Genomic DNA, 115343 nt, shown 5'->3' with positions numbered 1-115343 from the left:
AAACCGTAGAACATCACCTGATGCCCCTCGGCGCTGGTGATCAGCCAGCCGAGGATCGGCATGCTGATCATGAACAGGTACAACGCCCAATGCATCAGCCGCGCCAAGACCGTTTGCCATTGCGGCGATGCCGGAAAGATCTGCGGCGCCGGCCCCAGGCTGCGGGCAAACAGGCGCAACCACACCAGCACGAATACCGTCAGCCCCAGCAGGTAATGCACTTCGCGGATCAGCGTGCGCCCTCCGCTACCCTTGGGAAAGAAACCACGCAGTTCCATGCTGGCGTACACCAGTACCAACAGCACCAGCATCAGCCAGTGCAGCAGGATCGACACAGTGCTGTAACGAGAGGCGGAATTTGTCCACGGCATACGGTGTTCCTCACGGGTCAGGGGCCAAGCGTGCCGTTCTTGAGCGACGGCAAGCTTTAACTGTAATCCCGTTGCGGACTTTCTTCCTGATCGAGGTCATCTTTTTTTACGGCGTTCGGGAGGTGATGTTTTCAGAGTGTTCAACATTTTGAATGCAACGCTGTAACCGAGTGTTGTTTATATCTTGTATTTGCGAAAGTTTGAGTGTTTTTAGTCAAGTGGTTATTGTCGTTGGCAGTCGGTAATTGAAGTTTATTTGATTGCCTAAATCAACGGCAGCAATAAATCAGCTGCTTGAATAAATGGATGTATATATGGCTTTCAGTATTTTGCTGGATAACAAATCTGGATATATCGTGCGCAAGGCCATGGCCAAACCTCCGGTATCGAAACCCGGGATTTCCGTGCCGAAGCCAAAGCCGCCAGTGCCGCCGGTCAAGCCACCAGTGCCGCCGGTCAAACCTCCGGTGAAGCCACCAGTACCGCCGGTCAAACCTCCGGTGCCGCCGGTCAAACCACCCGTCAAGCCGCCCGTGCCACCGGTCAAGCCTCCAGTGCCGCCAGGCACACCTCCGGTCAAGCCCGTAGCAGATGTCAGGCCGCCAATGCCGTGGCCTACGCTGAATATCAACGTCGATCCGGTTGCGCTGTACAACCTGCTGAATGCGCTGGGCAGCACGCGCAACCCTGACGGGTCCACTGCGCTGGTTGATGGCAGTGTGATCAACCCCGAGCAGACTGCAGTAACGCGTCCCGACGGGATCATTCAGCACGCGGATGGTCGAGTGGAGCATCCAGACGGACGCATTGTCTGGCCGGATGACACCATTGAATATCCCGATGGACGTATTGTCTGGGCAGATGGAACCGAGCAACTGCCCGACGGTTCGATTAAATACCCGGACGGACTGGCATACGATGCTGACGGTAATCTGATTTCTGAGTGAATAACCATGTTCGCCAATAGTGAGTGATATTGTTTTTTACTATTGGCTGAGTTTTGTTAGTTGTCAGACGCAATAAAAAAACCGCCAGGCCTTTCCGGGTTGGCGGTTTTTATAGTGTGATTAAAAGCTTTGCGGCATTTCTCCATTTGCCAGACGTTGATTGATATCGGCAATCACTTCTGGCAAATCGGTAATGGTGTCGATCATGTAATGCGGGCGCGAGGCTGCGAACAGTGCGTGAATGCGCTCGCGTTCGCTGGCCAGTGCGTCACTGCTCAGCGCGCGATAACCAGCGTAATCCAGCCCCAGCGCATTGCCTGAGCAGATCAGCGCGACCGTCCACATCCCGGCGCGGCGGCCTTCGAGAATGCCCGGCACGGTGTCGTCGATTTTCACACACGCAGCAACATCATCGATGCCCAGCGCAATCACGTTGGCCAATGCCTGAGCTGGCCAAGGGCGGCCGTTTGGCACTTCATCGGTGGCGACTACGTGATCGGCGACGTAGCCGTTGCTCGCGGCCAATTCGACGACTTTGTCCATGACTTGCTTCGGATACCCGGAACACGAGCCGATTTTGATCCCTTGCTGGCGCAGGTTGGCGATGGTCTCCAGTGCGCCGGGGATCAGTGCCGAGTGCTCGGCGATTTTTTCGATCTGCAACGGCATGAAGCGCTCATAGATGGCGGTAACGTCGTCGTCAGTCGGGGTGCGACCGAACGCCTTGCGATAACGCTCGGCGACTTGCGGCTGGTCGCACAAGGTGCGGATGTGATCCCACTTGCCCATGCCCATCGGCCCGCGGGCTTCTTCGATGGAGACCTGAACGTCGAATTCGGCGAAGGCTTCGACAAAAATCTGCGTGGGTGCGAATGAGCCGAAATCGACTACGGTGCCGGCCCAGTCGAGGATCGCGGCTTGCAGCTGGGTTGGGTTGCTGTAGTTCATGCTGATCAAATCCTGTGGTAAATGACTGAAAAAGCTGTGTGCCGGGAAATCAGATAGCGAGGACTTCCATCTCGCGCAGCGCCTCGCCAATCGCCGCCACGGCTTCGCGCATTTGCGCCGGGTTGACGTGGCCGATGCAGCCGACGCGGAAGGTTTCGAGCTGGGTCAGTTTGCCGGGGTAGAGGATGTAACCCTTGGCCTTGACCCGTTCGTAGAAGTCCTTGAACTGGTAGCGCGGATCGTTGGGCGCATGGAAAGTGGCAATGATCGGCGCCTGAATTTCTGCCGGCAGAAAACTGCGCAGCCCAAGCGTGGCCATTTCTTCCATCAGCGCCTGACAGTTGGCCGCATAACGCGCATGCCGCGCCGGCAGGCCGCCTTCTTCGTGGTATTGCAGCAGCGCTTCGTGCAGCGCGGCGACTACGTGGGTCGGCGGGGTGAAGCGCCACTGCCCGGTTTTTTGCATATAGCTGTGCTGATCGAACAGATCCATCGCCAGCGAATGCGAATTGCCGGCGGAGGCGGCCAGTGATTCCTTGCGGGCGAATACGAAACCCATGCCCGGCACGCCTTCCAGGCATTTGCCCGAAGCGGCGATCAGCGCATCGAACGGCACTTGTTGCGCATCCACCGGCAAGGCGCCGAAAGAACTCATGGCATCGATGATCAGGCGTTTGCCGTGCTGCGCAATAACTTGGGCAATTTCTGCCAGTGGATTGAGGATGCCGGTGCTGGTTTCACAATGAATCAGTGCGACGTGGGTGATATCACCGTCGGCGCGCAACAGGCGGTCTACGTCGGCCGCGGTGGTCGGCTCATCTTCGGCGGTTTCGAAGGTGCTGAACGAGCGGCCGAGCACTTCGCAGATCTTCGCCAGACGCTTGCCGTACGCGCCGTTGATCAATACCAGAATCTTGCCGTCACGCGGCACGAGGGTGCCGATCGCGGCTTCGACGGCGAAGGTGCCGCTGCCTTGCAATGGCACGCAGTGGTGCGTCGCCGCGCCGTTGAGGATCGCCACTAATTGTTCGCAGAGGCTGGCGGTCAGTTGATTGAAGCGGTCATCCCATGAACCCCAGTCGACCATCATCGCCTGGCGGGTTCGCGCCGAAGTGGTCAACGGGCCGGGAGTGAGCAGGATGGGGGCGGCAATACTCATTCGTGTGTCCTCGCGAAAGCGCTGGGGGATGAAGCTACGGGGCCTAAGTTGCAATTCGGCGAACCATCAATCAAATTGTTTGTTGTTATGCCAGCCATCAGTGAGAGTTATTCATGAATCTGTTTCAGCTGCGCGCCTTCGATGCTGTCGCCCGAGAAGGCAGTTTCACCCGCGCTGCTGCGCGGCTGTTCATCAGTCAGCCGGCGGTCACTGGGCACATCAAGGCGCTGGAGGAGCACTACCAGATCACCCTGCTAAGGCGCACCGCGCGGCGGGTCGAGCTGACCGAGGAGGGCAGCAAACTCGCGGCCATCACCCGGGCGATGTTCGGCATGGCCGAAGAGGCGCAGGCGTTGCTCGAAGCCAATCGACAGTTGCTCAGCGGCCGGCTGGAAGTGGCGGCTGACGGCCCGCACATGGTCATGCCGATGCTCGCCAGCCTGCGCGCGCGGTATCCGGGGATTACGGTGAACCTGCGGTTGGGCAACGCGCAGGAAACCCTCGCCGCGCTGATGTCCGAGCATGCCGACGTGGCGGTGTTGACCGAAGTCGAGCCGCGCAAGGGCCTGCATCTGCAAGCGCTGAGCGAATCGCGGATTTGCGCATTGGTGCCGGCCGGGCATCCTTGGGCGGCGCGTACGTCTGAAGTGCAGCTCAAGGAACTCGATCAAGTGATCATGGTGCTGCGCGAGCCCAGTTCGATCACCCGGCGCACCTTCGATCAGGCCTGTGCGCAGGCGTCGGTCAATCCACGGGTGCTGCTGGAGCTGGACAGTCGCGAGGCAGTGACCGAAGCCGTGGCGGCCGAGCTCGGCGTCGGCGTGGTGTCTTCGGTGGAGGTCAGCCATGACCCGCGCGTGGTGGCGATTGCGCTTGCCGGCGACGGATTGGTCAACCGGCACATGCTCGGATGCATCGAGCGGCGCCGGGAGTTGCGCCTGATTCAAGCGTTTTTCGATTTGGCGCCCGCCTGAAGCACCGCGGCGCCTTCAATCGCTAGCAGGCTAGCTCCCACAATTGAAATGCGTTCACCCTGTGGGAGCTAATGCCATCAGCTTCCACAGGGGATTTGTATACGCCGCAAGACCACTGTAAAGCTCAAGGCGCGGCACGGTTGAGCAGCCAGTTGAGCAACGGGTCGTCAGTGTCGGACTCAGGCATGGTTTGCCGGAGTGGTCGGGAACCACAGGCGTCGAGGCACAGGATCGGTCGATCCGGATCGCTGTCGAGAAAACTCACCCAGACCTCACTGCCGGCACGAGGCAATGCGTCTGCTGCGAGTCGGCCGCTGGTGGCAATCGGTAGCCACAAATTTTCAGTCTCGCCGAGCGCGGGCCATAGCTGCACGGCGATGCGGCCCTGGTCATCCGGTTGCGGCGGCTGGCCGGGTGTACCGCGCACTCGTGCCAGTTGATACCCGGGAATGCTCGGGCGCGCGTGGCGCAGTGGCGGACGGAAGTCGGTCGACCATGGTTGCGCGGTAAATTCATTGTGATATCCGCGGGTTGCGGGCATCGGCTCAAGGATCGACGGCTGTTGCCCCTGATGGCGCAACTCGGTGATCAGCCATTGCTCGTTGAAGCCGCTGAGCGGGTGATCGGCCACTTGGAGCAGTTGGCCACTTCGCAGACGCGGGCAATCGCTGCGGCCGTGAATCGAGCGATACTCACAACGCTGGCGCTCCAGTTGCCGACGACTGCGCTGCTCGGCATGGCGCTGTTCGCTCGGCACTAATCCCGGTTCGTTGGCGGGCACTGAATGGTTGGCCGCTTCCTCCTGACTTTGCACTTGCCCACGCTCGCGAAAGCTTTGCGCAAGCATCGGGATCACTGCTTTATGCCGCTGGAACAGTGCACTGACGGTGGGCGACGGCGCGTCATTCTCGTTGCTGAATCCGATCGATGTCGGTTGTTGCGGCAAACTCAGGCTGTCATCGGCGAACACCACCACATGCCCGTCGGGCTGGTGCTCAAAGTGATAGTGGATGCCTTCTTCTTCGCACAGGCGCTGCAACAACGCCAGATCACTCTCGTCGTACTGGATGCAGAACGGTCGGGGCGGATAGTGGCCGACGTTCATCTCGATTCGGTAACTGTGCGGTGCCAGGCAGTGTTCGGTCAGCAGTTGCTGAATAATTGCCGGCACGTCCGAGCGCGTGAACACTCGGCGTCGCGGCTGCAGGTCGAGCGCGCTTAAATGCGGCATCAGCACCAGTTGATAACCGATCCGATGCGTTCCGCGATGTTCGCAACTGACACTTTGAATGATGCCGTGAATCCCCTGATCGTTATCCAGCTGCAGGAACGCTGCCTGGTGCAGCAGACTACCCGGCGGTTGCGCCGGGGCCAGGCCGATGACTTCAATCTCGAAACGATACAACTGATTCAGCGCTTCATGACCGCTGAAACGCAGCACCGGCAGGCAGAGGCCGCCATCGAGCAGGGTCAGGGTGAAGGGGCTTTCCTTGTCATTGAGCATTCGCGCGGCTCTGTCAGGCAATACGGACGGCAGAGGGTACGAAACCGCAGCGCGAAATAGGCATGGCATAGGGGGTTTTCAGAATTGCCCTACAAGCTGCGTAGAAGATGTCGATTCGGCAACCGAATTTTTGGTCGATTGCCGACTTTAGGCCGTATAAACTTGGCGCCACCGCGTCGGCCAATAAATGTCTCGGCGCCACAGATCAAGAGAGTGAGTAATGGGCGCACAGTGGAAGGTTAAACACAAAGAAGCGGCATCCAACGCCAAGGGCAAGATCTTCGGCAAACTGGTCAAGGAAATCACCATTGCTGCGCGCAACGGTGCGGATACCGCGACCAACGCACATTTGCGTCTGGTGGTCGAACAAGCCAAAAAAGCTTCGATGCCGAAAGAAACCCTGGACCGCGCGATCAAGAAAGGCGCGGGCCTGCTTGGCGAAACCGTGCAATACCATCGCGTGACCTACGAAGGTTTTGCTCCGCATCAGGTGCCGTTGATCGTCGAATGCGTCACCGACAACATCAACCGCACCGTGGCGGAAATCCGCGTGGCGTTCCGCAAGGGACAATTGGGTGCGTCCGGTTCGGTGGCCTGGGACTTCAACCATGTCGGCATGATCGAAGCTTCGGCGGACAGCGCGGATTCCGATCCGGAAATGGCTGCGATTGAAGCCGGTGCGCAGGATTTCGAGGCGGGTGAAGACGGCGCGACGTTGTTCCTGACCGATCCGACTGACCTCGATGCCGTGCAGAAAGCACTGCCGGAGCAGGGCTTCACCGTGTTGTCGGCCAAGCTTGGCTACCAGCCGAAGAACCCGGTCAGCGGTTTGAGCGATGAGCAGATGGCTGAAGTCGAAGCCTTTCTTGAAGGCCTCGATAACCATGACGACGTGCAGGACATGTTTGTCGGATTGGCGGGCTAACCTGCGGCAGATGTGATCGACCTGTGGCGAGGGAGCTTGCTCCCGCTGGATGGCGAAGCCGTCCCAATCAGACGACTGCTACGCAGCCGAGCGGGAGCAAGCTCCCTCGCCACGGAATCCAGGCGATCACAGGTTATGCAGCAACTGCACAACCTCGCTGAACCCCGGCCGCCCCAGCACATCCGGCTGGCAGCAGCGCCGCTCCAGGCCTTCCAGCGCCACACGCTGCCCGTCGCTCAACCCCGATTCGATGCGCGCCAGCAATTCACCCAGCAGCACCCCGAACGCGCGTACTTCAATGCGTTGCAAGGCACGGGTTTCCAGACTGTCTTCGGTGGCATGGAACGACGCCGCACCAAAATCCCCCAACAGACAATCGCCCCGCTCATTCAACAGGATGTTGTGCCCGTACAGATCACCGTGGGTGATGCCTTGTCGATGTAGATGCTCAGCAACTGCGGCGATGCCCCGCGCAATGCGCAACGCGACCTCGGCCGTAAAACGGCAGTTCTCGGCATACACATCCCGCGAGCAAGACACCAGGCTCGGCAATCCGGCCAGATTGAGATAACTCGGGTCGATCAGCTGCATCACCAGCCCTTGCTGGCCATCCGGATGGTTGCCGATGCGTCCTTCGACGCGAATCAGGTTCGGGTGCAGTCCGGCGGTAATGCAGGCGTTCATTTCGTGCAGCGGCGAGCCGTCGCTGGTCATTTCGCCTTTGTAGAGTTTTACCGCCACTTGCGTGGTCGGCTGATCGGCAGGTTGCCAGATCGCTCGGGAAATCACCCCGGAAGCGCCTTCACCGAGTTGCTGTTGCAGACGCAAGGTCGACCAGTCAATGATCGGCGTCGCTTCAAGTGCCGCCGCGTCTGCTTCGGTCTCCAGCGGATTGCCGGCATAGGCCAGCCAGGTCAGGCTCGGCAGAGTCAGCAACCATTGCGGCAGATCGGTCATCCGATTGGCGGCGATCCTGAGCAACTCCAGCCTGTGACATTGGCTCAACGATGGCGGTAACGTTTGCAGACGATTGCCCGCCAGCATGAGCTTCTGCAACTGCGGGCGTTCGCCGAGTTCGACGGGCAGGGTTTCAATGCAGTTGTCAGTCAGGATCAACCAGCGCAACAGCGGCGGCAGCGCCGCGCCGGGCACATGAGCGATGCGGTTGGACTTGAAGCCGATCATCGTCAATGCCGGGCACTGACCCAGGCACGCCGGCAACTCGGTAAACAGGTTATCCGAACAAAACAGCACTCGCAGGTGCGTCAGCCGACGCAGGTCATCCGGCAGACTGCTCAAGGCATTACCGCTGAGGTTGAGGACTTCCAGCGAATCGGCGAGGTCGAAAATTTCCCGCGGAAATTCGCTCAGGCCTTCCGCCAGATCCAGACGAGTGATGCCCGACAACTCGCCGGCGCGCAATTGAGCAAGGGTGTGCATGAAGGTGTTCGCTATAGACAGATAGGCGCGAGGCGCCGGAAGTTGCGCGACATGATAGCGCCAGACGGTTGGCTATTCGCGCACTTCTGACAGTTGCCCCAAGCGACTGCGGGTGCGGGCGAGGTCGATGGCGTCACCGGCAAGGCTTTCGCCCAAGGGTAGCTGGCCGAGCAGGGTCAGGTGTTTGTCCTGATCGTAAAGCACGTCGATCAGGTTGATGAAGCGCTGCTGAGCGGCGATCGAGCATGCACCGAGTTGCGGCAGGTCGTCGATGATCCAGCGGTCGAACTGCCGGCACAATTCCAGATAGTCCATCACCGCTGTCGGTTGTTCGCACAGATCGGCGAAGGTAAAACCGACGCGGCGCTCTTCGCACAGTCGCGCTTGCAGTTCTCGTGCACCGACCTTGAGCTGCTGCGCCGGGGCATTGCTTTGCGGCAGCTTCAAAGCCCGGCGTTGCTCGGCGCTGGCTGGCCACACGTAATGCCCGTGGGTAAATACCTGATGCGCGTGGTGGCGCACCTGGCTGCGGTAATCGTGCGGGCCGCCGACTTCCATGACCTGCATGCGCGCGTTGATCAGATCGATCACCGGTTTGAACCGTGCGTGATACAGCGGATTGGGCAGCAAACCCTCCGGCGGATAATTGGAAGTGACCAGTAGCAAAATCCCACGCTTGAACAGCGCCTTGAACAGCCGGTTGATGAGCATCGCATCGCCGATGTCATGCACATGAAACTCGTCGAAACACAGCACCCGGCAGTCCTCGAGCAATGCGTCGAGGGTAACGGCGAGGGCATCGTCCTGGTCGCGATGGCGAAACATGCCTTGATGCAATTGGGCGAAAAACTCATGGAAGTGCAGGCGGCGTTTCTGCTCGATGGGCAGGGCTTGAAAAAAACCGTCCAGCAGCCAGCTCTTGCCCCGCCCGACGGCGCCGTGCAGGTACAGGCTTGGTGGTATCTGCGGCTTGTTGCCAAGCAAAAGTCCGGCCTGTTGTGCGAGGCAATCGATCACGCGTTGCTGGCTATGGCTGAGGGTGTAGCCCTGCGCGTGGGCCTGGTTGCGAAAGTAATCACGGATCGCTTGTGCACTGACGCAATGCCCCGCACTGGACGGGCGACTTTTGCCGAGCAGTCGGCCCAACACCGAAAAGCGCTGGGTCAGGGGCGGGCGTTTGGGTGGTCGAGCGGGCACTGTAAGGTCACTCCGATGGCGGCAGACCGGCTCCCCCGAGCGCGGCGGGGTAGTGTAACCAGATGGGTAGTTTGCCTTCCACTGCGGTTGCTCACCCGGGCTGTGGCTGGACAACAATCTGCGGCGCGTACAGCTTTTCTCAGCGGCATAAGCGGCAGTCTCGTCAACCTTTCGAAACATATCCCGGCAGAACACTGGATCCAATCGACTGGCGCAATCGCCGTCCGTTGCTAATCTGGAACCCAGTAACCACCGCACACAAGGAACGCGCAGTGAACACAAGGGTGGTCTGGGCATTGCTCGGCGGGCTCGCAGCGCCAGTCTTCGCCGCCGACTTGCAGGTCGAGGTGCGAGTCGATGTGCAGCGCGGCTGCCAGTTGGTCGGCCAGCAGCGCGAGGCCGGAATCGAGCAGTTGGGCGTGCTCGACTTTGGCAGCACCGCGCGGCTTGATGACCCGGCCGGGCCGCTCGGTGCGGCACTCACCAATCAGCGCCTGCCACGGCTGGAATGCAACCCGGACACGCCGTATCAGATGCGTGTCGATGGTGGCTTGCACGGCGGTGTCGGTGAGGTGCGCTACATGGCGGGCGAGGCGGGCAGCAAACCGATTCCGTATCGCTTGTATCAAGATGCTGCGCGGCGGATGCCGCTGGTGGTGGATGTGCCAGTGAGTGGCCGAGTGCCGGACACCGGCACAGTGGAATTGCCGTTATACGCGCGGATTGAGCGCATGGCCGAAGTGCCGCGCGTCAGCCGTTATTCGGATCTGGTCAAAGTGACGGTGACCTGGTGATTGCATCGGGTCAGTCGGCAACCCGCTGGATTCGGGTTGCGCAAGGAAGGGGCGCTCAATGACGAGCGCGATGGTCGAGTGATCCTGAAGGAGTAGGGCAAGCGCAATGACAAGCAAGCACTGGCTGGTAATCGCCACGAGCGCGCTGCTGTTGCTCACCGAACACGCACGAGCGGCGGTCAGTGGGCAAATCCACGCGCGGCTGGTGCTGATCGCAGGCTGCGAAGTGACCAACGGCGCCAGCCCGGGCCCGGTCGGCGATCTGGGCAAACTCGATTTCGGTCAGCAAGGCCCGACCTGGAACGCGCCGATCAAGGCCAGCCTCAGCACTGACAGCAGCGGCAAGCTGAATGTCGCGTGCAATCCTTCAGTCACCGGTTTCATTGTGACCATCGACGGCGGCGCGCATGGCGACGGCACCACCCGACGCCTGAGCAACGGGCGCCAGACCATCCCCTATCAGCTCTCCCTCGATCCTTCGGGCATGCAGAGCTACAGCATCGGTCAACAACACAACTTCGCTGTCACCAACGGCGCGCAAATACCGATCCCGGTGTTTGGCTCGGTGGTGGCGAACACCCGCGCGGTACCAGCCGGGGTCTATACCGACACCCTGACGGTAACGCTCGACTGGTAACCCCGTAGAGGACGGACACCATGCGTACGATTGCATCAAAGATTGGTTTGTCGTTGCTCGGCCTGACGCTGGCCTCCAGCGTCAATGCCGCCACCACGGTCACCGGGCAGATCACTTCCAGCCTGATTCTGACCAGCAGTTGCCAGGTCAACGGATCCGGCGGTTCCACCGGGCTGAACTTTGGTGCCTTGAACTTCGGCACCGCCAACAGTCTGTTCACCACTGCCACCGGGCAAGTGCTTGGCGGTGGCGGCGGGGCGTTGTCGATTCTGTGCTCGGCCGGCACCACGCCGACGGTCAAGGTACGCGCCGGTGCGCATGACGGGCTGTCGCCGGGCGGCACGCGCGCGCTTTACGACGGCGTCGCCAACTACGTGCCGTATGACTTGTACACCGACGCCGGGCATTCGCAGTTGTTGGCCATCGACGGGGTGGTCAACCTCTCGGCGAGTACCGGCGTGGCGCAAACGGTGAATCTCTACGGTCAGGCCGTCGGCAAGGCCGGGCTGCCAGCCGGGACTTACACCGACACCATTGCTGTTGAACTGACGTTCTAGTGCCATGCGCCGACCAGGTTGCGCGGCGTTGTTTTCGCTGTGCGCGTGCAGCGTGCCATTGCCGCTGGCGGCGGTGACCAGCCAGAGTTTTCAGGTCAGCGCCACGGTGACGCCGGGTTGCCTGGTGGTGGGCGGGGTGTCGAATTACGGCGGCTTGAATTTCGGCACACGCTCGGCCCTGGCCACCGACACCGTGCAGGTCGCGCTGACCGGCGGCGTGCAATTGCAATGCACGCCGGGCGTCACGTTGAACATGACCGTCGATGGCGGCCAGTACAACAGCAGTGGCCGGCACATGCAGCTCAACAGCGGCAGCGCGCGGGTGGCGTATGCGCTGTTTCGCGACGCGGCTTACAGCCAGAGCCTGGGCATCGGCCAGAGCGTGGCGGTGGCCTACGGCGATGCGAACAACATCAGCCTGCCGATTTACGGTCAGGTGCAATTACCGGGCAATCAGCCTGGGGGGACTTACAGCGACGTGCTGCAGGTGCAGCTGTCGTGGTGATGTGAATGACAAGGAGTGGTTTTATGGGGTTTTCCACGTCACGGCATATGTTCGTGCGTTGCGCGATGCTGGCGCTGGTCATGTTTACGGGAGGGAATGCGCAGGCGGCGAGTTCGGTGCTGATCTGGCCGATCGATCCGGTGCTTGAGGCCGATCAACAGGCCAGTGCGCTGTGGCTGGAAAATCGCGGCACTGAAACGGCCAACCTGCAGATCCGCGTGTTCGCCTGGAATCAAAGCGGCTTCGCCGAGCAGTACCAGAATCAGCGCGACGTGATCGGCAGCCCGCCGGTGGCGAAGATCGAGCCGGGGCAAAAGCAACTGGTGCGCCTGACCCGAACCCGGGACGTGCCGCCGGGGCAGGAACTCGCCTACCGAATCATCATCGATGAAATCCCTTCCGCCCAACCGCCCGCCGCCGAGGGCGGCAAGACCGCCGCAGCGATCCGTTTTCAGATGCGCTATTCAGTGCCGCTGTTCGCCTACGGTGCCGGGTTGTGGAGCAAGGAAGACACCACCCGCCAGCGCGATCCCAAGAGCATCGGCCTGCCGCAATTGAGCTGGCGCACCGTTGCAGTGGATGGCCGTCCGTACGTGGAAGTGCGCAATCAGGGCGCGGTGCATGCACGGTTGACCGATGTGGCATTCAAGCAGGGTGGACAGAGCAAACCGCTGGCCGAAGGGTTGCTGGGTTACGTGCTGCCGGGCGCGGTGATGCGTTGGCCGGCGCCGGGTCCGGTGGCAGGCGAACTGGCGGGGCGGGTCAATGGCGCGCCGCAGGTACAGAGCATCGCTCCTGCACGCTAGCCAGCTAAACAAGCAATACGGGACCGCCAGGGCAGGCAGTTGACCGGGCGGCTGCGAGCGGGATCAGGAGGATTCTGTCCATTGATGGACGTACAGCGCTAATGAGTTCGGGATGGGCTCGTCGTATTCAGCGTCCGTTGTGGCTCATGACCGGCGCGTGTTGCCTGGTGTTTGTTCATCCATCGGGGGCTGGCGATCTGCCGCCGCCGCCCAGCGGCATGGAGGCCGTGAGCGATGCACAGTTGTTTCTGGAGCTGGTGGTCAATCAGATGAATACCGGGCGCGTGGTGGCGGTGGCGCAGCGCGGCGGGCGGCTGTTTCTGCCGGCCAGTGTGTTGCGCGATACCGGCATGCAACTGCCCGACACGCTCGGCGCCGAAGTCGATCTCGACGGCTTGCCGGGCCTGCACAGCGATTACGACAGCGTCGGCCAACGCTTGCTGCTGGATGTGCCGCCGGACTGGCTGCCCGAGCAGTTCATCGGCAACCGCGAGGTCTACCCGCGCACCCCGGCGCTGAGCAGTTTCGGCGCGCTGTTCAACTACGATCTGTATCTCAATGACACGGATGACGCCGGCACTTATCTAGCCGCGTGGAACGAAGTGCGGCTGTTCGACAGTTGGGGCACGCTGTCCAACACCGGGCAGTACCGCCGCACGTTATCCGGCGATGCCGTCAGTACGCTGAGCAACGGTTATCTGCGCTACGACACGACGTGGCGTTATTCCGATGACGAACAGATGCTCACCTACGAGGCGGGCGACGTGATCAGTAGCGCCTTGCCCTGGAGCAGTTCGGTGCGACTCGGCGGCGTGCAGTTTTCCCGAGATTTTGCGGTGCGTCCGGATCTGGTGACCTATCCGCTGCCGCAATTCGCCGGGGAAGCGGCGGTGCCGTCCTCGGTGGATCTGTTCATCAACGGCTACAAATCCAGCAGCGCCGATCTGCAACCGGGACCGTACACCCTGACCAATATTCCGTTCATCAACGGCGCGGGCGAAGCGGTCGTCGTCACCACTGACGCACTCGGTCGGCAGGTGTCGACCACTGTGCCGTTCTACGTCACCAGCAACCTGTTGCAAAAAGGCCTGAGCGATTTTTCGGTGGCGGCCGGTACCTTGCGCCGGGATTACGGTTTGAAGGATTTCAGTTACGGGCCGGGCGTGTCCTCGGCCAGTCTGCGCTACGGCATCAGCGACAGCTTCACCCTCGAGAGCCACGCCGAAGCGGCCGATACCCTGACCCTTGGCGGGCTCGGCGGCAATCTGCGGCTGGGCAATTTCGGCGTGCTCAACAGTGCGCTCAGCCAGAGCCGTTTCGATGGCGACAGCGGCCAGCAACTGAGCCTCGGCTATCAGTACAGCAACCAGCGTTTCAGCTTCTCGTATCAACGCTTGCAACGCCGCGATCAGTACGCCGATCTGACCGTAGTCGACAGCGATTACATCAGCCTCAGTCGGCGCAGCGAACAGGCGACCCTGAGCGTCAACCTCGAGCGCTGGGGCAGCCTCGGCGCAGGTTATTTCGACATTCGCGCGGCGGATGATTCACGCACCCGCTTGCTCAACCTGAGCTGGAGCAAACCGCTGTGGCGCAACAGCAGTTTCTACCTGTCGGCCAACCGCGAGATCGGCGACAGCAACTGGGCGGTGCAGGCGCAACTGGTGGTCCCGTTCGACCTGCGTGGGAGTCTGGCGATCAGCAGCGAGCGCAGCAAAACCGGGCAATCGCAGCAACGAGTCAACTACAGCCGCGCCGTGCCTTCCGAAGGCGGGGTGGGTTTCAATCTGGGTTACGCCAAGGGTGACGGCGCCGATTACCGTCAGGCTGATGTGACCTGGCGTCTGCAATCGGTGCAGTTGCAAGCCGGGGTCTATGGCTCAGCGGATGCCGAGACCCGTTGGGCCGACGCCAGCGGTTCGCTGGTGTGGATGGATCGGCAGATGTTCGCTGCCAACCGCATCGACGACGCGTTTGTGGTGGTCAGCACCGATGGCTATGCGGACATTCCGGTGCGCTACGAGAACCAGCAAGTCGGCCAGACCGATCGCAACGGTCACTTGCTGGTGCCGTGGAGCAGCGCTTACTACCGCGGCAAATACGAAATCGATCCGCTGAACCTGCCGGCCAACGTGCGCACCCCGAATGTCGAACAACGTATCGCGGTGCGGCGTGGCAGCGGGTATTTGCTGGAGTTTCCATTGAGTCGGGTGATCGCCGCGAGCATCGTGCTGGTGGATGCGCAACAGCGCGAATTGCCCCTCGGCAGTGGCGTGCTGCATGAGCAGAGCGGCGCACGCACGGTGGTGGGCTGGGACGGCCTGGTCTATCTGGAAAACCTGCAGCCGCAGAACTCGCTGCAGGTGAGTCTGGCGGACGGCAAGTCCTGTCAGGTGCAATTCGACGTCGATATGAATCAGGATCAAGTGCCGCTGATTGGCCCGTTGGTGTGCCGATGAGCAGGTTTTATTTGTGGCTGCTGCTGATGTTACCGGGGGCGGCGCAGGCTGCATGTGCAGTGGTCAGCACCACGCCAGCGGCGTTCGGTTCGATCAGTTCGATCGCGCTGCGCACCACGGCGCAAAACAGCTCCACCTTGAACGGCGGTTTGAGTTGTACCGGATCATTGCTGTCGTTGTTGACCAGCAATGACCGCTTCTGGGCCACTGTCACTTCCAGTCAAAGCGGCTTGCTCGGGCCGACCGGTGATGTGATCGGCTACACGATCTACGCCAACAACAGCACCAGCTACCCGCTGACACGCGGCACCGCTTACGACTTCGCCCGCAACGGCATCATCGATGCTCTTGGCCTGCTCGCCGGGCCGGTGCCGAAAACCGTGCCGCTGTACCTCGGCACGACCATCGGCAGCAACGTCGCGGCGGGGGTGTATACCGAAACTCTGAGCATCTTCTGGAACTGGAATTACTGCTCCGGAGTCGGCATCGGCGCGATTTGTCTGGGCCGCGATATCGGCAGCGGCACCACCACGCTGACGGTCAACCTGACGGTGTCCAACGATTGCACGATTACCGCGCCGAACATCGCGTTCGGCAGCGCCCCGGTGGTCAGCGCGTTTACCCCGGTGACCGGGCAGACGATCAATCTGGCGTGCACCAAGGGCAGCGCCTACACCGTGGGTTTGAGCGACGGACAAAATCCACTGAGTGTTGGCGGGCGGCGGCGCATGGTGTCGTCCGGCAATTATCTGGCCTACGACATCTTCAAAAGCGCTGGCACCACGCGTTGGGGCAGCGTTGGTGCCGCCCGCCGCGCCAGCACGGATGCCGAGGTCAATCCCGGCAACGGACTGGGCACCGGCAGTCAGATCTTCAACTACAACGCGAAGATTTATACCGATCAGGCCACGCCGCCGGGCGGGACCTATGTGGACAATGTGGTGCTGGATGTCGGGTTCTGATTTCTCAGAATTGCAGCGATTGCTTGAGCACCTGCGCCGCCGGTGTATCGGTCGGGCTGACCATCGCATAGTTGTAACCGCTACCCGACCAATAGTCCGCGCGCAATTCGCCGTCACTGCGACTGCCGCGCGGTAGAAAAGTATTCTTCGGACCCGGTGGGCGCACGTAAAAGCTGATTTTGTGTCCGCCGTGATCCTCATACATGACCATCGCCGCCGGGCCTTCATCGGTACTCAGCAAGCGTCCGCTGACCGGAGTAAACCCGGCCGCCGTCAGATCCGGCAGGCGATTGGCCTGCGTGAAATAACGGTCGAGCCAACGCTGCATGTCGCCGTCGCCATCGACCTTATAGTCGGCCGGCAGAATGCCCTGCTGAGCGATCAGGCGATAAGCCTGCAACGCATCGGTCATCGGCGCCGGGGAATGCACCACGGTCATGTCCCGCGCCTGCCAGCCACCGAATCCACCGACGCTGACCGCAATCAGCAACACAGCGGCGCTGGCCCAGGCCTCGCGCGACTGCCGTTGGAGGCGCTGGCGGATCAGCGCCGGATCGAGTTCCGGATTGGCCGGCTGCTGCAATGCACCGCCGAGTGCGGCACGCAGGTGCTGGGCATCCAGTTGCCAGGCACGCACTTGCGCGGCTTGCTCAGGGTGGCTGGCCAGCCAGGTTTCCAGCACAAGCCGGTCGGCAGTGCTGAGTTGGTGGTCGACGTAGGCGTGCAGATCACGTTCGTTGGGCGGCAGGCTGATCATTTGAGTATCCGCAAGGAAGGGCTGCTGATTTCGCCGTCGCTGAGCTGACGCAAAGCCTGGCGCGCGCGGGACAGACGCGACATCACGGTGCCGGTGGGGACGTCGAGAATCTCGGCAACCTCTTTATAGGTCAAACCTTCGACTGAAACCATCAGCAGCAGGGCGCGCTGCTCGGTGGGTAAACGATCGAAAGCTTGCAGAGTCGATTGGGCGATCACCGTGCGTTCCGCCGAGGGCTCGGCGTCGTCGCGACCGGTGAAAAATTCGAGCATCCGCGCATAACGCCGGGAACGTCGATGGGCATCGAGGAACTGCCGATAGAGGATCGAAAACAGCCACGCGCGCAAATCGCCCTCGGCGCGTTTGCCGGCCCAGCTCGACAGGGCACGTTCCAGGCTGGCCTGTACCAGATCGTCGGCGCTGCTGCTGTTGCGCGTCAACGACAGAGCAAAACGGCGCATGCCGGGAATGATTTCTCGCAGTTGTTCGTCGATTTCGCTCATGAAGTTCTACTAGTCACTACGCTGTGGACTAGGAAGACGCCCGGCGTTCGAGGTTATTCCACGTTCGGAAAAATAAAAACCGGGCCGTGGAATAAATCCGCATGGCGTGCGTCTTGTTGATTCTTCCTACTTGAGGCCGCTGGCCCTGGAGTCGTTCATGGTTGATCGCAACTCACCTTCTGGCGGGCCGCAACGCCCGCCACGGAGTGCCGCGAGCCTGGTGCTGCGCCTTGGCGGCATTGCCGTGGTTGTCGCGGCGGTGGCCGGGGCGTTTGCCTACGTGCATGGCACCTTTGACCCACAACGTCTGACGCCCAAGGCGTTGGTCGATGTGCTGGAAAAGAACAGCGGCGTGCACGCGGGATTTCGCCGCAATCACGCCAAAGGTGTGTGCGTGATCGGGCATTTCGAGAACAGCGGCGAGGCGCGTTCGTTTTCCGCAGCGCAGGTATTCAGTGAGTCGCGCACGCCAGTGGTTGGGCGTTTCGCACTGCCGGCCGGTAGTCCCTACGCGCCGGACAGCAGCGTGCCGATCCGCAGTCTCGCGTTGCGCTTCACTCAAGCCAACGGCCAGCAGTGGCGCACAGGGATGAACAGCATGCCGGTGTTCCCGGTGGGTACGCCTGAGGCGTTCTATCAATTGCAGCAGGCGCAGTCACCGGATCCGGCCACGGGTAAACCCGATCCGGCCAAGGTGCCGGCGTTTTTCGGCAGTCATCCGGAAGCTGTGCCGTTCCTGACCTGGATAAAGACTGCCAAGCCATCGGCCAGCTATGCCACGGAAACCTACAACAGCGTCAACGCGTTCTATCTGGTCGATGCCAGCGGCAAGAAACAAGCGGTGCGCTGGAGCATGACGCCACTGGCGCAGGACGTGGCGGGCGCGACAGCCCCGGAAGGCGCGGACTTCCTCGAAAAAGATCTGGTGAAACGCCTGGCTTCCGGGCCGTTGCGCTTTCAGTTGAACATCACCTTGGCCAACGCCGACGATCCGGTGAATGACGCGAGCAAGGCCTGGCCGCAAGGTCGCAAAGTGCTCAATGCTGGCACGCTGGTACTGGAGAAGACTCAGCCGCAACTCAGTGGTGAGTGCCGCGACATCAACTACGATCCGCTGGTTTTGCCGGCCGGTATCGAAGGTTCCGACGACCCGTTGCTCGCCGCGCGTTCAGCCGGTTACGCCGATTCCTACCTGCGTCGCACCAGCGAAGTCAGCCAATTGCCCGCCGCCAAACAGGAGGCTCGCCCATGAGCCCGCGCCCAACTCATTTCGCTCTTTTCGCGCGGCTTCTGCACTGGCTGATGGCGCTGATGATCATCGCCATGCTGTTTATTGGCGCGGGCATGGTGGCCTCGGTGTCGGCGCGACATGAATGGCTGATCAACCTGCACAAGCCGCTGGGCATCGCGATACTCGCCTTGGTGATCGTGCGTTTGCTGGTGCGCTTCGCGACCCGTCAGCCGCCACTGCCTGATGATTTGCCGGGTTGGCAAGTGATGGCGGCCAAGGCTTCGCATGTTTTGCTGTACGCGATGATGCTGATCTTGCCGCTGCTGGGCTGGGCGATGATCAGTGCGGCGGGGGATCCGGTGATGCTCGGCAACTCGTTGCAATTGCCGGCGATTCTGCCGGCCGATGCGCAGGTGTTTGCGCTGTTGCGCAAGGCTCACGGGTATCTGGCGTATCTGCTGTTTCTGACGGTGTTGCTGCATTTGGCGGCGGCGCTGTTCCATGGCTGGGTGCGCCGCGATGAAGTGCTCGACAGCATGCTGCATGGCAAGCCGCGCGACTGATTACTGCGGAGCACGCACAAAAAATCGCAGACTGGCTGCGATTTTTTGTGCGGCGCGGGCAGGGTGTCAGCGCAGAGTGTCGACCATGTCGGCAACCGTGGTCAGCACGTCCTTGCCCAGTTGTTTCGAGCGTTTGCCCGACCAGCCGGTTTCTACATTCGGATGATCGTCGTGATCCTTGAACGGCATCTCCAACGTCAGTGCCAGGCAGTCGAACTTCTGGCCGACGCTGTTGCACGCCAGCGTCATGTTAGCTTGCCCCGGTTCGTCGCGGGTGTAGCCGTATTTGGTCTGGAAGTCTTTGGTGGTGCGCTTGAGGTGGCTGCGGAAGTGCTCTTCGAGCTTCTCGATCCGCGGCGTGAAACCGGGATTGCCTTCGCAACCGGCGGTGAACACGTGGGGGATTTCTTCGTCACCGTGTACGTCGATGAACATATCCACGCCGTACTTTTCCATCTGCTGCTGTACGAAAAGTACTTCCGGGCTGATTTCCTGCGAAGCGTTCTGCCATGCGCGGTTCAAATCCTGGCCCATGGCGTTGGTGCGCAGGTGACCGTGGAAGGCACCGTCCGGGTTCATGTTCGGCACCAGATACAGGTCGGCGGTGGCCAGCAGTTTGTTCAGCACTGGATCGTCGTGCCGTTCCAGACGCTCGATCACGCCTTCCATGAACCATTCGGCCATGTGCTCGCCAGGATGCTGTTGGGCGATGATCCAGATTTTGCGCTGGCCTTCGGCGCCAGTGCCTTTGCGCAGCAGCTGAATGTCGCGACCTTCGACGCTTTTGCCGGTCGCTAGCAGCTCGGTGCCGGCCTTGCTTACTGCTTGCTCGATCAACCAGTCATGGCGACCACGGCTGTAAGGTTCGAAATAGGCGAACCAGGCGTGAGTGGCCGTGGCTTCGAGGCTGAAGCGCAGGCAATCGCCTTCAAAAATAGTCGGGACGCGGAACCAGTTGACGTGATCGTAGGAAGCAACGGCCTGGTAACCATCCCACGCTTTGTTGTATGAGGACTGGCTGGCGTTGTTCAGGCGAAACCAATGTTCCTGGCCGACATGCAGACCACTGGCCTTGAAGTGAAACCACTGGAAATGCTGACTGCGGGTGTCTGGCTTGATCGCCAGCAGGGCTTGCAGCGGATTGCTGATATCCAGCACTTGAATGTTGCCGCTGTCGAAGTTGGCGCTGATGTCGAACGAAGATTTGGCCACGGTCATAGTCGCTTCCTGAATATGATTTTTATCGCGGCTACTTTACACGCAAGGCAGGGGTTAAACCGAGGGAAATTGCGGGGTGTGGCGGGGGGCGTCTTCCGTGACGCGGAGGCAGCTTAGTGTCTATGTGATTGATTCTCAAGTGCTATTTGGCATTACTTTGGTCCAATGCAGCCGGGTGTCCATTGCCAAGCGATATTCTTTTGCTATTATCCGCGCCATCGAATTTGCAGCACCCAAAGACTTCATTAGCCTGAAGACATAAGCCGGAAAACCGGCAAAAAAAGACCCGGCAAAAAGCCGGGTCAAAAACCGTGATTAGCCTGATGAGGAGATAGTCCAGAAGACCGACCTAAGGTCTCTGGTCCATCGACTGATCTCGCGACCAGCTGCTTGCAATAATAATCATTATCATTTGCAAGTCAAACATTTTTATCTGCGCGATTGGAAAACTCTTTCCTGCACGTCCGCAGCTTTCCCCTCAGCGACCAGCGCCATCAATCGAGTGGTCGACCATCGCCCGTGCCATGTCCACCATGTGCACCACCGAAAAAGCCAGGTCTCGACTCACGCCCTGCAGGCCATCAGCCGCCTTGAACGCGGTTGCCGCTGCGCAGCGCAACAGATCCGATGCGTGCACCAGGGATTCTTCGCCGCTCAGGTTGCGATTCACGCCAAAGAAGCGCTCGTCAACGTCCGGTTCTGACACAGCTGGTTTCAAGTAATAGTCCATCGCTCGCTGCGCGGCGGCGTTGCCTTGTGGCGAGGTGAACGTGGTGTCCATTTGCAGATCGGGCAAGTCTTTGCTGGTGATATTCATGGTGAAAGGTCACTCCTTGGTCGATTCAAATCCGTGGCCCAAGCATAATACCTATCGTAGTTGTGACCAGAATTTAAATACTACAGTATGTGTTTTGTTGGCCGAAGGCAGCGCAGTAAGGTGCGGCACATGGATAAATGGATTGAGTTGGTCAAAGCCAAAATGAGTGAACTCAAAGTCACTCAAGTCGTGCTCGGCGAGCGCGTCGGCATGTCTCAGGGTGGCATTGGCCACTGGCTGAACAAGCGTCGCGAACCGGGCGTCACTGAAATGAATAAGGTGCTCAAAGCCTTGGGAATGGACTTTCTCGAAGTCGCGGTGGTGATCCGCGAGCCGCAGGTGGACGCGGAGGACGAAATGCCCCTCGCGCAAAAGTACAACCCGTTCTTTCGCTACCCGGTCAGCGACTGGAGCGTGCCGAGCGAGGTGCGTGAAAGCGAGCCGGCGTATTCAGGCGCGAAGGACAAGCGGCGTTTCGAGCTGACGGGTTATCACGCCCCCGGCGGCGCAGCGTTCTGGCTGATGGTGAGCGGAAATTCGATGACCGCGCCCAGCGGTCAGAGCATCGCTGAAGGGATGCTGATTCTGGTCGATCCTGCGGCTGAAGCCGTGCCCGGCAAACTGGTAATCGCCCAATGGCCGGACAGCGAGGAAGCGATCTTTCGCAAGCTGGTGGAAGAGGGCGGCCAGCGTTATCTGGTACCGCTCAATCCGACCTGGCCGAAGGCATTGTTCACCGACGAGTGTCGGATCATCGGTGTTGTGGTGGAGGCAACGGCCAGATTCTAGTCAGATCGATCCTCGCCAGGCGTAGGATCGATCTCCCTTTTACGCTTCTTCCAGTTCGACCAGCGCGCTGCCTTCGCTGACCATTTCGCCTTCCTGGCAATACAGCGCTTTGATCACTCCGGCATGCGGCGCGCGGATGCTGTGTTCCATCTTCATCGCTTCCAGCACCACCAGTTGTGCGCCAGCCTCGACCGCTTGGCCGGCCTCCACCAACACGCGCACGATGCTGCCGTTCATCGGCGCGGTCAGTCCGCCCTGATGGCTGTGGCTGGCTTCGACGGCGCTGATCGGATCGTAGCTTTCGATGCGCCGCAGTTCGCCGTCCCACTTCAGATACACCGCGTTGCCGTGACGGATCGCTCGCAGCTGACGACGCACACCAGCGTGCTCAATCAGCAAGTGCTCACCGAGCAGTTTTGCGTCGGTGCCAGCACCGAGCGTGAACGCCCGATCCTGACCTTCGCAACTCAGATGCAGTGCGATCTCCCGAGGCAGCCCAGTGCGTAAACCGCTATTGAACGCCCAAGGTGAAGCCGGATCATCTCCCCGACCTACATGCGGCAGACTTTGCATAAACGCCTGTCCTGCCACCTGCCAGAACTCATCACTCAGCGCACTTGGCGCCGGCAGTAATTGCTCCTGATAACGCGGAATAAACCCGGTATCCAGCTCCGCCGCCGCAAACGCCGGATGCGCAATGATCCGCCGCAGGAAGTTGATGTTGGTCTTCAACCCGCCAATCGCAAATTCATCGAGCATACTCAACAGCCGCAAACGCGCCTGCTCGCGATCCTCACCCCAGGCAATCAGCTTGCCGAGCATCGGGTCGTAGAACGGTGAAATCTCATCGCCTTCTTCAACCCCGCTATCTACGCGCCGCCCCGGGCCTTCAGACGACTCTCGATACAAATCCAGACGTCCGGTGGCCGGCAAAAAGTCATTCGCCGGATCTTCCGCATACAAGCGCACTTCAATCGCATGCCCGTTCAGCGGCACTTGCTCCTGGGTGATCGGCAACGCTTCGCCACGCGCGACGCGGATCTGCCAGGCCACCAGATCCAGCCCGGTAATCGCCTCGGTCACCGGATGCTCGACCTGCAGCCGGGTGTTCATTTCCATGAAGAAAAACTCGCCGCGCGCGTCGAGCAAAAACTCGACCGTGCCGGCGCCAACGTAACCAATCGCCTGCGCCGAACGCAACGCGGCTTCGCCCATCGCCCGGCGCAATTCTGGGCTGAGGCCCGGTGCCGGAGCTTCCTCGACGACTTTCTGATGGCGACGCTGAATTGAGCAATCACGTTCGTTGAGATACAGACAGTTGCCATGCTGATCGGCAAATACCTGGATTTCCACATGACGCGGCTTGAGCAGATATTTCTCCACCAGCATCCGCGAATCGCCGAACGATGACTGCGCTTCACGCTGGGCGGACGCCAGGGCTTCGGCCAGTTGGCTGACGTCCTCGACGACTTTCATGCCCTTGCCGCCGCCACCGGCCGTAGCCTTGAGCAGCACCGGATAACCGATGCGTTCGCAGGCAGCGCGGAAGGTTTCCACATCCTGCGCTTCGCCGTGATAACCCGGCACCAGCGGCACGCCGGCGGTTTCCATCAGCGCCTTGGCGGCGGATTTGCTGCCCATCGCGTCGATGGCCGAGGCCGGTGGGCCGAGGAAGATCAGGCCAGCCGCTTCAATCGCACGAGCGAACCCGGCGTTCTCCGACAAAAAACCGTAACCCGGATGAATCGCCTGCGCGCCGCTGGCCTTGGCCGCTGCGATCAACTTGTCGATTTGCAGATAACTGTCAGCCGCTTTGCTGCCGCCCAGATCGACGCGGATGTCCGCTTCACGGCTGTGTCGCGCGTTGCGGTCGGTAGCGCTGTGCACGGCAACGGTGGTCAGGCCCAGAGCCTTGGCGGTACGCATGACCCGGCAAGCGATTTCGCCACGGTTGGCCACCAGCAGGGTGGTGAGAACAGGTGCGCTCATCAACGCGGCTCCTTGGGGGTGGTTGCGGCTTGCCAGCTCGGCGGACGTTTTTGCAGAAAAGCGCGCAGGCCTTCCTGACCTTCCGGGCTGACGCGAATCCGGGCGATGGCGTTTTCGGTATAGCGGCGCAGGGCCGGGGTCAGTGCGCCGTTGCCGACTTCACGCAGCAAATCCTTGCTGACGCGCATCGCGGCGGGGCTGTTCAGCAGCAAGTTGTCGATCCACTGTTCGACTTTTTGCTCAAGCTCTGCGGCGGGAAAACTCTCGGACAACAAACCGATTTCTCGCGCCCGTTGCCCACCGAAGCGCTCGGCGGTCAGCGCGTAACGTCGGGCCGCGCGTTCGCCGATGGCTTGCACTACGAACGGACTGATCACCGCTGGCGCCAGACCGATGCGTACTTCCGACAGGCAGAACTGCGCGTCATCCGCGCCAATCGCCATGTCGCAGCAACTGATCAGACCTAGCGCGCCGCCGAATGCCGCGCCTTGCACCACCGCGACGGTGGGGATTTTCAGCTTGGCGAGGTTGTACATCAGCTCCGCCAGTTCGCGGGCGTCGTCGAGGTTGGTGTGGTAATCGAGTTCGGCCGATTGTTGCATCCACGCCAGATCGGCGCCGGCGCTGAAGTGCTTGCCACGTCCGCGCAGCAGCAGAAAGCGCAGACTGCTGTCGCCGGCTACTTTGTCGATGGCCAGAATCAATTCGCGGATCATTTCGGCATTGAACGCGTTGTTCTTTTCTGCGCGGTTGAGCCACAAGGTCGCGAAACCGCGTGGATCGGTTTGCAGTTCGAGGGTGTTGAAATCGCTCATAAGGTTCTCCCGATCACATCCGGAACACGCCGAAGCGGCTCGGTTCGATAGGCGCGTTCAACGACGCGGACAAGGCCAGGGCCAGTACATCACGGGTTTGCGCCGGGTCGATGACGCCGTCGTCCCACAACCGTGCGCTGGAATAGTAGGGGTGACCCTGTTCTTCGTACTGGTCGAGAATCGGTTGCTTGATCTCGGCTTCCTGCTCGGCGCTGAACGCCTGACCGCTGCGTTCGGCCTGTTCGCGCTTGACCTGCACCAGCACGCCAGCCGCCTGTTCGGCGCCCATCACGCCGATCCGTGCGTTCGGCCACATCCACAGGAAACGCGGATCGTAAGCGCGGCCGCACATGCCGTAATTACCCGCACCGAAGCTGCCGCCGATGATCACGGTGAACTTCGGTACTTTGGCGCAGGCCACAGCGGTGACCAGTTTTGCGCCGTGTTTGGCGATGCCGCCGGCCTCGTATTTCTGGCCGACCATGAACCCAGTGATATTTTGCAGGAACAGCAGCGGAATCCCGCGCTGGCAGGCCAGTTCGATGAAGTGCGCGCCTTTCTGCGCGGCCTCGGCGAAGAGGATGCCGTTGTTCGCGAGGATGGCGATCGGGTAGCCGTGCAGATGAGCGAAACCGCACACCAACGTGGTGCCGAACAGTGCTTTGAATTCATCGAACACCGAGCCGTCGACCAATCGCGCAATCACTTCGCGCACGTCAAACGGCTGCTTGGCGTCAGCGGAAACTACGCCATACAACTCGTCGCTGGCGTAGAGCGGGGCAATCGGCGCGCGTTGTTGCAGTTCGCCGAGCTTGCGCCAGTTCAAGTTGGCTACACTGCGTCGGGCGATGGCCAGCGCGTGTTCGTCGCTCTCGGCGTAATGGTCGGCGACCCCGGAAATCTTGCAGTGCACATCGGCACCGCCAAGGTCTTCGGCGCTGACCACTTCGCCGGTTGCGGCTTTCACCAGTGGCGGGCCGGCGAGGAAAATTGTCGCCTGATTGCGCACCATGATCGCTTCGTCAGCCATCGCCGGCACATAAGCGCCACCCGCGGTGCACGAGCCCATGACCACGGCGATCTGCGGAATTCCCATCGCGCTCATGTTGGCCTGGTTGAAGAAGATCCGCCCGAAGTGTTCGCGATCCGGGAATACTTCGTCCTGACGCGGCAAGTTGGCGCCGCCGGAGTCGACCAGATAGATGCACGGCAAGCGGTTTTGCTGGGCAATGGTCTGCGCGCGCAGGTGTTTTTTCACGGTCAGCGGGTAGTACGAGCCACCCTTCACCGTGGCGTCGTTGGCGACGATCATGCATTCGACGCCTTCAACGCGACCGATTCCGGCGATCACGCCAGCGGCCGGAACGTCTTCGCCGTACACCGCGTGTGCGGCCAATTGGCTGATCTCCAGAAACGGTGAGCCGGGATCGAGCAAGCGATTGATCCGTTCACGCGGCAGTAATTTGCCGCGCGAAGTATGCCGTTCCTGAGCTTTCGCGCCGCCGCCCTGCGCCACTTGGGCGAGCAGGGTGTGCAACGCGTCGACCTGTTCGAGCATCGCCGCGCTGTTGGCGGCGAACTCCGCTGAACGTGGATTGAGCTGGGTATGCAAAGTGGCCATGGTCAGCTCCGTTTAGCGGGTTTCGTTGAACAGTTCGCGACCGATCAACATGCGCCGTATCTCACTGGTGCCGGCGCCGATTTCGTACAGCTTGGCGTCACGCAGCAGACGACCGGCCGGGAATTCGTTGATGTAGCCGTTGCCGCCGAGAATCTGGATCGCGTCGAGGGCCATTCGGGTCGCGCATTCGGCGGTGTAGAGGATCACGCCGGCGGCGTCCTTGCGGGCGGTTTCGCCGCGTTCGCACGCCTGAGCCACCGCATAGAGGTAGGCGCGGCTGGCATTGAGTTGGGTGTACATGTCGGCAACTTTGCCCTGGATCAGCTGGAATTCGCCGATGCTCTGGCCGAACTGCTTGCGATCGTGGATGTACGGCACAATCAGGTCCATGCATGCTTGCATGATCCCGGTCGGACCGCCGGACAGCACCACGCGTTCGTAATCGAGGCCGCTCATCAGCACTTTCACGCCGCCATTGAGTACGCCAAGGATGTTTTCTTCCGGCACTTCGACGTCATCGAAAAACAGCTCGCAGGTGTTCGAGCCGCGCATGCCGAGCTTGTCGAACTTGTTGCTGCGACTGAAACCCTTCGAGTCGCGCTCGACGATAAATGCAGTGATGCCGTGCGGGCCTTTTTCCAGGTCGGTCTTGGCGTAGATCACGTAGGTGTTGGCGTCGGGGCCGTTGGTGATCCAGGTTTTGCTGCCGTTGAGGACGTAGTGGTTGCCGCGTTTCTCCGCGCGCAGTTTCATCGAAACCACATCGGAACCGGCGTTCGGTTCACTCATCGCCAGTGCGCCGACGTGCTCGCCGCTGATCAGTTTCGGCAGGTATTTGCTTTTCTGTTCGTGGTTGCCGTTGCGGTTGATCTGGTTGACGCACAGGTTGGAATGCGCACCGTAGGACAACGCCACTGAAGCCGAACCACGGCTGATTTCTTCCATCGCCACTACGTGCGCCAGGTAACCCAGACCCGCGCCGCCGTACTCTTCCGGCACGGTGATGCCAAGCAGGCCCATGTCACCGAACTTGCGCCACAGGTCAGCCGGAAACAGGTTGTCGATGTCGATCTGTGCCGCACGCGGGGCGATCTCCTTGGCAACGAAGGACTGCACCTGATCGCGCAACATGTCGATGGTTTCACCGAGGGCGAAGTTCAGGGATGGGTAGCTCATGGGTCACCTTTTGGCTTTTTTGTAGGGTGGGGAGGGCGGCAGTCCGGCTCTCACCTTTACGTTAACGTAAGCTTGCTGCGGATGGCTGTCAATCACCCTTTACGTTAACGTCAACTTAGGCGAGAGTAGGGCTAGTTCAAGATAGAAAGCGGACCAAACCTGGAGGAGTAAGCTCGTGTGGCGAGGGGATTTATCCCCGTTGGGCTGCGAAGCAGACCTGAATCATGCACCGAGGTGTGTCAGACAGTCCCAGTCAGCAGGATTTGGGGCCGCTTCGCAGCCCAACGGGGATAAATCCCCTCGCCACAAGTGTTCCTCCAGTAAGCGTCGGCAACCCATAAATAAACACAATAGGGGTCGTCATGGATCAACCCAGTGCAAACCCGCAGCGCAGCTACTCTCGCGGCTCCCAGGACAAAGCCTTGCTGGCGATGACCATTGGCCAGAAGTTCGACGAGACCGTCGCGCAGTACCCCGACGATGAAGCGCTGGTGGTGCGCCATCAGCAGCTGCGTTACACCTGGCAACAACTGGCCGACGCGGTGGATGTGCATGCCCGAGCACTGCTGGCGTTGGGTTTGCAGACCGGCGACCGCCTCGGCATTTGGGCGCCGAATTGCGCGCAGTGGTGCATCAGCCAGTTCGCCAGCGCGAAAATCGGCGTGATTCTGGTCAACATCAATCCGGCCTATCGCAGCTCCGAACTGGAATTCGTGCTCAAGCAATCCGGCTGCCAATGGCTGGTGTGTGCCGGCTCGTTCAAGACTTCCGACTACCACGGCATGTTGCAGGGCCTGCTGCCGGAACTGGCGGAACAATCCATCGGCCAATTGCGCAGCGAGCGCCTGCCGAATTTGCGCGGTGTAGTCAGCCTTGATCCGCAGCCGCCCTCGGGTTTCCTGCCGTGGTCGCAACTGACGGATCTGGCGGCCAGCGTCTCCCCGCAACAACTACGCGAACGCAGCGACAGCCTGCACTTCGATCAACCCGTCAACATTCAATACACCTCCGGCACCACCGGTTTCCCCAAGGGCGCGACCCTCAGTCACTACAACATCCTCAACAACGGTTACATGGTCGGCGCAAGCCTCGGCCTCACGGCTGCTGATCGGCTGGTGATTCCGGTGCCGCTTTACCATTGCTTCGGCATGGTCATGGGCAATCTCGGTTGCATCGCCCATGGCAGCACGATGATTTATCCCAGCGACGCTTTCGATCCGCTGCTGACGCTGAGCACTGTTGCCGAAGAACAAGCCACCGCGCTATACGGCGTGCCAACGATGTTCATTGCCATGCTCGATCAGCCGCAACGTGGCGAGTTCGATCTGTCGACCCTGCGCACCGGCATCATGGCCGGCGCAACCTGCCCGATTGAAGTGATGCGCCGTGTGATCAACGAAATGCACATGAGCGAAGTGCAGATCGCCTACGGCATGACCGAAACCAGCCCGGTGTCGCTGCAAACCGGCCCGGCGGACGAACTGGAATTGCGCGTGACCACCGTCGGCCGCACTCAGCCGCAACTCGAAAGCAAGATCATCGACGAGGCTGGCAATCTGGTGCCGCGTGGCACCATTGGTGAACTGTGCACGCGCGGTTACAGCGTGATGCTCGGCTACTGGAATAATCCGCAAGGCACCGCTGAGGCCATCGACGAAGCGGGCTGGATCCACACCGGCGATCTGGCGAGCATGAATGACGACGGCTACGTAAATATCGCCGGGCGCAACAAGGACATGATCATTCGCGGCGGCGAGAACGTTTATCCGCGTGAGCTGGAGGAGTTTTTCTTCACCCACCCGGCGGTGGCGGATGTGCAAGTGATCGGCATTCCGTGTGCGCGTTACGGTGAAGAAATCGTTGCCTGGATCAAATTCCATCCCGGCCACAGCGCTAACGAACTGGAGCTGCAGACGTGGTGCAAGGAACGCATCGCGCACTTCAAGACGCCGCGTCATTTCAAGTTTGTCGAAGAGTTTCCGATGACCGTGACCGGCAAGATTCAGAAATTCAGGATGCGTGAGATCAGTATCGAGGAGTTGGGCAGCGCTAGTGGCTGATGAAAAAGCCTGCGGTGCAAGCATGACTTTCCCGGAAAGCCATGCTTTTAAAACTTTTGATTAGGCCCGCAGTTTTTTCATTGCTGTTTGGGTCATATCGAGACGGGAGGCTTCAGGAGGCTATTCAACTCGACGATCAGGCCAAGGCTGAATTTCAACTTAGGGCAGTTCCAGTGGGGGAGGCAAATAATTATTTTTAACTTTTTCAAATTCCTCCGGCGACATTGCAACTCCATTGACGAGGTACCAGCCTACTTCAGCCGCTTCGCTGGTTAACTGCCAAGTTTCGCCCGACAGTTGAAGGTGCATCAGATCCCCTTCCAGTATTTCGAGAATTTTTACCACTCCTTCGTATCCTGTACCTTTTGTCTTTGCGGTATAAGTGCTCATCTGCCGATCTCCTTGAAAGAACCAGATGGTGTTCTGGGTTCAACGCGATATTGGACCGACAGGAAAAAAAGCGCGCCTGTAAGAAATGACAGTTTTTTAGGTTTATTGGCTATAGGTACTAAGCTGCGGTGTTGTAAAGGGGGGGCAGTCCTACGGATATGCAAGAGAAGTATTGCTGGAGCGCGGCGGAGGAGGCTTACGTAAAATTCAGGATTGTTAATGTGATATTCCGAAAGCACAAAGGGGAGCCGAAGCTCCCCTTTAATTTGTCGTTGCGTGCTCTTTTTTATTATTGAGGGGCGGTCTGTTGTTGTTTTTGGCAACCGTGGCCCTTTACAGCTGTTTTTGGTGACCCCCATGCGGGGTCAAGAGCAAACGTATTTTTTTGAGCGCTGATCTGCTTTCTCGTTTAACGATCCAACCGATTCGGGAGCTACCTGGAGGTAGTTTTATTGTTCTCTGCCCGGTTGCGAGTGATTCCGAGGAATACCCTGAAAAGCTTACCTTCTCCAAAAAAATCTGTTAGCTGCGTCTCTGTCGTGTTGTTCTTGTTATGTCAGAGTCGTTTCGTCTTGTTTTTATTGGTTTGCGGCTTTTTATTCTTGTTATGCCATAGAGATAGCAGGAGCCGTGCCAACTTTGTAAAGGCCTTTAAAATCAAGGCTTTGAAAATTTTGCAGGATTTGCCCTTCAGTAAAACCCAGACAATTTGTTTCCGTGTTACTCGCTTGCGCCCACGTTTCGAGCGAAGCGGTAACACTCCTGTCCTCACTGTGTGCTACGGGCCTTGGCCACGCGCGATCCGCTTGGGCGACCGAGCACCGCGCTTATTTGCTGGCCAGCGGCAATCAACGCGTCGAGGTCGATGCCGGTTTCGATCCCCAAGCCGTTAAGCAGGTAAACCACGTCCTCAGTGGCAACGTTACCGCTGGCGCCTTTGGCGTACGGGCAGCCGCCGAGGCCGGCAATCGAGCTGTCGAACACCGAAATACCTTCGAGCAGGCTGGCGTAGATATTGGCCATGGCCTGACCGTAGGTGTCATGGAAATGTCCGGCGAGTTTCTCGCGTGGCACCTGCGCCGAGACCACTTCAAACAAACGGCGGGTCGCGCCTGCGGTGCCGGTGCCGATAGTGTCACCGAGCGACACTTCGTAGCAGCCCATCGCGTACAGTTCGCGCGCGACCAGCGCCACCTGTTCCGGCGCGACCGTGCCTTCGTACGGGCAACCCAGTACACAGGAAACGTAACCGCGCACGGTAACGCCGTGCTGTTTAGCGGACTCCATGATCGGTGCGAAACGCGCCAGGCTCTCGCTGATCGAGCAATTGATGTTGCGCTGCGAGAACGCTTCGGACGCGGCAGCGAACACCGCAACTTCCTTGACCCCGGCGGCCAGTGCATCTTCGAAACCGCGCAGGTTCGGCGCCAGTGCGCCATAGACCACGCCGGGCTTGCGCTGGATCTGCGCAAACACTTCGGCGGAGCCGGCCATCTGCGGCACCCACTTCGGCGAGACGAAACTGCCGACTTCTATATAGCCGAGACCAGCGGCGCTCAATGCGTCGACCAATTGCACCTTGTCGGCGACGCTGATCGGCTGGGCTTCGTTCTGCAGACCATCACGCGGGCCGACTTCGATCAGGCGTACTTGGGAGGGGAGGGACATGGGATTGACCTGTGGTAATTGGCTGAAGGCTATTGCGCCACTTGCTGACTTTTCAGCGTCTGTTCCAACGCCTGCACGCAGCGCTCCTCTGCGGTATCGAGTTCGAGCTTCATCTGTTCGATGTCCAGCAACTGCTGCTCCAGCTGTTCACGGCGCTCGGTGATTTTCGCCAGCATGCTGTTGAGTTGTTTGGTGTTACCGCTGGACGGATCGTACAGCTCGATCAGTTCACGGCATTCAGCCAGGGAGAAGCCGATGCGCTTGCCGCGCAGAATCAGTTTCAGGCTGACCTTGTCGCGCGGCGAATAAATGCGTTCCTGGCCGCGCCGCTCAGGGCTGAGCAGGCCTTGCTCTTCATAAAAGCGGATCGCCCGGGTGGTGATGTCCAGCTCGCGGGCGAGGTCGGAAATGCTGTAGGTCTGGCTGCTCATGAAAGCGCTCGAAGAAAGGTCTTGGCGCTAAGCTAATGGCTGCTTTACGTTTACGTCAAGTCGCGGGCGCCTGCAGCTTGTCGAGCTTCTTCTCGTGCGCTGTCACTTGTTGGCACAACTCGATCATCTGTTCGCGCATCCAGCGGTTGGCCGGGTCCTGATCGGTGCTTTCGTGCCAGTACAAATGGGTTTCCACTGGCGGCACATCATTCACCGGCAGATTGAACGCATGCAGTTCATGACGACGGGCGAAACGTTCCGGCACGGTCATGACCATATCGGTCTGCTGCAACACCTGCGAAGCCATCAAATAATGCTGCGAGCGCAGGGCAATCTTGCGCTGGATGCCCATTTTGCCCAGCGCCAGATCAACATGACCGAGGCCACTGCGGCGGCTGGAAATGTGGATATGCGTCAGCGACAGATAATCATCGAGCGTGAATTTTTCCTTGCCCGCCAGCGGATGGCCCTTGCGCATGGCGCAGACGTAACGGTCTTCCATCAGCTTGACGTGGCGTACTTGCGGGTCGGTGTTGAGCGGCGCATCCACGGCAAAGTCGAGACGCCCGGCGGCCAGTTCCTTGGTGGTTTCCCGGCGTTTCGACAGAAAGCTCTCGATGATCACCGTCGGCGCCAGACGCCGCAGACGCTGGAACAGCGGCGGCAGAATCACCGCTTCCGTCAGGTCGGTCATGCTGATGCGATAAGTCTTGGCCGCTTGCGACGGGTTGAAAATCCGGCTTTCCTGCACCGACACCCGCAGCAACGACAGCGCGTTACGCACCGGACCGATGATGTTCTGCGCCATTGGCGTCGGCACCATGCCCTGAGCGGTGCGCACGAACAGTGGATCGTTGAAGGTTTCGCGTAACCGCGCCAAGGCGTTCGACACCGCCGGCTGAGTGATACCGACAATCTGCCCGGCGCGGGTCAGGTTGGCTTCGGTATAGATCGCGTCAAAGACGATGAAGAGGTTGAGGTCGACCTTGCTCAGATTCATGACGCGTTTCTCTTGTTATGGGGGATGGCCAGGGCGGCTGACATCAGTGAAACATATATCGGTGATGAATGTTAATACACGCCGAGAATAGGCTAGGTAAATTATCAACGCTGTTCTAGCATCGATTGCATGACCTAAACAACCTCTCCAGAAGAAGGTAGCTGCTCATGGATTTCGCGTATTCGCCCAAGGTTCAGGAACTGCGTGAGCGCGTAACCGCGTTCATGGACACTTACGTTTATCCGGCCGAAGCCGTGTTCGAACGCCAGGTTGCTGAAGGCGACCGCTGGCAGCCGACCGCGATCATGGAAGAACTCAAAGCCAAGGCCAAAGCCGAAGGCCTGTGGAATCTGTTTCTGCCGGAATCGGAGCTGGGAGCCGGTCTGACTAACCTCGAATACGCGCCGCTGGCGGAAATCATGGGCCGCTCGTTGCTCGGCCCGGAGCCGTTCAACTGCTCGGCGCCGGACACCGGCAATATGGAAGTGCTGGTGCGTTACGCCAATGAAGAACAGAAACAGCGCTGGCTCGAACCGCTGCTGCGCGGCGAGATCCGCTCGGCATTCGCCATGACTGAACCGGATGTTGCCTCCTCCGATGCCACCAATATGGCCGCCCGCGCCGTGCGTGATGGCGATTCGTGGGTGATCAACGGCAAGAAGTGGTGGACCTCCGGCGCCTGCGATCCGCGCTGCAAAATCATGATCTTCATGGGCCTCAGCGATCCCGACGCGCCACGCCATGCTCAGCACTCAATGATTCTGGTCCCAGTCGACACACCCGGCGTGAAAATTGTGCGCCCGCTGCCAGTCTTCGGCTACGACGACGCACCGCACGGCCACGCCGAAGTGCTGTTCGACAACGTGCGCGTGCCGTACGAAAACGTGCTGCTCGGTGAAGGACGCGGCTTCGAAATTGCCCAGGGTCGCCTTGGCCCTGGCCGGATTCACCACTGCATGCGCTCGGTCGGCATGGCCGAACGTGCATTGGAGTTGATGTGCAAACGCTCGGTAAGCCGTACTGCTTTCGGCAAACCGCTGGCGCGTCTGGGCGGCAACGTCGACAAGATCGCTGACTCGCGGATGGAGATCGACATGGCGCGTCTGCTGACATTGAAGGCCGCGTACATGATGGACACCGTCGGCAACAAAGTAGCGAAAAGCGAAATCGCGCAGATCAAGGTTGTCGCGCCGAATGTCGCATTGCGCGTAATCGACCGCGCGATCCAGATACATGGCGGGGCAGGGGTGTCGAACGATTTCCCGCTGGCCTATATGTACGCCATGCAACGCACGTTGCGCTTGGCTGACGGCCCGGACGAAGTGCACCGCGCGGCGATCGGTAAGTTCGAGATCGGCAAGTATGTGCCGAAGGAAATGCTGCGTAGCGGTCGTTAAGACCGAGTCGTCTGCATCGTCGGAACGCCGCCCGGGGCAAGCCCGCTCCCACAGGGATCTCCAGTGAACGCATATTTGTGAACACCAGAGAAACCTGTGGGAGCTGGCTTGCCAGCGATGGCGTCAGTGCCCACAACACATCAACACCAGATTCAGTAAACCCAAACCTCAACCCGCCGATTCTTGATCCGCCCCTCATCAGCGCTATTCGCCGCCACCGGCATCAACGCGCCAAATCCGCGCACTTCACGCAGCACCACACCGTCCTTGACCAACTCGCGGCGTACCGCCATCGCGCGCAACTTCGACAGCAAATCTGCGCGCGCCGGGTCATCCTTGGCATCACCAAATCCCACCAGCGTCACCGCGCGGTCGGTCTTGTCATGGCGCTGTATATAGTCGAACACCCGCGCCAGATCCTGGCGTGCCTTGTTGTCGAGGCTGGCGCTGCCTTCTTCAAAACGGAAATTGACTGTCAGACGCTGGGCGTGACGGCTGAGGGATTGGTAACCCTCGGGCATCAGCGCATTCGGCGTGACGGCGATGGCTTGCACGGTCTGCGCGATAAAGCCGTTGTTCGCGACAATCACTTGGCCTTGCGGGCTTTGCGCAAACTCCACCAACGCCTTGGCCCAAGGGTTTTTGCTGTCCGGCGGCAGATAGAAGAACAACCGTCGCGACAGCGGATAATCTTCGGTAGCGATCAAGCTGTTCAGCGGCAGCATTGCCTGGGATTGCCCGTCGACAATCGCTACAGCTTTGGCCTGACGCACATAAGGCAGGCCGATAAAGCCGATGCCCTGCGGATCAGCACTCACCGCGTCGGACAATTGCTCGCTCGATTCAAACCTTTTCGCTGCGCTGTTCAGCGTTTTCCCACGACGACTGAGGACCAGTTCCTTGAACGTGTCGTAGGTGCCGGATTGATCATCCCGCGCATATAAATGAATCGTCCCACCCTTGCCGCCGACTTCTTCCCACGTCTTGGCCTCGCCACTGAAGATCCGCGCCAGTTGCTCAGTGTTCAATTGCTGCAATGGATTGGCGGGGTGCAGGATGATCGCCAGGCCATCGATGGCGATGACTTGTTCGGCGCTGGGGCTTTTCAGATCGCCAAGGGATTGCAGGCTTAGCAGCTCGCTGTCCTTGATCGGACGTGATGAAGCGGCGAGGTCGGCGGTAGCGGATTTGAGTGCGCTGAAACCGGTGCTGGAACCGTGCGCGGCGAGTTCGACCACCACGCGTTTACCTTGGGCGGTCTGGCCGACGATGCGCTGTTCGTTGGCGCTGTCCGGGGCTTCGCGGTGGATTTTCAGCAAGCCCTGTTCTTGCAGAAGGCCCTCGACCAGCGCCGGGCCGAGCGCCGCGCCGATGGTGTTCGAGCCCTGGATGCGCAAAACCGCGCCGTTCTCGGGAATGGGCAGAGTGGCGGCCGTCACCGACAGCCACGCACTCATCAGAAAAACGCACAAAATGCGCAGGGTCATGCCGGCACCGATTGAAGACAAGGGGATTGCCGGGGAGATTAAGTCAGGCGCATGACCAAAAGATGACAGGTCTTTTGCTTTTAGCTCAACTCAAGCCAGATCGGCGCATGATCCGACGGCTTCTCCATTGCGCGCAGTTCGTAGTCGACACCGGCAGCTTTGACCCGTGGCAGCAAGCCGTGTGAGGTCAGAATCACATCAATGCGCAGCCCACGCTTCGGCTCATCCTCAAAGCCACGGCTGCGGTAATCGAACCAGCTGAAGGTGTCCGTCACATCCGGGTTCAGATGGCGGAAGCTGTCGGTCAGCCCCCAATTCTTCAGACGCGCCATCCACTCGCGTTCTTCCGGGAGGAAGCTGCATTTGCCGGTTTTCAGCCAGCGCTTCATGTTGTCCGGGCCGATGCCGATGTCGCAGTCTTCCGGCGAAATGTTCACATCGCCCATCACCACCACCGGTTGTTCGTTGCTGAACTGGCTTTCCAGCAGCGTTTGCAAGTCGCTGTAGAAGCGCTGCTTGGCCGGGAATTTGGTCGGGTGGTCGCGGCTTTCGCCCTGTGGGAAATAGCCGTTCATGATGGTTACCGGTACGCCGTTGGCATCGGCGAAGGTGCCCCAGATGAAGCGGCGCTGGGCGTCTTCTTCATCGCTGGCGAAACCTTTGTGCAGGGCAATCGGCTCTTTACGCGAGAGCATCGCGACGCCGTAGTGACCCTTTTGACCGTGGTAATAAACGTGGTAGCCCAACGCCCTGACTTCTTCCAGCGGGAACTGATCGTCGTGGACTTTGGTTTCCTGCAGACCGATGACATCCGGCTGATGCTTGTCGATCAGCGCCGCCAACTGATGCGGGCGGGCGCGCAGTCCGTTGATGTTGAAGGAGACAATCTTCATGGTCGGCAGTCCTGGCAAAAGGGCGATGCTAGCTGACATGACCGGCGTCGGCCAGTCTGGAATGGATATGCTGACTGCTCTGGCCCTATCGCTGGCATGCCAGCTCCCACAGTGTTTGATGGTGTACATAATTTTGTGCTCGCCGAAAATCCCTGTGGGAGCTGGCTTGCCAGCGATGAGGCCCGAGCAGTCGATGAAGATCTGTGGTTGGGCTATACCTGTGGGGAACTGCACCGTAGCCAAAAGGTTCGTACCAACAAGAGCGCAGTCATTTGAGCCGCGCCGGGGAGAATCATCGTCATGCCCGAAACTTCGACCGCCATCGCCGATATCCACATGCTCGACCGTGGTTACTCGCGAGAAGCCCGTTCCTTGCTCTACCAGGCTTACCGGCACGAGCCGACCTTCGCCTATCTGTTCGAGGCCGAGCGTCCCGGTTACGAGCAACGCGTGCGCGCGACCGTACGCGAATTGGTCAAACAACACTTTCTGCAGGATCTGCCGGCCATCGGCCTGCTGGTCAACGACCGCCTGATCGGCATCGCCCTGATCGCGCCGCCCCAACGCCGTCTGGGCGTCACCGAAAGTTGGGCCTGGCGCCTGCGCATGGTGCTCAGCACCGGTTTCCGCTGCACCCGGCGCTATCTGGAATATCACGCCGCAGTTGAGGCCTGCGTGCCGACTGATTCGGTGCACATGCTGCCGCTGCTCGGCGTGCATCCGCAATTTCAGGGCAAGCACTTCGGTGAGCAATTGTTGCAAGCGGTGCACAACTGGTGCGCGGTCGACGAATCCTCCCAAGGCGTGGTGCTCGACACCGGCAATCCGCGTTACCTGGAGTTCTACAAACGCCAGGGCTACGAGGAAGTCGGCGAAGTCGCAGTCGGCCCGGTGCGTGAACACGTGTTTTTTCACGCCAATCCGCAGGTGTTACAAACAGCAACAGCATAACCATCGAACTTCTTGGGAAATTTCCTGTTCTATCACGCTCCCACCCTCGTGATAGCATCCGCGCCTATGAAGTTTCCAGGAAGATTTACCAGCGGCGTGCTGATGCTGTTATCCAGCTGCGCGGCGCTGGCGCAAAGTGAATTGGATGTGCGGATCAAACCGTCCAACGATGAACTGAAAGCCAATATAGAAGGCTATATCGGCAGCCTCGGCGATCGCGACGAAGAAGCCTTGCAGCGCTTCAGTCGTGGTGCCGAGGAGCAGGCGCGCAAAGCTGCTCAGGCTTTGGGCTATTACCAGCCGCAGATCGACAGCGATGTGAAGGGCGGCAAGTCGCCACGGCTGGTGCTGAATATCGATCCCGGCGAGCCGATCCGTCTGCGCAATGTGACCATCCGCATCGACGGCCCGGCCGCCTCGCTGAAATCCTTTCGCACACCGAAAAGTGACCTGCTGAAAACCGGTGCGGCGCTTAATCATGGACGGTACGAGGACGCAAAACGCCTGATCCAGAATCAGGCGTCGCGCTTCGGTTTCTTCAGCGGGCATTTCACCAGCCAGAAACTGCTGGTCGATCCGCGCGCTGGCGTCGCCGATATCGAGCTGATCTACGACAGCGGCCCGCGCTATTCGCTGGGCAAGGTCAGTTTCGAGGGCGACACGCCGTTCGACGAAGACCTGCTGCAACGCATGGTGCCGTTCAAGGCCGGCGAGCCGTACGATTCGGAACTGATCGCCGAACTCAATCAGGCGCTGCAATCGAGCGGTTATTTCGAAGGCGTGCGCGTGGACGCTGCGCCGACCGCCGCCAAGGACGATGTGATTCCGGTTGCGGTCAAACTCGACACGCGCAAACCGCGCACCATGGGACTGGGCCTCGGATTTTCTACCGACGTCGGGCCTCGGGCCAAAGCCAACTGGACCCGGCACTGGGTCAATCCGCAGGGCCACAGTTACGGTTGGGAGACCGAGATTTCGGCGCCACGGCAGAACGTCGGCCTGTTCTACGACATCCCGCTCGACCCGCCGCTGACCGACAAACTGCGGTTTGCCGGCGGCTACCAGAACGAAGAACTCGCGGGCACCGACACCCTGAGCAAACTGCTGACCCTCGGCCCGGAATGGCACAGCAAATTGCCCAGCGGCTGGCAGCGCGTGGTGTCGCTGAAGTGGCAACGCGAAGAATACAAACTCGGTGACGATTCGGGTCTGAGCAATCTGTTGATGCCCGGCGTCAGCTATTCGTACCTGAAAAGCGACAACCGCATCGACCCGCACAACGGCTATCGCCTGACCTTCGAAAGCAAAGTCGCCAAGGAGGGACTGGGCTCGGACACCAACCTGCTCTATGGCACGGCGCTGGTCAAAGGCTTGACTACGGTGTTCGACAAGCACCGCTTGCTCGGCCGCGTGCAGGTTGGCGGCAGCGCCACCAACGGTTACAAATCGGTGCCGCCGTCGCTGCGTTTCTTCGCTGGTGGCGATCAGAGCGTGCGCGGTTACGACTATCAAAGTCTGTCCCCGGAAAACTCCGACGGCGACCGCATCGGCGGGCGCTACATGATCGCCGGCAGCGTCGAGTATCAATATTCTGTCGCGGAAAAATGGCGGGTGGCGACCTTCGTCGACCAGGGCAACTCTTTCAACAAACTCGAATTGCCGGACCTCAAGACCGGGGTCGGTATCGGTGTGCGCTGGGTCTCGCCGGTCGGGCCGATCCGCCTCGATCTGGCCCATGCGCTGGATGACGATGGCGGCATCCGGCTGCACTTTTCCATGGGGCCTGAGCTGTGAAGCGTGGTTTGAAAATTACCGGGCTGGTGCTGCTGGCGCTGGTGTTGCTGATTGTATTAATAGCCGCAAGCGTGCTTGGCACCCAGGCCGGCAGTCGCTGGGCGCTGGGTTTTGTGCCGGGGCTGAACGTAGAGAATTTCAACGGTCGCCTCGGCGGGCAATGGAGCGCCGATCACCTGATCTGGGAGCAGGACACCAGCCGGGTCGAGCTGAGCAAAGCGATCTTCGCCTGGTCGCCGCTGTGTTTGACCCGCATGACGTTGTGCATCGATCAACTGAAAGCCGATCAGGTCACCCTGCAATTTCCGCCGAGTGCCGAAACCACCGATAGTGGCCCGATTAAACTGCCTGATCTGCAATTGCCGCTGGGCATTGAACTGGGTGACGTGCAAATCGGCAGCCTGTTATTCAACGGCAGTGAACAACTCAAAGGTCTGCAACTGGCGGCGCACTGGACGGCGCAGGGATTGCAGATCGACAGCGTCAAATTGCAGCGCGACGAGCTCAGCCTGAACCTCTCGGGGTTGCTGCAACCGACCGGCAACTGGCCGCTGAATATCGAAGGCCAGTTGACCCTGCCATCGCCCGCGCCCGAGCCGTGGACGCTGGCGCTGAAGATCGACGGCGACCTGCTGAAAACCCTCAACCTGCACGCTGACAGTCGCGGTTATCTCAACGGCCAGTTGAGCGGCGAACTGCAGCCGCTTGTGGAAAATCTCCCGGCAAAAGTGCGCATCACCAGCGATGCGTTCAAGCCGAGCGCCGATCTGCCGGACACCCTGCAACTCAATCAACTGCTGCTGACCGCCGAAGGCAATCTGAAAAGCGGTTACCAACTGCTCGGCAACGCCACGCTGCCGGCCGAAAAAGGCCCGGTGGCGTTGCTGCTCAAAGGCAAGGTCGACGCCAACGGCGCGCAAATCGCCGGCCTTGATCTGAATGCCAACGACAAGCAAAGCCTCAAGCTCACCGGCAATGTCGACTGGAGCAAAGGCCTCACGGCACAGGCCAATATCAATTGGCAGGATTTCCCGTGGCATCGCCTGTATCCAGTAATCGACGAGCCGCAAGTCGCGTTGCGCACGTTCAACGGCGAAGTCTCCTACACCGACGGTCAATACCTCGGTAACTTCGCCGCCGCGCTGGATGGCCCGGCCGGTGCGTTCAGTTTGAGCAGTCCGTTCAGCGGCAATCTCAAGCAGATCTTCCTGCCGCAATTCAAGCTCGAAGCAGGGCAGGGCAAGGCTGAAGGGCATGTGAATGTGCAGTTCGCCGACGGCATCGCCTGGGACACCGCGCTGCAACTCTCGGCACTCAACCCGGCGTACTGGCTGGCGGAACTGCCGGGCACGCTCGCCGGGCCGCTGAGCAGCACAGGCGAAATGAAGAACGAGCGCCTGAGCCTCAACGCCGACCTTGATCTCAAAGGCAAACTGCGCGGGCAACCGGCGGTGCTGCAAGCCAAGGCTGACGGTGCTGGCGAGCAGTGGAATCTCAACGCGCTGCAAATCCGTCTCGGCGACAACAGCATCAACGGCAAGGGCAGCCTGCAGCAAAAACTCACCGGGCAGATCGACATCAAACTGCCGCGTCTGGCCCAGCTCTGGCCTGAGTTGCGTGGGCAGATCAACGGCCGCGTCGATGTCGCTGGCACGCTAAAAGCGCCGCAAGGCAAACTCGGTCTGCAAGGTTCGCAACTGGCATTCCAGGACAATCGCCTGCAAAGCCTCAACCTCGACGCGACCCTCGACAGTGCGCAACGCGCGAAGATCGATCTCAAGGGCAGCGGCATTCAGGCCGGCGACACAGCGCTGGGCACCCTGACCGCCAGCGCGCAGGGCGATATCAAAAGCCAGAAACTCAACCTCGACCTGCTCGGGCCGAAGTTGAAACTGGCGCTGGGCCTGGACGGCAATCTGGACAAAGGCAACTGGCGCGGACGGCTGGCCAGCGGCGATATTCAGGCCGGCGGTCAGGACTGGAAACTGCAAAACCCGGCCAGGCTCGAACGGCTGGCCGACGGCAAGATCAACTTCGGCGCGCATTGCTGGTTGTCCAACGGCGCCAGTTTGTGCGGCGAAGATCAGCGCTTGATGCCCGAGCCGAAGCTGCGTTATCACCTCAAGCAATTCCCGATTGAAAGCCTGGCGCAATGGCTGCCGAAGGATTTCGCCTGGCAGGGTAAACTCAACGCCGACCTGCAACTGGACTTGCCGGCCAGCGGCCCTAACGGCCAGGTCAGCATCGACGCCAGCGGCGGCACTTTGCGCATGCGCGATAAAGATCAGTGGCTGGATTTCCCGTATCAGACGCTGAAACTCACCAGCAAACTCACCCCGAAACGCATCGACACCGACCTGAATTTTGTCGGCGGCAAGCTCGGCGAGTTGATGGTGCAGGCGCAGATCAATCCGCTGCCGAACAACAAACCGGTCAGCGGTTCGTTCCGCCTCAGCGGGCTGGACTTGTCAGTGGCGCGGCCGTTTGTGCCGATGGTCGAGAAACTCACCGGACGCCTGAACGGCAGCGGCACGATTTCCGGCGGCTTGCTTGCGCCACAGGTCAACGGCATGGTGCAACTGAGTGACGGTGAAGTCTCTGGCCCGGAACTGCCGCTGGAGCTGCAGGCGCTACAACTGCAAGCAGTGATCGCCGGCGAGACCGTGCAGGTCAACGGCGGCTGGAAAAGCGGCAAGAGCGGGCAGGGCAGCCTCAACGGCAACATCGCCTGGGGTCAGGCGCTGGTGGTCGATCTGGCGCTCAAGGGCACGCAACTGCCAGTCACCGTCGAGCCGTACGCCAAGCTCGAAGTAGCGCCGGATCTGAAAATCTCCATGGCTGGCGACGAACTGAAAATCGCCGGCAAGGTGCTGGTGCCGAAAGGCGAAATCACCGTGCGCGAGCTGCCGCCATCTACCGTGAAGGTCTCGGATGACACGATCATCGTCGGCCAACAGACCGAGCAGGGCAAACCGCCGCTGGCGATGAAAATGGACATCGACGTGGTGGTCGGTCAGGACAAACTGAGCTTCGCCGGTTTCGGCCTGACCGCCAATCTGCAAGGCCAGGTGCACATCGGCGACAACATGGACACCCGCGGCGAGCTTTGGCTCAACGACGGACGCTACCGCGCTTACGGCCAGCGTCTGACCGTGCGCCGTGCGCGCCTGTTGTTTGCCGGGCCGCTGGATCAGCCGTATCTGGACATTGAAGCGATTCGCCAGACGGACGACGTGATTGCCGGCATTCGCCTCAGTGGCAGCGCCGAGCAGCCGACCACGCAGATCTTTTCCGAACCGGCGATGAGTCAAGAGCAAGCCCTTTCTTATCTGGTACTGGGTCGTCCGCTGAGCACCACCGGCGAGGACAACAACATGCTCGCGCAAGCGGCGTTGGGTCTGGGATTGATGGGCAGTTCTGGTGTGACTAGCGGCCTGGCGAAAGACCTCGGGATTCAGGATTTCCAGCTCGATACTCAGGGCAGTGGCGACACCACCAGCGTGGTAGCCAGCGGTAACCTCACCGAGAAACTCAGCTTGCGTTATGGCGTCGGCGTGTTCGAACCGGCCAGCACCATTGCCTTGCGCTACAAGCTGAGCAAGAAGGTTTACGTCGAGGTTGCCAGTGGTGTGGCCAGTTCGCTGGATATCTTCTACAAGCGGGATTTCTAGAGCGCGCTCCCATAACCGGATCGCCGTCGCGATCCGGTTTTCGCAGGATGTATTAGACTCATCGCAGCGTGAAAGCCGCGCCGCTTGCCGGTGCCCGGAGCTTACGGGGAGCCTATGATCCGCTTGAGTATGGTCTTGCTCGGCAACGACTTTGTCCGCAAACGCTGGTCAGCGCTGGCCCTGACCGGCATCGTCTGGGGCGCGGCCGGTGTGGCGATCTTCATCGATGCGCTGGACGGCGTGCTGTACTTTCCGCTGCATGTATTCGGCTACCTGTTGCTGCTTGAAGCGCTGATCATTCTGCTGGTGCCGGCTCCGCGAACCGGCACGGCTGCGGCATTGCGCAAGGGGCGAGGTCTGGTGTTCCTGGTGCTGGGGCTGCTGATCGTCGACCGGCAACACGCCGCCGGGCTGATTCTGGCGCTGCTGTTTGGCGGGGCGTTCCTGATCGATGGCGGGTTTCGTCTGGCGGCTGCGATGGTGGTACGGTTTGTCGGTTGGCCAGTGTCATTGCTGACCGGGTTGTTCGAAATCGGCTTTGGCCTGTTCATCCTTGAACCGTATCCGACGCTGTACAAGGGCACGGTGCCGTTCTGCATTGGCATGAGCATTTTCCTTTCGGGCTGCGCGTTGTTTCGCCAGGCGTGGCGCTTCAAAAACTGGCAGTCGTTCGTCACGCCTTCCGCGGTCAGTGCGCCAGCCTGCAGCGATGCGCTGGTGATCCATGTCTGGACCCCCAGCGGCACGGTTGACGACACTCTGGTGCGCAATCGGCTGCTCAATCGCTACATCGCCGCGGTTGATATCAATGGCGTGATTTCCGCCGGCCATGCGGCACTGGAATGTGGGCCGGACATTTATATCAGCCACTACCCGCAGGATGACATTGATCGCTCGGCGGGAGATTTTGTGCGGCTGTTGCGGGCGACGCCGAACAACGATGTGCCGGGCAGGTTTTTGCCTGACTACGCCAGCGAGGTCGGGGACTGGTGTCCGTCATCGGTGCAGGTCAGTTTTGCCCACTACGACGCCCGGCGACTGAATGCGTTTTGGGCGAATTATCGGCAGAACAGCACTTACAACCTGACCAGCCGTAACTGTTCCAGCGCGGTTGCGCATAGCCTTGAAGCGGCGCTGGAAGGCGCGATGAATCGCGGTCATTCGAGCATGCTCGATTTCGCCCGGATCATCATCAGCCCGGAATTCTGGGTCGCGGCGCAAGTGCGCAAGCGCGCAGAGGCCATGGCGTGGACGCCGGGGCTGGTGCTGGATTACGCGCGGGCGCTGCACGCCGCCATCGAACCGGCACCGCCGGGCTGGCACGGCATTTTCGCGGGAGCCAAGCGCGCTTGCGGTTATGTGGCAACGGCGTTGCGTGGCCGCGACGTGCATCCCGTGCAACCGCCATCCGTGGACAATCCCTCCGACAAATCCTGATCCGAGTCGCTGCAATCGCTGGCAAGCCAGCTCCCACAAGGGTGTGTGTCGTACGCAAAATTCACGTACGCCACAAAAACCTGTGGGAGCTGGCTTGCCAGCGATGGCGTCCTCTTATGCACCACAAAACCCCAGCCCATTAGCCAGCTAATTACCAAGCCTGCTAACTATTACGTTGACATTCGCTGCCTAGGCAGTAACATCCCGACATACATTCACTGCCTAGGCAGTTATCAGGTGCGCACATGAAGCATTTCACCCCAGACGAATTCAAGCATTGCCATCTCGGCCTGCTGCTCGGTCGTGCGGCGTTGCTCAAAGACCGGATCATCGACACCCACATGGAACCCCACGGCATCACCGCCGCGCAGTTCAAGGTGTTGATCATCATGGCCCAGTTCGGCGTCGACACCCCGGCCGAGCTGTGCCGGCACCTGTCGCTGGACAGCGGTTCGATGACGCGCATGCTCGATCGTCTGGAGCAGAAGGGCTTTCTGGTGCGCCAGCGCAGCGAAGGCGATCGCCGTCAGGTGCAACTCAAACTGACTGAACTAGGCCAGCAACTGGCCGATCGCCTGCCACACATCGGCGCCGACGCCATGAATGAACTGGCCGGCGCCATCTCCCGGGAAGAATTGAAAACCCTGGAGTACCTCCTCAAGAAAATTCTGCTGGCAGCCGGTGACCCGATCACTATCCAGCGCTTAGGTGAACACAATGAGCGGTAAAACCTTGCGCAGCAGCCTGACACTGCTGCTGTCGGCGATGATCCTCGCCGGTTGCGCCAATTACAGCGGCCTCGATACCAGCAACAGCAACCTCGATGCGAAGACCCTGAAAACCGGGCAATCGCTCAGCGGCGTAACCCTGTCGCCGGCCGCCTGGCCGAAAAGCGATTGGTGGACCAGCCTCGGCGATCCGCAGCTCGACGGTCTGATCCGCGAAGCCCTGCGCGACAGCCCGGACATGCAGATCGCCAGCGCTCGCGCGCATCAGGCCAACGCCGCCGCGTATGCCGCCGATGCCGCGCGCTATCCGACCCTCGATGCCAGCGCCGGGATTACCCGCTCGCGTCTGGCCAAGGATCAGGACCCGCGCGGGCAAGGCGATGCTTACGCCACCGTGCGTAATATCAGCGCGGGTTTCAATTACAACTTCGACCTGTGGGGCGGCCAGCGTGATGCGTGGGAAGCCGCGCTCGGTGAAGCGCGTGCCGCTGAAATCGACCGTCAGGCTGCGCAGTTGACGCTCGCCGCCGACGTCGCCCGAGCCTACAGCGATCTCGGCCAGGCGCACATCGTGTATGACCTGGCCAACGACGATCTCAAGCGCACCAAACAAATGCTCGATTTGAGTCAGCGTCGCCTCAGTTCGGGGATCGACAGCAACTACCAGTTCCAGCAGACGCAAAGCCTCGAAGCCAGCTCCGAAGCCAGCCTGATCGATGCGGAAAAACGCCTGAACAGCGCCAAGATCGCCTTGGCCGTGCTGCTCGGCAAAGGCCCGGATCGCGGCAATGAAATCGCCCGGCCGAATATCCTCCGGGCCAGCGCCGTGGCGTTGCCGTCGGTATTGCCGGCAGAGCTGCTCGGTCGCCGTCCGGATCTGGTCGCTGCGCGCTGGCGAGTTGAAGCCGCGAGCAAGGACATTGCTTCGGCCAAAACCCAGTTCTATCCGAACTTGAACCTGTCGGCTGCGGCTGGCGCGGAATCGCTGTTAGGTGACGCAATGTTCGGTTCGGCAAGTCGCTTCTTCAACATCGCGCCGACCATTTCGGTGCCGATCTTCGACGGCGGACGCCTGCGCGCCAACCTCGATGCGCGTGACGCCGATTACGATCTGGCGGTGGCGCAATACAACAAAAACCTGGTGAAAGCCCTCGGCGATGTCAGCGACACGATTAACCAGTTGCGTGACATCGGCCGGCAGATCGGCGCTCAGCAACACGCGACCGAGATCGCCCAGGATTCTTACAACACCGTGGTCCAGCGCTACGGTTCCGGCATCGGCAACTATCTCGACGTACTGAGCATCGAGCAGCAACTCCTTCAGGCCCAGCGCCAACTGGCCACCCTGAATGCCGAGCAGATCGATCTGTCGATTCAACTGATGCAAGCGCTGGGCGGCGGCTTCCAGGGTGAAACCCTGACCGCAGCCAACGCCACCCCAGCCACGCCGCACAACTAATTCAAGGTATCTGTCATGGCCACTGCCGAAAACACTCAAGCTCAAGACAACACCCCCGACACCGGCAACCCGCGCAAACGCAAAGTGATGCTGCTGACGCTGGCCGTTGTGGTGCTGCTCGCCATTGCCGGCGTGTGGGCGTATCACGAATTTATCGGGCGCTGGAACGAAAGCACCGATGATGCCTACGTCAACGGTAACGTGGTCGAGATCACGCCGCTGGTGACGGGCACCGTGGTGAGCATCGGTGCCGATGATGGCGATCTGGTGCATGAAGGCCAGGTGCTGATCAACTTCGACCCGAATGACGCTGAAGTCGGTCTGCAAAGTGCTCAGGCCAATCTGGCCCGCACCGTGCGTCAGGTGCGCGGCTTGTACAGCAACGTGGATGGCATGAAAGCCCAGGTCAACGCGCAACAGGCTGAAGTGCAGAAAGCCCAGGACAACTTCAACCGCCGGAAAAATCTGGCGGCTGGCGGGGCGATTTCCCAGGAAGAACTGTCCCATGCTCGCGACGATCTGACCTCGGCGCAAAATGCGCTGGCCAACGCCAGACAACAACTGAAAACCACCAGCGCGCTGGTCGATGACACCGTGGTTTCGTCGCACCCGGACGTGATGTCCGCCGCCGCGCAGCTGCGTCAGGCCTACCTGACCAATGCGCGCAGCACGCTGATTGCGCCGGTCACCGGTTACGTTGCCAAACGCACCGTGCAACTGGGTCAGCGGGTACAGCCGGGCACCGCGCTGATGGCGGTGATTCCGCTGGATCAACTGTGGATCGACGCCAACTTCAAGGAAACCCAGCTGCGTGACATGCGCATCGGTCAGCCAGTGGACATCGAATCGGACATCTACGGCAGCGACGTGAAATTCACCGGCACCATCGACAGCCTCGGCGCCGGTACGGGTAGCGCGTTCGCTCTATTGCCTGCGCAGAACGCCACCGGTAACTGGATCAAGATCGTGCAGCGTGTGCCAGTGCGGATTCACGTTAACGCCGAAGAACTGGCCAAACATCCGCTGCGCGTCGGTTTGTCGACCACGGTCGAGGTCAACCTGCATGACCAGAGCGGCCCGGTACTGGCGCAACAGCCGCCGCAAAAGGCGTCGTTCAGCACCAACGTCTACGACCGACAACTGGCCGAGGCCGACGCGATGATCGCCCAATTGATCCACGACAACAGCGCAGCGGCCAGCAAAACCGCGCAACGCTGATACCACCTCCTGTGAGTGAGAACTTCTGTGGCGAGGGGATTTATCCCCGTTGGGTCGCGAAGCGGCCCCGCTTTTGATCCAGAAAAGAGGGCCTGCTGCGCAGTCCAACGGGGATAAATCCCCTCGCCACAAAAGTCCGTTCCGTAGCGCCAAACCGGTTCCAAAGGATTCGCGATGAGCAATAACGCTTCTTTCACGCCGCCCAGCCTGTTGCTCAGCACCATCGGCCTGTCGCTGGCGACGTTCATGCAAGTGCTCGACACCACCATCGCCAACGTGGCGCTGCCGACTATTTCCGGCAACCTCGGGGTGAGTTCGGAGCAGGGCACCTGGGTCATTACTTCGTTTGCCGTGAGCAACGCGATTGCCCTGCCGCTGACCGGTTGGCTCAGCCGCCGCTTCGGCGAAGTGAAGCTGTTTCTATGGGCCACCGTCTTGTTTGTACTGGCCTCGTTCCTTTGCGGTATCTCGACTTCGATGCCGGAACTGATCGGCTTCCGCGTGCTGCAAGGTCTGGTCGCCGGGCCGTTATACCCGATGACGCAAACCCTGTTGATCGCGGTGTATCCGCCCGCCAGGCGCGGCATGGCCCTGGCGTTACTGGCAATGGTCACGGTGGTCGCGCCGATTGCCGGGCCGATTCTCGGTGGCTGGATCACCGACAGTTACAGCTGGCCGTGGATCTTCTTTATTAACGTGCCGATCGGCATTTTCGCGGTGATGGTGGTGCGGTCGCAGTTGGCCAAGCGCCCGGTGGTGACCAGTCATCAGCCGATGGATTACGTCGGTCTGATCACGCTGATCATTGGCGTTGGCGCGTTGCAGGTGATCCTCGACAAGGGCAATGACCTCGACTGGTTCGAATCAAACTTCATCATCATTGGCGCGGCAATTTCGGTGGTGGCGCTGGCGGTGTTCGTGATCTGGGAAATGACTGACCAGCATCCAGTGGTCAATCTGCGGCTGTTCGCCCACCGCAACTTCCGCATCGGCACGATTGTGTTGGTGTTGGGTTACGCCGGGTTCTTCGGTATCAACCTGATCCTGCCGCAGTGGCTGCAAACCCAAATGGGTTACACCGCGACCTGGGCCGGCCTGGCCGTGGCGCCCATCGGCATTTTGCCGGTGCTGCTGTCGCCGTTTGTCGGCAAGTACGCGCACAAATTCGACCTGCGCCTGCTGGCCGGGCTGGCGTTCCTGGCGATTGGCCTGAGCTGCTTCATGCGCGCCGGGTTTACCAACGAGGTGGACTTCCAGCACATCGCGCTGGTGCAACTGTTCATGGGCATCGGTGTGGCGCTGTTCTTCATGCCAACCCTGAGCATCCTGATGTCGGACTTGCCGCCAAGCCAGATCGCCGACGGTGCCGGGCTTGCGACTTTTCTGCGTACGTTGGGCGGTAGCTTTGCGGCGTCGTTGACTACCTGGATCTGGATTCGTCGGGCCGATCAGCACCATGCGTACATGAGCGAAAGCATCAGTACCTATGAGCCGGCCACGCGTGAGACTTTGAATTCATTGGGTGGGGCAGGGCAGTCGGCTTACGCGCAGATGGATCATATTCTGACGAGTCAGGCGTATATGTTGTCGACTGTGGATTACTTCACGTTGTTGGGGTGGGGGTTTATGGGGTTGATACTGATTGTGTGGCTGGCGAAGCCGCCGTTTGCCGCTAAAGCAGGGCCGGCTGCCAGCGGTCACTAAGATCAAAAGCCAAAATCAAAAGCCCCTCACCCTAACCCTCTCCCGGAGGGAGAGGGGACTGACCGAGTTGGATGTTCGAGCTACATCGACCTGAAATATCCAGTCGAACTCAAATCTTGAAAAGCACAGAGATCGGCTCCCTTTCCCCCTCGCCCCCTTGGGGGCGGTCCGACGTTTCGGGAGGGCTGGGGTGAGGGGGTAACAATCTTCAGTCGTGCGACAACCCCAACGGAGGCGCAAAATCAAAAGGCGCCAAAGCAAACCCACCTTCATCCACCTGCAAAGCCCAGCCCTGCCGATCCCAATCCCCCAACACAATCCGCTTCGCCGCCTGATCACCAAGCTGCAGCTTGTGGATCGCCGGCCGATGGGTGTGCCCATGAATCAGCGTCTTCACCCCGAATTCCTGCATGATCCGCGGCACTTCCTCCGGCGTGACATCGACAATGTCATTGGCCTTCATCCGTGTCTGCGCTCGGCTTTCGCTGCGCAGTTTGCGCGCGAGTTTGTGCCGGGTGCGCAATGGCAGGTTACGCAAAATGAACAGGCTGAGCGGGTTGCGCAGGTAACGACGCAACTTCATATAAGCCACGTCGCGGGTGCACAGGCTGTCGCCGTGCATCAGCAGCACTGGCTCGCCGTAGAACTGCACGACACTCGGGTCCTTCAATAATGTGCAGCCGGCCTCTTTGCAGAAAGCCTTGCCGAGCATGAAGTCGCGATTGCCGTGCATCAGAAATATCGCCGTGCCGCTGTCGCTGAGTTCGCGCAGGGCCTGGCAGATGGAACGCTGAAAGGGCGTCATGGCGTCGTCGCCAATCCACGCTTCGAAAAAGTCGCCAAGAATGTACAACGCACTCGCCGAGCGGGCGCGTCCGGCGAGCAAATCCAGAAACGCCCGGGTAATGTCCGGGCGCTCCTCTTCCAGATGCAAGTCTGAAATCAGCAGTATCACGCTTCGATGATCTCGGCTTTCTCGATGATCACGTCGTCTGCTGGTACGTCCTGATGGCCTGCCTTGGACGTGGTGGAAACGCCTTCGATCTTGTCGACAACGTCGGTGCCGGCAACCACTTTACCGAATACCGCGTAACCCCAACCCTGAGCGGTCTTGGCGGTGTGGTTGAGGAAACTGTTGTCGGTGGCGTTGATGAAGAACTGCGCCGATGCCGAATGCGGGTCCATGGTGCGAGCCATGGCCAGGGTGTACTTCTCGTTCTTCAGACCGTTGTCAGCTTCGTTCTGAATGCTTGGGCTCTTGTCTTTCTTTTCCTTCATGCCAGGCTCGAAACCGCCGCCCTGGATCATGAAACCCTTGATCACACGGTGGAACACGACGTTCTCGTAGTGACCCTTTTTAACGTATTCGATGAAGTTGGCCACGGTGATCGGGGCTTTTTCGTCGTTCAGTTCGATGACGATGTCACCGAAGTTAGTGGTCAATTTAACTTGAGTCATGATCGCTACTCTTTATAAGGAATTCGTGGGTATTGGGACCTACAGGCCCTTTACCGGTTCAGCCCGCAAGGGCCAAGGTGCGCAGTTTAGCGTGACAGGCGCGAATTTCGAGGCTGTTTTTCAAATCCCGGCGATTAAATGCATACCTTTTAGGCCCTGCTCTGTCAGGTGCTTGACAGCATCGGCTATGATAGCGGCTTTGTTTTGTCAGGCCTGTGTCCCGGCCGCGCACGTACGTTCAAGGATCCTATGAGCAAGCCCACTGTCGACCCTACCTCGAATTCCAAGACCGGCCCTGTCACGCCGGTCAATTTCCTGCGCCCGATCATCCAGGCGGACCTGGACTCGGGTAAGCACACGCAGATCGTCACCCGTTTCCCGCCTGAGCCCAACGGCTACCTGCACATCGGTCACGCCAAGTCGATCTGCGTGAACTTCGGCCTGGCCCAGGAGTTCGGCGGCGTCACCCACCTGCGTTTCGACGACACCAACCCGGCCAAAGAAGACCAGGAATACATCGACGCGATCGAAAGCGACGTCAAATGGCTGGGCTTTGAGTGGTCCGGCGAAGTGCGCTACGCCTCGCAGTATTTCGACCAGTTGCACGACTGGGCGGTCGAGCTGATCAAGGCCGGCAAAGCCTACGTCGACGATCTGACCCCGGAGCAAGCCAAGGAATACCGTGGCAGCCTGACCGAGCCGGGCAAGAACAGCCCGTTCCGCGACCGTTCGGTCGAAGAGAACCTCGACTGGTTCGCCCGCATGCGTGCTGGTGAGTTCCCGGACGGCGCCCGTGTGCTGCGCGCGAAGATCGACATGGCTTCGCCGAACATGAACCTGCGCGATCCGATCATGTACCGCATCCGCCACGCGCATCACCATCAGACCGGTGACAAGTGGTGCATCTACCCGAACTACGACTTCACCCACGGTCAGTCGGACGCCATCGAAGGCATCACGCACTCGATCTGCACCCTGGAATTCGAAAGCCATCGTCCGCTGTACGAATGGTTCCTCGATGCGCTGCCAGTGCCGGCCCACCCGCGTCAGTACGAATTCAGCCGTCTGAACCTGAACTACACGATCACCAGCAAGCGCAAGCTCAAGCAGTTGGTTGACGAGAAACACGTGTTTGGCTGGGATGACCCGCGCATGTCGACGCTGTCGGGTTTCCGTCGTCGCGGCTACACCCCGGCGTCGATCCGTAACTTCTGCGACATGGTCGGCACCAACCGTTCCGACGGCGTGGTCGATTTCGGCATGCTCGAGTTCAGCATCCGTCAGGACCTGGACCAGAACGCGCCGCGTGCCATGTGCGTGCTGCGTCCGTTGAAGGTAGTGATCACCAACTACCCGGAAGACCAGGTCGAGAACCTCGAACTGCCGCGTCATCCGCAGAAAGAAGAGCTCGGCGTGCGCGCTCTGCCGTTCGCCCGTGAAATCTACATCGACCGTGATGACTTCATGGAAGAGCCGCCAAAAGGCTACAAGCGCCTCGAGCCAAATGGCGAAGTGCGTCTGCGTGGCAGCTACGTGATCCGTGCCGACGAAGCGATCAAGGACGCCGACGGCAACATCGTCGAGCTGCGTTGCTCGTACGACCCGGAAACCCTCGGCAAGAATCCTGAAGGCCGCAAGGTCAAAGGCGTGGTGCACTGGGTGCCGGCCGCTGCCAGCGTCGAGTGCGAAGTGCGTCTGTACGATCGTCTGTTCCGTTCTCCGAACCCGGAGAAGGCTGAAGACAGCGCGAGTTTCCTCGACAACATCAACCCTGATTCACTGCAAGTACTCACCGGTTGTCGTGCCGAGCCTTCGTTGGGCAACGCACAGCCGGAAGACCGTTTCCAGTTCGAGCGCGAAGGTTACTTCGTCGCGGATATCAAGGACTCGAAACCGGGCGCACCGGTATTCAACCGTACCGTGACCCTGCGCGATTCGTGGGGCCAGTGATTCAGTCTTAAGGAATGAACGTGCTTTCGATCTACAACACGCTCACCAAGAGCAAAGAAGTTTTCAAGCCGCTGGATGGCAACAAGGTGCGCATGTACGTCTGCGGGATGACCGTGTACGACTACTGCCACCTCGGCCACGGCCGCAGCATGGTCGCGTTCGACCTGGTGACCCGCTGGTTGCGGTTCAGCGGTTACGACCTGACCTACGTGCGCAACATCACCGACATCGACGACAAGATCATCAATCGCGCCAACGAGAACGGTGAATCGTTCGAAGCGTTGACCGAGCGCATGATCGCCGCGATGCACGAAGATGAAGCGCGCCTGAACATCCAGAAGCCGGACATGGAGCCGCGTGCCACCGATCACATTCCGGGTATGCACGCGATGATCCAGACCCTGATCGACAAGGGTTACGCCTACGCCCCGGGCAATGGCGACGTGTACTACCGCGTCGGCAAGTTCATGGGTTACGGCAAGCTCTCGCGCAAGAAGATCGAAGACCTGCGCATCGGTGCGCGGATCGAGGTCGACGAAGCCAAGGAAGATCCGCTGGACTTCGTGCTGTGGAAGGGCGTCAAGCCGGGCGAGCCAAGCTGGGAATCGCCGTGGGGCGCCGGGCGTCCGGGCTGGCACATCGAGTGCTCGGTGATGTCCACCTGCTGCCTGGGTGAGACGTTCGATATTCATGGCGGCGGCAGCGATCTTGAGTTCCCGCACCACGAAAACGAAATCGCCCAGAGCGAAGCGGCCACTGGCAAGACCTACGCCAACGCATGGATGCATTGCGGCATGATTCGCATCAATGGCGAGAAGATGTCCAAGTCCTTGAACAACTTCTTCACCATCCGCGACGTGCTCGACAAGTACCACCCGGAAGTCGTGCGTTACCTGCTGGTGTCGAGCCACTACCGCAGCGCGATCAACTACTCGGAAGACAACCTCAAGGACGCCAAAGGCGCACTCGAGCGTTTCTACCACGCGTTGAAAGGCCTGCCGAACGTCGCTCCTGCCGGCGGCGAAGCGTTCGTCGAGCGTTTCACCAACGTGATGAACGACGACTTCGGCACACCCGAAGCCTGCGCCGTGCTGTTCGAGATGGTGCGCGAGATCAACCGTCTGCGTGAGAGCGATCTGAACGCGGCGGCCGGTCTGGCGGCACGTCTGAAAGAACTGGCCAGCGTGCTCGGTGTGTTGCAGCTTGAGGCTGATGACTTCTTGCAGGCCGGCGCTGAAGGGCGGGTTGATGCCGCTGAAGTTGACGCGCTGATTGCTGCGCGCCTGGCCGCACGTGCCGGCAAAGACTGGGCCGAATCCGACCGCATCCGCGACCAGCTCACCGCCATGGGCGTTGTGCTGGAAGACGGGAAGGGCGGGACGACTTGGCGTCTGGCTGACTGATTGTTGTAATTGCAGAAGACAAAACCCGCCGTGTGCGGGTTTTTGTTTTTCTGCTGGTTGGGGGATTTGTGCTGTTCTGAGATTACGCCCTCACCCTAACCCTCTCCCCCAGGAGAGGGGACTGATTGGGGATGCTTCAGAAATACATCGACCTGAAACTGATGTGCTGAATCCATAATCAACTCGGTCATTCAGGTCGATGTATAGCGCCAGACACCTCGGTCGGCTCCCTCTCCCTCCGGGCGGTCCGACGTTTCGGGAGGGCTGGGGTGAGGGGGTTGCTTTCGGTGTCCGCATACGTCTTGATGTCGGCCACGCGTTCAGCCGGATGCTGAACAGCGACGATCATGAAAGGGAAAAAAATCATGGCCAATCACTATCGCGAACTTCTGGCAACCCCCGGCGCCACCGGGCTGGTGCTCGCGAGCGCCATCGCCCGTCTGCCTCAGGCAATGATCGGCATCGGCATCATCACCATGCTGGTGCAGCAGACCGGTGTGTATTGGCTGGCCGGCGCAGTCGCCGGTGTGTTCACCCTTGCCAATGCACTGCTCGGCCCATACATCTCGAAACTGGTGGATCAACGCGGCCAGAGTCGCGTGCTGCCCGTCGTGACGGCGTTCAGCATTGGCATGTTGCTGGCGCTGATCCTCGCCGTGTACCTCAAGGCGCCCACCGTACTGCTGTTTATTCTGGCGGCACTGGCAGGAACGATGCCGAGCATGCCGTCGATGATCAGAGCGCGTTGGTCGCAGCTGTTCCGTGGCAAGCCACTGTTGCACACGGCGTTCTCTCTGGACACCGTGCTGACTGAACTGGCCTACATCATCGGCCCACCGCTGGCGATTGGCTTGAGCGTGAGCTTCTTTGCCGAAGCCGGGCCGCTGGTAGCGGTTGTGTTGCTGGCGGTCGGGGTGACCGCGTTTCTGATGCAGCGCCGGACCGAACCGAAAGTGGTGGTGGGCAATCGCGGCAGCAAAGGCTCCACGCTGCTTATTCCCGGCGTGCGCACCATCGTTCTCGCGCTGCTGGCGATGGGGGTGATTGGTGGGGCGATCGACGTGGCGGTTGTGGCGTTCGCCAATGCACAGGGCTGGCCCGAATCCGCCACGTTCATCCTTGCGTCCTACGCGCTCGGTTCGTTGGTCGCAGGTCTCACGTTTGGTGCGTTGAGGATTTCCTTGCCGATAGAAAAGCAGTTCTTCATCGGGATATTGGTTACCGCCGTCACAGGCGTATTGCCGATTTTCTCAACGGACGTTTATGTCCTGTCGCTGATGCTGTTTATTGCCGGAATGTCGTTTGCGCCGACCATGGTCGTGGTAATGAATCTGGGCACGATCATTCTTCCGCCGTCGCGGATCACCGAAGGCCTGACGTGGATGACCACCGGCATCAGCATTGGCGTGGCGCTGGGAGGCATGCTTTCGGGGCCGGTGATCGATGCTTATGGGGCACGTGCGGGGTTTGGCGTGGCGATTGGTGCAGGGGGGATGATGATGGTGGTTGTGCTGGTTGGGTTGCGTACATTGGGTGCGGTCTCAACTACGAGGGTTGAGGCGGTCCATTAATAATTGGCAGTATTCGGAATTTCCCCTCACCCTAGCCCTCTCCCCCTGGAGAGGGGACTGATTGGGGGATGCTCACGAAATCTGGGGACCTGAAAGTCTTGCTCTGAATCCATAATCAACTGGTTTTTTCAGGTCGATGTAAAACGCCAGACACCTCGGTCGGCTCCCTCTCCTGGGGGAGAGGGCTGGGGTGAGGGTGGCGCAATCGCTTGTAAAGAGTATTGCGGCTAACCCCCAACCGCCGCGCCAGATGGGAAATATTCCCCCCGGCCAACTGCAATTCCCGATTCAACGCTTCGACATCATTCAGATCCACCGCCAGTGGCGGTGGCACTTCAACCGGCTCCATCTCCAGATCCACAAAAAAATCATCCGGCAAATGCTCCGGCCGCACCGGTTGTTCCTCGGCCATGGCCAGTGCCACCTGCATCACACTGCTCACCTGACGCAAATTCCCCGGCCACGGATGCCGCTCGAACAAGTCCAGCACCTCGCGGCTCAGCCCCGCCCACTGCGACGGCTCGCGATGTTGTTCCCACAGCCGTTTAAATAACGCCTGTTTATCCGAGCGCTCTCTTAGCGGCGGCAGTTCGAGGGTCAAGCCGCCAATTCGGTAATACAAATCCTCGCGAAACCGACCCAACTGCACCTGTTCACGCAAAGAGCGATTGGTCGCAGAAATAATCCGCAAATCGACCGCGAATACCTCGCTGCTGCCCACCGGCTGCACGCAACGTTCCTGCAACACCCGCAGCAGCCGCGCCTGCGTCGGCAACGGCATATCGCCAATCTCGTCGAGAAACAGCGTGCCTTTGTCAGCCTTGCGAATCAGCCCGATGCTGCCTTTCTGATTGGCCCCGGTAAACGCACCTTTCTCATAACCAAACAACTCGGACTCGACCAATTCGGCGGGGATCGCCGCACAGTTCACCGCGATAAACGCCTGTTTGCTGCGCGAGCTGGCCTGATGCAGGGCTTTGACGAACACTTCCTTGCCGACCCCGGTTTCGCCGTGGATCAGCAGCGGAATATCTTTTTCCAGCAAACGCTCAGCCTGACGCACGGCTTTTTCCACGCGACTGTCACCGAAATGCAAGGTATTGAGGCTGATGACGTTAGAAGCGGGGACTTTGTGTTCAACAAACAGTCGCGGTTGAATCGGCACCTGTTTAGGGCGCTTCAACATGCACTGGAAACGGTTGCGGCCAGACGTCTGCAAGGCGAACGGCAAACCTTCAGGCTGATTGAGCAATTCCAGCAACGACACCTTGAACAGGCTCTCGACACTGACCCGCGACAGCCGCACGCCCAGCAGGTTATCGGCTCGGCGGTTGGCCGAAAGCACTTGGCCGCTCTCATCGAAGATCAACAAGCCGGCCCACTGGCTGTCGAGGTTGTTCAAACCGGTGTTGAAAGTCAGTTGAAAGTGCTGGCCGTGGAACAGGTTGAGGATCAGCCGGTTTTCCACGGTCTGGCTCATCATCTTGACCATGCCGAGGGTGTGCGAGGGCGGCAGGTAGCTGTCGCTGGACACATCCAGCACCGCAATAACCTTGCGTTCGGCATCGAAGATCGGCGCGGCGGAACCGGTCATGAAGCGGTTGGCTTTGAGGAAGTGTTCATCGTGTTCGATATGCACCGCCTGCTCGCAGGCCAGCGCGGTGCCGATCGCGTTTGTGCCGCTCGCGCGTTCGATCCAACTGGCGCCAGCCTGAAACCCGCGCGCCAGGCTCGGTTCGATAAAGCGTTGCGTGCCCCACGACGTCAGCACCTGGCCCTGATTGTCGGCGAGCATGATCAGGCAGTTGGAATTGCTCAGAATGTTTTCGTAGTAGGGCAGCACTTCCTGGTGGGTGGTCTGCACCAGTGAGTGATGGCTTTCGAGCAGCTGCGCGATGCCAGCGGCGGGCAGTTGATCGAACGACGGCGTGCTTTGATGATCGAGACCGAACGCGCGGCAACGTGACCAGGAATCCTGGACGATGGCGTCGTGGGATAACGCGGAAGCGGGTGCGACCATGGCAGTCAGCCTCTGAAGGGCATTTTTATTATTGTTATTGCACAGCGCCTGCGGGGCGCGGCAGTGCATAGAGTGTTGTTCACTATTGTTCATTGTCAATCGCTGAACTGTTCAAATGTGTTCAGCAATGAAGGTGGTTTAACCGCCGTTTCGGCGATTTTCACGACAAATCAACAGCTTGCCTTTTCTGGCACGAATGTCGCTCTAGTGCACAGGTCGCTTGACTCCAATAATAAAAAGGCCGAGCCATGTCACTCACCCTGGAGCACGTCAGCCGCACCGTCGAAGGCCAGATCTGGATCGACGATGCCTGCCTGAAATTCGAACCCGGTTCGTTTAACGTTTTGCTCGGGCGCACGCTGTCCGGCAAGACCAGTCTGATGCGCCTGATGGCCGGGCTGGACAAGCCCGACAGCGGCCGCGTCCTGATGAACGGCGTCGACGTCACCCAACGTCCGGTGCGTTTGCGCAACGTGTCGATGGTGTATCAGCAGTTCATCAATTACCCGACCATGACCGTGTTCGAGAACATCGCCTCACCGTTGCGTCAGGCCGGGATTTCCAACGAACAGATCCATAGCAAAGTGCTGGAAACCGCGAAGATGCTGCGCATCGAGAAGTTTCTCCAGCGCTACCCGCTGGAACTCTCCGGCGGTCAGCAGCAGCGCACGGCGATGGCGCGGGCGCTGGTCAAGGACGCCGAGCTGATTCTGTTCGACGAGCCGCTGGTCAACCTTGACTACAAGCTGCGCGAAGAGCTGCGTCAGGAAATGCGCGAGCTGTTCAAGCTCCGGCACACCATCGCCATCTACGCCACCACCGAACCCAACGAAGCGCTGGCATTGGGCGGCACTACGACCATTCTTCACGAAGGCCGGGTGATCCAGAGCGGCGTCTCCACCGAGGTCTATCACCAGCCACAATCGGTTCTGGCGGCGGAGTTGTTTTCCGAGCCGCCGATCAACCTGATGCCGGGGCGGATTGCCGGTAACGAAGTGAGTTTCGCCAATTTCGTGCACTTCCCGTTGAACGTCGATCTGCGCCCGGTGGGCGAGGGCGAGTTCCGTTTTGGCGTGCGCCCGAGCCACATCTCGCTGGTGCCGAGCAACGACGATGATCTGGAACTGGCGGTAACCGTCGAAGTGGCCGAGATCAGCGGTTCGGAAACCTTCCTGCATGTGCGTAACGAGCATTTCCTGCTGGTGTTGCACCTGCCCGGCGTCCACGAATACGACGTCGACGCGCCGATTCGTATCTACATTCCCACCCATAAACTGTTTGTGTTCGATGCGCAGGGCCGTCTGGTGCAAGCACCGGGTCGGCGTATCGCGAGGGTCGCCTGATGGCCGAGATCCGTTTGCACCACCTCGCCCACAGCTACAGCAAAACCCCGGCGGGACCTGAGGATTACGCAATCCGCGAGATGGATCACATCTGGCAGCAGGGCGGCGCCTATGCCTTGCTCGGTCCTTCCGGTTGCGGCAAATCGACCTTGCTCAACATCATTTCCGGCCTGCTCAGTCCGTCCCAGGGCAAAGTCTTGTTCGACGGCAAAGAGGTCAACGACCTTACGCCGGAGAAGCGCAACATCGCGCAGGTTTTCCAGTTTCCGGTGGTCTACGACACCATGACCGTGTTCGATAACCTCGCATTCCCTCTGCGCAATCAGGGCATGGCCGAGGCAAAAGTGCACAGCAAGGTGCAGGAAATTGCCGAAGTCCTCGACTTGCAAAACCTGCTGAGCAAGAAGGCGAGCAACCTCACGGCCGACGAAAAGCAGAAAGTCTCCATGGGCCGTGGACTGGTGCGCGACGACGTATCGGCGATCCTGTTCGATGAGCCGTTGACGGTGATCGACCCGCACCTGAAGTGGAAACTGCGGCGCAAGCTCAAGCAGATCCACGAGCAGTTCAACATCACCATGGTCTACGTCACCCACGATCAACTGGAGGCCTCGACATTCGCCGACAAGATCGCGGTGATGTACGGCGGCCAGATCGTGCAGTTCGGCACGCCACGGGAATTGTTCGAGCGCCCGAGCCACACTTTTGTCGGCTATTTCATCGGCAGTCCCGGGATGAACCTGATCGAGGTGCAGCCGCAGCCGGGAGGCGTCGGTTTCAACTCGACCCATCTGCCACTGTCCGAAGGCTTGCAACGGCATATCGAGCACGGGCACTGGAAGAACCTCAAGGTCGGCATCCGTCCCGAGTTCATTCACGTATGGGACGAGCCGTTTGATGACGCGATGCAGGCACGGGTCGTACACGTCGAAGACCTCGGCACCTACAAGATCATGACCCTCGACCTCGATGGCGCGCCGCTGAAAGTACGTCTCGCCGAAGACAAACCGGTGCCGCAGAGCACGGCGTATATCAGCTTTCCGGCGCAGTGGCTGATGGTCTATGCCGATGAAGTCCTGCTCGATACCGCCGGCGACAACGAGGTGCTGTCATGAACAAAGTGCAGAACAACAAGGCCTGGTGGCTGGTGTTGCCGGTGTTCCTGCTGGTGGCATTCAGTGCCGTGATCCCGATGATGACCGTGGTCAACTATTCGGTGCAGGACATCTTTGATCAGTCGAGCCGCTACTTTGTCGGCGCCGATTGGTACAAGCAGGTGCTGCTCGACCCACGCCTGCATGATTCGCTGCTGCGCCAGTTCATCTACTCGGCGTGCGTGCTGCTGATCGAAATTCCGCTGGGTATTGGCATTGCCCTGACCATGCCGACCAAGGGCCGCTGGTCGTCGGTGGTGTTGATCGTGCTGGCGATTCCGCTGCTGATTCCGTGGAACGTGGTCGGCACGATCTGGCAGATCTTCGGCCGCGCCGATATCGGTTTGCTCGGGTCGAGCCTTAACGCGATGGGCATCAGCTACAACTACGCGGCCAACACCATGGACGCCTGGGTGACGGTGCTGGTGATGGACGTCTGGCACTGGACTTCATTGGTGGCGCTACTGTGTTTCTCCGGACTGCGCGCAATTCCCGACGTGTATTACCAGGCCGCGCGGATTGATCGGGCCTCGGCCTGGGCGGTGTTCCGCCACATTCAGTTGCCCAAGCTGAAAAGCGTGCTGCTGATCGCGGTGATGTTGCGCTTCATGGACAGTTTCATGATTTACACCGAGCCGTTCGTGCTCACCGGCGGCGGGCCGGGTAATGCCACGACCTTCTTGAGTCAGACCCTGACCCAGATGGCTGTAGGGCAATTCGACCTGGGGCCGGCGGCAGCATTCTCGCTGGTGTACTTCCTGATCATCCTGCTGGTTTCGTGGCTGTTCTACACCGCCATGACCCACAACGATGCCAACCGCTGAGGCCCGGCCATGAGCAAAAGAAAGCTTATTCCGTTGCTGATCTACATCCTGTTCCTGCTGGTGCCGATCTACTGGCTGCTGAACATGTCGTTCAAGAGCAATACCGAAATCCTCAGCGGTCTGACACTTTTCCCACAGGATTTCACGCTGGCGAACTACAAGGTGATCTTCACCGACCCGAGCTGGTACACCGGTTATCTCAACTCGCTGTACTACGTCAGTCTCAACACGATTATTTCACTGAGCGTGGCGTTGCCGGCGGCGTATGCGTTCTCGCGTTATCGCTTTCTCGGCGACAAGCACCTGTTCTTCTGGCTGCTGACCAACCGCATGGCGCCGCCGGCAGTGTTTCTGCTGCCGTTCTTTCAGCTGTATTCGTCGATTGGCTTGTTCGACACGCACATCGCCGTGGCACTTGCGCACTGCTTGTTCAACGTGCCGCTGGCGGTATGGATTCTTGAAGGCTTCATGTCCGGCGTACCCAAGGAAATCGACGAAACCGCCTATATCGACGGCTACAGTTTTCCCAAGTTTTTCGTGAAGATTTTCATCCCGCTGATCGGCTCCGGCATCGGGGTGACGGCGTTTTTCTGCTTCATGTTTTCCTGGGTCGAACTGTTGCTGGCGCGCACCCTGACTTCGGTGAATGCCAAGCCGATCGCGGCGGTAATGACGCGCACGGTCTCGGCGTCGGGTATCGACTGGGGTGTACTGGCGGCGGCGGGAGTGTTGACTATTCTCCCCGGCATGCTGGTGATCTGGTTTGTTCGCAACCACGTGGCCAAGGGCTTTGCCCTGGGCCGGGTCTGAGGATCTGATGATGGAATGGATGAGCTGGACCGTCCCCACGGCCATATTTTTCATTGTGATTGGTTTGATCCTGGTGGGCATGACCACTTGGGAACTGCGCTCGCCGAGCATTCTGCGGCGCGGATTTTTGCCGATTGCCACTACCCGTGGCGATCGCTTGTTTATCGGTCTTCTCGGCAGCGCCTACCTGCATTTGCTGGTAATCGGCGTCACCGACTGGAGCATCTGGGTAGCGTCCGCGTTGTCCCTGGTGTGGCTGTTGGCTGTGATGCGTTGGGGCTAGTCGAATCGCTCGGCAACTGTGCTCCACAACTTAAACAGGAGGTCTCTATGTTCGACAAAAACAATAAGCTGCGACATAGCATTTCATTGGCAGCCATGCTGGCACTCAGCGGTTTGAGCGCATCCGCGTGGGCCGATGCCTACGAAGATGCGGCGAAAAAATGGGTCGGCAGTGAATTCAAACCCTCGACCCTGACGGCCGAGCAACAGCTTGAGGAATTGAAGTGGTTCATCAAAGCTGCCGAGCCGTTTCGCGGGATGGAAATCAAGGTGGTTTCGGAAACCCTGACCACCCACGAATATGAATCCAAAGTGCTGGCCAAGGCCTTCACCGAAATCACCGGGATCAAGCTGACCCACGACCTGGTGCAAGAAGGCGATGTGGTGGAAAAACTGCAGACAGCGATGCAGTCGGACAAGACGATTTATGACGGCTGGGTCAACGATTCGGATTTGATCGGCACGCACTTTCGCTACGGCAAAACCGAGTCGATTACCGACCTGATGGCTAACGAGGGCAAGAATTTCACTTCTCCGACACTTGATCTCAAGGACTTTATCGGCATCTCGTTCACCACTGCGCCGGACGGCAAGATTTACCAATTGCCCGACCAGCAGTTCGCCAACCTGTACTGGTTCCGCGCCGACTGGTTCGAACGCGCGGACCTCAAGGCGAAGTTCAAGGAAAAGTACGGCTACGAATTGGGCGTGCCGGTGAACTGGTCGGCCTATGAAGACATCGCCAAATTCTTCAGCGAAGACGTCAAGGAAATCGACGGCAAACGCATCTACGGGCACATGGACTACGGCAAGAAAGATCCGTCGCTGGGCTGGCGCTTCACCGATGCCTGGTTCTCCATGGCCGGCGGCGGCGACAAAGGCTTGCCGAACGGCTTGCCGGTGGACGAGTGGGGTATTCGCGTCGAGGACTGCCATCCGGTCGGCTCCAGCGTGACCCGTGGCGGCGATACCAATGGCCCGGCGGCGGTGTTCGCGACCACCAAGTACGTCGACTGGATGAAAAAATACGCGCCACCGGAAGCGGCGGGCATGACCTTCTCCGAGTCCGGCCCGGTGCCGTCGCAAGGCAATATCGCCCAGCAGATTTTCTGGTACACCGCGTTCACCGCCGACATGACCAAACCGGGGTTGCCGGTGGTCAACGCCGACGGCACGCCGAAATGGCGCATGGCGCCGTCGCCGAAAGGCCCGTACTGGGAAGAGGGGATGAAGCTCGGTTATCAGGACGTGGGTTCGTGGACGTTCCTCAAATCGACGCCTGAAAAACAGAAACTTGCGGCCTGGCTGTACGCGCAGTTCGTGACCTCGAAAACCGTATCGCTGAAGAAAACCATCGTCGGCCTGACGCCGATTCGCGAGTCGGATATCAACTCGCAAGCCATGACCGACCTCGCGCCGAAACTCGGCGGTCTGGTCGAGTTCTACCGCAGCCCCGCGCGTGTGCAGTGGTCGCCGACCGGCACCAACGTGCCGGACTACCCACGTCTGGCGCAACTGTGGTGGAGCCACATCGCCGAAGCCGCCAGCGGCGACAAGACCCCGCAACAGGCACTCGACGGCCTGGCCAAGGATCAGGACGCGATCATGACCCGTCTGGAACGCTCTAAAGTGCAACCGACCTGCGGTCCGAAAATGAACCCCGAGCGCGACGCGCAATACTGGTTCGATCAACCAGGCGCACCAAAACCGAAACTGGCCAACGAGAAGCCAAAAGGCGAAACCGTGAGCTACAACGAACTCCTGAAATCGTGGGAGGCGGCGCGCAAGTAAGCGTTTTTTGTGGGACTGAACGGCACCGAGAGGTGCCGTTTTTTTAGCGCTCGATTTCACGTGTCAAGGCCCGGCGCACGGTTTTCAGGATGGCGGGTTCGAAGGCGTTATGCCCTGCGTGCAGCAACCGGCAATGGATGTTCATGCGCTCGCGCAACCAGCGCACGCTGGCCATGCCGTGGACGTCGCGGATGCCTTGAATGATCAGGGTGTTGTCGTTGAGGCTCAGGTCTTCGTCCTTCGCGGTGAAGAAGTAACCGTTCAAGTGATAGTGCAATTCGAGACGGATCGCGCGAACGGCATGTTCGTCGGCAAAGTCCTCGATGGTGCTGTCCTGGATGGTTTGCCCGGAGCGGCGCATGATCGCCTTCAACCATTCGATGGCGGCGTGGTGTTGTTGTGTCGGGCAGCCGTCGGTGAGTATCCGATAGAGCTCTTTGGCGCGCTTGTGCGCAGGCACCGAAGTGACTTCCGATAACTCCGCATCAAGCGCTTGATCGTATGCGCGGACGTTGGCCGGAAACGGTACAAACAGCGACACCAGCGTGGTTTTCAGCACCGCGTGCGGGTAGCGCTGTTGATACTGAATCGCCAGCCAACTGCCCCATGAGACACCCAGCACGCTGATTTTGTCGAAGCCGAAATGCTCGCGTAAGGCGTCGATGTCCTCGACGCAGAGGCCGGTGTTGTTATCCCGTAGTTCGCCCGCAGGCATTGATCGACCGCAGCCGCGCTGGTCGCTCAGGATGATGTCGAAGCAGCGCAAATCGAAGAATTGCAGATGATGCAGGCTGCAGCGACCGCCGGGCCCGCCATGCAGGAAAAACACCGGTTCGGCGCCAGGTGTTCCATGGCGTTCCCAGTAGAGTTGATGGCGGTCACTGGTCATGTAGCAGCCTCGACTGTGCGTTGAGCAGGTCATGTTGTTGGCACCGTCAGGCGATAGAACTGGAACAGTTCGGCTTGGCCAGAGCGCCCCGCGACGCACGACTGCAAGTGCAGATTGAGTGTCGCGGCCAGCCAGGACACGGCAATCAAGACCGGCGTATGGCCGAAGATCAGGATCGTGCCGCCAGGCCGCACGCAGTGGACCAGCGACTCGAATACGCACTGGGCTTGCCGGCGAGTCAGGACCTCGGCGTTCAGGAAACGCAGGATCAATACGTCGCAATGGATGCCTGCATCGGTGGCATCAGCCGCATCGAGGCAGCGAAAGTCGACGGGCAATGCCGCATGCTGCCGTCGCGCGTGCTCGATCATTGAAGCTGAACGATCAGAGGCGAGAAAGCGGCAGTCGGGCAGCGAACTTGCCAGGTGCGCAATGAATTCGCCAGTCGAGCAGGCCGGGTCATAAATCAATCTACCTGGCGTCACCAGTGTCCGCAGCAACGCAGCGCAATACTCGCGCAAATGGGCTTCGTCAGCGTTCAGTCCTGTGGCCAGCGCCTCGCTGCATTGCCAGAACCCGGGCGGGCAAACGGCCTCTTGGTCAACACGGTCAATCAATGCAAAGGGAAACTGAATCTCACTGCCAGGCGTGCCGCGTGCGGCATCCAGCGCCGCGATTTTTTCCGCTGGCGAGACCGTTTGAAAGTACATCGCCAGACCTTCATTTCCCCACTGCGACTCGACATGCGGCCCCAGCAACATCGAGGGTTTCAGCGCACTGCTCGAATGCCAACGACCGTTGTCCGCGCGTTGAAGAACTTTGCGGCCAACCCAGTCGCGACCCGCCACGCGCAGGAAAAACACCTGGTGTAGCCCGTTGGCCACAGGCTCGATATAGCAACTCAACACACCGGACTTGTTGATGTGGCTTGCCATGGACAGCCCCAGCGCACGCTCTCGAGCGTGATCGATTTCCACGTTCATCGGCGGTGCGCCTCTAGACGGCGACCGCGGACTTGCGGGATGACAACGTTGCCGCTGGACACCACAAAGAAGCGCTCAAGGCCCGGAATGACGACGTTGGCCAGCGTGGTACCCAGTTCGGTCTGCTTGAGAATGCAAACGCCTGGCGTGCGTCCGTGGTTGTGCAGATCGCGCAACAAGTAGTCAACCTGCTCGGCCAGGGACGCTTGTTCAACGGGATCGCGCAGTGTCACCTCGCGATGTGGGCACACATGCAGTAATGCATGCGGATCGAACCGTACGCAGCGCAGCAGTCGCGGGAAATGCACCAGATGCCGCTGTGCATTGCCCAAAGATTTTCGGTATTCGGTTTGCGTCGCAGCGAGATGCAGTTGCACCAGTTCGCTCAGCGCCCGCCATGCCGCGTGGCGGGCATCGAGTGAGCAACCGGTACCAAACACACGTGGCAGCGCGCCGGGTGCGCTGGAGAAGGCCAAAAAGGTTCGCGCCTTGAATTCGTTACTGATATCCAGCAATACGATAGAGCCGCCGATCTCTTGCTCGGCATCCGCCCATGAACGGCCGAGGCTGTCGCTCTGATCGAGGCGTGCCACCCGGCGTAGCGGCAAATGGTTCTGGTAGTAAAAGTGATTCAGCAGGAACAGCGAGAGCGCATCGCGTTCGATGCATTCATTGGCAGCGTGCAGTACCGCTTCGTAATAGCTCGCGCCGATCGCGGTGCCGCTGTTGCTGGCGTAGCGTTGCAGAGCACGGTAGTTGGTGGTGTCTCGGGTAAAGCGCTGCTGGATATACGCAGGCGAGGTAAGGGCCAGCGGATAGGAAAACTCGACTGTTTGTGCTGGACAGGTGTAGGTGCGACAAGCAATCCCACGGTTTTGCTGCCCGGCAACCAGACGCAGTACCGAGTCATCGGCAAACAGCGAGGTGTCGGAAAAATAGCGGCCTGTCTGATAGTGCGCATCGGCAGGGCGCAGGTCGTCGCTCCAATAATGTTCGAGGGTTTCGTAGAGTGCGCCGAGGCGCGCATGTTCGGCATAGCCTTTGCCTGCTCCGCGGGCCTGGCGACCATGGCTGTCGCGCAAGATCGCCTGTACGCAGACGACATTGCGGCCGAGTGTCCGGGTGGTCGAAGCAATGCCCAGCCGGAACAGCTCGGCATCGATACGCTGTTGTGCCTGATCCGCCGTCAGCTCGCGCTCGGCAATCCTTGTGTTGTCCATGATTCCCTTCCTGTAAAAGAAAACGGGGGCGTGAAGCCCCCGTTTTTTGTTACTCGGCGTCCAGTTCGGTGCGCTCTTCTTCAGTCAGTTGCAGCGCTTCGATCTGCTCCGGTGTCGGGGTTTGTTCCTCGTCGAGTTCAACGATCGGATTGGCGTTGGCGCTTCCCATGTAGCCCATGTGTGTTGCTCCTTTTCGGTTGGTTGGATGTGCTGTTTCAAGCACGAGCCAAATCTAAAGGCGCAGCGGAGCAACGGTCAAAAATGTCCAGACGTTTCAGTTTCGGGATTTTCAGCATGTCGAAATATGTACTGATAATCCGTGAATTGACGCTTGCGGGGTGCCCGGTTCGGGTGGCTCGAAGCCTGTCTGGCGCACGCTGCCGCGAGTAAACAGCGAATCCGGTTCAGCGACAAAAAAGCCCCCGCTGCATCGCGAGGATTAACTGCCGGCGCGGTTTTGGTTCCGAAGTGCGTAAGACATTTCAGCTGAGGGGGGCAGCAGAATCGCGCGAAGTCATTTGCACCTGAATCCGGACGGCGTATGCGATGATTTTTCCTATAGGGAGCGAGAGTTCTGCGCACAAAAATCGGCTTGTTCGTAGCCAGGAAACACCAGCGTGAACGCCGTGATCCCGCCCGGCACGCTTGCAACCTGTGCCTCTCCCTGATGTAGACTCATGATCGAGCGTACGATGGCCAAACCGAGGCCAGTACTGCCTTGAGTGCGCGAGCGACTGCTGTCGACCCGATAAAAACGGTCGAACAGATGCGGCAGATGTTCGGCTTCAATGCCTGCGCCGGGATTGCTCACCCTCAGTGAAATCTGCGTAGCGCTGCGTTCAATCACCAATGAGACAGCATGTCCGGCCGGGCAATGGCGCAAGGCGTTGGACAGCAGATTGGAAATCGCCCGCTGGATCATCAATCGATCCCCCCGTACCGATGCGCTGCCCTGCACATTCAGGCTGATGTGCTTGTCTTGTGCCGACAGCGAAAACAGTTCTGCGACCTTCAATGCTTCCACTTCCAGTGCGACCGGCTCAAAGCTTGCGAGCGCCATCGGCTGACTGACCTGCGCCAGAAACAGCATGTCGGAAACGATCCGCGCGACGCGCTCCAACTCCTCGATGCACGACACCAGCACGTCTTTGTACTCATCCAGTGTGCGCTCGCGCGACAGCGTCACCTGCGCCTTGCCCATCAGGTTGTTGATCGGCGAGCGCAGTTCGTGGGCGAGGTCGTCGGAGAACTGCGACAACTGCTGCACGCCGCTGTCGAGGCGATCGAGCATAAAGTTGATACCGCGTGCCAGCTCGCTCAACTCTTGCGGCATGTTCACCATCGATAGCCGATGATCCAGATCCTGCGTGGTCACCCGCGCCGCCACTTTGCGAAATTCGCGCAACGGCGCCAGCCCGCGCTGCACCGCGCCCCACGCACTCAGGCCGATGAAGATCAGCAGTAACGGCAAAGCAATCAGCGTCGAGCGCAGATAGGCACTGAGCAGTGCCTGATCATGAGCGTTGTCGGTGGATAACAGCACCGCGACGCGGCTGCCGTTCTTGATGGCGATCAGCCTTGAGGCAGTGAGGAATTTTGCGCCCTCGGCATCGGTGCTGCTGGTGTAAAGCAGTTGCTCGGAGGAGGCGCGCGCCGCTTTCAGTTCCAGGCGCGGATCGGCCATGCCGGAGCCGGATTTGAGCAGCGGCGTGCGCAATTTGTGCTGGTCATAAATGGTCAGTGTCAGGTTGTCGTGGCCCATCACCTGATCGAGCAAAATATGCGGTTTCGCACTGATTTCGCCGACGTCGGTGTACAGCGACAGGCTGTGTTCGACCTGCTCCATTTTCTTTTGCAGGCTGTCTCTGGAGAGCGCATTCAATTCATGGGTCAGGGCGAAATACGCCAGGATCGCGAGGAACACCACCAGCAGCGCCCCAAGAATACTCACCGTCAAACCCAGGCGCAGCGACAGACTGGCCGGCTTCATTCTCGCGCCTCCAGCACATAACCGACGCCGCGCAGGGTGTGGATCAATTTGCTGTCGAACGGGTCATCGATCTTCGCTCGCAAACGGCGGATCGACACTTCGACCACGTTGGTGTCGCAGTCGAAGTTCATGTCCCATACCAGCGAAATGATCTGAGTGCGCGTCAACACTTCCCCGGATTGGCGCATCAATAGATGCAGCAGGGCGAATTCCTTGGTGGTCAGGTCGATGCGCTGCTCGCCGCGAAAGGCGCGGTGGCGTCCAGGATCGAGTTCCAGATCGGCGACTTTCAAGACTTGCGGCTGCGGAATGTTTTCGCTGCGACGCATCAGGCTGCGCACCCGCGCGAGCAATTCGGGAAACTCGAAGGGTTTGACCAGATAGTCGTCGGCGCCCAGATCCAGGCCACGAATCTTGTCGGCCAGCCGCCCGCGCGCGGTGAGCATCATCACCCGTGTGGAGCGCGTGCGGCGTAGTTGCTCAAGCACATCCCAGCCATCCAGCTCTGGCAAATTCACATCAAGGATCACCAGGTCATAAACCTGCTGTTGCGCCAGATGCAGTCCATCGGCGCCGGTGGCTGCACGGTCGACGATATAACCACTTTCGGTCAGACCCTGATGCAAATACTCGGCAGTTTTAAGCTCGTCCTCGACGACAAGGATTCGCATGATCAATCACCACTTTTATTTAATGGATCAGTAATTAAGGTGGTCGGGAAAGTTATTGTTTTTGTATGGGCTTCCGAACGGTTTAGTTCTGTTGTCCTACAGCTGTTTCTCCGGTAACAGGCGCGCAAGGTAAAGGCTGTAGTGGCTACAGAGTCAACAGAAGAGTCAACAGAACTGCCGTTAAATCAGCGCTCTGCGACTATCCATTTGTTTCTTCGTATTGCCAAATGCTCGACAAACTCTGCGCATGCTAGTGCAAAACAGTTCGCTGCAACTCTGGATAACGGATTTGTAATGTTGCAGTCACCTTGTCGATAAGTTGCAAACTCTACCGTGGCGGCAATCGAATCCTGATTTAAAGGAAATACGCCATTGCCCGGTTTAATAGAACTGACGGCGCGCTCACGCCTGAAAAAAACGCGGCAGGTGATAACTGTCGCCTGCCTGTTAATGCTGACCGGCCCGACCGCTGCGTCAGGCGCCACATTGACCCTTGATCAGGCGTTGCAAACGGCCTTCGCCGGCAACCCGGATCTGGCGGCGGTGCAGTGGGAGATCGGCATCGCTGAGGGTGATCGGCGTCAGGCCGGTTTGATCCCCAATCCCGAGGTGTCCTGGGAAGCCGAGGACACTCGCCGCGAATCGCGCACCACCACGGTAATGCTCAGCCAGCCGCTTGAACTGGGCGGCAAGCGCGGTGCGCGCATCGATGTCGCCAGCCGTGCGCAGGATGCCGCCGGGATTGAACTGGAGCGCAAGCGCAATGGCTTGCGCGCGGATGTGATTCAAGCGTTTTCCAGCGTGCAAACCGCTGAGCAGCGCCTGCAATTGTCCCGTCAATCATTAGCATTGACCGAGCACAGTTTGCGCGTGGCGCAAGGGCGGATCACCGCGGGAAAATCCTCACCAGTCGAAGGCACGCGGGCGCAAGTGCAACTGTCCGAGGTGCGTCTGGAGTTGAGCCGGGCCGAGCGCGATCAGGCCAACGCCTATCAGCAATTGGCACAGGTCATGGGCGCGCCATTAGCGGTGTCGACCGTTGTGCCGAGCGCCACGCAAAGCCTTCCGGCTGCACCGTCCTCGACCACCTTGCTGGAACGTCTGAACCAAACCGCCGACCTTCGTCTGGCGGCGTTGCAGATTGATCAGCGCGAGGCTTCGTTGGGACTGGAAAAGGCCCAGCGGATTCCAGATCTGACGGTAAGCGTCGGCAGCCAGTACAGCGAGCTGGAGCGCGAGCGAGTCAACGTGGTCGGCTTGTCGATGCCGATTCCGTTGTTCAACCGCAATCAGGGCAACGTTCTGGCCGCCGCCCGACGCAGCGATCAGGCGCGCGATCTGCGCAACGCCACCGAGCTGCGCCTGCGCACTGAAATCCAGACCGCGCTGGCGCAGTGGCAGACCGCCAATGGCGAGGCCAGTGCATTCAACCAGACCGTGTTGCCGGCCGCGCAGAGTGCCGTCGACAGTGCAACGCGCGGTTTCGAAATGGGCAAGTTCGGCTTTCTCGATGTGCTCGACGCCCAACGCACCTTGATCAGCGCGCGCACCCAATACATCCAGGCCGTCGCCGAAGCGACCGACGCCCGCGTGCGCATCGAACGCATCTTCGGTGACCTCGGCGCATTCGGCGTCAGCCCCTGAATCTCACTTTCAAAGCACTGCGCGCTGGCCTGACGCAGAGGAGTTTGCATGGACAAAAAACTGATAGTGGTCGCTGTGGCGACTTTGGCGCTGGGTATTGGCATTGGCTCGACGTGGATGGGCGATTCAGCGCATTCCTCCAACGACGCGCATGCCGATGAAGCGGCGGAGCACGCCGATCACGCCGACGAACACGCAGCGCAGAGCGCAGAGCATGCTGAAGGCGAAAGTGAAGAAGGGCATCTGACGTTGACTGACGAGCAGATTGCGGCGGCCGGTATTGGCCTCGCGCAAGCGCGGGCGCAGAACATCAGCCTGGCGTTGCCGTTCCCGGCCGAAGTGCGCTTTGACGAAGATCGCACCGCGCACGTGGTGCCTCGGGTGCCGGGGGTGGTTGAGTCGGTGGCGGTCAATCTCGGGCAATCGGTGAAAAAGGGCCAGTTGCTGGCGGTGATCGCCAGTCAGCAGATCTCCGATCAACGCAGCGAACAGGCTGCCGCGCAGCGTCGATTGGTACTGGCGCGCACGACTTATGAGCGCGAGAAAACCTTGTGGCAGGACAAGATCTCCGCCGAACAGGATTTCCTTCAGGCGCGCCAAGCGTTGGAGGAAGCAGAAATTGCTTTGAACAACGCTCGGCAGAAAAACGGCGTACTCAGTGGCAGCACGGCCGCCAATGGCGGCAATCGTTATGAACTGCGCGCGCCATTCGACGGCGTGGTGGTGGAAAAACACCTGACGCCGGGGGAGGTGGTTGATGAAACCAGTGCCGCGTTCACGCTCTCCGATCTTTCGCGCGTTTGGGTGACGTTTGGCGTTTCACCCAAGGATTTGAATCGGGTCCAGGTGGGCAAACCGGTGACGATCAGCGCGGCTGAGCTCAATGCCGAAGTCGAGGGCACGGTGGCTTACGTCGGCAGCCTGCTGGGTGAGCAGACGCGCACTGCGACAGTTCGCGTGACCCTCGCCAACCCGCAAGGCGCGTGGCGTCCGGGCTTGTTTGTGACTGCGCTGGTCGCCACCGACAGCCGTCAGGTAAAGGTCGCGGTGCCCGAAGCCGCGATCCAGACCGTCGAGGACAAACCCACGGTGTTCGTGCGCACCGCCGACGGCTTCAAGACGCAAGTGGTGACGCTCGGCAATCGTGCGGGCGGTCAGGTGGAAATCACTCAGGGGCTGGATGCCGGCGTGCAAATCGCCAGCGCCGGCAGCTTCGTTCTCAAATCGGAACTGGGCAAGGCCTCGGCCGAGCATTCCCATTGATCCGCCCCTCGACGAGAAGAGTCTCATGTTCGAACGCCTGATCCAGTTTGCCATCGAGCAGCGCATCATCGTGCTGCTCGCCGTTTTGCTCATGGCCGGCCTCGGCATCGCCAGCTATCAAAAGCTGCCGATCGACGCCGTGCCGGATATCACCAACGTCCAGGTGCAAATCAACACCGGCGCCGCCGGGTTCTCGCCGCTGGAAACCGAGCAGCGCATTACCTTTCCGATCGAAACCGCGATGGCCGGTTTGCCTGCGCTGGAACAGACCCGCTCGCTGTCGCGTTCGGGACTGTCGCAGGTCACGGTGATTTTCAAGGACGGCACCGACCTGTTCTTCGCCCGGCAGTTGGTCAACGAACGTTTGCAGACCGCCAAGGAGCAACTGCCCGAAGGCGTAGACGCGGTGATGGGGCCGATTTCCACCGGCCTCGGCGAGATTTTCCTGTGGACGGTGGAAGCGCAAGCGGGTGCGCTGAAGGATGACGGCACGCCTTATACGCCGACCGATCTGCGGGTGATTCAGGACTGGATCATCAAGCCGCAACTGCGCAACGTCGCCGGTGTGGCCGAGATCAATACCATCGGCGGGTTTGCCAAGGAATATCAGATCGCGCCCGATCCGAAAAAACTCGCCGCTTACAAACTGACCCTCACCGATCTGGTGACTGCGCTGGAACGCAACAACGCCAACGTCGGCGCCGGTTACATCGAGCGCAGCGGCGAGCAGTTGTTGATTCGCGCGCCGGGCCAGGTCGCCAGCACCGAGGACATCGCCAACATCGTCATGGCCAATGTCGATGGCACGCCGATCCGGATACGTAATGTCGCCACCGTCGACATCGGCCGCGAACTGCGTAGCGGCGCTGCCACTGAAAATGGGCGGGAAGTGGTGCTCGGCACGGTGTTCATGTTGATCGGCGAAAACAGCCGTACTGTCTCGCAAGCCGTTGCAAACAAACTTGAGCAGATCAACCGCTCGTTGCCCCAAGGCGTGGTCGCGGTGCCGGTTTACGACCGCACGCATCTGGTGGACAAAGCCATCGCCACGGTGAAAAAGAACCTGATCGAAGGCGCGATTCTGGTGATCGCGATCCTGTTCCTGTTCCTCGGCAACATCCGCGCGGCGCTGATTACGGCGATGGTGATTCCGCTGTCGATGCTGTTCACCTTCACCGGCATGTTCACCAACAAGGTCAGCGCCAACCTGATGAGCCTCGGCGCGCTGGACTTCGGCATTATCGTCGATGGCGCGGTGGTGATCGTCGAAAACACCTTGCGCAGGCTGGCTCATGCGCAGCAGAAATACGGGCGTTTGCTGACTCGCTCCGAGCGCTTCCATGAAGTGTTCGCAGCGGCCAAAGAGGCGCGGCGGCCGCTGATTTTTGGCCAGTTGATCATCATGGTCGTCTACCTGCCGATCTTTGCCCTCAGTGGTGTCGAAGGGAAAATGTTTCACCCGATGGCCTTCACCGTGGTCATCGCGTTGCTTGGCGCGATGCTGCTGTCGGTGACCTTTGTGCCGGCGGCGATTGCGTTGTTTGTCACCGGCAAAGTCCAGGAGAAAGAGGGCGTGGTGATGCGCGGTGCGCGTCAGTTGTACGCTCCGGCGTTGAGCTGGGTCATGGGTCACAAACGTCTGGCAGTAGCGGCAGCACTAGTCGTGGTGGTGCTCAGTGGTGCAGTGGCCAGCCGCATGGGCAGCGAGTTTGTGCCGAGTCTCAGTGAAGGCGATTTCGCCCTGCAAGCTTTGCGTGTGCCGGGCACCAGCCTGACGCAATCGGTGGACATGCAGCAGCGTCTGGAAACCGTGATTCTCAACAAAGTACCGGAAGTCGAGCGCGTATTCGCTCGCACCGGCACCGCCGAAATCGCCTCCGATCCGATGCCGCCGAACATCTCCGACAGCTACGTGATGCTCAAGCCAAAAGATCAGTGGCCGGATCCAGACAAGTCGCGCGAAACGCTGATGGCCGAGTTGCAGGCAGCGGCGGCGACGTTGCCGGGCAGCAACTACGAACTGTCGCAGCCGATCCAGTTGCGCTTCAACGAACTGATCTCCGGGGTGCGCAGTGATGTGGCGGTGAAGGTGTTTGGTGACGATATGGCTGTGCTCAATGCCACGGCTGCCAAGATCGCTACGGCGATGCAAAAGGTCAATGGTGCCTCTGAGGTCAAGGTCGAGCAGACCACCGGGTTGCCAGTGCTGACCATCAACATTGATCGCGACAAGGCTGCGCGTTACGGGCTCAACGTTGGTGATGTACAGGACACGATTGCCGTCGCGGTCGGTGGGCGTCAGGCCGGTACGTTGTATGAAGGCGACCGCCGCTTCGACATGGTGGTGCGTTTGTCCGATGCGATGCGCAAGGATATTGACGGACTGTCGGCGTTATTGATTCCAGTGCCGGCTATTAATGGTGCGGCCAATCAGATCGGGTTTATCGCGTTGAATGAAGTCGCCAGCCTCGACCTGGTGCTGGGGCCGAATCAGGTCAGCCGCGAAAACGGCAAGCGCCTGGTGATCGTCAGCGCCAACGTGCGTGGGCGTGACATCGGCTCTTTCGTCAGCGAGGCCGGCACCACGATTGAGCGCGATGTGCAGATCCCGGCCGGTTACTGGATCAACTGGGGCGGGCAGTTCGAGCAATTGCAATCGGCGGCCAAGCGCTTGCAGATCGTGGTGCCGGTGGCGTTGCTGCTGGTGTTCGGGCTGCTGTTCATGATGTTCAACAACCTCAAGGACGGCTTGCTGGTGTTTACCGGAATCCCGTTTGCATTGACCGGTGGCGTCATGGCGCTGTGGCTGCGCGATATTCCGTTGTCGATTTCGGCGGGTGTAGGGTTTATCGCGCTGTCCGGGGTGGCGGTGCTCAACGGGTTGGTGATGATTGCCTTCATTCGCAATCTGCGCGAGGAGGGGCGTTCGCTGTCTGACGCGATCAACGAAGGCGCGCTGACACGTTTGCGCCCGGTGCTGATGACCGCGCTGGTGGCGTCCCTGGGCTTTATCCCGATGGCGCTGGCGACCGGCACCGGTGCGGAGGTGCAGCGTCCGTTGGCGACGGTCGTGATCGGCGGAATCCTGTCCTCGACCATCCTCACGCTGCTGATATTGCCGGCGCTGTACCAGCTTGCGCATCGGCGGGATGAGGAGATAACGGATATGTAATTTCCCCGCCACCGTCACGATAGGTTCGGATTGTTACCTTGATCCCGTCAGTTACTTAAACGAGGAATCAAACATGAAACTCGCACAAATCAGTACTTTTGCCGCAGCGCTGCTGATGTCTTCCGTGGCCTTGGCTGAGGGCGGCGGCGACCGCACCTTCGAGAAGATGATGACCGCCAATGACCGCTCGGTGGAGCTGTTTGTCGCCCGAGAGCAGGCGCGTGATCCGGTCGTCGTCCACGAGAAAAAGGACGAGAAGACTCAAGACTTGTAAGCGTGTCGCATCTGAACCAGCCCGTCATCGCGCATCGATGCCGGGCTTTTTTATGAGCCGGATTTGCAGGAGATGGATATGAACGTGTTTAAGTTGATGATCGCCGCAGGCGTAGTTGCAGTGTCGCTGAACGTGTCCGCTGAGGGCGGCGGCGACCGGACGTTTGAACGCGCCTTCAGCGCCAACGCCAAAGCCATGCAGCAATACGCCGCCAGCCAGGGTAAACCGGCGCCGGAGGTGAAGGAATACGAATACGGGATGCAGCTGGATGTAGTGGAAGTGGTCAGCGTCGTGCGGCCGAAAGCTGCGTGCGCTGTGGTGCCGACGGCGATGACTTACGAGGATTCCAAGGGGCGGCTGAATACCGTCAGGTATAGCGTGGCGGGGGATTGTCGTAAGCGTGGCGGCTAATACTGCGCCCCCCAAATGTAGGAGCTGCCGAAGGCTGCGATCTTTTGATCTTTCTCTTCAAGTCCATCATGCTCAGGCCATCCGATAACGGACCAAGCCCTCAGCAGCGCCTACGACTTTGCGCAAAGTGCTAAAAACCGAGCAAAAAAAAGCGCCCCGAAGGACGCCGAAAGATTCACCTCTTACCAAAGGAGCAAGGAGCTTCTAAAGGTGAATTTGCATCTACCGTTCAATCAAAGAATCGCCAACGGATACTCGACAATCACCCGCACTTCATCCAGATCCGACTCGAATGCCGTGGCGCGCGTATTGGCCTGACGTAGCCGCAGCGACATGTCTTTGAGCGATCCACTCTGCACCACATATTTCACCTCGATATCACGCTCCCAGCGCTTCTGATCGGTCAGCGGATTACCCTCGGCATCGCGGCGCATGTACACCGAGTTGGCGTTGGAATAGTCAGCGTCGGTGCCACGCGCGTAGCGGGTCATGAACGACAGACCGGGCACGCCGTAAGTGCTCATGTCGAGGTCGTAGCGCACCATCCATGAACGCTCCTTGGGCGAGTTGAAATCGCTGTACTGGATGGAGTTGTCGAGGAAGATCGAGTCGGACTGGCGCAGATAATCGAAGTCGTCGTTGCCGTTGTTGCGCTGATGCGACAAGGCCACGGAGTGCGCGCCGAGTTTCACGCCGACGCGACCACTCCAGATGTTGTTGTCAAATTTGCCGAGCAGTTGTTTGCCTTCATCGACTGCCTTGTAATAGTTCAGACCACCGAACAGCGACAGGTCGTCCGCCAGCGGATAGGTCCAGGCGGCGCCGGCGTAGTACTGATTCCATGCGTCTTTGAGTCGGCTGGAATACAGGCTGAAGCTGAGGTGCTTGTTCAGGACATAGTCGCCGCCGCCGTAGGCGATCCAAGGCGAGTTGACCGGGCCGGCGTAGAAAGTTGCGAAGTTCTCGCGCATGTCGCTGGACACCGGCTGGCTCATTGCATGCAAGCGGCCGCCCTGAATCGACAGGCCTTCGATACTGGTGTTGGTCGCCGTCACACCGCGAAAGCTTTCAGGCAACAATCGCGAGTCACCTGCTGCGACCACCGGGTTGGCCGGGAACACATCGCCGACCTTCACCACGGTATCGAAGGCACGCACCTTGGCGGCACCGCCGACCTTGGTGTATTCGTCACGCGCCTGGCCTTTACTGTTGACCGGCAGTACATCGAACGAACTGCGCCCACCGTTGCGCCCGTCACCGGTATCAAGTTTGAGGCCGATCATCGCAAAGGCATCGACCCCGACGCCGACGGTGCCTTGGGTAAATCCGGATTCGAACTTGCCGATGACGCCGTGGGACCAGGCTTCGGAATAACCGTTGCCCGTGGGGCTGGATTGACCGCTGCGGTGATCACGGTTGAAGTAGTAATTGCGGTTAAGCACGGTCAGGCTGCTGCCTTCGACAAAGCCTTCGGCCTTATCCTCGGCCAGCACCATGGACGGCCCTGACCCAACCACCACGGCCAGCGCGGCCATCGATATTTTTGTGTTGTTAAGCATCCATCACTCCTTGGGTTCGGCAGAACGGGAACGTGCTTCGGCGTGGGTTTTATTGTTTGGCAGGCATGGCCCGCCGGCATGGTCGCCGGGTGACATCGTTGCAAGCTGCGGATAACGCGAGGGTGATGGGGGAATTACAATTTGGTTATGTGGTTGGAGTTGAAGCCTTGACCGTTCAGGTCAAGGCTGCGAGTTGTTCGATAGTTTGCGGAAAGCGCTCAACCAGCCGAATCAGCGTTGTGGCTTGAGCGTTCGGCGTTGCGCGTCCCTGTTCCCAGTTTTCGAGGGTTCGAGTATTGGTGCGCAGGTACATCGCAAACACCGACCGGGAGAGGTTGAGTTGTTGGCGGATGGCGACCACTTCCTCGGCGGTAATGGGCATCAGTTTCGGCAACTCAACCTTGTGGGTCCGCAATGTGATCTTGCCTTGACGCTCGTCGGCCAAGGCTTCGAGGCCATCCATCAATTCAGTAAAAATGTCACGCTTCATAGTGGGTTCTCGTGTTGATTTCTCTATCCAGCATTTGTCTGAACAGCTTTTTTTGAGAGGGCGACAGATCGTCTTGCTCGTTCTTGCCATAAACGGTGAACAGCCAGAACTGGTCGAAACCGGACCACCAGTAATAAATCACTCGTAGCCCGCTGCGCTTACCTTTGCCACGTCGCTTGTCCGAGAAGCGGACTTTGCGCAGCCCGCCCGTTTCTTCGATGAGATCCCCGGCTTCGGGGTTTTTCAGCAACTCCAGCTGAAAACTGCGAAACAACTCGTCATCCAGATAATCCTCTCGGTGTTTCTGAAACGCAGGCAATTCGATAAAAAGAGCATCCATGTTCTGTACGCTACCTACGTATAGTGTTGTCCCGATAACCGAATTGGTCAAGGCTTCGAAGCCTTCCTTTTCGTCCCTTTTTCAACGGTAGACCCCGCTCGTAAAAACACCTGTAGGACGAATCGACTAGTCTGGTGAGAGCTTTCTGGGATCGTGGAAAGAGAGGGCGGTACCAGTAACAAATCCCACAAACGCAAAAACGGCACCCGAAGGTGCCGTTTCTGTTTGTAGCCAGATGTCGCCGAGCGATCAGCCCGCCAGACCGGCCTGCTGCACCAATGTCAGCAGCGGTTGCGGGTAGACGCCGAGGAAGAACGCGACCAGGGCGATCGCCAGCAGCATTACGCCGCCTGCTTTCTGTTCCCAGTGCAGTTGCGCGTCGTGACGGCGCAGGTTCGGTTCGATCAGGTACAGGGTGACCATCACGCGCAGGTAGTAGAACACGCCGATGGCGCTGCCCAGTACCAGCGAACCAACCAGCCACCATTGGTGCGATTCGACACCGGTAGCGATGATGTAGAACTTGCCGATGAAGCCGGCGGTCAGCGGGATACCGGCCAGCGACAGCATCATCACGGTCAGCACGGCGGTCAGGTACGGACGGCGCCAGAACAGGCCGCGGTATTCGTACAGGGCATCCGCGTCACGGCCGTTGTATGGCGAAGACATCAGGGTGATCACGCCGAAGGCGCCAAGGCTGGTGATCACGTAGGTGACCAGGTACACGCCGATGGCTTCCACCGCCAGACCCTTGCTCGCCACCAATGCAATCAGCAGATAGCCGAAGTGCGCGATGGACGAGTAACCGAGCAGACGCTTGAGGTTGCTCTGGGTCAGGGCCAGCAAGTTACCGAACAGGATCGAGGCGACGGCGATCACGCTTAGCACGTCGCTCAGTACGCCACTGCTGGCAGCAGGGGAGATCTGGAACAGACGCACCATCACCGCAAACACGGCAACCTTGGAAGCGGTCGCGAGGAATGCCGCAACCGGTGCCGGAGCACCTTCGTACACGTCCGGCGTCCACAGGTGGAACGGCACCAGCGACAGCTTGAACGCCAGACCGATCAGCATCATGCCCAGGCCCAATTGCGCCAGCGGGCTAGGCAGGCCAGTGGCGGCCAGCGCCTGACCGATACCGGTGAAGCTCAGCGAACCGGCGTCTGCGTACAGCAGGGCCATACCGAACAGCAGGAACGCGGAACCGGCGGCCGACAGCACCATGTACTTGATGCCGGCTTCCAGCGAACGCTTGTTGAAGAAGGCGTAAGCCACCAGACCGTAGACCGGCACCGACAGCAGCTCCAGGCCGATGAACAAACCGGCCAGGTGCTGCGCGCTGACCAGCACCAGACCACCGGCGGCGGCCATCAGGATCAGCAAGTACAGTTCTTCACGGTTGCCCGGGTAACCCGAACCGCCATCGCCGAGGTAGGCGTGGGCGAGGGTTACGCAAGCGAGGGTGGCGACCAGGATCAGCGCCATGTACAGGCAGGCAAAGGCGTCAATCTGCAGCAATGGCGTCACGGCCAGAGGCGCGACTTTCAGAGCCGGCAGGATCGACAGCAAGGCCAGGTTCAGACCCGCCACCGAAATCAGAAAGGTCTGCGAGTGGTTGCGGCGCCAGGCGATCGCCAGCATCACCACGATAATGGTGAGGCTGGTGATCAACAGTGGCGCAAGCGCAATAAAGTGTTGAATCGTGAATTCCATAGCGCTCTTACCGGGCCGAAGCGAGTTGAGTGAAGGCGGTGCCGAGCCACTGCTGCACGCCATGCATCGTGGCGGCAGAGGTGTCGAGGAACGGTTGCGGATACACGCCGAGGTAAATCAGCAGCACCGCAAGACCCAGCACCATGATCAGTTCGCGAGCGTCCATGCCGTGCAGGACCGCGTCCGATTTGGACGGGCCGAAGTACGCACGGTGGATCATGATCAGCGAGTAGACCGAACCGAACACCAGACCGGAGGTGGCAATCGCAGTGATCCAGGGCCAGCTGGCGAAAGAACCGATCAGGATCAGGAACTCGCCGACAAAGTTACCGGTGCCTGGCAAGCCCAAAGATGCGGCTGCAAAGAACAGGCTGATCGCCGGCAGGTAAGCGATACGCGACCACAGACCGCCCATTTCACGCATGTCACGGGTATGCAGACGCTCGTACAGTTGACCGCTGAGGATAAACAGCGCCGCCGCCGAAACACCGTGCGCGAGCATCTGGATCACTGCGCCTTGCAGCGCCAGTTGGCTGCCGGAGTAGATGCCGATCAACACGAAACCCATGTGGGAAACGGAGGAGAAGGCGATCAGACGCTTGATGTCGGTTTGGGCGAAAGCCAGGAACGCACCGTAGAAGATCCCGACCAGACCAAGGGCCATGGCGATCGGCGCAAACTCGGCCGAAGCGTTCGGGAACAGCGGCAGGGCGAAACGCAGCAGGCCGTAGGCCGCAGTTTTCAGCAAGATACCGGCGAGGTCGACGGAACCCGCAGTCGGCGCCTGGGCGTGAGCATCAGGCAACCACGAGTGGAACGGTACGACAGGCAGCTTGACCGCGAAGGCGATGAAGAAGCCGAGCATCAGGATGTACTCGGTGGTCATCGACATCTTGGTTTTCAACAGATCGGCGTAGTTGAAAGTAATCACGCCAGTGTTGTTGAAGTTGACCAGTACCAGACCGAGGATCGCCACCAACATGATCAGGCCGGAAGCCTGAGTGAAGATGAAGAACTTGGTCGCCGCGTAGATCCGGGTTTTCTTGCCGTCCGAAGAACTGTGACCCCAGAGCGCGATGAGGAAATACATCGGCACCAGCATCATTTCCCAGAAGAAGAAGAACATGAACAGGTCGAGGGCGAGGAACACGCCGACCACGCCGCCCAGGATCCACATCAGGTTCAGGTGGAAGAAACCAACGTGACGTTGAATCTCTTTCCACGAGCAGAGTACCGAGAGGATACCCAGCAGACCGGTCAGCAGGATCATCAGCAGCGACAGGCCATCTAGGGCCAGGTGCACGCTGATGCCGAAACGCTGGATCCAGATGTGCTTGAACTCAAGCGCCCAGGTCGGATCGGCGCCAGGTGCCGGTGCAAATGAATAGTTGCCGGTAGCCCACAGCCAGAGGCCGATCGCGAGCAACAGGGACATGGTGATCAGCGCAATCCAGCGGGGGAGGGTGGCGCCGAAGCGCTCACCCATCCAGCACAGCAGGCCGCCGATGAAGGGGATCAGGATTAGCCAAGGCAGAATCATGACGGGCTCGTTTCCTTTCGCAAATTCGCAAGGTTCATATCAGACCGCTACCAGCACGATGGCGCCGATTACCAGCACGGCACCAGCAGCCATCGAAGCAGCGTACCAACGCAGTTGACCGGTCTCGGTGCGGCTCAGGGCAGTGTGACCACCCTTGGCCATACGCGGGATCAGACCGATGGTCTGGTCGAGCGGGTCTTTGCGCAGTACATGGCTGATCGCCAGGTATGGCTTGACGAACAGTTTGTCGTAGATCCAGTCGAAGCCCCAGGCAGCGAACCACCAGGCCGAAAGGAAACGCCCGATGCCGCTGTTGGCAATCGCCGTCACGAAGCGACGCTTGCCGAGGAACAGCAGGGCCGCCAGCAGGATACCGGCCAGGGCGATGGCGCCCGAGGCGATTTCCAGACTGTGCTTGGCTTCGCCGCCAGCGTGGCCAACGCTTTCCGGCAGTACGCCGTGCAGCGGTGGCACGATCATCGCGCCGACGAAGGTCGACAGCACGATCAGCACCGACAGAGGCAACCAGTGCGCGATGCCGTGACCAGCGTGCGCTTCGGTCTTGGCTTCACCGTGGAACGTGATGAAGATCAGGCGGAAGGTGTACAGCGAAGTCATGAATGCGCCGACCAGACCTGCGTAGAGCAGACCATGGTTGCCGCTGGCGAACGCTTCCCAGAGGATTTCGTCTTTGGAGTAGAAACCTGCAGTCACCAGTGGCAGGGCAGCCAGTGCCGCGCCGCCGACGATGAAGCTGGCGTAAGCCAATGGCAGTTTCTTCCACAGGCCGCCCATCTTGAAGATGTTCTGCTCGTGGTGGCAGGCAACGATCACCGCACCGGATGCAAGGAACAGCAGCGCCTTGAAGAAGGCGTGGGTCATCAGGTGGAAAATCGCGCCATCCCATGCGCCAACGCCCAGCGCCAGGAACATGTAGCCGATCTGGCTCATGGTCGAGTAGGCGAGGATACGTTTGATGTCGGTCTGCACCAGTGCGGCAAAACCTGCCAGCACCAGGGTTACACCGCCAACGATACCGACGAGATGCAGGATGTCCGGCGCCAGGGTGAACAGGCCGTGGGTACGGGCGATCAGGTAGACACCGGCAGTTACCATGGTTGCAGCGTGGATCAGTGCCGAAACCGGAGTAGGACCGGCCATTGCGTCCGCCAGCCAGGTTTGCAGCGGCAGTTGCGCAGATTTACCGACAGCACCACCCAGCAGCATCAGGGTCGCCAAGGTGATCCAGAAATCGCCGACCTGGAATTTCTGCGGTGCCAGCACCAGCAGTTCTTGGATGTTCAGCGTGCCCACTTGCTGGAACAGGATGAACAGGCCGATGGCCATGAACACATCACCGATCCGGGTCACGATGAAGGCCTTGAGTGCGGCGTTACCGTTGTTGCGGTTGCTGTAGTAGAAACCGATCAACAGGTACGAGCACAGGCCCACGCCTTCCCAACCGAAGTACAGGAATAACAGGTTATCGCCCAGCACCAGGAACAGCATGCTGGCGATAAACAGGTTGGTGTACGAGAAGAAGCGCGAGTAACCGGCTTCACCGCGCATGTACCAGGAGGCGAACAGGTGGATCAGGAAACCTACGCCAACCACCACGCCGAGCATGGTGATCGACAGGCCGTCGATGTAGAGAGCGAAGTCAGGCTTGAAGCCTTCGACCGCCATCCACTGCCACAGCACCAGGGTGTAGTGACCGCCCTCTGGAGGTGCGACGTTGAATTGCCAGATGACGTAGGCGGTAACAATCGCCGACAAGCCAATGGAACCCACGCCGATCAGCGCCGAGAGGTTTTCCGACCAGCGTCCACGGGAGAACGACAGCAGCAGGAATCCGATCAGAGGGAATACGAAAGTCAGAAAGATCAGGTTCATCCGCGCATCTCACTGGCAGCGTCAATATCGAGCGTGTGGAAGCGGCGATACAGTTGCAGCAGGATCGCCAGACCAATACTGGCCTCGGCGGCTGCAAGGCTGATCACCAGGATGAACATGATCTGTCCATCCGGCTGGCCCCAACGGGCGCCTGCGACGATGAAGGCCAGTGCAGAGGCGTTCATCATCACTTCCAGACTCATCAACACGAACAAAATGTTGCGGCGAACCATCAGGCCGACGAGGCCTAGGCAGAACAGGATGCCGGCAACCGCCAGACCATGCTCAAGAGGGATAGCAGGCATAAGTTACTCCGTCGCCTCGTTGCGGCCCAAATGGAACGCCGTGACGGCTGCAGCAAGCAGCAGCATCGAGGCGAGTTCGACCACCAGCAGATACGGGCCGAACAGGCTGACGCCCACGGCTTTTGCATCGACGGTGGTGTGGCCGATGGACTGACCGCTCTGGTGAGCGAACAGCACATACAGCAGTTCGGCCAGCAGCAGCGCGCCGAGAATCACCGGGCCAGCCCAGATGCCGGGCTTGAGCCATACGCGTTCCTGCTGAACCGCGGCCGGGCCGAGGTTGAGCATCATCACAACAAACACGAACAGCACCATGATGGCACCGGCGTAGGCAATCACTTCGAGCACACCGGCAAACGGTGCACCGAGAGCGAAAAACGTCATGGCCACGGCGATCAACGAAATGATCAGGTAGAGCAGGGCGTGCACAGGGTTGGTGTTGGTGACCACACGCAGGGTGGAGACAACAGCGATACCCGATGCGAAATAGAAAGCGAATTCCATCGTTCTTCCTTAAGGCAGCAAGCTCTTCACGTTGATCGGCTCGGCTTCGTTTTGTGCGGCGCCTTTCGGCTTACCGGCAACGGCCATCCCTGCAACACGATAGAAGTTGTAATCAGGATTTTTGCCGGGACCGGAGATCAGCAGATCTTCTTTCTCGTACACCAGATCCTGACGTTTGAACTCGGCCATCTCGAAATCCGGTGTCAGCTGGATTGCGGTGGTCGGGCAGGCTTCCTCGCAGAGACCGCAGAAAATGCAGCGCGAGAAGTTGATGCGGAAGAATTCCGGGTACCAGCGACCGTCATCCGTTTCCGCTTTTTGCAGCGAGATGCAACCCACCGGGCAAGCCACAGCGCACAGGTTGCAGGCTACACAGCGTTCTTCGCCATCGGGGTCGCGAGTCAGGACGATGCGACCACGGTAGCGTGGTGGCAGGTAGACCTCTTCTTCCGGGTATTGCAGGGTGTCGCGCTTGCGAAAGCCATGGCCGAAGACCATGACCAGGCTGCGCAACTGGGTACCGGTACCCTTAATGATGTCGCCAATATATTTGAACATGGGTCAAATCCTCACTGAACCGCAACCGCGGGCGTGTTCCACAACACCACCGCAGCGGTCACCAGCAAATTGATCAGGGTCAGTGGCAGGCAGAATTTCCAGCTGAAGTCCATCACCTGGTCATAACGCGGACGCGGGATAGAAGCGCGCAGCAGGATGAACAGCATGATGAAGAACGCGGTCTTCAGGGCAAACCACAGGAACGACAGTTGCGGCAGGATGCCGAACGGACCGTGCCAGCCACCGAAGAACAAGGTGACCAGCAGCGCCGAGATCAAGATGATGCCGATGTATTCGCCAACGAAGAACATGCCCCATTTCATGCCGGCGTATTCGATGTGGTAACCGTCGGCCAGTTCCTGTTCCGCTTCCGGCTGGTCGAACGGGTGACGGTGAGTCACGGCGACGCCAGCGATGAAGAAGGTACAGAAGCCGAAGAACTGCGGAATGATGAACCACAGGTTCTGCGCCTGGTACTCGACGATGTCGCGCATGTTGAACGAGCCGACCTGCACCACGATGCCCATCAGCGCGAGGCCCATGAACACTTCGTAGGACACGGTCTGCGCCGAGGCACGCAAGGCACCCAGCAGGGCGAACTTGTTGTTACTCGACCAGCCGGCGAACAGTACCGCGTAGACCGACAGACCGGCCATGGCGAAGAAGAACAGCAGGCCGATGTTCAGATCCGCCACACCCCAGGTCGGGGTGATCGGGATGATCGCGAAGGCAATCAGCAGGGCGCTCATGGCCACAACCGGTGCCAGGGTGAAAATCACCTTGTCGGCAAACGGCGGCGTCCAGTCTTCCTTGAAGAACATCTTGAGCATGTCGGCAGCGATCTGGAACATGCCGAACGGGCCAACGCGGTTCGGACCGTAACGGTCCTGCCACCAGCCCAGCAGGCGACGTTCGACAAAGCTGAGCAACGCACCGGCGACCACCACGGCCAGCAGGATGACGATGGCTTTGACGACCGTCAGGATCACATCGATCACTTCGGGGGTGAACCAGGTCATTGCGCTGCCTCCTGCAGACCGTCAACGGATTTACCGAAAATCGCTGGCGGGATGCCGGCGATACCCGCCGGCAAGGCCACAAGGCCCGCACCCAGTTCTTCGTTGATGCGCAGCGGCAGACGCAGAGTCTGGCCAGCAACGTTCAAGCTCAACAGGGCACCTTCGTTGACGCCCAGGCGATCGGCTTCCGACTTGGCCAGCGCGACGTAAGCCGCTGGAATGCGTTCTTGAACCGGAGCGGCTTTGGAAGAGTTTTCTTCGCTGCCGAACAAGTGGAAGAACGGCACAACCTGCCAGGTACCCGGAGCCGGGTTGAACGCGCGTGGGACACTGGCGAACCAGTTCAGCGAATCACCAGTGCTTTCGATCAGGCGGGTGCCCGGGTCGCCAGCACGGATATGACCGCCGACTTCGTCCTGGAATTTGTTCCAAGCTTGCGGCGAGTTCCAGCCCGGCGACCAGGCAAACGGCACTTGCTGACGCGGTTCGGCGGAGCCCGAGTAACCTTCCATGGAGAAGGCAAACGCGGTGTCTTTGTCTTGCGGGGTGCGCGGCTCGTGAACGCTGATGTCGGCGCGCATTGCGGTGCGACCCGAGTAACGCAGTGGTTCACGGGCCAGCTTCAGACCCTTGATGCGGAACGAAGCGGATGGCGCGGCATCGACGATACGTGCCAGTTGCGCGGTGCTTGAAGCAACGGCAGCGGTGACGTGGTCGAGCTGCGTCCAGTCGATTGGCTGGTTCAGCAGAGTGGCGCGCAGGGCGTGCAGCCAGCGCCAGCCTTCGTGCACCAGAATGCTCGCGTCCATGTATTGCGGATCGAAAACCTGGAAGAAGCGCTGGGCGCGACCTTCCTGGCTGACCAGCGTACCGTCGCCTTCAGCGAAGCTTGCGGCTGGCAGAACCAGATGCGCGCGGTCGCTGGTGGCAGTCTTCTGATGGTCGGCAACGATCACGACTTGCGCGGCGTTCAGCGCAGCATCGACCTTGGCGCTGTCGGTGCGGGTGTACAGGTCGTTTTCCAGCACAACAATGGCGTCAGCCTTGCCGTCGATCACCGCTTGCAGCGCGGCATCCAGCGATTCGCCACCGAGCATGGCCAGACCGAGGCTGTTGGCTTCCGGCACGATCAGGCTGATCGATCCGTTCTTCTCGCGCAGCTTCAAGGCTTTGGCGATGTTCGCCGCAGCTTCGATCAGCGCTTTGGAACCCAGCGAAGTACCAGCGATGATCAACGGACGCTTGGCTGCGAGCAGGGCGTCGGCGATGCGCTTGGCCAGCTCCAGTGCTTCGGCGTCCAGACCTTCAACGGCCGGAGCGCTGGCATCCAGCGCGTGAGCCACGGCGAAACCGATGCGTGCCAGGTCGTCGGGAGCGGCGTGTACGCACTCTTCGGCGATGTCGTCGAGCTTGGTTTCAGCCAGGCTGGCGATGAACAGCGGGTGCAGCTCGTGCTGACCGATGTTCTTCACGGCGGCGTCGAGCCACGGCTGCACGCGCATTGCGTCGGCCATGTCTTCAGCCTTGCCCTTGACCGACTGACGCAGGGCAAGCGCCATACGGGCGGCGGTCTGGGTCAGGTCTTCACCGAGGACGAAGATTGCGTCGTGGTCTTCGATGTCGCGCATGTTCGGTACTGGCAGCGGGCTGTCATTCAGCACTTGCAGGACCAGACGGATGCGTTCCAGTTCGGACGCTTCGATACCGGAGTAGAAGTGCTCGGCGCCCACCAGTTCGCGCAACGCGTAGTTGCTTTCAAGGCTGGCACGCGGCGAACCGATACCAACGATGTTGCGCCCGCGCAGCAGGTCAGCGGCTTTATCCAGCGCGGCATCCAGGCTGAGCTTGGTGCCGTCGGCCAGCAGCGGCTGACGTGGACGGTCGGTGCGGTTGACGTAGCCATAACCGAAACGGCCACGGTCGCACAGGAAGTACTGGTTCACCGAACCGTTGAAACGGTTTTCGATGCGACGCAGCTCGCCGTAACGCTCGCCCGGGGAGATGTTGCAACCGCTCGAGCAGCCATGGCAGATGCTCGGCGCGAATTGCATGTCCCACTTGCGGTTGTAGCGCTCCGAGTGAGTCTTGTCGGTGAACACACCGGTCGGGCAGACCTCGGTGAGGTTGCCGGAGAACTCGCTCTCGAGGGTGCCGTCTTCAACGCGACCGAAGTACACGTTGTCGTGGGCGCCGAATACGCCGAGGTCGGTGCCGCCGGCGTAGTCCTTGTAGAAACGCACGCAGCGGTAGCAAGCGATGCAGCGGTTCATTTCGTGGGAAATGAACGGGCCCAGTTGCTGGTTCTGGTGGGTACGTTTGGTGAAGCGATAACGGCGCTCGTTGTGGCCGGTCATCACGGTCATGTCTTGCAAGTGGCAATGACCGCCTTCTTCGCAGACCGGGCAGTCGTGCGGGTGGTTGGTCATCAGCCATTCGACAACACTGGCGCGGAACGCCTTGGACTCGTCATCTTCGATGGAGATCCAGGTGTTGTCGGTGGCCGGGGTCATGCAGGACATGACGATGCGACCACGGGTGTCGTTCTCGTCGGTGTACTGCTTGACCGCGCACTGGCGGCAGGCCCCGACGCTACCAAGCGCGGGGTGCCAGCAGAAATATGGAATGTCGAGGCCCAGCGACAGACATGCCTGTAACAGGTTGTCTGCCCCGTCGACTTCGAGCGCTTTGCCGTCTACGTGGATAGTGGCCATGGTTCAAAGGTCTTCGTTGGCCCGGTGTCAGCGGGCGTGGCTAATGGAATCTTGTTATCGGTCCGAATCCAACCAGCCCCGAAAGGCGTCATCGGACGCAAGACGCAGGGCACGGACCCTGCGTCTTTGTTAAGCGTTTACGCGCCGACTACGATCGGCTTTGCCAGAGGCGGGACGGCGGCGCTGGTAGGCGCGATGCCGGCTTCGAACTCTGGACGGAAGTATTTGATGGCACTGCCCAAAGGCTCCACGGCACCCGGTGCGTGAGCACAGAAGGTCTTGCCCGGGCCGAGGAAGTTGACCAGACCCAGCAGGGTCTCGATATCGCCCGGCTGACCGCGGCCCTCTTCGATGGCCATCAAGAGCTTGACGCTCCATGGCAAGCCATCGCGGCACGGGGTGCAGAAACCGCACGACTCGCGGGCGAAGAACTGCTCCATGTTGCGCAGCAAGGAGACCATGTTGACGCTGTCGTCCACCGCCATGGCCAGGCCGGTACCCATCCGGGTGCCTACTTTGGCAATGCCGCCGGCATACATCTGCGCGTCGAGGTGCTCTGGCAACAGGAAACCGGTACCGGCGCCGCCTGGCTGCCAGGCCTTGAGCTTGAAGCCGTCGCGCATGCCGCCGGCGTAGTCTTCGAACAACTCGCGACCGGTGACGCCGAATGGCAATTCCCACAGGCCGGGATTCTTGACCTTGCCGGAGAAGCCCATGAGCTTGGTGCCCATGTCTTCACTGCCATCGCGGGCCAACGATTTGTACCAGTCGACGCCGTCGGCGATGATCGCCGGCACGTTGCACAGGGTTTCGACGTTGTTCACGCAAGTCGGCTTGCCCCACACGCCAACGGCGGCAGGGAAGGGCGGCTTGGAGCGCGGGTTGGCACGGCGACCTTCGAGGGAGTTGATCAGTGCGGTTTCTTCACCGCAGATGTAACGCCCGGCGCCGGTGTGCACGAACAGCTCGAAATCAAAACCGCTGCCGAGAATGTTCTTGCCCAGCAGGCCCGCTGCCTTGGCTTCTTCCACGGCACGATTGAGGTGCTTGGCGGCGGTGGTGTATTCGCCACGCAGGAAGATGTAGCCACGGTAGGTTTTCAGCGCGCGGGCACTGATCAGCATGCCTTCGATCAGCAGATGGGGCAGTTGCTCCATCAGCATGCGGTCTTTCCAGGTGTTCGGCTCCATTTCATCCGCGTTGCACAGCAGGTAGCGGATGTTGATGGATTCGTCTTTGGGCATCAGGCCCCACTTAACGCCAGTGGGGAAGCCTGCACCGCCGCGACCTTTGAGGCCTGCGTCTTTCACGGTCTGGACAATGGCGTCCTGATCCATGTCGGCGAAGGCTTTGCGCGCAGCGGCGTAACCGTTCTTGGCCTGGTACTCGTCGAGCCACACGGCTTCGCCGTCGTCACGCAGGCGCCAGGTCAGCGGGTGAGTCTCGGCCGAACGCTGGATGCGGTTGGCCGGGCCGAAAGATGTCAGGGTCATACGTAGCCCTCGAGCAGTTTGGCGACGCCGGCAGGCTGGACATCGCCAAAGGTGTCGTCATCGATCATCAGCGCCGGGGCCTTGTCGCAGTTGCCGAGGCAGCAGACGGGCAGCAGGGTGAAACGACCGTCGGTGGTGGTCTGACCCAGGCCGATCCCCAGATTGTTCTGGATTTCGCTGACTACCGACTCGTGGCCGCCGATGTAGCAGACCATGCTGTCGCAGACGCGAATGATGTGCCGGCCGACTGGCTGACGGAAGATCTGGCTATAGAACGTCGCCACGCCTTCAACGTCGCTGGCCGGGATGCCGAGGATCTCGCCGATCGCGTACAAGGCGCCATCCGGCACCCAGCCACGTTCCTTCTGAACGATCTTCAGGGCTTCGATCGACGCCGCGCGCGGGTCTTCGTAGTGATGCAGCTCGTGCTCGATGGCCGAGCGCTCGGTTTCACTGAGGGTGAAACGGTCTGTCTGGATAAGCGTGCTGTTCATGCTTAGCGGTCCACGTCGGCCATAACGAAATCGATACTACCCAGGTACGCAATCATGTCCGCGACCATGCTGCCTTTGATCACCGAAGGGATCTGTTGCAGATGCGGGAAGCTTGGAGTGCGGATCCGGGTACGGTAGCTCATGGTGCCGCCGTCGCTCGTCAGGTAATAACTGTTGATGCCCTTGGTCGCTTCGATCATCTGGAAGGATTCGTTGGCCGGCATGACCGGGCCCCACGAAACTTGCAGGAAGTGCGTGATCAGGGTTTCGATGTGCTGCAGCGTGCGCTCTTTCGGTGGCGGCGTGGTCAGCGGGTGATCCGCCTTGTACGGGCCTTCCGGCATGTTGCGCATGCACTGGTCGATGATCTTGATGCTCTGGCGCATTTCTTCAACGCGCACCATGCAGCGGTCGTAGGCATCGCCATTGGCGGCCAGCGGCACTTCGAACTCGAAGTTCTCGTAGCCTGAGTACGGACGCGCTTTACGCAGATCGAAGTCGCAACCGGTCGAACGCAGGCCGGCACCGGTGACGCCCCATTCCAGGGCCTCTTTGGTGTTGTACTGGGCAACGCCGATGGTCCGACCCTTGAGGATGCTGTTCTGCAGTGCAGCCTTGGTGTATTCGTCGAGGCGTTTTGGCAGCCATTCAACGAAGTCCTTGACCAGTTTTTCCCAGCCGCGTGGCAGGTCGTGCGCGACGCCACCGATGCGGTACCAGGCCGGGTGCAGACGGAAACCGGTGATGGCTTCGATCACCGTGTAAGCCTTCTGGCGGTCGGTGAAGGTGAAGAACACCGGGGTCATGGCACCCACGTCCTGGATGTACGTACCAAGGAACAGCAGGTGGCTGGTGATGCGGAAGAACTCGGCCATCATGATGCGGATGACGTCGACCTTCTCAGGCACTTTGATGCCGGCCAGCTTCTCGACCGAGAGCACGTACGGCAGGTTGTTCATCACGCCGCCGAGGTAATCGATCCGGTCGGTGTACGGGATGAAACTGTGCCAGGACTGACGCTCGGCCATCTTCTCGGCGCCACGGTGGTGGTAACCGATGTCCGGAACGCAGTCGACGATTTCTTCGCCATCGAGTTGCAGGATGATGCGGAACGCACCGTGGGCCGAAGGGTGGTTCGGGCCGAGGTTGAGGAACATGTAGTCCTCGTTCGGGCCGGAACGCTTCATGCCCCAGTCTTCAGGACGGAAACGCGCGGCTTCTTCTTCAAGCTGTTGCTTGGCCAGGGTCAGGCTGTATGGATCGAATTCAGTGGCGCGTGCCGGGAAGTCCTTGCGCAGCGGGTGACCTTCCCAGGTCGGCGGCATCATGATGCGCGACAGGTGCGGGTGACCTTTGAAGTCGATACCGAACATGTCCCAGACTTCACGCTCGTACCAGTTGGCGTTCGGCCAGATGCTGGTAACGGTCGGCAAGCTGAGGTCGCTCTCGGACAAGGCGACCTTGATCATCACGTCACTGTTACGCTCCAGCGACATGAGGTGATAGAACACGGTGAACTCAGCGTCGCTCGGCAAGCCCTGACGCTTGGTGCGCAGACGCTCGTCCACGCCGTGCAGGTCATAAAGCATGACGTACGGCTTGGGCAGGTTGCGCAGGAAGGTCAGGACTTCGACGAGTCTGGCACGCGCCACCCACAACACCGGCATGCCGGTGCGGGTCGGCTGGGCGGTGAACGCCTCAGGGCCAAAACGATTGTTCAGTTCGACGACCACATCCTGGTCGTCTGCCTTATAAGGCGGGATGTACAGAGCGCTGCCTGTAGTCATGGTTATTTTTTCGCTTTCGGTCAACGTAAAGAATGAAGCCAGCTTCTCGTTTCTTTGAAACAGATCTGGATCAGACTTCGTCAGGGCTGCGCAGGTTGGTGACTGCGATTCGCTGTTCGCGGCGCTGTTCCTTTTGCGAAGGCATCTCGGCGCGATAAACGCCTTGATCACCAACGACCCAGGAAAGTGGGCGACGCTCCTGTCCAATCGATTCCTGCAAGAGCATCAAGCCTTGCAGAAATGCTTCCGGACGGGGCGGGCAGCCAGGTACGTAGACGTCAACGGGCAGGAACTTGTCCACCCCTTGAACCACGGAGTAGATGTCGTACATGCCGCCGGAGTTGGCGCACGAACCCATCGAGATCACCCACTTGGGCTCGAGCATCTGCTCGTACAGGCGCTGAATGATCGGCGCCATCTTGATGAAGCACGTTCCGGCGATAACCATGAAGTCGGCCTGACGCGGCGATGCCCGGATAACCTCGGCGCCAAAGCGCGCGATGTCGTGGGGCGCCGTGAAGGCGGTGGTCATTTCCACGTAGCAGCACGACAAGCCGAAGTTGTACGGCCACAGGGAATTTTTACGCCCCCAGTTGACCGCGCCGTTCAGCACGTCTTCCAGCTTGCCCATGAAAATGTTTTTGTGAACTTGATCTTCTAACGGATCGGAAACGGTTTCCCGTTCGCCAATCGGATACTGCTCGTTAGGAGCATCGGGGTCGATCCTGGTGAGATTGTATTGCATTGCCAAAGCCTCATTGTTTCAGCTTCGCCTGCCGCTTGCGACGAGCTTCCGGAGCCCAGTCAAGGGCGCCCACTCGGAACAGGTAGACAAGACCTGCCAACAGAATTGCTATGAAAACGAGAGCTTCGACGAATCCGGTCCAGCCGCTTTCGCGGACGGACACAGACCATGCAAAGAGAAAGAGGGCTTCGATATCGAAGATCACGAAGAGCATCGCGACCAGATAGAATTTGGCTGAGAGCCGCAAGCGGGCGCCACCTGTAGGTAGCATGCCGGACTCGAACGGTTCGTTTTTGCTGCGACCCCAGGCTTTTGACCCAAGGAGGCTGGAGACGCCAAGCATGAAGGCACACAGGCCGACGACGCCCAGAAGGAAAATGGCAAAGCCCCAGTTGTGGGCCATGAGTCCTGTCGCTTCGGGCATGCTGGTAATCCTTAACAGAGAGCAAAGGTCTCTGAGCTTGATAAAGAAATAAAGCAGTGACGATATGTCGCAGCAATCAATCGCGGTGATTTTATGGCTAAACACCCGGCAAGTAAAATTCCTATAGCGAAATTATTTATTGGAATAAGGACATAGCGCACCTTTATCGCCTCACAGCCCATGCCCAGCGGGCATTAGGAGCTTTGGAACGAATTATGTTTTGTAGGAAATGTAACGGTCATAGTTGCGGCTAAATGATAATCAATATTGTTTGGGTCGGTTTTGTAAGTATTTAACGGGTGAGTAGTTGGGAAGTTGTCTTATAAGCGCGTTACTACAAGTAGCGGCGGCGCCCGTTTTATCCGATTTTTCCTGCACGCGTACCGACCTGAATCAATGTTTTGAGCGTGCTGATGCGCGGACAAAAAAACGCCCCGAACCAGTCGGGGCGTCAGATGTTCAGCGCTGCGGTTAGCTTTTACTCGTTCCGCAACGGCTGTCTACTCAGGCGAAGTCGATCAGTGGAACTGTTCTTCTTCGGTCGAACCGGTCAGCGCGGTTACCGAGGACGAGCCACCCTGAATCACGGTGGTCATGTCGTCGAAGTAGCCGGTGCCCACTTCCTGCTGGTGCGCCACGAAGGTGTAACCCTTGGAGGCATCAGCGAATTCCTGCTCTTGCAGCTTCACGTAGGCAGTCATGTCGTTGCGGGCGTAGTCGTGCGCCAGGTTGAACATGCTGTGCCACATGTTGTGAATGCCGGCCAGGGTGATGAACTGGTGCTTGTAACCCATGGCAGACAATTCGCGCTGGAACTTGGCGATGGTCGCGTCGTCCAGGTTTTTCTTCCAGTTGAAAGAAGGCGAGCAGTTGTACGACAGCAGCTGGTCCGGGTATTCCTTTTTGATCGCTTCGGCAAAGCGACGCGCTTCGTCCAGATCCGGCTTGGCGGTTTCGCACCAGATCAAATCGGCGTACGGCGCGTAAGCCAGGCCACGGGCGATCGCTTGATCGAGACCGGCGCGAACCTTGTAGAAACCTTCCTGAGTACGTTCACCAGTTACGAACGGCTGATCGTACGGGTCGCAATCGGAAGTCAGCAGGTCAGCGGCGTTCGCGTCGGTACGGGCCAGAATGATGGTCGGCGTACCGGCAACGTCAGCAGCCAGACGTGCAGCAGTCAGCTTCTGTACGGCTTCCTGGGTTGGCACCAGAACCTTGCCGCCCATGTGGCCGCACTTCTTCACGGAAGCCAGTTGGTCTTCGAAGTGAACGCCGGCGGCGCCTGCTTCGATCATGCTCTTCATCAGCTCGTAAGCGTTGAGTACGCCGCCGAAACCGGCTTCAGCGTCAGCCACGATTGGCGCGAAGTAGTCGATGTAGCCTTCGTCGCCCGGGCCTTTGCCGGCTTTCCACTGGATCTGGTCGGCACGACGGAAAGAGTTGTTGATGCGCTTGACCACGGTTGGAACCGAATCCACCGGGTACAGCGACTGATCCGGGTACATCGATTCTGCGGAGTTGTTGTCCGCAGCAACCTGCCAGCCGGACAGGTAGATCGCCTGGATACCGGCTTTCACCTGTTGTACTGCCTGGCCGCCGGTCAGGGCGCCCATGCAGTTGACGAAATCTTTGTCGGGACGGAAGGACGGCTTGGCACCCTGGGTGACCAGGTTCCACAGCTTCTCGGCGCCGAGTTTTGCAAAGGTGTGCTCTGGCTGAACCGAGCCACGCAGGCGGACGACGTCAGCAGCGGAGTAAGCGCGGGTCACGCCTTTCCAGCGCGGGTTTTCAGCCCAGTCTTTTTCAAGGGCTGCAATTTGCTGTTCGCGTGTCAGTGCCATGGAGATAAACCTCGTCGCGTCTTTTATGAAAAGTTGTTCTGCGGTGGAAAATTCCTTGCGCTCGCTGACCAGAAGCTTAGGCGGTCAGGTCGGATTCGGCGGGGCAGGCGACGGGATGAACGATGGGCTCGAGGGGAAGTGAGCAGGTAAAGGCGTACTGGCGGGCGCATTCGGGCGTCGTGGGCCTCTATACGAACTACAGTGTGATGCCGGGCTACCTAATTACGCTTCCGTCCCTCGGGACAACTTCGTTCCAGTCGGCAACCTCGTCAAACACACCTTGTGGGCGGTACAGACACGAAGCGGTTCGCGGGGTTGGTGCGAACGTCGCTTCGAAGGCCCTTGCCAGGGCCTCTGATTAGCGGGAGCGAGGCCATCATGCCTTCGCTTTTTTGGCCCGTCAAACGTTTTGTAGTGCTTTTTTTAAAGCACTACATCTTTCGTCTAATACGACTAATCAGTCAGTTTTCGGTGCTTTAGTCCAGGCTGTCGACTTTTACCCGCAACGTCATGTCATCCCGGCCTTGAGTAGAGTAGCTGCGGGTCAGGCCCTGTTTGTCGGCCTGGGTCTGGCTGTTGACCCCGGCGAGAGTGATCCACTCGCCCAGTCTCCCGGTGACAGTTGTGTCGGTACTCTGCACGTTCACTACATCGGGACGTTCCTGGCTCATGCGGTCACGGTTGGTACTGATCGACAGGTGAACGATGTTGCCGGTGACGCTGGCAGTCACGTAGAAGCCTTGCGTGACGTTGCGATACTCGGTCTGGCTGCGCTGATCGCCGTAGGAATCGGTCTGGCTGCTGGTGAGCGGCACGCTCTGGCCGACCTGGATCAGCGCCGGTGCGCCTTCGCTGGCCTGCACTTGCTGAATGCCGCCGTCACGGCTGGTGGTGCTGCGGCTGATGATGCGTGTTTGCGAGCCATTCATCGAATAACCTTCATCGCCGCGACCGTTGTTTTCATTGGTGTCGACAGTGATCAGCAGGCGCTTGGGTGCGGTGTCGAGCTGCGAGAGCAGGCTCTTGAGTTCTTCGATCTTGCCCGGTTCAGCATTTACGATGAGTTGATTGCCATAGGCGCTGACCTTGCCGTCCGTGCCGATGAATTCCTGCGCGACCGGTAGCATGTCGGCGCTGGTATGGTATTTGAGGGGTACGATTTCTGTGGCTGCCATCACCGAAAAACTGCAGCCAAGCAGCAGGGTGGTGAGCAGGGTGCGTAGGGACATGTCCGTTATCTCCGCGTTCGAAAGGCTTGATATTGCCAGTTTGTCGGCCCGGGGTGGGGCAAGTTGAATGCCAGACAGCAAAACGCCCCGGCATCCGAGGATGGCGGGGCGTTTACTGATGTCCACTTACTGCTTTTTGTGGTGAGGGGATCTCCAGAGATCACAAGATCTCTGCTGATCACGCCGAATGGCGAACCATGTCGACATGCGGAATTCCGGCTTCAAGGAATTCCTCGCTGACCAAGCTGAAACCCAAGCGCTCATAGAACGCCGTGGCCTGCACTTGCGCGCTGAGCATCTGCTGCTTCAGTCCGCGCGCTTCCGCTTCGGCAATCACCGCTTGCATCAGCGCATCACCAACCTTCATCCCGCGCCAGTCTTTCAGCACCGAAACCCGGCCTATGTGCCCGTCGGGCAACAGGCGGGCGGTGCCGATTGGAAAGTCGCCTTCGAAAGCCAGGAAGTGCACGGCCGTTGCATCGTCGGCGTCCCACTCCAGTTCAGGCGGAACCGATTGCTCGGCAATGAACACCGTTTCGCGAATGCGGCGGATCTCGGCGATGTCCTTTTGCCAATCTGCAACACGTACGCGAATCTTATTCATCGTCGGCGAACCCCAGGCTCCCTTGCTTGACCAGTTCGCACAGCAGGCCACGACCGTCCTCGTCGTTCAGCCACTCACCGAGGTTGTCGGTGTGCAGGGCGTCGGCGGAGCAGATCAGCTTGAGCAGTTCGCGTAGTTTGCCCGGCAGATAACGGCTCTGGCCGCTGGCGAACAGCAGCAGATCGTCATCGACTTCCGACCACGCCAGACGCGCGCTCGGGTTGCGGATCAGGATCGCGCCATCCTGCAGGGCGCTGAGGAAGTCTTCTTCCTCGACTTCTTCCGGGCCGGCGACCAGCTCTGGATAACGCGGCTCGGTCATGTACTGGCCGAACCAGGTCAGCAGCAGGCGTTCGTCGCTCATGTGCTCGGCGAGCAGCGCTTTGAGGCGGCCGAGTGCATCGTGCTGGATCTGATGCGGATCGCTGACCGGCTGCGCATCGGCGTCGGTGTAGCGCTCTTCGTCAGTCAGGAACTGGCTGAGGAAGTCGGTGAAGTGGGTCAGCACTTCAGCGGCGCTCGGGGCGCGGAAACCGACCGAGTAGGTCATGCAGTCATCCACGGCCACGCCGCAGTGCGCCAGACGCGGCGGCAGGTAGAGCATGTCGCCGGGTTCCAGCACCCACTCTTCGGTCTGTTCGAATTCGGCAAGGATGCGCAGGTCCGCGTGCTTGAGCAGCGGGCTCTCAGAATCGCACATCTGACCGATTTTCCAGTTGCGCTTGCCCTGGCCTTGCAGCAGGAACACGTCGTAGTTGTCGAAGTGCGGACCCACGCTGCCACCCGGGGCGGCGAAGCTGATCATTACGTCATCGACGCGCCAGCTCGGCAGGAAGCGGAAGTTTTCCAGCAGTTCGCTGACTTCCGGCACGAACTGATCGACTGCCTGTACCAGCAGAGTCCAGTCTTTTTCCGGCAGTTTGCTGAATTCGTCTTCGGCGAACGGGCCGCGACGCAATTCCCATGGGCGCTCGCCGTTTTCGATCACCAGGCGCGATTCAACTTCTTCTTCCAGGGCCAGGCCGGCCAGTTCATCGGCATCGATCGGGCTTTCGAAATCTGGAATCGCCTGACGCACCAGCAATGGTTTTTTCTGCCAGTAATCGCGCATGAATTCACGCGCAGTAAGGCCGCCCAGAAGTTGAAGAGGAATATCAGGATTCATGTGTAACCTATTGAAAAAATGTATTTTTCAGACGGGAATAAAAACGCCCGGCGCTGCCGGGCGTCTCAAACGGGTCCAGCAGTCGATCAGATGCGTTTGGCCTGTGCCACAGCGTTGCCGATGTAGTTGGCCGGGTTCAGTAATTTCAGCTCGGCTTTCGCTTCGGCTGGCATGTCCAGACCGTCGATGAAAGTCTGCAGCGCTTCAGGGCTGATGCCCTTGCCGCGGGTCAGTTCTTTCAGCTTTTCGTACGGGTTTTCGATGTTGTAGCGACGCATCACGGTCTGAATCGGCTCGGCCAGGACTTCCCAGCAAGCGTCCAGATCAGCGGCGATCTTCTGCTCGTTCAGCTCAAGCTTGCTGATGCCTTTGAGGCTGGCTTCGTACGCGATTACGCTGTGGGCGAAGCCGACACCGAGGTTACGCAGGACGGTGGAGTCGGTCAGGTCGCGCTGCCAGCGGGAGATCGGCAGTTTGCTCGCCAGGTGCTGGAACAGTGCGTTGGCGATGCCCAGGTTGCCTTCGGAGTTTTCGAAGTCGATCGGGTTGACCTTGTGCGGCATGGTCGACGAACCGATTTCGCCAGCGATGGTGCGCTGTTTGAAATAACCCAGGGAAATGTAGCCCCAGATGTCACGGTCGAAGTCGATCAGAATGGTGTTGAAGCGCGCGATCGCGTCAAACAGCTCGGCGATGTAGTCGTGCGGCTCGATCTGCGTGGTGTACGGGTTGAAACCCAGACCCAGCTCGTCTTCGATGAAGGCGCGGGCGTTGGCTTCCCAGTCGATCTGCGGGTAGGCCGACAGGTGCGCGTTGTAGTTGCCGACGGCGCCGTTGATCTTGCCCAGCAGCGGAACGGCAGCCACTTGAGCGATTTGACGCTCGAGACGGTAAACCACGTTCGCCAGTTCTTTGCCCAGCGTGGTTGGCGACGCTGGCTGACCGTGGGTGCGCGAGAGCATCGGCACGTCGGCAAAACGGATCGCCAGTTCGCGGATGGCTTCGGCGGTCTGGCGCATCAGCGGCAGCATTACATCATCGCGGCCTTCGCGCAGCATCAGGGCGTGGGACAGGTTGTTGATGTCCTCGCTGGTGCAGGCAAAGTGGATGAATTCGCTGACGGCGGCCAGCTCAGGCAGCTTGGCGGCTTGCTCTTTGAGCAGGTACTCGATGGCTTTTACGTCGTGGTTGGTAGTGCGCTCGATCTCTTTGACGCGCTCGGCGTGCTCCAGCGCGAAGTTTTCCGCCAGTTCATTCAGAACGGCGTTGGCCTCGGCGGAGAAGGCTGGCACTTCCGGGATGCCGGCGTGAGCGGCCAGGCGCTGGAGCCAGCGCACTTCAACCAGAACGCGGGCACGGATCAGGCCGTACTCGCTGAAAATTGGGCGCAGGGCCTGGGTTTTGCCGGCGTAGCGGCCGTCAACAGGGGAAACCGCAGTGAGCGAAGAAAGCTGCATGGGGTGTTCTCGGACAGTCGGGCAACGAAATGGGGCGCGTATCATACATGAAAAATTCCGCCGGTCCGTTGCCAACTGACCGGCGTATTACGCGTTACAGACTACAAAACTTTTGTTGCAGGCGATTTATTCGCTGCGCATCAGCGGATACAACTCTTTGAGCAGCTTGCGCCGGCTGATCACTAGCTGCCAGCGATGGCCGCCGAGCTGACGCCACAGGCGCGCCGAACGAATCCCGGCGAGCAGCAGGGCGCGGATCTTCGAAGCGTTGCTCGGCTGTTGCAGATTGCGCATGTCGCCATGCACCTGAATCCGTTGGCGCAGAGTGCTCAGGGTGTCCTGATACAGTGCGCCGCACGCCGCGATCACGTTTTCATGCGCCGGGCCGAAGTGCTCGACCTGCGACTGAATCTGCGGCAGACGCTTGCCGATCACCTCGAGCATGTCTTCGCGCTTGGCCAATTGGCGCTCCAGACCGAGCATCGCCAAGGCATAGCGCAGCGGCTCGCGCTGCAAGGTGCTCGGATCGCGTTCGAGGGCGCCGATCAATGCGCGATAGCCTTCACGCAGATTGAGGTCGTCGCCGCCGTACACGTCCAGCGTGTCTTTCGGGTCGCGTACCAGCAGGCTGCCGAGCATGCAGGTCAGGCCGGCTTCGCTGGTCTGGCCGCTCTTGGCGATGCGATCCACCAGCACAGCGGCAAGAAACACGCCGCCGAGTGCCGTCAGTTGCTCCTGAGTCGGGCTCATGCCTCGCCGCTCCACGGCTCGGCGACTTCGATCACGCCGCCGCCGAGGCAGATTTCACCGTCGTAGAACACCACGGATTGCCCTGGGGTCACTGCGCGTTGCGGTTCGTCGAACACCGCGCGATAGCCGGTCGCAGTTTGCTCAAGGATGCAGCCCTGATCGCCCTGGCGATAGCGCACTTTGGCGGTCAAGCGCCGCGGCTGGCTCAGATCGATCGGGTTGACCCAATAGATTTCCGAGGCGAGCAGGGCGCCGGAGAACAGCCACGGGTGGTTGTTGCCCTGACCGACGATCAGCTCGTTGGTGTCCAGGTCCTTGCGCAGCACGTACCACGGCTCATCACCGGCGTCTTTCAAGCCGCCGATGCCCAGGCCCTGACGCTGGCCGATGGTGTGGTACATCAAGCCGTGGTGACGGCCGATGACTTCGCCTTCGGTGGTCTTGATCTCGCCCGGTTGCGCCGGCAGGTATTGCTTGAGGAAATCGCTGAAACGGCGCTCGCCGATGAAGCAGATCCCGGTGGAATCCTTCTTCTTGGCTGTGGCCAGTTCGTATTTCTCGGCAATGGCACGGACTTCGGGCTTTTCCAGCTCGCCGACCGGGAACAGTGTCTTGGCGATCTGCTCGCCGCCGACGGCGTGCAGGAAGTAGCTCTGATCCTTGTTCGCGTCGAGGCCTTTAAGTAGCTCGGTGCGGCCATCGATGTCACGGCGGCGCACGTAGTGGCCGGTGGCGATCAGGTCGGCACCGAGCATCATGGCGTAGTCGAGGAACGCCTTGAACTTGATCTCGCGGTTACACAGGATGTCCGGGTTCGGCGTGCGTCCGGCTTTGTATTCGGCGAGGAAGTGCTCGAACACGTTGTCCCAGTACTCGGCGGCAAAGTTGGCGGTGTGCAGCTTGATGCCGATCTTGTCGCACACGGCCTGCGCATCCGCCAGGTCGTCCATGGCGGTGCAGTATTCCGTTCCGTCGTCTTCTTCCCAGTTCTTCATGAACAGGCCTTCCACCGCGTAACCCTGCTCGATCAGCAGGAGAGCGGAAACGGAAGAGTCCACGCCGCCGGACATGCCGACAATGACGCGCTTCTTGGATGTGTCAGAAGGGGCTGGATCACGCATAGGGATTCAATGAGTGTCTTGAAAAAGGACGCGATTCTAGCAGGCTCACGCCCGCAAGGCTAAAGGGAAGGGCGGATCAGTTCGAGACTGAAGTGATTGCCGGCCAGATAATCGTCGATGCAACGGATGATCAGCTCGCTGCGCCAGTTGTCGCGTTGAGCCATTAATTCTTCGCGGGTCAACCACTTGGCGCCGACGATGCCGTCGTCGAGTTGATAATCCGCGTGGTGTTTCAGGGCTTTGGCGGCAAAGCACACGCGTTGGTAAGTCACGCTGTTACTTGGGGCGGTGTACAGGTAAATGCCGATCACGCCGGTGGGTTCGACGTCCCAGCCGGTTTCTTCGAGGGTTTCACGGATCGCGGCTTCGATCAGGGTTTCGTCGGGGTCGAGATGGCCGGCGGGCTGATTGAGCACGTTGCGCCCGGCCTTGTGCTCTTCGACCATCAGAAAGCGGCCGTTGTCTTCTACGATGGTGGCGACGGTGATGTGGGGTTTCCAGTCCATAGGTGTCCTCAACTGTTGAATATTGAAACCCGATCCCTGTGGGAGCTGGCTTGCCAGCGATTGCAGTGGGTCAGTCACCATCATCGTTGAATGATAATCCGCTATCGCTGGCAAGCCAGCTCCCACAGGGTTTTGTGGTGATCATAAAGCCCGGAAACACAAACCCCGGCACTGGGCCGGGGCTTGTTTACCGCGCTACAACCTTACACCAGCGCAGCAATCGCCGCGTTGAAGGTTGCGCTTGGGCGCATGGCCTTGCTGATCAGCTCGGCATTGGCATGGTAGTAACCGCCGATGTCCACTGGCTTGCCTTGAACGGCGTTGAGCTCGGCGACGATGGTCGCTTCGTTCTCGGTCAGGGTCTTGGCCAGAGTCGCGAACTGCGCTTGCAGTGCAGCGTCTTCAGTCTGGGCGGCCAGAGCTTGTGCCCAGTACATTGCCAGATAGAAGTGGCTGCCGCGGTTGTCGATGTTGCCGACTTTGCGCGATGGCGACTTGTTGTTGTCGAGGAACTGGCCGGTGGCCTGATCCAGAGTCTTCGACAGTACCAGCGCTTTCGGGTTGTTGTAGTTCACACCCAAATGCTCCAGCGAGGCTGCCAGAGCGAGGAACTCGCCCAGCGAATCCCAGCGCAGGAAGTTCTCTTCAACCAGTTGCTGCACGTGCTTCGGTGCCGAACCGCCAGCGCCGGTTTCGAACAGGCCACCACCGTTCATCAGCGGCACGATCGACAGCATCTTGGCGCTGGTGCCCAGTTCCATGATCGGGAACAGGTCAGTCAGGTAGTCGCGCAGCACGTTGCCGGTCACCGAGATGGTGTCCTTGCCGGCGCGGGTGCGTTGCAGGGTGAACTTCATTGCGTCGACCGGCGCCATGATCTGGATGTCCAGACCGGCAGTGTCGTGATCCTTCAGGTAAGCCTGAACTTTCTCGATCACCACGCCATCGTGAGCGCGCATCGGGTCGAGCCAGAAGATCGCCGGGGTGCTGCTTGCACGGGCACGGTTGACGGCCAGTTTGACCCAGTCCTGGATCGGCGCGTCTTTGGTCTGGCACATGCGGAAGATGTCGCCGGCTTCAACAGCCTGTTCCATCAGCAGGGTGCCTTTGCTGTCGGTCACGCGAACCACGCCATCGGCCTTGATCTGGAAGGTCTTGTCGTGGGAGCCGTATTCTTCAGCTTTTTTAGCCATCAGGCCAACGTTTGGCACGCTGCCCATGGTGGTCGGATCGAAAGCGCCATTGGCTTTGCAATCTTCGATCACGGCCTGGTAGATGGTTGCATAGCAACGATCCGGGATCACAGCCTTGGTGTCGTGCAGCTGGCCGTCGGTGCCCCACATCTTGCCGGAGTCACGGATCATGGCCGGCATCGAGGCGTCGACGATGACGTCGCTCGGCACGTGCAGGTTGGTGATGCCTTTGTCGGAGTTGACCATCGCCAGCGACGGGCGCGCGGCGTAGACCGCAGCCATGTCGGCTTCGATCTGCGCTTGCTGCTCGGCCGGCAAAGCCTTGATGCGGGCGTACAGGTCGCCGATGCCGTTGTTCAGGTTGAAGCCGATCTGAGCCAGCACGTCAGCGTGCTTGGTCAGGGCGTCTTTATAGAACTCGGCAACGATCTGGCCGAACATGATCGGGTCGGAGACCTTCATCATGGTCGCTTTCAAGTGCACCGACAGCAGCACGCCTTGTTGCTTGGCGCTTTCGATTTCAGCAGCGATGAACGAACGCAGGGCGTTTTTGCTCATCACGGCGCAGTCGAGGATCTCGCCGGCCTGAACGCTGGTTTTTTCTTTGAGAACGGTAGCGCTACCGTCCTTGGCGATCAGCTCGATCTTCACGGCGTCAGCGGCGTCGATCAGGGCAGCTTTTTCGCTGCCGTAGAAATCGCCGGTGCTCATGTGAGCGACGTGGGACTTGGAATCTTTGGCCCAGGCGCCCATTTTGTGCGGGTGCTTGCGCGCGTAGTTCTTGACCGACAGCGGAGCGCGACGGTCCGAGTTGCCTTCGCGCAGAACCGGGTTCACGGCGCTGCCCTTGATCTTGTCGTAGCGCGCCTTGGCTTCTTTGTCGGCGTCGCTGGTTACGGCTTCCGGGTAGTCCGGCAGGTTGTAACCCTGGGCTTGCAGTTCCTTGATCGCGGCTTGCAGTTGCGGAACCGAAGCGCTGATGTTCGGCAGCTTGATGATGTTCGCTTCAGGCGTAACGGCCAGGTCGCCCAGTTCGGCGAGGTGGTCGGCTACGGCTTTGTCACCCAGTTGCTCGGGGAAGCTGGCCAGAATGCGTGCTGCAAGAGAGATATCGCGAGTTTCCACGGCGATATCGGCCGAGGCGGTGTAAGCCTCGATGATCGGCAGCAGGGAATAGGTGGCGAGGGCCGGGGCTTCGTCGGTGAAGGTATAGATGATCTTCGAGCGGGTGGGCATATTCGGATTAACTCTCTCTTCTTTGCTAAAGCATGCGCAGAAACTCGAGGGGCGCCGGGTAAGCGCGTTCGTTCAAAGTCAGCCATGAACCGAATGTCGAGATTCTTCGCGGTGATGTTGGGTGCATCAGTAGAGCGTCAAGCAGTCAGGCTGCGATAACAACCTGCCTATAGGTCGGAAAGTCTCGTTCTAGAGAGGCCAGCCGCCGTGACCCTGTGGTCAGCGGGCGGCATTATACATAGGTAGCTGGCAATCTGCCGATGGTTCATATGCAACGATTCTCGTCCATTGGTCTAAAGGTCGCAGGGCGGGGTGGGGCGTAGAGTCGTTGCGAATGCTTGAGATTGGCGCTTTTCCCTTTGCTTTCAGGCTTGTACGAAACGCTTTGTGCCCGCGCCCGGAACATGGGGTTTGCGTGTTGATTTAACTGGGTTACGCTCGGACCAAGCCAGATGTTCAATCCAAACAATGGAGTTCAGCATGGGTTACAAGAAGATTCAGGTTCCAGCCGTCGGCGACAAAATCACCGTCAACGCAGACCATTCTCTCAATGTTCCTGAGAACCCGATCATCCCCTTCATCGAGGGTGATGGCATTGGGGTTGATATCAGCCCGGTCATGATCAAGGTCGTCGATGCTGCCGTTGAAAAAGCTTACGGCGGCAAGCGCAAGATCTCCTGGATGGAAGTTTACGCTGGCGAGAAGGCGACTCAGGTTTACGATCAGGACACCTGGCTGCCTCAGGAAACCCTCGATGCAGTCAAGGACTACGTAGTCTCTATCAAAGGCCCGCTGACCACCCCGGTCGGTGGCGGCATCCGCTCGCTGAACGTGGCGCTGCGTCAGCAGCTCGATCTGTATGTCTGCCTGCGCCCGGTGCGCTGGTTCGAAGGCGTGCCTAGCCCGGTGAAAAAGCCAGGCGATGTCGACATGACCATCTTCCGCGAAAACTCCGAAGACATTTACGCCGGTATCGAATGGAAGGCCGGCTCGCCGGAAGCGACCAAGGTCATCAAATTCCTTAAAGAAGAAATGGGCGTCACCAAGATCCGTTTCGACGAAAACTGCGGCATCGGCGTCAAGCCGGTTTCGCTGCAAGGCACCAAGCGTCTGGCGCGCAAAGCACTGCAATACGTGGTCGACAATGACCGCGATTCGCTGACCATCGTGCACAAAGGCAACATCATGAAGTTCACCGAAGGTGCCTTCAAGGAATGGGCCTATGAAGTGGCGGCCGAAGAGTTCGGCGCGACCCTGCTCGACGGTGGCCCGTGGATGCAGTTCAAGAACCCGAAAACCGGCAAGAACGTTGTGGTCAAAGATGCAATCGCCGATGCCATGCTCCAGCAAATCCTGCTGCGCCCGGCTGAATATGACGTGATCGCTACCTTGAACCTCAATGGCGACTACCTCTCCGACGCGCTGGCGGCAGAAGTGGGTGGTATCGGTATCGCACCGGGTGCCAACCTGTCCGACACCATTGCCATGTTCGAAGCGACCCACGGTACTGCGCCGAAATACGCCGGCAAGGACCAGGTCAATCCGGGCTCGCTGATTCTGTCCGCCGAGATGATGTTGCGTCATATGGGCTGGACCGAAGCCGCCGATCTGATCATCAAAGGCACCAACGGCGCGATCTCCGCCAAGACCGTGACCTATGACTTCGAACGTCTGATGGACGGCGCGAAGCTGGTTTCTTCCTCCGGCTTTGGTGATGCACTGATCTCGCACATGTAAACGCCTCTGTAATAATCAGCTACAACAAAACCGCCCGGCTCGAGTGATCGAGTCGGGCGGTTTTTTCTGGCAGGTGGTTTATGTCGCTTTAGCTGGTTACCGTTTGATGCGCGGCGGCGGCCGAGACGGCATCTGTTGCGACCGCAGCGCAAGTAATCTTGACCGCATGCAGGCCTTTCGGGCCTTGCACAATGTCGAATTTAACCAGTTGCCCAGCCTTGAGGGTTTTGTATCCCTCCATTTCAATGGCGGAGTAATGGGTGAAAAAATCGATTCTATTGCCGTCCTCGTCTTTCCCTTGGGGGGCGTCGGTATTGATGAAACCGAACCCCTTGGCGTTGTTGAACCACTTCACCGTGCCGACAAACATGCTCAAATCCCTCTGCAACAGTCTCCATCGCTGGAGTATCATCCAATGAGTCCGCAGTCATCTTCATAATATAAAGATTGACTCCGCGGATCTTTTTTACCCACTGTGGGTTCTATTGGTTGTAACACCGTTTTCCCGATAGTCAAGGTGACCGGGCAGTCGGAGTTGAAAACGTGCCAAAGCGCCCCCACCACTGTATTTGCACAACTGACGAACCTTTCTTTCCATGCATGCAATCAGCCAGATTCGACTAACATTCAATCAGGATCGCCCGACCTTCCAAAAGGATCATCCGGAGGAACACGACGACGATTCGGCGGGCGTTGCTGTTCAGGAAGCAAAGCCTGCGTTGCAGGCGCCACCGATGTACAAGGTGGTTTTGTTTAATGATGACTACACACCGATGGATTTCGTCGTCGAAGTGCTCGAGGTGTTTTTTAACCTGAATCGCGAGCTGGCGACCAAGGTCATGCTGGCCGTCCACACAGAAGGGCGGGCAGTATGTGGAGTGTTTACCCGTGACATCGCCGAGACAAAGGCCATGCAGGTCAACCAGTACGCCAGGGAAAGCCAGCATCCGCTACTCTGTGAAATCGAGAAGGACGGTTAATCGCCGACCACTTGGGTATGAGGTGAAGCTATGTTAAACCGCGAGCTCGAAGTCACCCTCAATCTTGCCTTCAAGGAGGCTCGTTCGAAACGTCATGAATTCATGACCGTCGAACACCTGCTGCTGGCGCTATTGGATAATGAGGCTGCCGCCACCGTTTTGCGTGCCTGCGGCGCAAACCTCGACAAACTCAAGCATGATCTGCAGGAGTTCATCGACTCCACCACGCCATTGATCCCCGTCCACGACGAAGATCGCGAAACCCAGCCAACCCTGGGCTTCCAGCGTGTATTGCAGCGTGCTGTCTTTCATGTACAGAGCTCGGGCAAACGCGAAGTAACCGGCGCCAACGTGCTGGTTGCAATCTTCAGTGAGCAAGAGAGTCAGGCAGTGTTCCTGCTGAAACAGCAGAGCGTTGCGCGCATTGATGTCGTCAACTACATCGCTCACGGCATCTCCAAGGTGCCAGGGCACGGCGATCACTCTGAAGGTGAACAAGATATGCAGGACGACGAGGGCGGTGAGTCTTCTTCTTCAGGCAATCCTCTGGATGCTTATGCCAGCAACCTCAACGAACTCGCGCGTCAGGGTCGAATCGACCCGTTGGTCGGCCGTGAAATGGAAGTCGAGCGTGTCGCGCAGATCCTCGCGCGCCGCCGTAAAAACAATCCGCTGCTGGTAGGCGAAGCAGGTGTGGGTAAAACCGCGATTGCCGAAGGCCTGGCCAAGCGTATTGTCGACAACCAGGTGCCCGACCTGCTGGCGAACAGCGTGGTGTATTCGCTGGATCTTGGCGCGTTGTTGGCCGGCACAAAGTACCGTGGCGATTTCGAGAAGCGCTTCAAGGCCCTGCTTAACGAGCTGAAAAAGCGTCCGCAGGCGATCCTGTTCATCGACGAAATCCACACCATTATTGGTGCGGGTGCCGCGTCCGGTGGCGTCATGGATGCCTCGAACCTGCTCAAGCCGCTGCTGTCGTCCGGTGATATCCGCTGCATCGGCTCGACCACCTTCCAGGAATTCCGCGGCATCTTCGAGAAGGATCGTGCCTTGGCTCGGCGCTTCCAGAAAGTCGATGTGTCGGAGCCTTCGGTGGAAGACACCATCGGTATTCTGCGGGGCTTGAAGGGGCGTTTCGAAGCGCACCACAGCATCGAGTACAGCGATGAGGCCTTGCGTGCCGCTGCCGAACTGGCTTCGCGCTACATCAATGACCGGCACATGCCGGACAAAGCCATCGATGTGATTGACGAGGCCGGCGCCTACCAGCGTCTGCAACCGGTCGAGAAGCGCGCCAAGCGCATCGAAGTCCCGCACGTTGAAGACATCGTGGCCAAGATCGCGCGGATTCCGCCGAAGCACGTCAACACGTCCGACCGGGAGCTGCTGCGTAACCTTGAGCGGGACCTGAAGCTGACGGTGTTTGGTCAGGACGCGGCGATCGATTCGCTGTCGACTGCGATCAAACTGTCCCGTGCCGGCCTCAAGTCGCCTGACAAGCCAGTCGGTTCGTTCCTGTTCGCAGGGCCGACCGGTGTCGGTAAAACCGAAGCGGCGCGGCAGTTGGCCAAAGCGCTCGGGATCGAGTTGGTGCGTTTCGACATGTCCGAGTACATGGAGCGTCACACCGTATCGCGTCTGATCGGTGCGCCTCCGGGTTATGTCGGCTTCGATCAGGGCGGTCTGTTGACCGAAGCGATCACCAAGCAACCGCATTGCGTGCTGCTGCTCGACGAAATCGAGAAGGCGCATCCGGAAGTCTTCAATCTGCTGTTGCAGGTGATGGACCACGGCACGCTGACCGACAACAACGGACGCAAGGCGGATTTCCGCAATGTGATCGTGATCATGACCACCAACGCTGGTGCCGAAACTGCGGCGCGTGCTTCGATCGGTTTTACCCATCAGGATCATTCGTCCGATGCGATGGAAGTGATCAAGAAGAGTTTCACGCCGGAATTCCGCAACCGTCTGGATACCATTATTCAGTTTGGTCGCCTCAGTCATGAGGTCATCAAAAGTGTGGTGGACAAGTTCCTCACCGAACTTCAGGCGCAGTTGGAAGACAAGCGTGTGTTGCTGGAGGTGACTGACGCGGCGCGTAGCTGGATTGCGGCGGGTGGTTACGATGCGGCGATGGGTGCACGTCCGATGGCGCGTCTGATTCAGGACAAGATCAAGCGTCCGTTGGCGGAGGAGATTCTGTTTGGCGAGCTGGCCGAGCATGGCGGTGTGGTACACATCGACATCAAGGATGGTGAGTTGACGTTTGACTTCGAGACTACGGCGGAAATGGCCTGACATTGTTGTTGTTAAGCGAAAGGCGCCTTCGGGCGCCTTTTTTGTTTTGCGGGTTTTTTTGGTTTTGGGTGTATATCCGTTTTTTTGGTGATGGCGAGTTAGGGTTCCGCCCTTACGGCGGGTCACTTTTGCAAACGCCCAAAAGTAACCAAAACGCTGTATTCCTGACGTTCGGCCCTCGCTGTGGCTCGGGTTCCTTCGCTCCGGGATCGATCCGGGCGCATCGCCTCCGGTTTGCTGCGCTGCACCTCCTCTCGATGTGTTTGGCTGCGCCAAACGTCGCTTCGCTCCCACCCCCGGATCAATCCCTCCACTCAGCCTGCCGACGGGCGCTCGAGATCAAGAGCTGCTCTCGAGCTAACGCTCATTGTGTTGAGTGGTGAGGGGCGGGTGTTCGGCTTTGGTTTTGCGGTGGATTCACCCCTCTCCCTTAGGAGAGGGGGCCGATTTGTGTGCTTTTCAAAACCTGAGTTCAACGCGGTATCGCACGTCGGCGTACCTCTGCCAAACCACTCGGTCAGTCCCCTCTCCCTCCGGGAGAGGGCTAGGGTGAGGGGCTCTTGATCCGGCTTTTGATCCGGCTTTTGATGTGGCTTTTGATCTCCAGCCCCATCGGCAGGCCGAGCGTAGGCGTCCATCAGGGGTAGGCGCGCAGCGCCGTGCGGCGCAGCCGCATACATCGAGAGGAGGTGCAGCGCAGCAAACCGGAGGCGATGCCCCCTGATGGGCACCGTAGCGAGGGAACACTGAGCCTCAGCGAAGTGCCGTACGCCGGGGCGCAAAGCCTTTTGGTTCCTTTTTGGCGTCTGAAAAAGGGACTCGCTGTAAGAGCGAAACCGCCAGCAGCCGCTACCAAAAAAACGGATATGCCCCCAATCCCAATCCCAATCCCAAACACCAAACAAAAAACAAGCAGACACAAAAACGCCCGGCATAAACCGGGCGTTCTGTATTGACTTGATTAACGAGCGCGGTAAGTAATACGCCCTTTGCTCAAGTCATAGGGCGTCAGCTCGACGCGCACTTTGTCACCGGTAAGAATACGAATGTAGTTCTTGCGCATCTTGCCGGAAATATGCGCGGTTACGACGTGCCCATTTTCCAACTCCACACGAAACATGGTGTTGGGCAGGGTGTCGACGACAGTGCCTTCCATTTCGAAGCTGTCTTCTTTCGACATGCAGTAAAGCCCTCGGTATCCAATGAATGGCCCGGTGCAACTGCGCCAGGCAAAAGCGGCGTGCATTGTGCCCGAAAAATGGTGTTTACGCCAAGGGGTTTACGGCTTGCGTTTAGTTGAGGACAACCCAGCGCTGATTAATCAGTAGTTCGATGGGCCGATATTGGGTCTTGTAGCTCATCTTTTTGCAGTTCTTGATCCAGTATCCGAGGTACACCGCTTCAAGTCCCAGGCGCTGGGCCTCGGCGATCTGCCACAGGATTGCGTAGCGACCGAGGCTGCGGCGCTCTTCCGCCGGCTCGTAGAAGGTGTAGACCGCCGACAGGCCGTTCGGCAGCAGATCGGTCACGGCGACCGCCAGCAACCGTCCGTCGAGACGAAATTCGTAGAAGCGCGAGAAGGGCAGGTCACGTACCAGAAAAGTCGAGAATTGATCGCGACTGGGCGGGTACATATCGCCGTCGGCATGGCGCTGTTCGATGTAGCGCTGGTAGAGATCGAAATATTCTTCGCTGAAGCCTGGTTTGACCGGGCGAATCTGAAGGTCGACGTTGCGCTTGAAGATGCGCTTCTGCTGTCGGTTCGGGCTGAACTGCGCGACCGGAATACGCGCAGGTACACACGCATTGCAGTTCTGGCAATGTGGGCGGTACAAATGGTCGCCGCTGCGACGAAAGCCCATTTCCGACAGGTCTGCGTAGACGTGCACATCCATGGGCTGGCTAGGGTCGAGAAACAGGGTTGTCGCCTGCTCCTCGGGCAGATAACTGCAAGAGTGGGGCTGAGTGGCATAGAACTTCAACCGCGCCAACTCGGTCATGAATCAAACCTCGGGATAAGCTGGTTAATCAAGTGTAAGCCACGCGCGCAAAAGTCGCTCAGCAAACCCAGGTGGCACGATTGGGTTGATCGAGATGACGGCCCAGATAGTCGGCGAATGTCGAGCGCGAGATCGCGCGGGCGCCGAGGCTGTGCAGATGATCGGTCGGCATCTGACAGTCGATCAGCACGAAACCCGAGTCTTTCAGATGCTGCACCAGAGTGGCAAAGCCGAATTTTGAGGCGTTATCGGCACGGCTGAACATCGACTCGCCGAAAAACAGTTGGCCCATCGCCAGGCCGTACAGGCCGCCGACCAGTTCGCCCTGATCCCAGACTTCCACCGAGTGGGCGAAGCCGCGCTGGTGCAGTTCGACGTAGGCATCCTGCATGGCTTGGGTGATCCAGGTGCCGTCGGCGTAGTCGCGCGGCGCGGCGCAGGCGCGGATCACTGCATCGAAATCCTGATCGAAGGTCACTTGATAGCGTTGTTGGCGCAGGAGTTTGCCGAGGCTGCGCGAGACGTGCAATTCGTCGGGAAACAGCACGGTGCGCGGATCGGGCGACCACCACAGGATCGGCTGACCCTCCGAGAACCACGGAAAGCAGCCGTGCCGATAGGCCTGGATCAGGCGATCGGCAGAAAGATCGCCACCGGCGGCCAGTAATCCGTTGGGATCGCGCATGGCCTTTTCCAGTGGCGGAAAATTCAGGGAATTGCGTTGCAACCAAGTCAGCATGGCGTCCGGGCTTACAGAAGGGGAGGGTAGTGGGCGCTCAGGCCCGCGCTCAAGTGTGCCGTTAAATGGCGGCCATGTCCTGCCGATCCTGCACAACGCATGCACTGCTGCAACTTGATGCGATATGTGCGGTCGTAAGCGGACTTCATGATCGCCCGCAATGTGTGCTTTGCCGCGTTCATCGCGATGTTCATCAAATAGCCCTCATAAGCCTTTGTAACAAAACATAATGCATGCTCAAATTGAGCCGCAGCTTTTGCCCGTTTGACTATGCTGTGAAACATGGCATCGGACGCGCAAACCCGTACAATGCCGGGCTGTTTTAGAATCTTCGCTACGCGCCCCGGTTTATTAATCCCGGCGTGCAGTGTTAAAAGTAGTCCCAGTTGCGCCTGCTCACTTTTTTTACCTGCCTGGATCGGGCAGTTTTTATTGTCATTCAATAGATGGACGCGCCACGGCGCAGGAAAAGAAGCGTTTTGAAGAAATCCACCGCAGCACCCAAAACAGTCGTCCCGCTCTGGCGCCAGCAATTGCACTACCGGCTCAAGGAAGGTGCATTGATCGCCATCGGTGCCCTGTGCCTGTTCCTGATGATGGCTTTGCTGACCTACGGCAAGGACGATCCGGGCTGGAGCCACAACAGCAAGATCGACGACGTACAGAACTTCGGCGGTCCGGCCGGTTCCTACAGCGCCGACATCCTGTTCATGGTGCTGGGTTACTTCGCCTATATCTTCCCGCTGCTGCTGGCGGTCAAGGCTTATCAGATCTTCCGTCAGCGCCACGAGCCGTGGCAGTGGAGCGGCTGGCTGTTCTCCTGGCGCCTGATCGGTCTGGTGTTTCTGGTGCTGTCCGGCGCTGCGCTGGCGCACATTCACTTCCACGCTGCTACCGGTCTGCCAGCAGGCGCGGGTGGTGCGCTGGGCGAAAGCCTTGGCGATCTGGCGCGCAATGCACTGAATATTCAGGGCAGCACGCTGATGTTCATAGCGCTGTTCCTGTTCGGCCTGACGGTGTTTACCGATCTGTCGTGGTTCAAGGTGATGGACGTCACCGGCAAGATCACGCTCGATCTGTTCGAACTGTTCCAGGGCGCGCTCAATCGCTGGTGGGCTGCACGCACCGAACGCAAGCAACTGGTCGCGCAACTGCGTGAAGTCGATGATCGCGTGCATGATGTGGTCGCACCGACCGTCACCGACAAGCGCGAGCAGGCCAAGGTCAAGGAACGCCTGATCGAGCGCGAGCAGGCTCTGAGCAAGCACATGTCCGACCGCGAGAAGCAGGTGCCGCCGGTCATCGCACCGGCCCCGGTCAAAGCGCCTGAGCCAAGCAAGCGCGTGCAGAAAGAGAAACAGGCGCCATTGTTCGTCGACAGCGCCGTGGAAGGCACCTTGCCGCCGATCTCGATCCTCGATCCTGCGGAAAAGAAACAACTCAATTACTCGCCTGAATCCTTGGCGGCGGTCGGCCACTTGCTGGAGATCAAGCTCAAGGAATTCGGCGTCGAAGTCACTGTGGATTCGATTCACCCCGGCCCGGTGATCACCCGTTACGAAATCCAGCCAGCCGCGGGCGTGAAAGTCAGCCGCATTTCCAACCTGGCGAAAGACTTGGCGCGTTCGCTGGCCGTGACCAGTGTGCGCGTGGTTGAAGTGATTCCCGGCAAGACTACCGTCGGTATCGAGATTCCTAACGAAGACCGGCAGATCGTGCGTTTCTCCGAAGTGCTGTCGACCCCGGAGTACGACAACTTCAAGTCGCCGGTTACCCTGGCGCTGGGTCACGACATCGGTGGCAAACCGGTGATCACCGACCTGGCGAAGAT

The 115343-nt window shown here is 59.6% G+C and carries 100 protein-coding genes (2 of these 100 only partly in view); 41 read left to right on the top strand and 59 right to left on the bottom strand.

The features are described from left to right. Positions 1-371, bottom strand: partial view of a cytochrome b gene (locus ACP7BN_RS17765; RefSeq protein WP_420650134.1) — the 5' portion only. Its footprint begins 178 nt before the window's first position; the window shows 371 of its 549 coding nt (coding positions 1-371); its start codon is at positions 369-371; the stop codon falls past the left edge of the window. A 314-nt stretch (positions 372-685) separates the two neighbouring features. On the opposite strand from ACP7BN_RS17765, the gene ACP7BN_RS17760 reads away from it, so the two are divergent. Next, a complete protein-coding gene (locus ACP7BN_RS17760; RefSeq protein ID WP_426205455.1) occupies positions 686-1318 on the top strand; it encodes a hypothetical protein in 633 nt (210 codons plus the stop codon). 120 nt (positions 1319-1438) lie between these two features. Here ACP7BN_RS17760 and phnX read toward each other — a convergent pair whose 3' ends face one another. After that, positions 1439-2266 (bottom strand): phosphonoacetaldehyde hydrolase, encoded by an 828-nt coding sequence (phnX, locus tag ACP7BN_RS17755; protein ID WP_426205454.1) that lies wholly within the window; start codon positions 2264-2266, stop codon positions 1439-1441. 49 nt (positions 2267-2315) lie between these two features. Next, positions 2316-3425: a 2-aminoethylphosphonate--pyruvate transaminase gene (locus tag ACP7BN_RS17750; protein WP_426205453.1), complete on the bottom strand. Its 1110-nt coding sequence runs from the start codon at positions 3423-3425 to the stop codon at positions 2316-2318. 113 nt (positions 3426-3538) lie between these two features. Between ACP7BN_RS17750 and ACP7BN_RS17745 the strand changes: the two genes are divergently transcribed. Next, positions 3539-4399 carry a LysR substrate-binding domain-containing protein gene (locus tag ACP7BN_RS17745; RefSeq protein ID WP_426205452.1) on the top strand — a complete coding sequence of 287 codons (861 nt, stop codon included), beginning with the start codon at positions 3539-3541 and terminating at the stop codon, positions 4397-4399. 124 nt (positions 4400-4523) lie between these two features. Here the strand turns inward: ACP7BN_RS17745 and ACP7BN_RS17740 are convergent, their stop codons facing one another. Then, positions 4524-5903, bottom strand: coding sequence for a type VI secretion system Vgr family protein (locus tag ACP7BN_RS17740; protein WP_426205451.1), 1380 nt, complete (start codon positions 5901-5903; stop codon positions 4524-4526). A gap of 220 nt (positions 5904-6123) precedes the next feature. Here ACP7BN_RS17740 and ACP7BN_RS17735 point away from each other — a divergent pair, with 220 nt between their 5' ends. Further along, positions 6124-6828, top strand: a complete 705-nt coding sequence (locus ACP7BN_RS17735) for a YebC/PmpR family DNA-binding transcriptional regulator (RefSeq protein ID WP_420650125.1) — start codon at positions 6124-6126, stop codon at positions 6826-6828. Between the two features lie 126 nt (positions 6829-6954). Here the strand turns inward: ACP7BN_RS17735 and ACP7BN_RS17730 are convergent, their stop codons facing one another. Together ACP7BN_RS17730 and zapE are read right to left on the bottom strand one after the other, a co-directional pair. Continuing rightward, positions 6955-8268: a leucine-rich repeat-containing protein kinase family protein gene (locus tag ACP7BN_RS17730; RefSeq protein WP_426205450.1), complete on the bottom strand. Its 1314-nt coding sequence runs from the start codon at positions 8266-8268 to the stop codon at positions 6955-6957. A gap of 72 nt (positions 8269-8340) precedes the next feature. After that, positions 8341-9465, bottom strand: a complete 1125-nt coding sequence (gene zapE / locus ACP7BN_RS17725; RefSeq protein WP_426205449.1) for a cell division protein ZapE — start codon at positions 9463-9465, stop codon at positions 8341-8343. A 272-nt stretch (positions 9466-9737) separates the two neighbouring features. On the opposite strand from zapE, the gene ACP7BN_RS17720 reads away from it, so the two are divergent. From ACP7BN_RS17720 to ACP7BN_RS17690, 7 genes are all read left to right on the top strand, one after another. Further along, positions 9738-10259, top strand: a complete 522-nt coding sequence (locus ACP7BN_RS17720; protein WP_426205448.1) for a Csu type fimbrial protein — start codon at positions 9738-9740, stop codon at positions 10257-10259. 106 nt (positions 10260-10365) lie between these two features. Continuing rightward, a complete protein-coding gene (locus ACP7BN_RS17715) occupies positions 10366-10896 on the top strand; it encodes a Csu type fimbrial protein (protein ID WP_426205447.1) in 531 nt (176 codons plus the stop codon). Positions 10897-10916: 20 nt separating this feature from the next. Beyond that, the gene (locus ACP7BN_RS17710) at positions 10917-11453 is read left to right on the top strand and encodes a Csu type fimbrial protein (RefSeq protein ID WP_426205446.1); all 537 of its coding nucleotides are present in this window, start codon (positions 10917-10919) and stop codon (positions 11451-11453) included. Between the two features lie 4 nt (positions 11454-11457). Continuing rightward, positions 11458-11958 (top strand): Csu type fimbrial protein, encoded by a 501-nt coding sequence (locus ACP7BN_RS17705; RefSeq protein WP_426205445.1) that lies wholly within the window; start codon positions 11458-11460, stop codon positions 11956-11958. Positions 11959-11981: 23 nt separating this feature from the next. Continuing rightward, positions 11982-12764 (top strand): fimbrial biogenesis chaperone, encoded by a 783-nt coding sequence (locus ACP7BN_RS17700; RefSeq protein ID WP_426205444.1) that lies wholly within the window; start codon positions 11982-11984, stop codon positions 12762-12764. Positions 12765-12865: 101 nt separating this feature from the next. Further along, a complete protein-coding gene (locus tag ACP7BN_RS17695) occupies positions 12866-15223 on the top strand; it encodes a fimbria/pilus outer membrane usher protein (protein ID WP_426205443.1) in 2358 nt (785 codons plus the stop codon). Continuing rightward, positions 15220-16185, top strand: coding sequence for a Csu type fimbrial protein (locus ACP7BN_RS17690; RefSeq protein ID WP_426205442.1), 966 nt, complete (start codon positions 15220-15222; stop codon positions 16183-16185). Before ACP7BN_RS17695 ends, ACP7BN_RS17690 begins: the two co-directional genes overlap by 4 nt. Before the next feature lie 4 nt (positions 16186-16189). Here ACP7BN_RS17690 and ACP7BN_RS17685 read toward each other — a convergent pair whose 3' ends face one another. Both ACP7BN_RS17685 and ACP7BN_RS17680 read right to left on the bottom strand, forming a co-directional pair. Beyond that, on the bottom strand, positions 16190-16942 hold the full coding sequence (locus ACP7BN_RS17685) for an anti-sigma factor family protein (RefSeq protein WP_426205441.1): 753 nt from the start codon (positions 16940-16942) through the stop codon (positions 16190-16192). Continuing rightward, on the bottom strand, positions 16939-17445 hold the full coding sequence (locus tag ACP7BN_RS17680) for an RNA polymerase sigma factor (RefSeq protein WP_426205440.1): 507 nt from the start codon (positions 17443-17445) through the stop codon (positions 16939-16941). The genes ACP7BN_RS17685 and ACP7BN_RS17680 overlap by 4 nt, the downstream gene beginning before the upstream one ends. Before the next feature lie 157 nt (positions 17446-17602). On the opposite strand from ACP7BN_RS17680, the gene ACP7BN_RS17675 reads away from it, so the two are divergent. Next, complete coding sequence (locus tag ACP7BN_RS17675) at positions 17603-18697, top strand: catalase family peroxidase (RefSeq protein WP_426205439.1); 1095 nt, start codon at positions 17603-17605, stop codon at positions 18695-18697. Then, positions 18694-19239, top strand: a complete 546-nt coding sequence (locus ACP7BN_RS17670; RefSeq protein WP_426205438.1) for a cytochrome b — start codon at positions 18694-18696, stop codon at positions 19237-19239. The genes ACP7BN_RS17675 and ACP7BN_RS17670 overlap by 4 nt, the downstream gene beginning before the upstream one ends. A gap of 66 nt (positions 19240-19305) precedes the next feature. Here ACP7BN_RS17670 and ACP7BN_RS17665 read toward each other — a convergent pair whose 3' ends face one another. Together ACP7BN_RS17665 and ACP7BN_RS17660 are read right to left on the bottom strand one after the other, a co-directional pair. Next, positions 19306-20457, bottom strand: coding sequence for a M14 family metallopeptidase (locus ACP7BN_RS17665; RefSeq protein ID WP_426205437.1), 1152 nt, complete (start codon positions 20455-20457; stop codon positions 19306-19308). A 478-nt stretch (positions 20458-20935) separates the two neighbouring features. After that, positions 20936-21274: a DUF6124 family protein gene (locus tag ACP7BN_RS17660; protein WP_420650109.1), complete on the bottom strand. Its 339-nt coding sequence runs from the start codon at positions 21272-21274 to the stop codon at positions 20936-20938. Positions 21275-21403: 129 nt separating this feature from the next. On the opposite strand from ACP7BN_RS17660, the gene ACP7BN_RS17655 reads away from it, so the two are divergent. Continuing rightward, positions 21404-22063 carry a LexA family protein gene (locus tag ACP7BN_RS17655; RefSeq protein WP_420650108.1) on the top strand — a complete coding sequence of 220 codons (660 nt, stop codon included), beginning with the start codon at positions 21404-21406 and terminating at the stop codon, positions 22061-22063. A 39-nt stretch (positions 22064-22102) separates the two neighbouring features. Here ACP7BN_RS17655 and ACP7BN_RS17650 read toward each other — a convergent pair whose 3' ends face one another. Genes ACP7BN_RS17650 through ACP7BN_RS17635 form a run of 4 tightly spaced genes read right to left on the bottom strand, consistent with a single transcriptional unit; the run spans position 22103 to position 27664 of the window. Further along, entirely contained in the window at positions 22103-24052 is a 1950-nt protein-coding gene (locus tag ACP7BN_RS17650; RefSeq protein ID WP_426205436.1) for an acetyl/propionyl/methylcrotonyl-CoA carboxylase subunit alpha, read from the bottom strand. Continuing rightward, a complete protein-coding gene (locus ACP7BN_RS17645; protein WP_420650106.1) occupies positions 24052-24867 on the bottom strand; it encodes a gamma-carboxygeranoyl-CoA hydratase in 816 nt (271 codons plus the stop codon). The genes ACP7BN_RS17650 and ACP7BN_RS17645 overlap by 1 nt, the downstream gene beginning before the upstream one ends. 13 nt (positions 24868-24880) lie before the next feature. Then, the gene (locus ACP7BN_RS17640; RefSeq protein WP_426205435.1) at positions 24881-26488 is read right to left on the bottom strand and encodes a carboxyl transferase domain-containing protein; all 1608 of its coding nucleotides are present in this window, start codon (positions 26486-26488) and stop codon (positions 24881-24883) included. A gap of 12 nt (positions 26489-26500) precedes the next feature. Beyond that, positions 26501-27664, bottom strand: a complete 1164-nt coding sequence (locus tag ACP7BN_RS17635) for an isovaleryl-CoA dehydrogenase (RefSeq protein WP_426205434.1) — start codon at positions 27662-27664, stop codon at positions 26501-26503. A 362-nt stretch (positions 27665-28026) separates the two neighbouring features. On the opposite strand from ACP7BN_RS17635, the gene ACP7BN_RS17630 reads away from it, so the two are divergent. Further along, positions 28027-29724: an AMP-binding protein gene (locus ACP7BN_RS17630; protein WP_426205433.1), complete on the top strand. Its 1698-nt coding sequence runs from the start codon at positions 28027-28029 to the stop codon at positions 29722-29724. Positions 29725-29883: 159 nt separating this feature from the next. Here the strand turns inward: ACP7BN_RS17630 and ACP7BN_RS17625 are convergent, their stop codons facing one another. The 4 genes from ACP7BN_RS17625 to ACP7BN_RS17610 form a co-directional block, all read right to left on the bottom strand. After that, entirely contained in the window at positions 29884-30114 is a 231-nt protein-coding gene (locus tag ACP7BN_RS17625; RefSeq protein ID WP_426205432.1) for a hypothetical protein, read from the bottom strand. Between the two features lie 768 nt (positions 30115-30882). Then, positions 30883-31782 carry a hydroxymethylglutaryl-CoA lyase gene (locus ACP7BN_RS17620; protein ID WP_426205431.1) on the bottom strand — a complete coding sequence of 300 codons (900 nt, stop codon included), beginning with the start codon at positions 31780-31782 and terminating at the stop codon, positions 30883-30885. A gap of 29 nt (positions 31783-31811) precedes the next feature. Beyond that, on the bottom strand, positions 31812-32213 hold the full coding sequence (locus tag ACP7BN_RS17615; RefSeq protein ID WP_420649019.1) for a MerR family transcriptional regulator: 402 nt from the start codon (positions 32211-32213) through the stop codon (positions 31812-31814). Positions 32214-32268: 55 nt separating this feature from the next. Further along, a complete protein-coding gene (locus ACP7BN_RS17610) occupies positions 32269-33213 on the bottom strand; it encodes a LysR family transcriptional regulator (RefSeq protein WP_420649018.1) in 945 nt (314 codons plus the stop codon). 167 nt (positions 33214-33380) lie between these two features. Between ACP7BN_RS17610 and ACP7BN_RS17605 the strand changes: the two genes are divergently transcribed. Beyond that, the gene (locus tag ACP7BN_RS17605) at positions 33381-34610 is read left to right on the top strand and encodes an acyl-CoA dehydrogenase (RefSeq protein ID WP_426205430.1); all 1230 of its coding nucleotides are present in this window, start codon (positions 33381-33383) and stop codon (positions 34608-34610) included. Positions 34611-34762: 152 nt separating this feature from the next. Here ACP7BN_RS17605 and ACP7BN_RS17600 read toward each other — a convergent pair whose 3' ends face one another. Both ACP7BN_RS17600 and xthA read right to left on the bottom strand, forming a co-directional pair. Continuing rightward, on the bottom strand, positions 34763-36097 hold the full coding sequence (locus ACP7BN_RS17600) for a substrate-binding domain-containing protein (RefSeq protein WP_426205429.1): 1335 nt from the start codon (positions 36095-36097) through the stop codon (positions 34763-34765). A gap of 80 nt (positions 36098-36177) precedes the next feature. Next, positions 36178-36990, bottom strand: a complete 813-nt coding sequence (gene xthA / locus ACP7BN_RS17595; protein ID WP_426205428.1) for an exodeoxyribonuclease III — start codon at positions 36988-36990, stop codon at positions 36178-36180. A 300-nt stretch (positions 36991-37290) separates the two neighbouring features. Here xthA and ACP7BN_RS17590 point away from each other — a divergent pair, with 300 nt between their 5' ends. The 8 genes from ACP7BN_RS17590 to ACP7BN_RS17555 all read left to right on the top strand — a co-directional run bounded on the left by ACP7BN_RS17590 (position 37291) and on the right by ACP7BN_RS17555 (position 49952). Then, the gene (locus tag ACP7BN_RS17590; RefSeq protein ID WP_420649013.1) at positions 37291-37941 is read left to right on the top strand and encodes a GNAT family N-acetyltransferase; all 651 of its coding nucleotides are present in this window, start codon (positions 37291-37293) and stop codon (positions 37939-37941) included. Between the two features lie 66 nt (positions 37942-38007). Continuing rightward, positions 38008-39735 (top strand): autotransporter assembly complex protein TamA, encoded by a 1728-nt coding sequence (locus tag ACP7BN_RS17585; protein ID WP_426205427.1) that lies wholly within the window; start codon positions 38008-38010, stop codon positions 39733-39735. Next, entirely contained in the window at positions 39732-43406 is a 3675-nt protein-coding gene (locus ACP7BN_RS17580; RefSeq protein WP_426205426.1) for a translocation/assembly module TamB domain-containing protein, read from the top strand. The genes ACP7BN_RS17585 and ACP7BN_RS17580 overlap by 4 nt, the downstream gene beginning before the upstream one ends. 114 nt (positions 43407-43520) lie before the next feature. Beyond that, positions 43521-44843, top strand: coding sequence for a hypothetical protein (locus tag ACP7BN_RS17575; RefSeq protein WP_426205425.1), 1323 nt, complete (start codon positions 43521-43523; stop codon positions 44841-44843). 245 nt (positions 44844-45088) lie between these two features. Further along, the gene (locus ACP7BN_RS17570; RefSeq protein ID WP_420649009.1) at positions 45089-45571 is read left to right on the top strand and encodes a MarR family winged helix-turn-helix transcriptional regulator; all 483 of its coding nucleotides are present in this window, start codon (positions 45089-45091) and stop codon (positions 45569-45571) included. Beyond that, positions 45561-47030, top strand: a complete 1470-nt coding sequence (locus ACP7BN_RS17565) for an efflux transporter outer membrane subunit (protein ID WP_426205424.1) — start codon at positions 45561-45563, stop codon at positions 47028-47030. Before ACP7BN_RS17570 ends, ACP7BN_RS17565 begins: the two co-directional genes overlap by 11 nt. A gap of 15 nt (positions 47031-47045) precedes the next feature. Next, entirely contained in the window at positions 47046-48248 is a 1203-nt protein-coding gene (locus tag ACP7BN_RS17560) for an efflux RND transporter periplasmic adaptor subunit (protein ID WP_426205423.1), read from the top strand. A gap of 174 nt (positions 48249-48422) precedes the next feature. Then, the gene (locus tag ACP7BN_RS17555; protein ID WP_420649006.1) at positions 48423-49952 is read left to right on the top strand and encodes a DHA2 family efflux MFS transporter permease subunit; all 1530 of its coding nucleotides are present in this window, start codon (positions 48423-48425) and stop codon (positions 49950-49952) included. A gap of 208 nt (positions 49953-50160) precedes the next feature. On the opposite strand, the gene lpxH is transcribed toward ACP7BN_RS17555, so the two are convergent. Both lpxH and ACP7BN_RS17545 read right to left on the bottom strand, forming a co-directional pair. Beyond that, positions 50161-50907, bottom strand: coding sequence for a UDP-2,3-diacylglucosamine diphosphatase (lpxH, locus tag ACP7BN_RS17550; RefSeq protein WP_426205422.1), 747 nt, complete (start codon positions 50905-50907; stop codon positions 50161-50163). Beyond that, positions 50904-51410 (bottom strand): peptidylprolyl isomerase, encoded by a 507-nt coding sequence (locus tag ACP7BN_RS17545; RefSeq protein ID WP_420649004.1) that lies wholly within the window; start codon positions 51408-51410, stop codon positions 50904-50906. Before ACP7BN_RS17545 ends, lpxH begins: the two co-directional genes overlap by 4 nt. A 249-nt stretch (positions 51411-51659) precedes the next feature. On the opposite strand from ACP7BN_RS17545, the gene ACP7BN_RS17540 reads away from it, so the two are divergent. From ACP7BN_RS17540 to ACP7BN_RS17530, 3 genes are all read left to right on the top strand, one after another. Beyond that, positions 51660-53360, top strand: coding sequence for a glutamine--tRNA ligase/YqeY domain fusion protein (locus tag ACP7BN_RS17540; RefSeq protein ID WP_426205421.1), 1701 nt, complete (start codon positions 51660-51662; stop codon positions 53358-53360). Between the two features lie 20 nt (positions 53361-53380). Then, complete coding sequence (gene cysS / locus ACP7BN_RS17535) at positions 53381-54763, top strand: cysteine--tRNA ligase (RefSeq protein WP_420649002.1); 1383 nt, start codon at positions 53381-53383, stop codon at positions 54761-54763. Between the two features lie 365 nt (positions 54764-55128). Further along, entirely contained in the window at positions 55129-56334 is a 1206-nt protein-coding gene (locus ACP7BN_RS17530) for an MFS transporter (RefSeq protein WP_426205470.1), read from the top strand. Positions 56335-56449: 115 nt separating this feature from the next. On the opposite strand, the gene ACP7BN_RS17525 is transcribed toward ACP7BN_RS17530, so the two are convergent. Beyond that, entirely contained in the window at positions 56450-58354 is a 1905-nt protein-coding gene (locus tag ACP7BN_RS17525; protein WP_426205420.1) for a sigma-54-dependent Fis family transcriptional regulator, read from the bottom strand. 248 nt (positions 58355-58602) lie between these two features. On the opposite strand from ACP7BN_RS17525, the gene ACP7BN_RS17520 reads away from it, so the two are divergent. Genes ACP7BN_RS17520 through ACP7BN_RS17495 form a run of 6 tightly spaced genes read left to right on the top strand, consistent with a single transcriptional unit; the run spans position 58603 to position 64558 of the window. Next, positions 58603-59697: an ABC transporter ATP-binding protein gene (locus ACP7BN_RS17520; RefSeq protein ID WP_426205419.1), complete on the top strand. Its 1095-nt coding sequence runs from the start codon at positions 58603-58605 to the stop codon at positions 59695-59697. Then, the gene (locus ACP7BN_RS17515; protein ID WP_426205418.1) at positions 59697-60812 is read left to right on the top strand and encodes an ABC transporter ATP-binding protein; all 1116 of its coding nucleotides are present in this window, start codon (positions 59697-59699) and stop codon (positions 60810-60812) included. The genes ACP7BN_RS17520 and ACP7BN_RS17515 overlap by 1 nt, the downstream gene beginning before the upstream one ends. After that, positions 60809-61675: a carbohydrate ABC transporter permease gene (locus ACP7BN_RS17510; protein WP_420648997.1), complete on the top strand. Its 867-nt coding sequence runs from the start codon at positions 60809-60811 to the stop codon at positions 61673-61675. The genes ACP7BN_RS17515 and ACP7BN_RS17510 overlap by 4 nt, the downstream gene beginning before the upstream one ends. 9 nt (positions 61676-61684) lie before the next feature. Continuing rightward, positions 61685-62485 carry a carbohydrate ABC transporter permease gene (locus ACP7BN_RS17505; protein WP_426205417.1) on the top strand — a complete coding sequence of 267 codons (801 nt, stop codon included), beginning with the start codon at positions 61685-61687 and terminating at the stop codon, positions 62483-62485. Positions 62486-62495: 10 nt separating this feature from the next. Further along, positions 62496-62768: a DUF2160 domain-containing protein gene (locus tag ACP7BN_RS17500; RefSeq protein ID WP_426205416.1), complete on the top strand. Its 273-nt coding sequence runs from the start codon at positions 62496-62498 to the stop codon at positions 62766-62768. A gap of 47 nt (positions 62769-62815) precedes the next feature. Next, complete coding sequence (locus ACP7BN_RS17495) at positions 62816-64558, top strand: extracellular solute-binding protein (RefSeq protein ID WP_420648994.1); 1743 nt, start codon at positions 62816-62818, stop codon at positions 64556-64558. Positions 64559-64601: 43 nt separating this feature from the next. On the opposite strand, the gene ACP7BN_RS17490 is transcribed toward ACP7BN_RS17495, so the two are convergent. From ACP7BN_RS17490 to ACP7BN_RS17465, 6 genes are all read right to left on the bottom strand, one after another. Then, positions 64602-65447 carry an alpha/beta fold hydrolase gene (locus ACP7BN_RS17490; RefSeq protein ID WP_426205415.1) on the bottom strand — a complete coding sequence of 282 codons (846 nt, stop codon included), beginning with the start codon at positions 65445-65447 and terminating at the stop codon, positions 64602-64604. 29 nt (positions 65448-65476) lie between these two features. Next, positions 65477-66430, bottom strand: a complete 954-nt coding sequence (locus tag ACP7BN_RS17485) for a class I SAM-dependent methyltransferase (protein WP_426205414.1) — start codon at positions 66428-66430, stop codon at positions 65477-65479. Further along, positions 66427-67650, bottom strand: a complete 1224-nt coding sequence (locus ACP7BN_RS17480) for a YcaO-like family protein (RefSeq protein ID WP_426205413.1) — start codon at positions 67648-67650, stop codon at positions 66427-66429. The genes ACP7BN_RS17485 and ACP7BN_RS17480 overlap by 4 nt, the downstream gene beginning before the upstream one ends. 49 nt (positions 67651-67699) lie before the next feature. Continuing rightward, positions 67700-67828 (bottom strand): hypothetical protein, encoded by a 129-nt coding sequence (locus ACP7BN_RS17475; protein WP_420648990.1) that lies wholly within the window; start codon positions 67826-67828, stop codon positions 67700-67702. 378 nt (positions 67829-68206) lie between these two features. After that, positions 68207-69640, bottom strand: coding sequence for a heavy metal sensor histidine kinase (locus tag ACP7BN_RS17470; protein WP_426205412.1), 1434 nt, complete (start codon positions 69638-69640; stop codon positions 68207-68209). Continuing rightward, the gene (locus tag ACP7BN_RS17465; RefSeq protein ID WP_426205411.1) at positions 69637-70311 is read right to left on the bottom strand and encodes a heavy metal response regulator transcription factor; all 675 of its coding nucleotides are present in this window, start codon (positions 70309-70311) and stop codon (positions 69637-69639) included. The genes ACP7BN_RS17470 and ACP7BN_RS17465 overlap by 4 nt, the downstream gene beginning before the upstream one ends. A 372-nt stretch (positions 70312-70683) precedes the next feature. Between ACP7BN_RS17465 and ACP7BN_RS17460 the strand changes: the two genes are divergently transcribed. The 5 genes from ACP7BN_RS17460 to ACP7BN_RS17440 all read left to right on the top strand — a co-directional run bounded on the left by ACP7BN_RS17460 (position 70684) and on the right by ACP7BN_RS17440 (position 77075). After that, a complete protein-coding gene (locus ACP7BN_RS17460) occupies positions 70684-71955 on the top strand; it encodes a TolC family protein (RefSeq protein WP_426205410.1) in 1272 nt (423 codons plus the stop codon). Between the two features lie 48 nt (positions 71956-72003). Next, positions 72004-73218: an efflux RND transporter periplasmic adaptor subunit gene (locus ACP7BN_RS17455; RefSeq protein ID WP_426205409.1), complete on the top strand. Its 1215-nt coding sequence runs from the start codon at positions 72004-72006 to the stop codon at positions 73216-73218. Between the two features lie 25 nt (positions 73219-73243). Then, entirely contained in the window at positions 73244-76390 is a 3147-nt protein-coding gene (locus tag ACP7BN_RS17450) for a CusA/CzcA family heavy metal efflux RND transporter (RefSeq protein ID WP_426205408.1), read from the top strand. Positions 76391-76463: 73 nt separating this feature from the next. After that, the gene (locus tag ACP7BN_RS17445) at positions 76464-76664 is read left to right on the top strand and encodes a co-regulatory protein PtrA N-terminal domain-containing protein (protein ID WP_426205407.1); all 201 of its coding nucleotides are present in this window, start codon (positions 76464-76466) and stop codon (positions 76662-76664) included. Positions 76665-76742: 78 nt separating this feature from the next. After that, entirely contained in the window at positions 76743-77075 is a 333-nt protein-coding gene (locus ACP7BN_RS17440; protein WP_426205406.1) for a DUF2790 domain-containing protein, read from the top strand. A gap of 233 nt (positions 77076-77308) precedes the next feature. Here the strand turns inward: ACP7BN_RS17440 and ACP7BN_RS17435 are convergent, their stop codons facing one another. From ACP7BN_RS17435 to ACP7BN_RS17315, 25 genes are all read right to left on the bottom strand, one after another. Next, positions 77309-78634 carry an OprD family porin gene (locus ACP7BN_RS17435; protein ID WP_426205405.1) on the bottom strand — a complete coding sequence of 442 codons (1326 nt, stop codon included), beginning with the start codon at positions 78632-78634 and terminating at the stop codon, positions 77309-77311. Between the two features lie 175 nt (positions 78635-78809). After that, complete coding sequence (locus ACP7BN_RS17430; RefSeq protein ID WP_426205404.1) at positions 78810-79124, bottom strand: helix-turn-helix domain-containing protein; 315 nt, start codon at positions 79122-79124, stop codon at positions 78810-78812. Then, positions 79114-79464: a toxin gene (locus tag ACP7BN_RS17425; protein ID WP_426205403.1), complete on the bottom strand. Its 351-nt coding sequence runs from the start codon at positions 79462-79464 to the stop codon at positions 79114-79116. Before ACP7BN_RS17425 ends, ACP7BN_RS17430 begins: the two co-directional genes overlap by 11 nt. Positions 79465-79713: 249 nt before the next feature. Then, on the bottom strand, positions 79714-81177 hold the full coding sequence (nuoN, locus tag ACP7BN_RS17420) for an NADH-quinone oxidoreductase subunit NuoN (protein ID WP_426205402.1): 1464 nt from the start codon (positions 81175-81177) through the stop codon (positions 79714-79716). Between the two features lie 7 nt (positions 81178-81184). Continuing rightward, positions 81185-82717 carry an NADH-quinone oxidoreductase subunit M gene (gene nuoM, locus ACP7BN_RS17415; protein ID WP_420648978.1) on the bottom strand — a complete coding sequence of 511 codons (1533 nt, stop codon included), beginning with the start codon at positions 82715-82717 and terminating at the stop codon, positions 81185-81187. 39 nt (positions 82718-82756) lie between these two features. Continuing rightward, positions 82757-84610 carry an NADH-quinone oxidoreductase subunit L gene (gene nuoL / locus ACP7BN_RS17410; protein ID WP_420648977.1) on the bottom strand — a complete coding sequence of 618 codons (1854 nt, stop codon included), beginning with the start codon at positions 84608-84610 and terminating at the stop codon, positions 82757-82759. After that, complete coding sequence (gene nuoK, locus ACP7BN_RS17405; RefSeq protein WP_003223790.1) at positions 84607-84915, bottom strand: NADH-quinone oxidoreductase subunit NuoK; 309 nt, start codon at positions 84913-84915, stop codon at positions 84607-84609. The genes nuoL and nuoK overlap by 4 nt, the downstream gene beginning before the upstream one ends. 3 nt (positions 84916-84918) lie before the next feature. Further along, positions 84919-85419: an NADH-quinone oxidoreductase subunit J gene (gene nuoJ / locus ACP7BN_RS17400; protein ID WP_420648976.1), complete on the bottom strand. Its 501-nt coding sequence runs from the start codon at positions 85417-85419 to the stop codon at positions 84919-84921. A 9-nt stretch (positions 85420-85428) separates the two neighbouring features. Continuing rightward, the gene (nuoI, locus tag ACP7BN_RS17395) at positions 85429-85977 is read right to left on the bottom strand and encodes an NADH-quinone oxidoreductase subunit NuoI (protein ID WP_426205401.1); all 549 of its coding nucleotides are present in this window, start codon (positions 85975-85977) and stop codon (positions 85429-85431) included. 11 nt (positions 85978-85988) lie between these two features. Beyond that, positions 85989-86996: an NADH-quinone oxidoreductase subunit NuoH gene (nuoH, locus tag ACP7BN_RS17390; protein ID WP_064390680.1), complete on the bottom strand. Its 1008-nt coding sequence runs from the start codon at positions 86994-86996 to the stop codon at positions 85989-85991. Further along, on the bottom strand, positions 86993-89707 hold the full coding sequence (gene nuoG, locus ACP7BN_RS17385) for an NADH-quinone oxidoreductase subunit NuoG (protein ID WP_426205400.1): 2715 nt from the start codon (positions 89705-89707) through the stop codon (positions 86993-86995). Before nuoG ends, nuoH begins: the two co-directional genes overlap by 4 nt. A gap of 137 nt (positions 89708-89844) precedes the next feature. Beyond that, complete coding sequence (nuoF, locus tag ACP7BN_RS17380; RefSeq protein ID WP_426205399.1) at positions 89845-91200, bottom strand: NADH-quinone oxidoreductase subunit NuoF; 1356 nt, start codon at positions 91198-91200, stop codon at positions 89845-89847. Further along, positions 91197-91694, bottom strand: coding sequence for an NADH-quinone oxidoreductase subunit NuoE (gene nuoE / locus ACP7BN_RS17375; protein ID WP_007920186.1), 498 nt, complete (start codon positions 91692-91694; stop codon positions 91197-91199). The genes nuoF and nuoE overlap by 4 nt, the downstream gene beginning before the upstream one ends. A gap of 2 nt (positions 91695-91696) precedes the next feature. Continuing rightward, positions 91697-93481 (bottom strand): NADH-quinone oxidoreductase subunit C/D, encoded by a 1785-nt coding sequence (gene nuoC, locus ACP7BN_RS17370; RefSeq protein WP_420648973.1) that lies wholly within the window; start codon positions 93479-93481, stop codon positions 91697-91699. Between the two features lie 70 nt (positions 93482-93551). After that, positions 93552-94226: a NuoB/complex I 20 kDa subunit family protein gene (locus tag ACP7BN_RS17365; RefSeq protein ID WP_420648972.1), complete on the bottom strand. Its 675-nt coding sequence runs from the start codon at positions 94224-94226 to the stop codon at positions 93552-93554. A 10-nt stretch (positions 94227-94236) separates the two neighbouring features. Continuing rightward, complete coding sequence (locus ACP7BN_RS17360; RefSeq protein ID WP_003223812.1) at positions 94237-94650, bottom strand: NADH-quinone oxidoreductase subunit A; 414 nt, start codon at positions 94648-94650, stop codon at positions 94237-94239. A 518-nt stretch (positions 94651-95168) separates the two neighbouring features. Next, positions 95169-96494, bottom strand: a complete 1326-nt coding sequence (gene aceA, locus ACP7BN_RS17355; protein ID WP_033057066.1) for an isocitrate lyase — start codon at positions 96492-96494, stop codon at positions 95169-95171. 476 nt (positions 96495-96970) lie between these two features. Further along, complete coding sequence (locus ACP7BN_RS17350; protein WP_426205398.1) at positions 96971-97723, bottom strand: secretin N-terminal domain-containing protein; 753 nt, start codon at positions 97721-97723, stop codon at positions 96971-96973. 178 nt (positions 97724-97901) lie between these two features. Beyond that, positions 97902-98327, bottom strand: a complete 426-nt coding sequence (locus tag ACP7BN_RS17345) for a GNAT family N-acetyltransferase (RefSeq protein ID WP_025108996.1) — start codon at positions 98325-98327, stop codon at positions 97902-97904. Further along, positions 98320-99492 (bottom strand): JmjC domain-containing protein, encoded by a 1173-nt coding sequence (locus tag ACP7BN_RS17340; protein ID WP_420648970.1) that lies wholly within the window; start codon positions 99490-99492, stop codon positions 98320-98322. The genes ACP7BN_RS17345 and ACP7BN_RS17340 overlap by 8 nt, the downstream gene beginning before the upstream one ends. An 86-nt stretch (positions 99493-99578) precedes the next feature. Next, a complete protein-coding gene (purB, locus tag ACP7BN_RS17335) occupies positions 99579-100949 on the bottom strand; it encodes an adenylosuccinate lyase (protein WP_426205397.1) in 1371 nt (456 codons plus the stop codon). A 126-nt stretch (positions 100950-101075) separates the two neighbouring features. Next, positions 101076-101699, bottom strand: a complete 624-nt coding sequence (gene hflD, locus ACP7BN_RS17330; RefSeq protein ID WP_426205396.1) for a high frequency lysogenization protein HflD — start codon at positions 101697-101699, stop codon at positions 101076-101078. Continuing rightward, positions 101696-102820, bottom strand: a complete 1125-nt coding sequence (mnmA, locus tag ACP7BN_RS17325) for a tRNA 2-thiouridine(34) synthase MnmA (protein WP_426205395.1) — start codon at positions 102818-102820, stop codon at positions 101696-101698. Before mnmA ends, hflD begins: the two co-directional genes overlap by 4 nt. Positions 102821-102879: 59 nt before the next feature. Further along, positions 102880-103326 carry an NUDIX hydrolase gene (locus ACP7BN_RS17320; protein ID WP_426205394.1) on the bottom strand — a complete coding sequence of 149 codons (447 nt, stop codon included), beginning with the start codon at positions 103324-103326 and terminating at the stop codon, positions 102880-102882. A gap of 203 nt (positions 103327-103529) precedes the next feature. Further along, positions 103530-105755, bottom strand: coding sequence for an NADP-dependent isocitrate dehydrogenase (locus tag ACP7BN_RS17315; protein WP_426205393.1), 2226 nt, complete (start codon positions 105753-105755; stop codon positions 103530-103532). Between the two features lie 480 nt (positions 105756-106235). On the opposite strand from ACP7BN_RS17315, the gene icd reads away from it, so the two are divergent. Beyond that, entirely contained in the window at positions 106236-107492 is a 1257-nt protein-coding gene (gene icd / locus ACP7BN_RS17310) for an NADP-dependent isocitrate dehydrogenase (RefSeq protein WP_426205392.1), read from the top strand. Between the two features lie 88 nt (positions 107493-107580). Here icd and ACP7BN_RS17305 read toward each other — a convergent pair whose 3' ends face one another. Next, positions 107581-107862, bottom strand: coding sequence for a cold shock domain-containing protein (locus tag ACP7BN_RS17305; protein ID WP_426205391.1), 282 nt, complete (start codon positions 107860-107862; stop codon positions 107581-107583). Between the two features lie 226 nt (positions 107863-108088). Between ACP7BN_RS17305 and clpS the strand changes: the two genes are divergently transcribed. Further along, positions 108089-108472: an ATP-dependent Clp protease adapter ClpS gene (gene clpS / locus ACP7BN_RS17300; protein WP_236483710.1), complete on the top strand. Its 384-nt coding sequence runs from the start codon at positions 108089-108091 to the stop codon at positions 108470-108472. A gap of 30 nt (positions 108473-108502) precedes the next feature. Then, a complete protein-coding gene (clpA, locus tag ACP7BN_RS17295) occupies positions 108503-110773 on the top strand; it encodes an ATP-dependent Clp protease ATP-binding subunit ClpA (protein WP_426205390.1) in 2271 nt (756 codons plus the stop codon). A gap of 961 nt (positions 110774-111734) precedes the next feature. Here the strand turns inward: clpA and infA are convergent. The 4 genes from infA to ACP7BN_RS17275 all read right to left on the bottom strand — a co-directional run bounded on the left by infA (position 111735) and on the right by ACP7BN_RS17275 (position 114051). After that, positions 111735-111953, bottom strand: a complete 219-nt coding sequence (gene infA / locus ACP7BN_RS17290; protein WP_002553999.1) for a translation initiation factor IF-1 — start codon at positions 111951-111953, stop codon at positions 111735-111737. 112 nt (positions 111954-112065) lie between these two features. Continuing rightward, complete coding sequence (locus tag ACP7BN_RS17285) at positions 112066-112773, bottom strand: arginyltransferase (protein WP_420648961.1); 708 nt, start codon at positions 112771-112773, stop codon at positions 112066-112068. Between the two features lie 58 nt (positions 112774-112831). Continuing rightward, positions 112832-113512, bottom strand: a complete 681-nt coding sequence (gene aat / locus ACP7BN_RS17280) for a leucyl/phenylalanyl-tRNA--protein transferase (protein WP_426205389.1) — start codon at positions 113510-113512, stop codon at positions 112832-112834. 11 nt (positions 113513-113523) lie between these two features. Next, positions 113524-114051, bottom strand: coding sequence for a hypothetical protein (locus ACP7BN_RS17275; protein WP_426205471.1), 528 nt, complete (start codon positions 114049-114051; stop codon positions 113524-113526). On the opposite strand from ACP7BN_RS17275, the gene ACP7BN_RS17270 reads away from it, so the two are divergent. Then, positions 113959-115343, top strand: the 5' portion of a protein-coding gene (locus ACP7BN_RS17270; protein WP_426205388.1) for a DNA translocase FtsK. The gene runs 1057 nt beyond the window's last position; the window shows 1385 of its 2442 coding nt (coding positions 1-1385); the start codon lies at positions 113959-113961; the stop codon falls past the right edge of the window. The two genes, ACP7BN_RS17275 and ACP7BN_RS17270, sit on opposite strands and share 93 nt — an antisense overlap.

This window comes from Pseudomonas sp. TWP3-1, assembly GCF_049896625.1.
Classification (GTDB): Bacteria; Pseudomonadota; Gammaproteobacteria; order Pseudomonadales; family Pseudomonadaceae; genus Aquipseudomonas.
The sequence above is the reverse complement of the archived record's forward strand: the minus strand, read 5'-3'. Positions and strand labels throughout refer to the sequence as shown.

Coding starts and splice junctions, on each gene's coding strand:
- ACP7BN_RS17760 (WP_426205455.1), top strand. CDS start 686: ATGGCTTTCAGTATTTTGCTGGATAACAAATCTGGATATATCGTGCGC.
- ACP7BN_RS17320 (WP_426205394.1), bottom strand. CDS start 103,326: ATGGACTGGAAACCCCACATCACCGTCGCCACCATCGTAGAAGACAAC.
- ACP7BN_RS17440 (WP_426205406.1), top strand. CDS start 76,743: ATGAACGTGTTTAAGTTGATGATCGCCGCAGGCGTAGTTGCAGTGTCG.
- nuoN (WP_426205402.1), bottom strand. CDS start 81,177: ATGGAATTCACGATTCAACACTTTATTGCGCTTGCGCCACTGTTGATC.
- ACP7BN_RS17315 (WP_426205393.1), bottom strand. CDS start 105,755: ATGCCCACCCGCTCGAAGATCATCTATACCTTCACCGACGAAGCCCCG.
- ACP7BN_RS17425 (WP_426205403.1), bottom strand. CDS start 79,464: ATGGATGCTCTTTTTATCGAATTGCCTGCGTTTCAGAAACACCGAGAG.
- infA (WP_002553999.1), bottom strand. CDS start 111,953: ATGTCGAAAGAAGACAGCTTCGAAATGGAAGGCACTGTCGTCGACACC.
- ACP7BN_RS17450 (WP_426205408.1), top strand. CDS start 73,244: ATGTTCGAACGCCTGATCCAGTTTGCCATCGAGCAGCGCATCATCGTG.
- nuoC (WP_420648973.1), bottom strand. CDS start 93,481: ATGACTACAGGCAGCGCTCTGTACATCCCGCCTTATAAGGCAGACGAC.
- ACP7BN_RS17715 (WP_426205447.1), top strand. CDS start 10,366: ATGACAAGCAAGCACTGGCTGGTAATCGCCACGAGCGCGCTGCTGTTG.
- ACP7BN_RS17455 (WP_426205409.1), top strand. CDS start 72,004: ATGGACAAAAAACTGATAGTGGTCGCTGTGGCGACTTTGGCGCTGGGT.
- nuoM (WP_420648978.1), bottom strand. CDS start 82,717: ATGATTCTGCCTTGGCTAATCCTGATCCCCTTCATCGGCGGCCTGCTG.
- ACP7BN_RS17585 (WP_426205427.1), top strand. CDS start 38,008: ATGAAGTTTCCAGGAAGATTTACCAGCGGCGTGCTGATGCTGTTATCC.
- ACP7BN_RS17530 (WP_426205470.1), top strand. CDS start 55,129: ATGGCCAATCACTATCGCGAACTTCTGGCAACCCCCGGCGCCACCGGG.
- mnmA (WP_426205395.1), bottom strand. CDS start 102,820: ATGCGTGATCCAGCCCCTTCTGACACATCCAAGAAGCGCGTCATTGTC.
- ACP7BN_RS17615 (WP_420649019.1), bottom strand. CDS start 32,213: ATGAGCAGCCAGACCTACAGCATTTCCGACCTCGCCCGCGAGCTGGAC.
- ACP7BN_RS17480 (WP_426205413.1), bottom strand. CDS start 67,650: ATGGACAACACAAGGATTGCCGAGCGCGAGCTGACGGCGGATCAGGCA.
- ACP7BN_RS17505 (WP_426205417.1), top strand. CDS start 61,685: ATGAGCAAAAGAAAGCTTATTCCGTTGCTGATCTACATCCTGTTCCTG.
- ACP7BN_RS17575 (WP_426205425.1), top strand. CDS start 43,521: ATGATCCGCTTGAGTATGGTCTTGCTCGGCAACGACTTTGTCCGCAAA.
- ACP7BN_RS17690 (WP_426205442.1), top strand. CDS start 15,220: ATGAGCAGGTTTTATTTGTGGCTGCTGCTGATGTTACCGGGGGCGGCG.
- ACP7BN_RS17675 (WP_426205439.1), top strand. CDS start 17,603: ATGGTTGATCGCAACTCACCTTCTGGCGGGCCGCAACGCCCGCCACGG.
- ACP7BN_RS17495 (WP_420648994.1), top strand. CDS start 62,816: ATGTTCGACAAAAACAATAAGCTGCGACATAGCATTTCATTGGCAGCC.
- ACP7BN_RS17305 (WP_426205391.1), bottom strand. CDS start 107,862: ATGTTTGTCGGCACGGTGAAGTGGTTCAACAACGCCAAGGGGTTCGGT.
- aat (WP_426205389.1), bottom strand. CDS start 113,512: ATGCTGACTTGGTTGCAACGCAATTCCCTGAATTTTCCGCCACTGGAA.
- ACP7BN_RS17525 (WP_426205420.1), bottom strand. CDS start 58,354: ATGGTCGCACCCGCTTCCGCGTTATCCCACGACGCCATCGTCCAGGAT.
- ACP7BN_RS17685 (WP_426205441.1), bottom strand. CDS start 16,942: ATGATCAGCCTGCCGCCCAACGAACGTGATCTGCACGCCTACGTCGAC.
- ACP7BN_RS17565 (WP_426205424.1), top strand. CDS start 45,561: ATGAGCGGTAAAACCTTGCGCAGCAGCCTGACACTGCTGCTGTCGGCG.
- ACP7BN_RS17365 (WP_420648972.1), bottom strand. CDS start 94,226: ATGCAATACAATCTCACCAGGATCGACCCCGATGCTCCTAACGAGCAG.
- ACP7BN_RS17605 (WP_426205430.1), top strand. CDS start 33,381: ATGGATTTCGCGTATTCGCCCAAGGTTCAGGAACTGCGTGAGCGCGTA.
- ACP7BN_RS17345 (WP_025108996.1), bottom strand. CDS start 98,327: ATGAATAAGATTCGCGTACGTGTTGCAGATTGGCAAAAGGACATCGCC.
- xthA (WP_426205428.1), bottom strand. CDS start 36,990: ATGAAGATTGTCTCCTTCAACATCAACGGACTGCGCGCCCGCCCGCAT.
- ACP7BN_RS17650 (WP_426205436.1), bottom strand. CDS start 24,052: ATGAGCGCACCTGTTCTCACCACCCTGCTGGTGGCCAACCGTGGCGAA.
- ACP7BN_RS17555 (WP_420649006.1), top strand. CDS start 48,423: ATGAGCAATAACGCTTCTTTCACGCCGCCCAGCCTGTTGCTCAGCACC.
- ACP7BN_RS17665 (WP_426205437.1), bottom strand. CDS start 20,457: ATGACCGTGGCCAAATCTTCGTTCGACATCAGCGCCAACTTCGACAGC.
- ACP7BN_RS17490 (WP_426205415.1), bottom strand. CDS start 65,447: ATGACCAGTGACCGCCATCAACTCTACTGGGAACGCCATGGAACACCT.
- ACP7BN_RS17360 (WP_003223812.1), bottom strand. CDS start 94,650: ATGCCCGAAGCGACAGGACTCATGGCCCACAACTGGGGCTTTGCCATT.
- ACP7BN_RS17285 (WP_420648961.1), bottom strand. CDS start 112,773: ATGACCGAGTTGGCGCGGTTGAAGTTCTATGCCACTCAGCCCCACTCT.
- ACP7BN_RS17680 (WP_426205440.1), bottom strand. CDS start 17,445: ATGAGCGAAATCGACGAACAACTGCGAGAAATCATTCCCGGCATGCGC.
- ACP7BN_RS17590 (WP_420649013.1), top strand. CDS start 37,291: ATGCCCGAAACTTCGACCGCCATCGCCGATATCCACATGCTCGACCGT.
- ACP7BN_RS17635 (WP_426205434.1), bottom strand. CDS start 27,664: ATGAGCTACCCATCCCTGAACTTCGCCCTCGGTGAAACCATCGACATG.
- nuoJ (WP_420648976.1), bottom strand. CDS start 85,419: ATGGAATTCGCTTTCTATTTCGCATCGGGTATCGCTGTTGTCTCCACC.
- ACP7BN_RS17435 (WP_426205405.1), bottom strand. CDS start 78,634: ATGCTTAACAACACAAAAATATCGATGGCCGCGCTGGCCGTGGTGGTT.
- ACP7BN_RS17655 (WP_420650108.1), top strand. CDS start 21,404: ATGGATAAATGGATTGAGTTGGTCAAAGCCAAAATGAGTGAACTCAAA.
- ACP7BN_RS17710 (WP_426205446.1), top strand. CDS start 10,917: ATGCGTACGATTGCATCAAAGATTGGTTTGTCGTTGCTCGGCCTGACG.
- ACP7BN_RS17570 (WP_420649009.1), top strand. CDS start 45,089: ATGAAGCATTTCACCCCAGACGAATTCAAGCATTGCCATCTCGGCCTG.
- ACP7BN_RS17470 (WP_426205412.1), bottom strand. CDS start 69,640: ATGAAGCCGGCCAGTCTGTCGCTGCGCCTGGGTTTGACGGTGAGTATT.
- ACP7BN_RS17640 (WP_426205435.1), bottom strand. CDS start 26,488: ATGGCCACTTTGCATACCCAGCTCAATCCACGTTCAGCGGAGTTCGCC.
- clpS (WP_236483710.1), top strand. CDS start 108,089: ATGCATGCAATCAGCCAGATTCGACTAACATTCAATCAGGATCGCCCG.
- aceA (WP_033057066.1), bottom strand. CDS start 96,494: ATGGCACTGACACGCGAACAGCAAATTGCAGCCCTTGAAAAAGACTGG.
- ACP7BN_RS17520 (WP_426205419.1), top strand. CDS start 58,603: ATGTCACTCACCCTGGAGCACGTCAGCCGCACCGTCGAAGGCCAGATC.
- nuoI (WP_426205401.1), bottom strand. CDS start 85,977: ATGTTCAAATATATTGGCGACATCATTAAGGGTACCGGTACCCAGTTG.
- ACP7BN_RS17645 (WP_420650106.1), bottom strand. CDS start 24,867: ATGAGCGATTTCAACACCCTCGAACTGCAAACCGATCCACGCGGTTTC.
- ACP7BN_RS17545 (WP_420649004.1), bottom strand. CDS start 51,410: ATGACTCAAGTTAAATTGACCACTAACTTCGGTGACATCGTCATCGAA.
- nuoG (WP_426205400.1), bottom strand. CDS start 89,707: ATGGCCACTATCCACGTAGACGGCAAAGCGCTCGAAGTCGACGGGGCA.
- ACP7BN_RS17695 (WP_426205443.1), top strand. CDS start 12,866: ATGAGTTCGGGATGGGCTCGTCGTATTCAGCGTCCGTTGTGGCTCATG.
- ACP7BN_RS17735 (WP_420650125.1), top strand. CDS start 6,124: ATGGGCGCACAGTGGAAGGTTAAACACAAAGAAGCGGCATCCAACGCC.
- ACP7BN_RS17600 (WP_426205429.1), bottom strand. CDS start 36,097: ATGACCCTGCGCATTTTGTGCGTTTTTCTGATGAGTGCGTGGCTGTCG.
- ACP7BN_RS17340 (WP_420648970.1), bottom strand. CDS start 99,492: ATGAATCCTGATATTCCTCTTCAACTTCTGGGCGGCCTTACTGCGCGT.
- ACP7BN_RS17745 (WP_426205452.1), top strand. CDS start 3,539: ATGAATCTGTTTCAGCTGCGCGCCTTCGATGCTGTCGCCCGAGAAGGC.
- ACP7BN_RS17705 (WP_426205445.1), top strand. CDS start 11,458: ATGCGCCGACCAGGTTGCGCGGCGTTGTTTTCGCTGTGCGCGTGCAGC.
- hflD (WP_426205396.1), bottom strand. CDS start 101,699: ATGAGCCCGACTCAGGAGCAACTGACGGCACTCGGCGGCGTGTTTCTT.
- ACP7BN_RS17515 (WP_426205418.1), top strand. CDS start 59,697: ATGGCCGAGATCCGTTTGCACCACCTCGCCCACAGCTACAGCAAAACC.
- ACP7BN_RS17560 (WP_426205423.1), top strand. CDS start 47,046: ATGGCCACTGCCGAAAACACTCAAGCTCAAGACAACACCCCCGACACC.
- ACP7BN_RS17350 (WP_426205398.1), bottom strand. CDS start 97,723: ATGTCCCTACGCACCCTGCTCACCACCCTGCTGCTTGGCTGCAGTTTT.
- nuoF (WP_426205399.1), bottom strand. CDS start 91,200: ATGACCCTGACATCTTTCGGCCCGGCCAACCGCATCCAGCGTTCGGCC.
- ACP7BN_RS17750 (WP_426205453.1), bottom strand. CDS start 3,425: ATGAGTATTGCCGCCCCCATCCTGCTCACTCCCGGCCCGTTGACCACT.
- nuoH (WP_064390680.1), bottom strand. CDS start 86,996: ATGACCTGGTTCACCCCCGAAGTGATCGATGTGATCCTGACGGTCGTC.
- ACP7BN_RS17730 (WP_426205450.1), bottom strand. CDS start 8,268: ATGCACACCCTTGCTCAATTGCGCGCCGGCGAGTTGTCGGGCATCACT.
- nuoE (WP_007920186.1), bottom strand. CDS start 91,694: ATGAACAGCACGCTTATCCAGACAGACCGTTTCACCCTCAGTGAAACC.
- ACP7BN_RS17510 (WP_420648997.1), top strand. CDS start 60,809: ATGAACAAAGTGCAGAACAACAAGGCCTGGTGGCTGGTGTTGCCGGTG.
- ACP7BN_RS17700 (WP_426205444.1), top strand. CDS start 11,982: ATGGGGTTTTCCACGTCACGGCATATGTTCGTGCGTTGCGCGATGCTG.
- ACP7BN_RS17540 (WP_426205421.1), top strand. CDS start 51,660: ATGAGCAAGCCCACTGTCGACCCTACCTCGAATTCCAAGACCGGCCCT.
- ACP7BN_RS17475 (WP_420648990.1), bottom strand. CDS start 67,828: ATGGGCTACATGGGAAGCGCCAACGCCAATCCGATCGTTGAACTCGAC.
- phnX (WP_426205454.1), bottom strand. CDS start 2,266: ATGAACTACAGCAACCCAACCCAGCTGCAAGCCGCGATCCTCGACTGG.
- nuoL (WP_420648977.1), bottom strand. CDS start 84,610: ATGAACCTGATCTTTCTGACTTTCGTATTCCCTCTGATCGGATTCCTG.
- clpA (WP_426205390.1), top strand. CDS start 108,503: ATGTTAAACCGCGAGCTCGAAGTCACCCTCAATCTTGCCTTCAAGGAG.
- ACP7BN_RS17740 (WP_426205451.1), bottom strand. CDS start 5,903: ATGCTCAATGACAAGGAAAGCCCCTTCACCCTGACCCTGCTCGATGGC.
- icd (WP_426205392.1), top strand. CDS start 106,236: ATGGGTTACAAGAAGATTCAGGTTCCAGCCGTCGGCGACAAAATCACC.
- ACP7BN_RS17660 (WP_420650109.1), bottom strand. CDS start 21,274: ATGAATATCACCAGCAAAGACTTGCCCGATCTGCAAATGGACACCACG.
- ACP7BN_RS17610 (WP_420649018.1), bottom strand. CDS start 33,213: ATGAATCTGAGCAAGGTCGACCTCAACCTCTTCATCGTCTTTGACGCG.
- ACP7BN_RS17625 (WP_426205432.1), bottom strand. CDS start 30,114: ATGAGCACTTATACCGCAAAGACAAAAGGTACAGGATACGAAGGAGTG.
- ACP7BN_RS17445 (WP_426205407.1), top strand. CDS start 76,464: ATGAAACTCGCACAAATCAGTACTTTTGCCGCAGCGCTGCTGATGTCT.
- ACP7BN_RS17500 (WP_426205416.1), top strand. CDS start 62,496: ATGGAATGGATGAGCTGGACCGTCCCCACGGCCATATTTTTCATTGTG.
- nuoK (WP_003223790.1), bottom strand. CDS start 84,915: ATGCCTGCTATCCCTCTTGAGCATGGTCTGGCGGTTGCCGGCATCCTG.
- ACP7BN_RS17620 (WP_426205431.1), bottom strand. CDS start 31,782: ATGTCCCTCCCCTCCCAAGTACGCCTGATCGAAGTCGGCCCGCGTGAT.
- purB (WP_426205397.1), bottom strand. CDS start 100,949: ATGCAGCTTTCTTCGCTCACTGCGGTTTCCCCTGTTGACGGCCGCTAC.
- ACP7BN_RS17430 (WP_426205404.1), bottom strand. CDS start 79,124: ATGAAGCGTGACATTTTTACTGAATTGATGGATGGCCTCGAAGCCTTG.
- ACP7BN_RS17670 (WP_426205438.1), top strand. CDS start 18,694: ATGAGCCCGCGCCCAACTCATTTCGCTCTTTTCGCGCGGCTTCTGCAC.
- ACP7BN_RS17630 (WP_426205433.1), top strand. CDS start 28,027: ATGGATCAACCCAGTGCAAACCCGCAGCGCAGCTACTCTCGCGGCTCC.
- ACP7BN_RS17465 (WP_426205411.1), bottom strand. CDS start 70,311: ATGCGAATCCTTGTCGTCGAGGACGAGCTTAAAACTGCCGAGTATTTG.
- ACP7BN_RS17485 (WP_426205414.1), bottom strand. CDS start 66,430: ATGAACGTGGAAATCGATCACGCTCGAGAGCGTGCGCTGGGGCTGTCC.